This is a genomic window from Kitasatospora sp. NPDC091335, from assembly GCF_044757205.1.
In the GTDB taxonomy this organism is placed as follows: Bacteria; Actinomycetota; Actinomycetes; order Streptomycetales; family Streptomycetaceae; genus Kitasatospora.
This window is the reverse complement of record NZ_JBIVUM010000017.1, coordinates 113,959-213,826: the sequence shown is the minus strand read 5'-3', so window position 1 is coordinate 213,826 and position 99,868 is coordinate 113,959. Positions and strand designations below refer to the sequence as shown.

The 99,868-nt window shown below is 73.8% G+C and carries 91 protein-coding genes and 1 tRNA gene (1 of these 92 cut by a window edge); 36 read left to right on the top strand and 56 right to left on the bottom strand.

Annotated elements, in window-relative coordinates; genetic code table 11:
* Nucleotides 1-163: 163 nt before the first annotated feature.
* From ACIQOW_RS30545 to ACIQOW_RS30500, 10 genes are all read right to left on the bottom strand, one after another.
* Complete coding sequence (locus ACIQOW_RS30545; RefSeq protein ID WP_401090343.1) at nucleotides 164-955, bottom strand: SDR family NAD(P)-dependent oxidoreductase; 792 nt, start codon at nucleotides 953-955, stop codon at nucleotides 164-166.
* Between the two features lie 10 nt (nucleotides 956-965).
* A complete protein-coding gene (locus tag ACIQOW_RS30540; protein ID WP_401090341.1) occupies nucleotides 966-1,652 on the bottom strand; it encodes a GntR family transcriptional regulator in 687 nt (228 codons plus the stop codon).
* Between the two features lie 72 nt (nucleotides 1,653-1,724).
* Nucleotides 1,725-2,516, bottom strand: a complete 792-nt coding sequence (locus ACIQOW_RS30535) for an acetoacetate decarboxylase family protein (protein ID WP_401090339.1) — start codon at nucleotides 2,514-2,516, stop codon at nucleotides 1,725-1,727.
* Between the two features lie 26 nt (nucleotides 2,517-2,542).
* Entirely contained in the window at nucleotides 2,543-3,292 is a 750-nt protein-coding gene (locus tag ACIQOW_RS30530; RefSeq protein WP_401090337.1) for an amino acid ABC transporter ATP-binding protein, read from the bottom strand.
* Between the two features lie 3 nt (nucleotides 3,293-3,295).
* Nucleotides 3,296-4,402, bottom strand: a complete 1,107-nt coding sequence (locus ACIQOW_RS30525) for an amino acid ABC transporter permease (RefSeq protein ID WP_401090335.1) — start codon at nucleotides 4,400-4,402, stop codon at nucleotides 3,296-3,298.
* A 2-nt stretch (nucleotides 4,403-4,404) separates the two neighbouring features.
* Nucleotides 4,405-5,124: an ABC transporter substrate-binding protein gene (locus ACIQOW_RS30520; RefSeq protein WP_401090358.1), complete on the bottom strand. Its 720-nt coding sequence runs from the start codon at nucleotides 5,122-5,124 to the stop codon at nucleotides 4,405-4,407.
* Nucleotides 5,125-6,086: 962 nt separating this feature from the next.
* A complete protein-coding gene (locus ACIQOW_RS30515; protein WP_401090333.1) occupies nucleotides 6,087-8,360 on the bottom strand; it encodes a hypothetical protein in 2,274 nt (757 codons plus the stop codon).
* Nucleotides 8,361-8,363: 3 nt separating this feature from the next.
* Nucleotides 8,364-8,435: transfer RNA gene (locus ACIQOW_RS30510), tRNA-Gln, on the bottom strand.
* Between the two features lie 194 nt (nucleotides 8,436-8,629).
* Nucleotides 8,630-9,136, bottom strand: a complete 507-nt coding sequence (locus ACIQOW_RS30505) for a hypothetical protein (RefSeq protein ID WP_401090331.1) — start codon at nucleotides 9,134-9,136, stop codon at nucleotides 8,630-8,632.
* A 533-nt stretch (nucleotides 9,137-9,669) separates the two neighbouring features.
* Nucleotides 9,670-11,724: a transglycosylase domain-containing protein gene (locus tag ACIQOW_RS30500; protein ID WP_401090329.1), complete on the bottom strand. Its 2,055-nt coding sequence runs from the start codon at nucleotides 11,722-11,724 to the stop codon at nucleotides 9,670-9,672.
* 229 nt (nucleotides 11,725-11,953) lie between these two features.
* On the opposite strand from ACIQOW_RS30500, the gene ACIQOW_RS30495 reads away from it, so the two are divergent.
* A complete protein-coding gene (locus tag ACIQOW_RS30495) occupies nucleotides 11,954-13,060 on the top strand; it encodes a hypothetical protein (protein WP_401090327.1) in 1,107 nt (368 codons plus the stop codon).
* A 91-nt stretch (nucleotides 13,061-13,151) separates the two neighbouring features.
* Here the strand turns inward: ACIQOW_RS30495 and ACIQOW_RS30490 are convergent, their stop codons facing one another.
* The 4 genes from ACIQOW_RS30490 to ACIQOW_RS30475 form a co-directional block, all read right to left on the bottom strand.
* Nucleotides 13,152-14,051, bottom strand: a complete 900-nt coding sequence (locus ACIQOW_RS30490) for a Gfo/Idh/MocA family protein (protein WP_401090325.1) — start codon at nucleotides 14,049-14,051, stop codon at nucleotides 13,152-13,154.
* 57 nt (nucleotides 14,052-14,108) lie between these two features.
* Nucleotides 14,109-14,780, bottom strand: a complete 672-nt coding sequence (locus ACIQOW_RS30485) for an O-methyltransferase (RefSeq protein WP_401090323.1) — start codon at nucleotides 14,778-14,780, stop codon at nucleotides 14,109-14,111.
* 111 nt (nucleotides 14,781-14,891) lie between these two features.
* Nucleotides 14,892-15,557: a DedA family protein gene (locus tag ACIQOW_RS30480; protein WP_401090321.1), complete on the bottom strand. Its 666-nt coding sequence runs from the start codon at nucleotides 15,555-15,557 to the stop codon at nucleotides 14,892-14,894.
* Between the two features lie 201 nt (nucleotides 15,558-15,758).
* Nucleotides 15,759-16,574, bottom strand: a complete 816-nt coding sequence (locus ACIQOW_RS30475; RefSeq protein WP_401090319.1) for a class I SAM-dependent methyltransferase — start codon at nucleotides 16,572-16,574, stop codon at nucleotides 15,759-15,761.
* 399 nt (nucleotides 16,575-16,973) lie between these two features.
* On the opposite strand from ACIQOW_RS30475, the gene ACIQOW_RS30470 reads away from it, so the two are divergent.
* The 5 genes from ACIQOW_RS30470 to ACIQOW_RS30450 all read left to right on the top strand — a co-directional run bounded on the left by ACIQOW_RS30470 (nucleotide 16,974) and on the right by ACIQOW_RS30450 (nucleotide 20,062).
* Nucleotides 16,974-17,213 carry a hypothetical protein gene (locus tag ACIQOW_RS30470; protein ID WP_401090317.1) on the top strand — a complete coding sequence of 80 codons (240 nt, stop codon included), beginning with the start codon at nucleotides 16,974-16,976 and terminating at the stop codon, nucleotides 17,211-17,213.
* The gene (locus ACIQOW_RS30465) at nucleotides 17,188-17,706 is read left to right on the top strand and encodes a DUF6879 family protein (protein WP_401090315.1); all 519 of its coding nucleotides are present in this window, start codon (nucleotides 17,188-17,190) and stop codon (nucleotides 17,704-17,706) included. Before ACIQOW_RS30470 ends, ACIQOW_RS30465 begins: the two co-directional genes overlap by 26 nt.
* 39 nt (nucleotides 17,707-17,745) lie before the next feature.
* A complete protein-coding gene (locus tag ACIQOW_RS30460; RefSeq protein WP_401090313.1) occupies nucleotides 17,746-18,594 on the top strand; it encodes a helix-turn-helix domain-containing protein in 849 nt (282 codons plus the stop codon).
* Between the two features lie 193 nt (nucleotides 18,595-18,787).
* Complete coding sequence (locus tag ACIQOW_RS30455; protein WP_401090311.1) at nucleotides 18,788-19,297, top strand: hypothetical protein; 510 nt, start codon at nucleotides 18,788-18,790, stop codon at nucleotides 19,295-19,297.
* 75 nt (nucleotides 19,298-19,372) lie between these two features.
* The gene (locus tag ACIQOW_RS30450) at nucleotides 19,373-20,062 is read left to right on the top strand and encodes a class I SAM-dependent DNA methyltransferase (RefSeq protein ID WP_401090309.1); all 690 of its coding nucleotides are present in this window, start codon (nucleotides 19,373-19,375) and stop codon (nucleotides 20,060-20,062) included.
* On the opposite strand, the gene ACIQOW_RS30445 is transcribed toward ACIQOW_RS30450, so the two are convergent.
* Together ACIQOW_RS30445 and ACIQOW_RS30440 are read right to left on the bottom strand one after the other, a co-directional pair.
* The gene (locus tag ACIQOW_RS30445) at nucleotides 20,049-20,843 is read right to left on the bottom strand and encodes a spermidine synthase (RefSeq protein WP_401090356.1); all 795 of its coding nucleotides are present in this window, start codon (nucleotides 20,841-20,843) and stop codon (nucleotides 20,049-20,051) included. The two genes, ACIQOW_RS30450 and ACIQOW_RS30445, sit on opposite strands and share 14 nt — an antisense overlap.
* A gap of 137 nt (nucleotides 20,844-20,980) precedes the next feature.
* Entirely contained in the window at nucleotides 20,981-21,952 is a 972-nt protein-coding gene (locus tag ACIQOW_RS30440; protein ID WP_401090307.1) for an alpha/beta hydrolase, read from the bottom strand.
* Nucleotides 21,953-22,173: 221 nt separating this feature from the next.
* Here ACIQOW_RS30440 and ACIQOW_RS30435 point away from each other — a divergent pair, with 221 nt between their 5' ends.
* The gene (locus ACIQOW_RS30435) at nucleotides 22,174-23,577 is read left to right on the top strand and encodes a selenium-binding protein SBP56-related protein (RefSeq protein WP_401090305.1); all 1,404 of its coding nucleotides are present in this window, start codon (nucleotides 22,174-22,176) and stop codon (nucleotides 23,575-23,577) included.
* Nucleotides 23,578-23,617: 40 nt separating this feature from the next.
* Here the strand turns inward: ACIQOW_RS30435 and ACIQOW_RS30430 are convergent, their stop codons facing one another.
* From ACIQOW_RS30430 to ACIQOW_RS30415, 4 genes are all read right to left on the bottom strand, one after another.
* Nucleotides 23,618-24,874, bottom strand: a complete 1,257-nt coding sequence (locus ACIQOW_RS30430; RefSeq protein ID WP_401090303.1) for a globin domain-containing protein — start codon at nucleotides 24,872-24,874, stop codon at nucleotides 23,618-23,620.
* Nucleotides 24,875-25,163: 289 nt separating this feature from the next.
* Nucleotides 25,164-25,694: a DUF6114 domain-containing protein gene (locus ACIQOW_RS30425; protein ID WP_401090301.1), complete on the bottom strand. Its 531-nt coding sequence runs from the start codon at nucleotides 25,692-25,694 to the stop codon at nucleotides 25,164-25,166.
* Between the two features lie 2 nt (nucleotides 25,695-25,696).
* Complete coding sequence (locus ACIQOW_RS30420; protein ID WP_401090299.1) at nucleotides 25,697-26,353, bottom strand: DUF6230 family protein; 657 nt, start codon at nucleotides 26,351-26,353, stop codon at nucleotides 25,697-25,699.
* A 184-nt stretch (nucleotides 26,354-26,537) separates the two neighbouring features.
* Nucleotides 26,538-27,266: a TetR/AcrR family transcriptional regulator gene (locus tag ACIQOW_RS30415; RefSeq protein WP_401090297.1), complete on the bottom strand. Its 729-nt coding sequence runs from the start codon at nucleotides 27,264-27,266 to the stop codon at nucleotides 26,538-26,540.
* Nucleotides 27,267-27,811: 545 nt separating this feature from the next.
* Here ACIQOW_RS30415 and ACIQOW_RS30410 point away from each other — a divergent pair.
* The 3 genes from ACIQOW_RS30410 to ACIQOW_RS30400 all read left to right on the top strand — a co-directional run bounded on the left by ACIQOW_RS30410 (nucleotide 27,812) and on the right by ACIQOW_RS30400 (nucleotide 31,019).
* Nucleotides 27,812-28,480 carry a Tat pathway signal sequence domain protein gene (locus ACIQOW_RS30410; protein ID WP_401090295.1) on the top strand — a complete coding sequence of 223 codons (669 nt, stop codon included), beginning with the start codon at nucleotides 27,812-27,814 and terminating at the stop codon, nucleotides 28,478-28,480.
* A gap of 227 nt (nucleotides 28,481-28,707) precedes the next feature.
* Nucleotides 28,708-29,589 (top strand): AAA family ATPase, encoded by an 882-nt coding sequence (locus tag ACIQOW_RS30405; protein WP_401090293.1) that lies wholly within the window; start codon nucleotides 28,708-28,710, stop codon nucleotides 29,587-29,589.
* A complete protein-coding gene (locus tag ACIQOW_RS30400; protein ID WP_401090291.1) occupies nucleotides 29,586-31,019 on the top strand; it encodes a VWA domain-containing protein in 1,434 nt (477 codons plus the stop codon). Before ACIQOW_RS30405 ends, ACIQOW_RS30400 begins: the two co-directional genes overlap by 4 nt.
* 80 nt (nucleotides 31,020-31,099) lie before the next feature.
* On the opposite strand, the gene ACIQOW_RS30395 is transcribed toward ACIQOW_RS30400, so the two are convergent.
* The 3 genes from ACIQOW_RS30395 to ACIQOW_RS30385 all read right to left on the bottom strand — a co-directional run bounded on the left by ACIQOW_RS30395 (nucleotide 31,100) and on the right by ACIQOW_RS30385 (nucleotide 36,858).
* Nucleotides 31,100-32,068, bottom strand: coding sequence for an alpha/beta fold hydrolase (locus tag ACIQOW_RS30395; protein ID WP_401090290.1), 969 nt, complete (start codon nucleotides 32,066-32,068; stop codon nucleotides 31,100-31,102).
* Nucleotides 32,069-32,271: 203 nt separating this feature from the next.
* Nucleotides 32,272-35,748: a S8 family serine peptidase gene (locus ACIQOW_RS30390; protein WP_401090288.1), complete on the bottom strand. Its 3,477-nt coding sequence runs from the start codon at nucleotides 35,746-35,748 to the stop codon at nucleotides 32,272-32,274.
* Between the two features lie 258 nt (nucleotides 35,749-36,006).
* Nucleotides 36,007-36,858 carry a siderophore-interacting protein gene (locus tag ACIQOW_RS30385; RefSeq protein ID WP_401090286.1) on the bottom strand — a complete coding sequence of 284 codons (852 nt, stop codon included), beginning with the start codon at nucleotides 36,856-36,858 and terminating at the stop codon, nucleotides 36,007-36,009.
* An 81-nt stretch (nucleotides 36,859-36,939) separates the two neighbouring features.
* Here ACIQOW_RS30385 and ACIQOW_RS30380 point away from each other — a divergent pair, with 81 nt between their 5' ends.
* Complete coding sequence (locus tag ACIQOW_RS30380) at nucleotides 36,940-37,707, top strand: TetR/AcrR family transcriptional regulator C-terminal domain-containing protein (protein WP_401090284.1); 768 nt, start codon at nucleotides 36,940-36,942, stop codon at nucleotides 37,705-37,707.
* An 84-nt stretch (nucleotides 37,708-37,791) separates the two neighbouring features.
* Here the strand turns inward: ACIQOW_RS30380 and ACIQOW_RS30375 are convergent, their stop codons facing one another.
* Nucleotides 37,792-38,250, bottom strand: a complete 459-nt coding sequence (locus ACIQOW_RS30375; protein WP_401090283.1) for a luciferase family protein — start codon at nucleotides 38,248-38,250, stop codon at nucleotides 37,792-37,794.
* Between the two features lie 52 nt (nucleotides 38,251-38,302).
* Between ACIQOW_RS30375 and ACIQOW_RS30370 the strand changes: the two genes are divergently transcribed.
* A complete protein-coding gene (locus ACIQOW_RS30370) occupies nucleotides 38,303-38,785 on the top strand; it encodes a MarR family winged helix-turn-helix transcriptional regulator (RefSeq protein WP_188298450.1) in 483 nt (160 codons plus the stop codon).
* Here the strand turns inward: ACIQOW_RS30370 and ACIQOW_RS30365 are convergent.
* From ACIQOW_RS30365 to ACIQOW_RS30335, 7 genes are all read right to left on the bottom strand, one after another.
* On the bottom strand, nucleotides 38,769-39,284 hold the full coding sequence (locus tag ACIQOW_RS30365) for a flavin reductase family protein (protein WP_401090280.1): 516 nt from the start codon (nucleotides 39,282-39,284) through the stop codon (nucleotides 38,769-38,771). The genes ACIQOW_RS30370 and ACIQOW_RS30365 overlap by 17 nt on opposite strands.
* Nucleotides 39,281-40,687 (bottom strand): dihydroorotase family protein, encoded by a 1,407-nt coding sequence (locus tag ACIQOW_RS30360; protein WP_401090279.1) that lies wholly within the window; start codon nucleotides 40,685-40,687, stop codon nucleotides 39,281-39,283. The genes ACIQOW_RS30365 and ACIQOW_RS30360 overlap by 4 nt, the downstream gene beginning before the upstream one ends.
* A gap of 5 nt (nucleotides 40,688-40,692) precedes the next feature.
* On the bottom strand, nucleotides 40,693-41,832 hold the full coding sequence (locus ACIQOW_RS30355; RefSeq protein WP_401090277.1) for an acyl-CoA dehydrogenase family protein: 1,140 nt from the start codon (nucleotides 41,830-41,832) through the stop codon (nucleotides 40,693-40,695).
* Nucleotides 41,819-42,865, bottom strand: coding sequence for a PrpF domain-containing protein (locus ACIQOW_RS30350; protein WP_401090275.1), 1,047 nt, complete (start codon nucleotides 42,863-42,865; stop codon nucleotides 41,819-41,821). The genes ACIQOW_RS30355 and ACIQOW_RS30350 overlap by 14 nt, the downstream gene beginning before the upstream one ends.
* Nucleotides 42,865-44,679: an asparagine synthase (glutamine-hydrolyzing) gene (gene asnB / locus ACIQOW_RS30345; protein ID WP_401090274.1), complete on the bottom strand. Its 1,815-nt coding sequence runs from the start codon at nucleotides 44,677-44,679 to the stop codon at nucleotides 42,865-42,867. Before asnB ends, ACIQOW_RS30350 begins: the two co-directional genes overlap by 1 nt.
* A gap of 14 nt (nucleotides 44,680-44,693) precedes the next feature.
* Complete coding sequence (locus ACIQOW_RS30340; RefSeq protein ID WP_401090272.1) at nucleotides 44,694-45,485, bottom strand: cupin domain-containing protein; 792 nt, start codon at nucleotides 45,483-45,485, stop codon at nucleotides 44,694-44,696.
* Nucleotides 45,486-45,734: 249 nt separating this feature from the next.
* Nucleotides 45,735-46,319 (bottom strand): TetR/AcrR family transcriptional regulator, encoded by a 585-nt coding sequence (locus ACIQOW_RS30335; protein WP_401090270.1) that lies wholly within the window; start codon nucleotides 46,317-46,319, stop codon nucleotides 45,735-45,737.
* A 238-nt stretch (nucleotides 46,320-46,557) separates the two neighbouring features.
* Between ACIQOW_RS30335 and ACIQOW_RS30330 the strand changes: the two genes are divergently transcribed.
* The 5 genes from ACIQOW_RS30330 (at nucleotide 46,558) to ACIQOW_RS30310 (ending at nucleotide 51,914) form a co-directional block, all read left to right on the top strand.
* Complete coding sequence (locus ACIQOW_RS30330; RefSeq protein WP_401090269.1) at nucleotides 46,558-46,980, top strand: heme-binding protein; 423 nt, start codon at nucleotides 46,558-46,560, stop codon at nucleotides 46,978-46,980.
* 120 nt (nucleotides 46,981-47,100) lie between these two features.
* Nucleotides 47,101-48,330, top strand: a complete 1,230-nt coding sequence (locus tag ACIQOW_RS30325) for a Cmx/CmrA family chloramphenicol efflux MFS transporter (protein ID WP_401090267.1) — start codon at nucleotides 47,101-47,103, stop codon at nucleotides 48,328-48,330.
* 75 nt (nucleotides 48,331-48,405) lie between these two features.
* A complete protein-coding gene (locus ACIQOW_RS30320) occupies nucleotides 48,406-48,591 on the top strand; it encodes a 2-hydroxymuconate tautomerase (RefSeq protein WP_401090265.1) in 186 nt (61 codons plus the stop codon).
* 186 nt (nucleotides 48,592-48,777) lie between these two features.
* Nucleotides 48,778-50,352, top strand: a complete 1,575-nt coding sequence (locus ACIQOW_RS30315) for an FAD-binding oxidoreductase (protein WP_401090263.1) — start codon at nucleotides 48,778-48,780, stop codon at nucleotides 50,350-50,352.
* Nucleotides 50,349-51,914: an FAD-dependent monooxygenase gene (locus ACIQOW_RS30310; protein ID WP_401090261.1), complete on the top strand. Its 1,566-nt coding sequence runs from the start codon at nucleotides 50,349-50,351 to the stop codon at nucleotides 51,912-51,914. Before ACIQOW_RS30315 ends, ACIQOW_RS30310 begins: the two co-directional genes overlap by 4 nt.
* 79 nt (nucleotides 51,915-51,993) lie before the next feature.
* Here the strand turns inward: ACIQOW_RS30310 and ACIQOW_RS30305 are convergent, their stop codons facing one another.
* The gene (locus ACIQOW_RS30305) at nucleotides 51,994-52,524 is read right to left on the bottom strand and encodes a MarR family winged helix-turn-helix transcriptional regulator (RefSeq protein ID WP_401090259.1); all 531 of its coding nucleotides are present in this window, start codon (nucleotides 52,522-52,524) and stop codon (nucleotides 51,994-51,996) included.
* A gap of 241 nt (nucleotides 52,525-52,765) precedes the next feature.
* Nucleotides 52,766-53,737 carry a ScbA/BarX family gamma-butyrolactone biosynthesis protein gene (locus tag ACIQOW_RS30300; RefSeq protein WP_401090257.1) on the bottom strand — a complete coding sequence of 324 codons (972 nt, stop codon included), beginning with the start codon at nucleotides 53,735-53,737 and terminating at the stop codon, nucleotides 52,766-52,768.
* Between the two features lie 127 nt (nucleotides 53,738-53,864).
* Between ACIQOW_RS30300 and ACIQOW_RS30295 the strand changes: the two genes are divergently transcribed.
* Nucleotides 53,865-54,494, top strand: coding sequence for a ScbR family autoregulator-binding transcription factor (locus ACIQOW_RS30295; protein WP_401090255.1), 630 nt, complete (start codon nucleotides 53,865-53,867; stop codon nucleotides 54,492-54,494).
* A gap of 106 nt (nucleotides 54,495-54,600) precedes the next feature.
* Here the strand turns inward: ACIQOW_RS30295 and ACIQOW_RS30290 are convergent, their stop codons facing one another.
* Nucleotides 54,601-54,798, bottom strand: coding sequence for a hypothetical protein (locus ACIQOW_RS30290; protein WP_401090253.1), 198 nt, complete (start codon nucleotides 54,796-54,798; stop codon nucleotides 54,601-54,603).
* Between the two features lie 203 nt (nucleotides 54,799-55,001).
* On the opposite strand from ACIQOW_RS30290, the gene ACIQOW_RS30285 reads away from it, so the two are divergent.
* Both ACIQOW_RS30285 and ACIQOW_RS30280 read left to right on the top strand, forming a co-directional pair.
* On the top strand, nucleotides 55,002-56,366 hold the full coding sequence (locus ACIQOW_RS30285; protein ID WP_401090251.1) for a D-alanyl-D-alanine carboxypeptidase family protein: 1,365 nt from the start codon (nucleotides 55,002-55,004) through the stop codon (nucleotides 56,364-56,366).
* A 45-nt stretch (nucleotides 56,367-56,411) separates the two neighbouring features.
* Complete coding sequence (locus tag ACIQOW_RS30280) at nucleotides 56,412-56,828, top strand: PPOX class F420-dependent oxidoreductase (RefSeq protein ID WP_401090249.1); 417 nt, start codon at nucleotides 56,412-56,414, stop codon at nucleotides 56,826-56,828.
* Here ACIQOW_RS30280 and ACIQOW_RS30275 read toward each other — a convergent pair whose 3' ends face one another.
* Nucleotides 56,829-57,104 carry a hypothetical protein gene (locus tag ACIQOW_RS30275; protein WP_401090247.1) on the bottom strand — a complete coding sequence of 92 codons (276 nt, stop codon included), beginning with the start codon at nucleotides 57,102-57,104 and terminating at the stop codon, nucleotides 56,829-56,831.
* A 98-nt stretch (nucleotides 57,105-57,202) separates the two neighbouring features.
* Between ACIQOW_RS30275 and ACIQOW_RS30270 the strand changes: the two genes are divergently transcribed.
* Nucleotides 57,203-57,604: an NTP pyrophosphohydrolase gene (locus ACIQOW_RS30270; protein WP_401090245.1), complete on the top strand. Its 402-nt coding sequence runs from the start codon at nucleotides 57,203-57,205 to the stop codon at nucleotides 57,602-57,604.
* A 7-nt stretch (nucleotides 57,605-57,611) separates the two neighbouring features.
* On the opposite strand, the gene ACIQOW_RS30265 is transcribed toward ACIQOW_RS30270, so the two are convergent.
* The gene (locus ACIQOW_RS30265) at nucleotides 57,612-59,282 is read right to left on the bottom strand and encodes a TROVE domain-containing protein (protein WP_401090243.1); all 1,671 of its coding nucleotides are present in this window, start codon (nucleotides 59,280-59,282) and stop codon (nucleotides 57,612-57,614) included.
* Nucleotides 59,283-59,615: 333 nt separating this feature from the next.
* On the opposite strand from ACIQOW_RS30265, the gene ACIQOW_RS30260 reads away from it, so the two are divergent.
* Genes ACIQOW_RS30260 through ACIQOW_RS30250 form a run of 3 tightly spaced genes read left to right on the top strand, consistent with a single transcriptional unit; the run spans nucleotide 59,616 to nucleotide 62,493 of the window.
* Entirely contained in the window at nucleotides 59,616-59,777 is a 162-nt protein-coding gene (locus ACIQOW_RS30260; protein ID WP_401090241.1) for a hypothetical protein, read from the top strand.
* The gene (locus ACIQOW_RS30255) at nucleotides 59,774-62,011 is read left to right on the top strand and encodes a heavy metal translocating P-type ATPase (RefSeq protein ID WP_401090239.1); all 2,238 of its coding nucleotides are present in this window, start codon (nucleotides 59,774-59,776) and stop codon (nucleotides 62,009-62,011) included. Before ACIQOW_RS30260 ends, ACIQOW_RS30255 begins: the two co-directional genes overlap by 4 nt.
* On the top strand, nucleotides 62,008-62,493 hold the full coding sequence (locus ACIQOW_RS30250) for a copper chaperone PCu(A)C (protein WP_401090237.1): 486 nt from the start codon (nucleotides 62,008-62,010) through the stop codon (nucleotides 62,491-62,493). Before ACIQOW_RS30255 ends, ACIQOW_RS30250 begins: the two co-directional genes overlap by 4 nt.
* Nucleotides 62,494-62,570: 77 nt before the next feature.
* On the opposite strand, the gene ACIQOW_RS30245 is transcribed toward ACIQOW_RS30250, so the two are convergent.
* Together ACIQOW_RS30245 and ACIQOW_RS30240 are read right to left on the bottom strand one after the other, a co-directional pair.
* Nucleotides 62,571-63,578 (bottom strand): Acg family FMN-binding oxidoreductase, encoded by a 1,008-nt coding sequence (locus ACIQOW_RS30245; protein WP_401090235.1) that lies wholly within the window; start codon nucleotides 63,576-63,578, stop codon nucleotides 62,571-62,573.
* Between the two features lie 236 nt (nucleotides 63,579-63,814).
* Entirely contained in the window at nucleotides 63,815-64,675 is an 861-nt protein-coding gene (locus tag ACIQOW_RS30240) for a universal stress protein (protein ID WP_401090234.1), read from the bottom strand.
* 392 nt (nucleotides 64,676-65,067) lie between these two features.
* On the opposite strand from ACIQOW_RS30240, the gene ACIQOW_RS30235 reads away from it, so the two are divergent.
* The 3 genes from ACIQOW_RS30235 (at nucleotide 65,068) to ACIQOW_RS30225 (ending at nucleotide 68,682) form a co-directional block, all read left to right on the top strand.
* Entirely contained in the window at nucleotides 65,068-66,765 is a 1,698-nt protein-coding gene (locus tag ACIQOW_RS30235) for a GAF domain-containing protein (protein ID WP_401090354.1), read from the top strand.
* Between the two features lie 280 nt (nucleotides 66,766-67,045).
* Nucleotides 67,046-68,104: a saccharopine dehydrogenase gene (locus ACIQOW_RS30230; RefSeq protein ID WP_401090352.1), complete on the top strand. Its 1,059-nt coding sequence runs from the start codon at nucleotides 67,046-67,048 to the stop codon at nucleotides 68,102-68,104.
* Nucleotides 68,101-68,682, top strand: a complete 582-nt coding sequence (locus ACIQOW_RS30225; RefSeq protein ID WP_401090232.1) for a TetR/AcrR family transcriptional regulator — start codon at nucleotides 68,101-68,103, stop codon at nucleotides 68,680-68,682. Before ACIQOW_RS30230 ends, ACIQOW_RS30225 begins: the two co-directional genes overlap by 4 nt.
* Nucleotides 68,683-68,703: 21 nt before the next feature.
* Here the strand turns inward: ACIQOW_RS30225 and ACIQOW_RS30220 are convergent, their stop codons facing one another.
* The 11 genes from ACIQOW_RS30220 to ACIQOW_RS30170 form a co-directional block, all read right to left on the bottom strand.
* Nucleotides 68,704-69,114, bottom strand: coding sequence for a pyridoxamine 5'-phosphate oxidase family protein (locus ACIQOW_RS30220; protein WP_401090230.1), 411 nt, complete (start codon nucleotides 69,112-69,114; stop codon nucleotides 68,704-68,706).
* A 154-nt stretch (nucleotides 69,115-69,268) separates the two neighbouring features.
* Entirely contained in the window at nucleotides 69,269-69,985 is a 717-nt protein-coding gene (locus tag ACIQOW_RS30215; RefSeq protein WP_401090228.1) for a response regulator, read from the bottom strand.
* A 141-nt stretch (nucleotides 69,986-70,126) separates the two neighbouring features.
* Nucleotides 70,127-70,660, bottom strand: a complete 534-nt coding sequence (locus ACIQOW_RS30210) for a hypothetical protein (RefSeq protein ID WP_401090226.1) — start codon at nucleotides 70,658-70,660, stop codon at nucleotides 70,127-70,129.
* A 98-nt stretch (nucleotides 70,661-70,758) separates the two neighbouring features.
* Nucleotides 70,759-72,609, bottom strand: a complete 1,851-nt coding sequence (gene ctaD, locus ACIQOW_RS30205) for a cytochrome c oxidase subunit I (protein WP_401090224.1) — start codon at nucleotides 72,607-72,609, stop codon at nucleotides 70,759-70,761.
* Between the two features lie 436 nt (nucleotides 72,610-73,045).
* Nucleotides 73,046-73,927, bottom strand: coding sequence for a virginiamycin B lyase (locus ACIQOW_RS30200; RefSeq protein ID WP_401090222.1), 882 nt, complete (start codon nucleotides 73,925-73,927; stop codon nucleotides 73,046-73,048).
* A gap of 94 nt (nucleotides 73,928-74,021) precedes the next feature.
* Complete coding sequence (locus ACIQOW_RS30195) at nucleotides 74,022-75,122, bottom strand: AI-2E family transporter (protein WP_401090220.1); 1,101 nt, start codon at nucleotides 75,120-75,122, stop codon at nucleotides 74,022-74,024.
* Nucleotides 75,123-75,221: 99 nt separating this feature from the next.
* Entirely contained in the window at nucleotides 75,222-76,319 is a 1,098-nt protein-coding gene (locus ACIQOW_RS30190) for a winged helix DNA-binding domain-containing protein (RefSeq protein ID WP_401090218.1), read from the bottom strand.
* Nucleotides 76,316-77,044, bottom strand: coding sequence for a glycerophosphodiester phosphodiesterase (locus tag ACIQOW_RS30185; RefSeq protein ID WP_401090216.1), 729 nt, complete (start codon nucleotides 77,042-77,044; stop codon nucleotides 76,316-76,318). Before ACIQOW_RS30185 ends, ACIQOW_RS30190 begins: the two co-directional genes overlap by 4 nt.
* Nucleotides 77,041-77,508: a hypothetical protein gene (locus ACIQOW_RS30180; RefSeq protein ID WP_401090214.1), complete on the bottom strand. Its 468-nt coding sequence runs from the start codon at nucleotides 77,506-77,508 to the stop codon at nucleotides 77,041-77,043. Before ACIQOW_RS30180 ends, ACIQOW_RS30185 begins: the two co-directional genes overlap by 4 nt.
* A gap of 100 nt (nucleotides 77,509-77,608) precedes the next feature.
* Nucleotides 77,609-78,025: a molybdopterin-binding protein gene (locus ACIQOW_RS30175; RefSeq protein WP_401090212.1), complete on the bottom strand. Its 417-nt coding sequence runs from the start codon at nucleotides 78,023-78,025 to the stop codon at nucleotides 77,609-77,611.
* 110 nt (nucleotides 78,026-78,135) lie between these two features.
* Nucleotides 78,136-79,320, bottom strand: coding sequence for an ROK family transcriptional regulator (locus ACIQOW_RS30170; RefSeq protein WP_401090210.1), 1,185 nt, complete (start codon nucleotides 79,318-79,320; stop codon nucleotides 78,136-78,138).
* A 108-nt stretch (nucleotides 79,321-79,428) separates the two neighbouring features.
* Between ACIQOW_RS30170 and ACIQOW_RS30165 the strand changes: the two genes are divergently transcribed.
* The 8 genes from ACIQOW_RS30165 (at nucleotide 79,429) to ACIQOW_RS30130 (ending at nucleotide 86,533) form a co-directional block, all read left to right on the top strand.
* Nucleotides 79,429-80,673, top strand: coding sequence for an MFS transporter (locus ACIQOW_RS30165; RefSeq protein WP_401090208.1), 1,245 nt, complete (start codon nucleotides 79,429-79,431; stop codon nucleotides 80,671-80,673).
* A 124-nt stretch (nucleotides 80,674-80,797) separates the two neighbouring features.
* Complete coding sequence (locus ACIQOW_RS30160) at nucleotides 80,798-81,568, top strand: dienelactone hydrolase family protein (protein ID WP_401090206.1); 771 nt, start codon at nucleotides 80,798-80,800, stop codon at nucleotides 81,566-81,568.
* 48 nt (nucleotides 81,569-81,616) lie between these two features.
* The gene (locus ACIQOW_RS30155; RefSeq protein WP_401090205.1) at nucleotides 81,617-82,159 is read left to right on the top strand and encodes an RICIN domain-containing protein; all 543 of its coding nucleotides are present in this window, start codon (nucleotides 81,617-81,619) and stop codon (nucleotides 82,157-82,159) included.
* Between the two features lie 54 nt (nucleotides 82,160-82,213).
* On the top strand, nucleotides 82,214-82,930 hold the full coding sequence (locus ACIQOW_RS30150; RefSeq protein ID WP_401090203.1) for a TVP38/TMEM64 family protein: 717 nt from the start codon (nucleotides 82,214-82,216) through the stop codon (nucleotides 82,928-82,930).
* 68 nt (nucleotides 82,931-82,998) lie between these two features.
* Nucleotides 82,999-83,511: a DinB family protein gene (locus ACIQOW_RS30145; RefSeq protein WP_401090201.1), complete on the top strand. Its 513-nt coding sequence runs from the start codon at nucleotides 82,999-83,001 to the stop codon at nucleotides 83,509-83,511.
* Nucleotides 83,512-83,794: 283 nt separating this feature from the next.
* A complete protein-coding gene (locus tag ACIQOW_RS30140) occupies nucleotides 83,795-84,187 on the top strand; it encodes a cell division protein SepF (protein WP_188299444.1) in 393 nt (130 codons plus the stop codon).
* Nucleotides 84,188-84,347: 160 nt separating this feature from the next.
* Complete coding sequence (locus ACIQOW_RS30135) at nucleotides 84,348-84,980, top strand: TetR/AcrR family transcriptional regulator (RefSeq protein ID WP_401090199.1); 633 nt, start codon at nucleotides 84,348-84,350, stop codon at nucleotides 84,978-84,980.
* Nucleotides 84,977-86,533 carry an MFS transporter gene (locus ACIQOW_RS30130; RefSeq protein WP_401090197.1) on the top strand — a complete coding sequence of 519 codons (1,557 nt, stop codon included), beginning with the start codon at nucleotides 84,977-84,979 and terminating at the stop codon, nucleotides 86,531-86,533. Before ACIQOW_RS30135 ends, ACIQOW_RS30130 begins: the two co-directional genes overlap by 4 nt.
* Before the next feature lie 101 nt (nucleotides 86,534-86,634).
* Here the strand turns inward: ACIQOW_RS30130 and ACIQOW_RS30125 are convergent, their stop codons facing one another.
* From ACIQOW_RS30125 to ACIQOW_RS30095, 7 genes are all read right to left on the bottom strand, one after another.
* On the bottom strand, nucleotides 86,635-89,115 hold the full coding sequence (locus tag ACIQOW_RS30125; protein WP_401090195.1) for a SpoIIE family protein phosphatase: 2,481 nt from the start codon (nucleotides 89,113-89,115) through the stop codon (nucleotides 86,635-86,637).
* A 148-nt stretch (nucleotides 89,116-89,263) separates the two neighbouring features.
* Entirely contained in the window at nucleotides 89,264-89,884 is a 621-nt protein-coding gene (locus ACIQOW_RS30120) for a TetR/AcrR family transcriptional regulator (RefSeq protein ID WP_401090193.1), read from the bottom strand.
* A 131-nt stretch (nucleotides 89,885-90,015) separates the two neighbouring features.
* Nucleotides 90,016-91,614: a 4-coumarate--CoA ligase family protein gene (locus tag ACIQOW_RS30115; RefSeq protein ID WP_401090191.1), complete on the bottom strand. Its 1,599-nt coding sequence runs from the start codon at nucleotides 91,612-91,614 to the stop codon at nucleotides 90,016-90,018.
* A gap of 497 nt (nucleotides 91,615-92,111) precedes the next feature.
* Nucleotides 92,112-93,299 (bottom strand): acyl-CoA dehydrogenase family protein, encoded by a 1,188-nt coding sequence (locus tag ACIQOW_RS30110; protein WP_401090189.1) that lies wholly within the window; start codon nucleotides 93,297-93,299, stop codon nucleotides 92,112-92,114.
* A gap of 13 nt (nucleotides 93,300-93,312) precedes the next feature.
* Nucleotides 93,313-95,250 carry an acetyl/propionyl/methylcrotonyl-CoA carboxylase subunit alpha gene (locus tag ACIQOW_RS30105; protein WP_401090187.1) on the bottom strand — a complete coding sequence of 646 codons (1,938 nt, stop codon included), beginning with the start codon at nucleotides 95,248-95,250 and terminating at the stop codon, nucleotides 93,313-93,315.
* Between the two features lie 13 nt (nucleotides 95,251-95,263).
* Nucleotides 95,264-96,862 (bottom strand): acyl-CoA carboxylase subunit beta, encoded by a 1,599-nt coding sequence (locus ACIQOW_RS30100; protein WP_401090185.1) that lies wholly within the window; start codon nucleotides 96,860-96,862, stop codon nucleotides 95,264-95,266.
* The gene (locus ACIQOW_RS30095) at nucleotides 96,859-98,496 is read right to left on the bottom strand and encodes an acyclic terpene utilization AtuA family protein (RefSeq protein WP_401090350.1); all 1,638 of its coding nucleotides are present in this window, start codon (nucleotides 98,494-98,496) and stop codon (nucleotides 96,859-96,861) included. The genes ACIQOW_RS30100 and ACIQOW_RS30095 overlap by 4 nt, the downstream gene beginning before the upstream one ends.
* Before the next feature lie 209 nt (nucleotides 98,497-98,705).
* On the opposite strand from ACIQOW_RS30095, the gene ACIQOW_RS30090 reads away from it, so the two are divergent.
* Nucleotides 98,706-99,868 carry the 5' portion of an ABC transporter ATP-binding protein gene (locus ACIQOW_RS30090; protein WP_401090183.1) on the top strand. The gene runs 583 nt beyond the window's last position, so the window shows 1,163 of its 1,746 coding nt (coding positions 1-1,163); its start codon is at nucleotides 98,706-98,708; its stop codon lies beyond the right edge, outside the window.

The window sequence follows — 99,868 nt, the reverse complement described above, 5'->3', positions numbered from 1 at the left end:
CCGTTCCGGGCTCCCGGGGGCGTAGCTGTGGACCGGCTCGTTCACCGGCGCGGGGACCTGGGTCACAGCGTCCATAGAGCGCACGCTCTCCTTCGGGGTTCTTCGGCCGCGCGGGCCGTCTGTGCGGAGGGAAGGGGGGTGGGTGGGATTGCGGGGGCTGGCACTACAGCGCCACGACCCAGCCACCGTCGACCGTCAGGGTGTGGCCGGTGACGTAGGAGGAGGCGTGGGAGGCCAGGAAGACGACCGCACCACCGAGGTCGCCCGGCTCTCCGACCCTGCCGAGCGGGATGTGGTCGCGGACGATCTGGTCCTCGACCTCGGGGGTGGGCAGCAGGTCGGAGGTCATGCCGGTGCGCATGTAGCCGGGGGCGATGGAGTTGACCCGGATGCCGTGCGGCCCCCACTCGTACGCCATGTTCCTGGTGACCTGCACGACGGCGGCCTTGGAGGCGTCGTACACCGAGGAGCGCGTACCGTCCACGACCAGGCCACCGATGGAGGAGAGGTTGATGATGCGTCCGCCGCCGCGTCGGCTCATCGTCCGGGCGGCGCGCTGCGCGGTGAAGTAGGTGCCGCGGAGGTTGACCGAGAGGGTGAGGTCGAACTCCTCCGGGGTGGCCTCCAGCGCTGAGTTGCGCAGTGACACGCCGGCATTGTTGACGAGGACGTCCGGGCTGTCGCCGTTGGCCTCCAGCGTGTCGAAGGCGGCATCGATGCTCGCCCTGGAGGTGACGTCCAGTTCCAGCGGGGCGCAGTCCACGCCCTGCTCGCGCAGGCGGTCGCAGGCGGTCGCGGAGGCCTCCGGGCTGACGTCCGAGGCGATCACCCGGGCCCCGGACCGGCCCAGTGCCAGGCACTGTGCCAGGCCCAGGCCACCGGAGGCGCCGGTGACCAGGACCGTCTCGCCGGTGAGGGAGAAGAGGGAGTGCAGAGTCGCTTCGCTGCCCCGCATGGGGTCCTTCCTAGAGTCCGTAGTCGGTGAGGATGGTGACGATCTGCTGGGAGTCGTGCAGCACGTGCTCGCGGATGTGGGCGTCGGCGGTGGTGGCGTCGCCCTGGGCGATGGCCTCGGCGAGCGGACGGTGGTCGACACCGGTCCAGTCGGGGGTCTGCACCGCCTTCGAGCAGAAGTACCACTGGCGCAGTGCGAGGTTGAAGTGGATCTCGGCGGTGGTGATCAGGTAGTCGTTGCGGGTCATCCGGTAGAGGCTGCGGTGGAACGCCGCGTCCAGATCGATGCACTCCTGGAGTTCCGTGGTGCCGAACTGCTGTTCGGCGAGAGCGAGCAGTTCGTCCTTCTCCGCCTTGGAGCCGCGGGCGCAGGCCAGGGTGGCGGCCAGGCCTTCGAGCTGGAGTCTCAGCTCCATGACGGAGCGGGAGTCCTTCAGCGCGATGTCGGTGGCGAACGTTCCGCTGCGCGGAAAGATCACGACGAGCTGCTCGAACTCCAGCCTCCGGATCGCCTCCCGCACCGGCGAGGCCCCGAATCCGAGGCTGCTGCACAGCTCCGCTTCGCTGAGCCGCTCGCCGGGCATGATCTCGCATCTCACCAGCCGCGAGCGCAGGGCCGCGTGGGCCGACGCGCTGAGCAGGTTCGCTCCGATCTCGGCCTTGGCCGCGTGCTTGCCAGGGGCGTACGCAGGACGCACTGTGTTCAACTCTCTCTGTGGGTGGCGCCGCCGGCCTGCCCGGTGGCGCCACCGATGGATGACTCGGAAAGGCTATTCGCCGACGGCGCGCGCCCGCTGTGGCTGCTCTTCCGGACGATCCGCCAACAGGTCGTCGATCACCGTCGAGATCCCGTTCTCCACAGTGCAGGCGTAGTCGCCGACGGAGTACTCGCCGCCGAGCACGTCGACCACCTTGAGTCGGACGCCGTTGACGCTGAGCGCGCTCCCCAGCTCGATCTCGGCAGGGCCCCAGCACTTCCGCTGAAGGACGAAGTCCTTGGAGGTGTCGCGGGAGATGATCTCGAAGGTCTTGAAACCCGGGCCGTTGGCCTCCGGAAGGGCGTGCACCTGGAGGTGCGGGAACATCGACATATCGGCCCACGCCTCGTTGGAGTACCCCTCATCGGGCGCCATCGAGATGTCGAGGATCAGCTCGCCCGCGCGCCGCACCGTCCCGGCCACCCGGCTTGCGGAGTCGGTGAGTTGGATCTCCCCGAAGTGCTTGGGGTACCCCCACACCTCCCGGCCGAAGGCCACGCTCCAGGGCTGGTCCTCGTACTCGAAGTAGTAGTTCACACCGACGTGGTCCCGGTAGCGCACCGGAATGACGACACCGGAGTCGTAGAAGGCACCCGGAGTCGCGTTGGCGAAGTCCGCGATCTGCACCACGAACCGGTCGTCGGCGAGCTCGAAGGGAGTGGGCTCCAGCAGTTCCCGCAGATTGTCGGCGTCGCCCTTGCAGTACACCGAGAGGCTGCGCAGGTTCTCCGACCGGTAGGGCTGGTCGCCGCTGGGATATCCGAGGTAGGTGAAGAAGTCCCGGACGTCGTAGTTCTGCTTCATCGTCAACTCCAATAGGCGGAATGCGGTCAGTCCCGGCCGGCTTCGTGGATCCGGCGGAGGAACGTCTTCAACTCCGGGGTACGGGGGTGGTCGAAGATCTGCTCCGGGGGTCCCTCCTCCAGGATCGATCCCTGGTGGAGAAAGCAGATCTTGGAGGAGATCTCCCGGGCGAAGGACATCTCGTGGGTGGTCATCATCATGGTGATGCCGTCACCGGCCAGTTCGCGGACCAGGTTCAGCACCTCGATCACCAGCTCCGGGTCGAGCGCGGAGGTGATCTCGTCCAGCAGCAGCACCTCGGGGCGCATCAGCATGGCGCGGGCGATGGCCACCCGCTGCTGCTGGCCGCCCGAGAGCTGGTCGGAGTAGGCGTCGGCCTTCTCTCGCAGCCCGACCCGTTCCAGCATCACCCGGGCGTCGGCCTCCGCCCGTTCCTTGGAGGCGATGCCCGCCCGGACGGGGGTGAGGGTGCAGTTGCGCAGCACCGTCATGTGCGGGAAGAGGTTGTAGCTCTGAAAGACGATGCCCACCCGGCGGCGCAGCCTGACCAGGTCCACGCCCTCGCCCGAGATGACGTCTCCGGCGAGCGAGATGCGGCCGCCCTGGATGGCTTCGAGTCCGTTGACACAGCGCAGCAGGGTGGACTTGCCGGAGCCCGAGGCCCCGATGAGGGTGACCACGTCGTGTCTGGCGACGGCGAGGTCCACCTCGTTGAGGACGGTGTGGTCGCCATACCGCTTGGTGACCCGGTCGAGCAGGACAAAGGGGTCCGTCATGGTTCAGACTCTCTTCAGCTTTGTGCCGGAGCGGACCAGCAGGTAGTCGACGAAGCGGGTCTGCGGGATGGTGATGAGGACGAAGACGAAGCACACCGCAGTCACGGCGGAGAGGTTGAAGTCGTTCGCCGAGTAGATCTTGGCTTGGCTGAAGGCGTCGATGATTCCGACGACGATCACCAGTGCGGTGTCCTTCTGCAGCCCGATGAACTGGCTCAGCATCGGCGCGGCGATGTTCCTGGCCATCTGCGGCAGGATCACGAACCGGTAGACGTCCGGCTGGGAGAGCCCCATGGAGAGCGCCGCCGAGGTCTGGCCCTTGTTGATGGACTCGATGCCGGCCCGGTACAGCTCGGCGTTGTAGGCGCTGTACGTCAACGCCAGCGCCACGATCGCGTAGACGATCGGGTCACCCTTGCTGAGCACCGGCACGTCGGTGAGCGGCAGGCCGAAGCAGACCAGGTAGATCAACACCACCGAGGGGATGCCGCGGAAGACGTCGATGTAGGCGACGGACAGCACGCGGACCGGCCAGAAGCCCTTGCCGGGGAGCAGCCGCCCGACGGCCAGCACCAGTCCGAACAGCATGGCCAGCAGTTGGGCGCCGACGGCGATCTCGATGTTGATGACCAGCGCCTGGAAGACGTCGCCGAGGCTTTTGGTCATGAAGGAGATGTTGAAGAAGGTCTTCTGTACCGCGCCGTCGTTGGTGAAGACCATGAGTCCCACCAGTGCGGCGACGGCGACGAATCCGGTCAGACCCAGCGAGGAGATCGAGGCGTCCCTGGACCGCGAGGCGGCGACCCGCGCCTCGGCGTACCTTTCCTCCTGCCACTCATGCTCCGAGTTCTTGCTGCGGCTGTACGCGAGGAGGAAGGGCCCGCCCAACACCAGGAGCGGGAGGACGGCCCCGAGCAGCAGGTGCGGCAGCTGGGAGCGGGTGACCGCGGTGCCCACGAACTGGTAGCACAGTACGGTCGCCAGCAGGACGAGGACCGCCGCGGCGCCGAGGTACCCGGAGGTGGCCAGCGGGGCGGCGGGAGCTGACTCCGAGGCTGCTGTCTCCGCTCCGGCAGCCCCCGCTCTCGTAGCGGATGCTCTGGTGGTCATGGTCAGACGCTCCAGTCGGGCAGCTGCCGGGGGTCGCCGCCGAGGATCGGGTTGAGCCACTTCTTCATGATCGCGTCCAGGGTTCCGTCCTTCTTCATGTCGGCGAGGATCCGGTTGACCACCTCCGCGTTGGGCGAGCCCTTGGAGAACAGCGCGGCCACGTTGCCGCCGACCGGGTACCTGCCGATCACTTCGAGCCTGCCGTCCGAGTTGGCGGCCCTCGGCATGACGGTGGCGGTGTCGTTCAGCGCCGCGTCGATCTGGCCCGCCAGTACCGCGTTGAAGAGGTCGTCGTTGGAGTTGAACACCCGTACCTGCTTGGGCTTCAGGGTGCTGTTCACGTACTCCAGTTGTACCGACCCGGCCAGCACGCCGACCGTCGCGCCCTGGACCGAGGAGCTGGTCAGGCCGGAGCCCTTCTTGACCAGGACGCCCGTCTCGTAGGTGTTGTAGGGGGTGGAGAAGTCCACCGCCCGGCGCCGCTCGGGGGTGTCGTAGATGTCCCAGAGGGCGAAGTCGAAGTTGGACGCCTTGGCGGTCACCAGCGCTTCGAAGGAGGCGTTGACCAGTTTGACCTTCTTGAGCCCTGCCCGGTTGGCGATCTCCGCGTCCAGGCAGTACATGTAGCCACCGTTGACGGACTCGAGCGTGTTCCCGCGATAGCCGGCCGGGTAGGGAAGCGAGGCAGCCACCGTCAGCGCGCCGCTCTCACGGGTGTCCATCGTGTGCACCGTCGGATTGTCGGTGATCTCGCACTCGCCGAAGGGGTGTCCCCCCTTGGCGTTCCCCGAATCCTGCGTGCTTGAGCAGCCGGTAAGGGCGAACAGCCCGGCGGCCAGCGCGGCGGCGCTTGCGCGCCAGAGCGATTTCTTCACTGGAACCTCGTCTCATAGGCCGTCTCGGCGGCACCGGAGCAACCGGCGCAGAGCCCCCCGACATCGCTGGAATTCCACTGGCATGTCAGTGATGTGAGCTAGAGGCTACCGAACGCCCACCCGCTTGACCAGAACCGGAACACAATCTTCCGAAAGCCGTTTCTCATCGCGCCGGGCGCTCGGACGGGGGCTGGCCCGTGCCCGGCCGCCGGCATGCGTCGACCGGGGCCGCGCACATGGCGGGCAGCGGGATCGCGGTGGGCTTGGCGGACGTTGTCCTCGCCGTCTGGGACGGCCGGCCCGCCCGCGGGTATGGTGGGACAGCGGACGTTGTGGAGTACGCGCGACGGTCCGGCGTTCCTGTCCGGGTTCTGTGGCCCGAGGGTGCGGCAAGGCAGGTAGTCCTCCCCACGTTCGCGGGGGTCAGCCGTGGCCCATCGTTGAGGCTGACGACGTCCGTCAGTCCTCCCCGCACTCGCGGGGGTCAGCCGGAGCAGTACCTCGGCCTACTCGACGCCCTGATGCCTCCCCAGCGCCCCTGGGGGTCAGCCGAACGCGCACCGCCGCTACACCAAGCACCGCGCGCCTTCCCCGCACTCGCGGGGGTCAGCCGGTGACGGCGGTAGCGGGCAGCTCTGCCCGTGTGTCCTCCCGGCATCCGCCGGGGTCAGCCGTGCAGTTCCAGGTCGTGACCGTTGAAGGTGGCTTCCCCGCGTCGGTGGGGGTCAGCCGATTCCCTTCGCCAAGGGCGGCTTCACCACCAGGGCCTCCCCGCACCCGCGGGGGTCAGCCGCCGCCGTGGCGGCGTGTCAGGTCCACGGGTCGGAGCGCATCCAGTGCCGGCCCGTGGTCCAGCCCAGGAGGAGCCGGCCCTTGCCCTCGCTCGCCGAGCCGCCGGCGGCCGCCTGGCCGAGGCCGGTCAGGGCTCGGGCGAGGCGGGCGGCGACGTGGGCGGGGTGGCGGGCCAGTTCCTCGTACAGTCCGGCGACGGTCCGTTCCTGTGACTCGACGGCGCACAGGGAGAGTTGGAACACCAGGTGCCGCCACGCGTACGCGGCGTCCTTGATCACCGGCCGGGGGCGCGGGTTGCCCTGGATGCGGGCCGTCTTGCGGCAGACCGTGGCGAAGCTGCGCCGGGCGAGGTCCTCCCAGCCGGTGCTCGGGCTGATGCCGACCCGGGCGACCAGGGTGGCCAGGTTGTGGGTGGTGAGGATCTGGGCCTGCTCGATGACCATCCCGTTGGCGGTGACCGACCACTCCGGGCCCGTCCCGGCGCGCCGGGCGCACAGTTCGGCGAACCGGCCCGGCCCCGCCTCCCCCGCCTCCCCCGACTCCCGCAGCGCCGCGTAGTCGATGCCGTAGTACCGCTCGTACAGCGTGCCCTCCAGCAGGTCCGCCGCCACGCCCGCCGCGGCGACGAACTTCGGGCTGAAAGCGCCCATGAAGATGTCCGCCGCCAGTTCCTCCACCAGCGGCGCGTCGGTCCCGGACTGGCGGGCGAGGACGGCGAGTTCGCGTACCAGCGGGTTGGGCAGGAGCGTGCCGGGGAACGCCTGGACGGCCAGTTCGCCGAGCCGGCGCAGTGCGGCGCGCGCGGGCCCGCGGCCGTCCTCGTCGGCGCGGTGGGCGGCGACCGCCCGTACCCAGGGCAGTTCGTCGACCCGCACCTGCGAGGCGAGGTTCAGCAGGAGCAGCGAGCGGCGGTTGCGGAACGCCCGGTAGTTGGCGGCGGCGAGGGTGCGCAGCGCCGCGTCCGGATGGGCCTCGGCACTGGTGGCGGCGACGAGTTGGGGCACCAGTTCGGCCAGCACTTCCGCCGAGGGCACGACGCCGCGCTCGACGAGCGTGCCGATCGGGGCGCTCAGGGTCGCCTCCACGACGTGGCGGACCGCCGCGGGCACGACCGCGCCCACGGGCAGTCCGGTCTCCTCGGCCTCCTCGACCGTGACGTCGGCGACCAGCGGCCCGACCTCGGCCGCGCCCACCTCCTGGGGTTGCGTGGCGAGTCGGCGCAGCACGAGTTGGGCGAGGTCGTGGTGGGAGGGCAGGGCCGCCTGGACGGCGTGACGGGCGCGCAGGTCGCTGTGCGCGGCCGAGCCGGGGCGGCCGCGGCGGCGCAGCATGGAGTCCACCGCGTGCCGCAGCAGTCCCCGGCGGCGTGCGTCCAGCGCCCGGCCGGCGACGGCTTCCGCGAGGGCGCCGCGCAGGATGCCGAGGTTCTCCTTCGGGCTGCGGTGCCTGGTGCAGCGCGTGTGGGCCGCGGCGAGTTCCTCGTACTGGTGCAGGAGCAGCGCGCCGCGCTTCCGCCAGCTTCCGCCGGGCAGGCGTTCCGGCAACCGTCCGGTGTCGTCGGCCGCCTCCAGCCAGTGGGTGAGCAGCCGGTCGGCGAACGGCTGCCAGACGGTGAGCGCTTCGCGCTGTGTCTCGACGGCGGTGTTCGGCCGTCGGCTGACGAGGGTGGTGACGGCGTCGCCGACGGTGCGCCGGTGCACGGCCTCCGGGTCCGGCGGGGGCAGGGTGGCGGGCCGGGGTGTGAAGCGGAGCCGGGCGGCGAAGGGTTCGAGGGTGTCGAGGAGGTCGAGCGCGGCGGCCGTGTCCCCGGCCCGGAGCAGCCAGGCGACCGTCAGCAGTGCCGCCTCCTCGGGCACGGTCACCTCGTAGCGGCCGGTGTCGAGGAGGTCGTTCAGCCGGGCCAGGCCGGGTTCGGTGAGGCAGTGGGCGAAGAGCGCCGCGCGTTCGGCCGGCACCCCGGCGAGGGCCGCGGCCTCGCGCTCGTACGGCTGGAGCGGCCCTTCGGCGCTCGCGGCGGAGGTGGCGAACCCGCCCCGGACGACCTCGGGTGTCACCCAGGCGGGCAGCCCGGCCACGGGGGTGCGCGAGCCGACGGTGAGCCGCCCGTCGGCGGCCCCTGCGAGCACGGCGCGCCAGCGGTCGGCGCGGGCCTCGGCGCGGCGCCGGGTGTCGACGTCGGCGTGGGTCAGTGAGGTGAGGAGCGCCCGGGCCAGCTGGTGCCGCGGGTGGGCCGGGACCGTCCCGGGTGCCCCGGCTCCGGTGGGGTGCTGCTGGTCAGCGTCGTCGTCCATAAGCCGACGTGGCAGGTTCCGCCCCTGCGCCCTCCGGGGTCAGAGCCCGGTGCTCTGCTGCTGAGCTACACGTCGTTGACGTGAGAGTAGACGGTCGGCGCGCGGCCGCACAACGCGATTCCGCCGGACGGGACGGCCGGGGCGCCCCGGGAAATGCCGCAGGAACGGCGCCCGGGCCCATTCACCGGAATCAGCCCGGGCACGGGCAGATCACCGCCGGCCTACCGCGATGGCCCGGGGGGGGCGATTTCCCCCGGGCGGCCCGGATGTCAGGCCTTTTCGAGGTAGAACTTCTCGTGCCCGCCGCCGTTCGCGTTGACCTGGCCGTTCACCGTCCCCCCGGGGCCGGTGGCGGTGGTCACCCCGTTGTCGGTCACCAGGCGCAGGAAAATGCCCGGAAAGGCACCCGACTCGAAGGAGAAGGAACCGTCGGCCTGGGTGCGGAGGTTGAACTTCTCGTAGGGAAAGGCACCGTACTGGCAGTTGACGACCCCTCCCCCGGCCATGTTGGCGGGGACCCCGGTGCCGTCCAACCGCAGGAACACGTTCGGGAAGGCCGCCGACTCGAAGGCGTACGAGCCGTCGGCCTGCGGCCGGACCTTGTACGCCGTCCAGGGACCGCTGCCGTACTGACAGTTGACCTTGCCGCCGCCGGGGCCGGTGAAGCTGGTCACCCCGGTGCCGTCCATGCGCAGGTAGATGTTCGGGAAGAACGTCGACTGGATCGTGATCGGTGCGTCTCCGAGCTTTGCGAGGTCAGCCGCCGACAGGGGCATGATGGCCTCTCCTTTCGTCTGGGCGTTTCACGGACGAACCGAAGCAGCGCCGCCGCCGAAAGCCTTTGCGGCGCTGGATGAACACCGGGCCTGAGGGATGCGTCGGGTTCGGCATGTACGCCGTCGAAATGGCAAGGGGTTTCCGGGACGAGACGTGCGGGCACGCCGACTCTGCGAGCCGATTCCCGTGAGAAGAAACCCCGCCCCCCACCACCATGCACGACAGGACGGCATTGCGGCCGCCATTCGTGTTTCCCCGCCCCGCCCCCTCGTTTCTTTCCTGCTGCAGCAGGCCCGAAACTCACTGTATTTCCACGGGCACAACCTGTCTAGACGCAGTGCTTCGGCAATACCGCCCGGGCCCGGCGCCGACCCGCGGAATACTCCTTGACCTGGGATGACCGGCTCGCCGGAGAAGCGATTCCGACCACCGGGCCGGACCGCTCGCCGGTCCCGTCGAGAACGGCACCGGCGAGAACGGCACCGGAAGAACGGCACCGGAAGAACGGCACCGGCGAGCGCGGGGCCAGGTGCTACCGGCCGCCGGCCGCCGACTTCATGTAGGAGGTCCAGATCCGGGTCGGCACCGCCGAGTCGGGAGTGTCCGGCGCGGCTCCGCCCAGACCCTCCAGTGACAGCAGCTTCATGTCCTTCAGGTCCGCCCGGAACACGGTGACCGCCGTCGCCAGCTGCCCGTTGTAGCCGACCATCCACCCCGCCGTACGGTCCGGGGTGCTCCCCGGCTTGGCGGCCAGGCCCTGGCCGGCCTCCGCCACCGGCCTGGCGGCGCCGTCGCGCACCGAACCCTTGAGCGCCGCGTCCACCTCTCCCGCCACCGCGGCCGTCAGCACCTGGGCGGAGGCGGGCAGTTGCAGCGGGAGCGGCACGCCGTTGCGGGAGATCCCGAGCACCGAGTACGGGTCGGTGTGGCTGCCGCCCGCCGCGAAGGCGGCGTACGCGTCGGCGGCGCGGATCGCGCTGGGGGTGGAGTTGCCGACCCCGAGGGCCGGGACCAGTTCGCCCACGCTGCCCGGGAGCAGGCCGAGGTCCGTGGCGGTCTTCTGCACCTGGTCCAGGCCGACGTCCATGCCGAGCTGCATCAGCGGCCCGTTGACGGACTGCTCCACCGCGCCGCGCAGGGTGACCGGGCCCCAGTTGCGCTTGCCGTCGTTGGCGGTCTTGACGATCTTCCCGTCCCGCCCCCAGTACGGCCCTTCCGGCGTCATCACGTTCACGCCGTTGTCGCCGTTGTACGTCGTGGTGGGCGTCACCGGGGTGCGCTTGCCGCCCCGTTCCCGTTGCACGCCCTGACCGAGCCCGGCGGCGTACACCAGCGGGGTGAAGGCCGAACCGATCGGCACCGTGGTGGTGTTGGCGGTGTTGAAGCCCTGTTTCAGGTAGTCGACACCGCCGTAGAGCGCGACGATCCGGCCGTCGGGGGTGACCGAGGCGGCACCGACCTTCAGGAACTTGTCGGCCTCGCGGCCCTCCGGGTCGATCCCCGCGGTGCCCTCCTTCACGGCCGCGGCCAGGGCGTCGACCTTCGGCTTCTCGAAGGTGGTGCGGATCTGGTGGCCGCCCAGGTCGAACTGGGCCGGGGTGATGCCGCTGTGGGTCTCCACGTACGAGCGGGCCGTGTCCACCAGGTACCCGATCTGGCCGCTCAGGCCCGCCGACTTCGGCTGCGCCCTCGGCTCGGGGAACACCGTGTACCGGGCGCGCTCGGCGGCGGAGAGCTTGCCGACCTCCACCATCCGGTCCAGGGTCCAGGACCACCGCTCCTCGGCGCGCTTGCGGTTCTCCGCGCTGATCGCCGGGTCGTACTGTCCGGCGCCCTTCAACACGGCGGCCAGGAAGGCGCCTTCACTCGGGTCGAGCTGGGAGACGTCCTTGCCGTAGTACGCCGCGGCGGCGCGCTCGATGCCGTAACTGCCGCGCCCGAACCAGCTGGTGTTCAGGTAGCCGGCCAGGATGTCCTGCTTGCTCATCCGGTCGTCCAGCTTGATCGCGATGACGATCTCGCTGAGCTTGCGGGACATGTCCTGACGCTGGTTCAGGTAGATGTTCTTGACGTACTGCTGGGTGATGGTCGAACCGCCCTGGGTGTCACCACCCGTCACCATCTGAACGACGGCGCGGCCGATCCCGGTCACGGAGATGCCCGGGTCGGTGTAGAAGGTCGCGTTCTCGGCCGCCAGCACCGCCCACTGCACCGGCTCCGGAACCTGGCCGAGCGGCACCTCCTGACGGTTGGTCGGGCCGATCCGCGCCATCTCGGTGCCGTCCGCCCAGTAGTAGACGTTGTTCTGCTGGGTGGCGAAGGAGTTCAGGTCCTCCGGGACCGGGGTGTTCACGAAGAACCAGACCAGCCAGCCCGTGAGCACCGACATCGCGACACCACCCACCAGCAGCAGCTGGCGCCAGGACGGGAGCCAGCGGCGCAGCCCGCGCCGTTCGCCGCGCGGGTAGTCGATCCGCAGCGACGGGCGCCGCCACCGGATCCGCCACCCGAGCGGACGCCCTAACGATCGCCACCCCCGGCGCGTGGGCTTCTCCTCCTCGGCCCCGCCGTCTTGCTGAGCACGCACAGTCCGGTCTCCGATTCGCTCGTGGGACTGACCCTCCGTCCACGTAGACGCCATGAGAACGTCAGTACGTAGGCCTCGAACCGGTGTGATCATGGTCATATCCATGTGCCATCGAGGCCGACCGCCCAGGTCCGGACGGGTACGGCGGACGACGGACACAACCGACGACAGGCACAGCCGACGACCGGCACAGCCGACGACGGGCACGGCCGACCGCCAGAATGTCGCCATGAGGATGATCCAGACCGCGCTCGGCGCACTGCTGCTCCTGCTGATCGTCGGCAGCATCCTGCGCACGCTGGTCGTTCCGCGCGGGCTCTACTCGGCGCTGGTGATGCGGCTCTGGCGGGGACTGCGCCGGCTGCTGCGGCTGTTCGCCATGCCGGTCGGGGGCTACCACGCACAGGACCGGGCACTCACCTGGCTGGCACCGCTGGTGCTGCTGGGCATGCTCGGGGTGTGGCTCAGCGGCATGCTGACCGCCTACACCCTGCTGCTGCACGGCACCTCCGAGCTGAGCTGGTCGGTGTCCGTGCGCGAGGCCGGGTCCAGCCTGTTCACCCTCGGCTTCGCCAGCGGCGAGCGGCTCCAGCTCTCCGCGATCGACTTCCTGGCCGCGGCCAGCGGCCCGCTGGTGGTCGCCCTCCAGATCTCCTACCTGCCGACCCTCTACGCCGCCTACCAGCGCCGCGAGACCGAGGTGACGCTGCTCCAGTCCCGGGCCGGCGAACCCGCGTGGGGCCCCGAGCTGCTCGCCCGCCAGTCCCTGGTGGACACCGAGACCGCGCTCCCCCAGCTCTACCGGGACTGGGAGCGGCTGGCCGCCGACATCGGCGAGAGCCACTCCAACTACCCGGTGCTGCTCTCCTTCCGCTCCCCCCAGCCCAACCGCAGCTGGGTGGTCGGGCTGATCGCCGTGATGGACGCCGCCGCCCTCCACCTGGCGCTCTGCCCCCGCTCGGCCCCGCCCGAGGCCCGGCTGGTGCTCCGGGCCGGCTTCACCGCGCTGCGCGACATCGCCCGCGCCCTGCGGTTCGACTTCGACCCGGACCCCGACCCGGACGTCCCGATCCGGCTGACCTACGCCGAGTACCTGGGCGCCGTCGCGATGATCACCGCGGCCGGTTTCCCGCACGAGCGCCCGGTCGAGGACGCCTGGGCACACTTCCGCGGCTGGCGGGTCAACTACGAGGCGCTGGCGTACGAGATGGCCCGGCGCGGCGACGCCGTCCCCGCCCTGTGGACCGGCCCGCGCGACTTCCGCTCCCCGGTCGTCCCGCCGGCCCGCCCCACCGACCGCCGCCCGTCCTCGGACCGTCCGCCGCTGCCGGACTGAGGCGGATGACGCGGCTGGGCCCGGTACCGGATGCTCCTCCGCACCGGGCCCAGCCGCGTCACGCGCGCGTCGTCCGCTCGGACGGACCTGCTCAGACGGCCACCGTCGCACCGGTGGCCAGTGACCGCTCGGCGGCGGAGAGGATCTCCACCACCCGCAGGCCGAAGTCGGCCCCGCAGGGGTGCGGCTCGCCGGAGGCGGCCGAGGCCCGCAGGGCGTCCAGCGCCCGGTGCAGCGCCGCGACCGGGCCCTCGCCCCGCTCGGGCAGGTGCACCACGCCGTGCTCGCCGCGCAGCTCCATGCCCGTCCCGCCCGCCGCGAGCGGGGCGGTGAGGCTGAGCGCGAGGGTGCTGGAGGCACCGCCGGCGTGCCGCACCACCAGGTGCACGGTGTCCAGCGGGCCGAGCGCCGCCGTCACGTGCGCGGCGTCGCCCAGCACCGGCAGCAGGACGGACAGCGCGTGCGGGCCGACGTCCCACAGCGCGCCCTTCTCCACCCGCCACGGCGAGGCCGCGTACGGGCTGGTGCTGCCGGGTGCGAACACCGAGCCGAGCCAGTCCGAGCGGCCGGTGAACCAGCCGCCGAGTTCCGCCTGCCGCTCGATCCACGGGATCTGGTCGCCGCCGAAGCGCACGGTGAAGAAGACCACCGAGGCGACCGCGTGCTTGCGCACCGCCTCGGCCACCGCCCTCGCGTCCGGCACGGTCAGTGCGACCGGCTTGTCCAGCAGCAGGTGGCAGCCGGCCTCGGCGGCCCGGACCGCGAGGCCCGCCTGCACGGTCGGGGGCAGCGCGATGGAGACGGCGTCCACCTCGGCCAGCAGCCGGTCGAGGTCGGCGTACCCGGGCACGCCGTGGGCCGCGCCCAGTGCCTCGGCCGCCTCCGGCCGACGGCCCCAGACGCCGGTGAACTCCAGCCCGGGGTGCTCGGCCAGGACGGGCGCGTGCACCCGCTCCGCCCAGGGGCCGGTGCCCAGCAGTCCGATCCGCACGACGATGTCTCCGTTCTCCGGTGAGCGGGGTGAGAGGGGTTGATCAGGTTGCCGGGTTCAGCTCTGGACGCGGACCAGGGTGAAACCGTCGTAGCCCTTGCTGCCGACCGTCTGCACCGAGGTGGCAGTGACGCGCGGCTCGGCCGCGATCAGCTCGTGCACCGCCCGGGTGCCGATCACCGCCGGGTCGTCGCTGTCCGCGTCGGCGACCGCGCCGCCGCGCACCACGTTGTCGACGACGATCAGCGAGCCGGGCGCGGTCAGCTGGAGCGCCCGGCGGAAGTACTCCGGGTTGCTCGGCTTGTCCGCGTCGATGAAGACCAGGTCGAAGGGCTCCACGCCCTGCTCCACCAGCCCGGCCAGGGAGTCGGCGGCCCGGCCCAGCCGCACCTCGGCGACGCCGTCCAGCCCTGCGGCCTTCAGGTTGCCCCGGGCGACCTCGGCGTGCCGGGGGTCGAGCTCCAGGGTGATCAGGGTGCCGTCGGCGGGCAGCGCCCGGCCCAGCCAGATGGTGCTGTAGCCGCCGAGCGTGCCGACCTCCAGGATGCGCCTGGCGCCCTGGATCAGCGCCAGCAGGTGCAGCAGCTTGCCCTGGTTGGGTGCGACCGCGATCTTGGGCAGCCCGGCTTCGTCGGCGGCGGCCAGGGCGCCCGCCAGCACCGGGTCGTGCCCGACCAACGTCTCGGCGAAGTACGCGTCCACGGCATCCCACGTCGGCTGCGAAGCCATCGGGCCCTCCAGAGTGCAAGATCGGCAGGTACCCGGCCGATGCTACTCCGAGGGCCCGAGGGCACCGCGACGGTCACTGAGGGTCACTGTGGACGACCTCGGGGCCACCGGTCAGTCGGTGACCGGCTCCTTGGCGCCGGCAGCGGCCTTGGCCGCCTCCTCCGCCTCCAGCTTGGCGTGCGTCTTGGCGGCCCGGCGCTTCATGATCCAGGCCGACAGCAGGCCGATCACCAGGGCCGCGCCCAGGCCCGCCCAGGAGAACCGGGACAGCCACGGCTCGATCTTCTTGCCGACCTTGTAGATGAGCAGCGTCGTACCGCCGGCCCAGACGATGCCGCCCAGCACGTTGGCGATCAGGAACTTCCAGTACGGCATCTTCAGCGCGCCCGCGAGCGGTCCGGCGAAGATGCGCAACAGGGCGATGAAGCGGCCGAAGAAGACCGCCCACATGCCCCACTTCTGGAAGGAGCGCTCGGCGGTGGCCAGGTGCGACGGCCCGAAGTGCTTGGGGAACCTGCGTCCCAGCTTCTCGAAGAGCGGCTTTCCACCCTTGCGCCCGATCGAGTAGCCGATCGAGTCTCCGATGATCGCGCCGAGGATCGCGACGATCGCGACGCCCCACGGGCTCACCACACCCTTGACGGCCATCAGGGAAGCCGTGACCAGGGCGATCTCGCCGGGCAGGGGAATGCCCAGCGACTCCAGCCCGATGATCAGACCGACCACGGCGTACACCGCTGTCGGCGGAATCCCCTCGATCCAGGCGTCGATGTGCAAGGCCAGTCCCTCCGTGGCAGGACGGGACCGGCCGTGCTCCCCCTGGAGCCGCGGCCGGTCCCGGCAGTTCGTCCGATGGCGGCAACGACGCCGCTCCCCCTCAGGGCAGGGTAACGTGCCGGGCGGCCTGTCCCCCTGGCCGCTCACCCGTGGTTACGACGTGCGGCCGGGTGCCATGGTTCCAGTCGGACCAGCGTTTCCTCAAGATTCGGCAAAACGCAGTGCGATGACCGACGGGCGCTGCTTGATCCGGCGCGCGAACGGCAGCAGGGCGCTCAGCGGCCGGCGCCCGCCCTGGGGGTACACCTCGCGCACGTCGGTGACCGCGGGGTGGGCGCCGGCCAGCTTGCCGCGCTCGTCCGCGTCCATGCCGAACGGCATCGGCGGCGCCTGGTAGTACCGGTCCCGCAGCTTGCCCTCGACGGCCCGCCGGCTGAACCAGCGCGGCACCGCGTCCAGCACCAGGGCCCCGCCGGGGAAGCGCTCGGCGCAGGCCGCGATCAGGTCGCGGACCTCCTGCGGCCGCAGGTACATCAGCAGCCCTTCGGCGGCGATCAGCACCCCGTTCGCCGGATCCACCTCGTCCATCCAGCCCGGGTCGGTGGCCGAGCGGGCGACGATCCGGTGCCGCTCGTCCGGCGGCAGCAGCCGCTCGCGCAGCGCGGCGGTCTCCGGCAGGTCCACCGACAGCCAGTTCGCCCGGCCGTTGTCGACCCGCCAGGCCTGCGTCTCCAGGCCGTCCCCGAGCCCGACCACGGTGCCGCGCGGGTGGCGGGCCAGGAAGTCGGCCACCTCACGGTCGAAGCAGCCCGCCCGCAGCGCCTGGAGCTGGCTCACCAGCGCGCTCTCCCCGAACCGCGCCGCGAACGGGTAGTCGATCCGGCCCACCAGCTCGACCGCCTTCGGATCCGGCAGCACGCTGTCGGGCCGCCGTGCCTCCACCGCCCGGTGCCACAGCGTCCACAGCGCCGTCTCCGGCACCGGCCCCAGCTCCGGCCGCTCCCCGCCGCCACTCATCGCTCACTCCTCCGGAGGTGTTCCCGTCGCGTTCCCGTCATGGGCATGAACCCGCCGATTCTGACACCCCGTCCGCACCTCCCGTTCCGCCGACGCGCCGACCGACACGTACGGCGACGGCAGCTCCGGGAGCCGCGCGGCCCGCGCCCGGCACCGACGAACCCACGGATCGGAATCCGGCAGAATGACGGCCATGGCCGAAATCCGGAACACCAGGACGACAGCCGCCGAGTCCAAGCCCCCGCTGACGGCCCACCCCCTCGTCGAACGAGTCACGCGGGAGGCGACGCAAGCGGCCTGATGTGTCATCAAAGTCAGATTCTCCTGACAGGCGCCAGGTTCTCGGTTCACCATGGACACCCCTGCAAATCTCGCGACCCGTGCAGAGAGTGGGCCGGCATGTCGCTACGGTTCATCGCAAAGGACCCGAACTCGCCGGACGGCGACTCGCCGACGGTGTGGGTGGACGAGGAGAACAACGACCTGGTGTTCCAGGGTTGGAAGGCCGACGCCACCACCATGGCCGAATGCCGGAAGGTCGGCAACATCCCGGACCACGAAGGTGTGTTCCGAGTGCCCGCGCGTCTTGCGCAGGCGATCAGGGAGGCTTGCGATGTCGCAGAACGGAACACGGATTGACGAGTTGCTGAGGCGTACTCGGCAATCTGCCGTCCACCTGGAGATGCGGGACGGCTACATGCAGGAAGATCCGGCCCTCCATGCCTGGCGGGCCGGGCATCGGCTCGACCCCGACGACCGGGCATCCTGGTGGCGGCCGTGGCTGGACGTGATCGCCGAGGCGACCGGCCGAGGCGTCCGGATCCGGCGCGCTCGGATCGTCTCCGAGCCGGTGAGCGAGTACATCCGGTACGAGTACGACGTGACGTTCCCGAACGTTGCGGCAGGTGAACAGGTCCGCTGGCTGCCGAGGCGCGATGCATCGACTCTCGCGCTGCCCGGCAACGACTTCTGGTTGTTCGACGGCAGGCTGGTCCGCTGGGGCCACTTCTCCGGCGACGGGGACTCCCTGGGTGGCGAACTGACCGAGGACCCAGCGGCGGCCCGGCTCTGCGCCGAGTCGTTCGACGCGGTGTGGGACCGGGCCGTCCCACACGACGAGTACAGCGTCTGACCAACGGCGAGAAGGCACTGAACAGCGGATCCATCACCCATGTCATACACGCCGTCGTCAAGCGTTGTCGCCGCCCGCAAGGCCGTGGCCTTACGTCTCCGAGATCTCCGAAAGGACGCCGGCCTCACGGGCAAGGGGCTTTCGGAACTGTGCCGCTGGAATCCGTCCAAGACCTCTCGTCTTCAGGACGGGAAGGCTGCGCCGTCCGAGGCCGACATTCGGGCCTGGTGTCATGCCTGCGATGCTGACGACCAGACGGATGAACTCATCGCGGCGTCCCGGGCCGCCGATTCCATGTACGTCGAGTGGCGGCGAATGGAGCGTTCCGGGCTCCGTCAGGCCCAGGAGTCGGTATTCGGTCTCTACCAACGCACGCGATCGTTTCGTGTCTACGCCAGCCGAGTTGTGCCGGGCATGGTCCAAACCCGTGCCTACACGACGGCGGTCCTCGACGCCGTGCAGCGGTCCCGCGTCACGGTGGATGACGTAGCGGCGGCAGTGGACGCCCGCATGGAGCGCCAGCGGATGCTGTTCTCGGGCGGACGGACTTTCGCACTGATTGTCGAAGAAGGCGTCCTGCGGAGTGCCGTGTGCGACTCGGACACCATGACCGGCCAGCTCGGACACCTGATCACGATGAGCAAGCTGGCGACCGTCAGCCTCGGCGTGATCCCCCTGACGACGGACCGCAACCGGTCGCCGGCTGAGGACTTCTACATGTTTGACGATGTCCAGACCTCAGTCGAACTCGTCTCCGGCTACCTGAGATTGACGCAACCGAACGAGGTCTCCATGTACGCCCGAGCCTTCAATGAGCTGTCAGCCATGGCCGTGTACGGGGTGAATGCCCGCGCGTTGATCACATCGGCGATCAACGCTCTCCGGTGATCCGCTCGCAATAAGTCGCAAGCTTCTGGAGGGTGGCTCACTCGGCTCTCTAACGTCTGATCCGTAGCCGCCCGAACCGAGCGGAGGGAGACGGCGATGAGCGTGCCGCGAGTAGCGCAGGCCTCCGAGCTCCAGCCCCGCCAGGGGCAGGCTCCTGCAAGGCAGTGCGCCACCGAAGAGAGAGGTACGAACCATGGCCGTTGCGCTCGAAACGCCCACGGAGACCAAGTTCCGCGACCCCCGCGCGCTCCTCAACGCGGTCCGGCCGTACGTCAAGGAGCTGACGTACAACGTGTTCGAGGGGCCCGGCAACACCGGAGACCTGTACGACCGGGAGATCGCGCTGTTGCTCCGCGACAACACCATGGTTCGCAACATGGCTGAGCGGATCCTGGACAACGCCATCGCGTACACGATCACCGCCATGGAACACCCGGAGGTGCACCTGGGCGTCGGCAAGGTCGTGGACACGGGAGTGCACCAGCTCCTGTTGGACACGCCCGTGTACTTCGCCATCTGCGCGGCGTACAACGCCGGGCAGTACAAGCACCACGCCCCGCTGATCCAGCGACGCGGCGACGTCATCGTGATCCGTACCGCCGAGTTCCTGCGCGGCAACGGCTTCGACGCTGACGAGGAGCTGTGGGCGATCGACGGGGCGAACTGTTCCCCGTGCGACGACAAGGTGCCCGACAGCCACTGATCGGGCGCCAGGGTGCCGCCGCCCCTCCCCGGGGCAGCGGCACCGACCCGCCAACTCCTCTTCAAGGGAAGTCCGTTGCCCGCACAGCATGACATCGAATCCGAGCGCGAGCTCTGGGACACGTACGCATCCGGGATCAAGGACGACGTGTTCGACGCCGGGCCCGATCTCCGCTGGACCCAGTACGCCGGCCACGGGCCCGGCCCGGAACTGCTCGGGTCACCGGCCAGTGCCCTGGAGCTCGGCTGCGGCACCGGGCGTGCGCTGGCCGCGCTGGCGGAGCAGGGTGTGAAGGTGACGGGTGTGGATCTCTCGCCGGTCATGGTCGCGAGGGCCGCCGAGCGTTGGGGACCTGCCGGGGTGCGGGTCCACTGTGCCGAGGTGCTGAACTACCTCGGCAGCACCGACGAAACGTGGGACGCGGTGTACTCGGTGTTCGGAGCGGTCTGGTTCACGGACCCGCTGAGGCTGCTCCCCCTGATCGCCGCCCGGCTCAATCCCGGTGGCGTCCTGGTCTTCTCCCAGCCGCCCGCCATCCCGGGTGCCTACGGCCCGCAGGGCATGTACAAGGGTGGCTTCGCCGGGAGGGCGCTCTACACGTACCGCTACTCCTACACGCCGCGCAGGTGGGCCGGTCTGCTGCTGCGGAGCGGGTTCGATTCGGCGGAGGCCCGCGTGCTCGACGCCCCGACCGACGGGCACATCGGAACGCTGATCGTCTCGGCCGGGACGCCGGGCCCCTCGGGCGGGCTCAGCCGATGCTGAAGGCGCCGTCCGGCGGGGGCGGGGAGTCGGTGGCGTCGGCGTCCGTGACCGGGGCGGTGCGGCCGACCAGGGCGGCCAGGTCGTCGCCCTCGGTGAGGCGGGCCGGGAAGATGTCGCCCGCGAGCAGCCGGGTCAGCTCGGCCACCGGCAGCGGCGCCGTCGATCCGGCCAGCAGGATGTTGCCGTACCGGCGGCCGCGCAGCACCGGGGCCTCCGCCACCAGGCAGACGTACGGGAAAACCGCCCGCACCGTCGCCGCCTGGGCCTTGGCGAAGGCCAGCGGCGGGCCGTCCGCCAGGTTCGCCGCGTAGCAGCCGCCGGGGCGCAGCGCGGCCGCCGCCAGCCGCAGGAACTCGGCCGAGGTGAGGTGGGCGGGGGTGCGCGAGCCGTGGAAGACGTCGGCGATCACCAGGTCCTGCGAGCCGGCCGGAGCGTCGGCGAGGGCCGCCCTGGCGTCGCCGACGGTCGCGGTGATGTCGGCGCCGGGGCCCTGCCAGGGCAGGTGCCCGGCGACCAGGTCGAGCAGTGGTCCGTCCACCTCCGCGACCCGCTGCCGGGAGCCGGGGCGGGTGGCGGCCAGGTAGCGGGGCAGGGTGAGCGCGCCGCCGCCGAGGTGCAGCACGTCCAGCGGCTGACCGGCGGGGGCGAGGGCGTCGGCGAGGTGGCCGAGGCGCCGGGTGTACTCGAACTCCAGGTGGGTGGGGTCGGCGAGGTCCACGTAGGACTGCGGGGTGCCGTCCAGGGTGAGCAGCCAGCCACCGTCCCGGTCGAGGTCGGGCATGAGCTTGGCGAAGCCGAGGTCGGTCCGCCGGCCGACCGGCACCGGCTCGTCGTGCCCCTCATGGCCGGGCGAGTCGTCCGCGTCGTGCCCCTCGTGCCTGTCCGAGTCGTGCGAGTCGTCCGCGTCGTGCCCCGAGGTCACGCGTGCTCCCCGACCGGCCGCACGTCCAGGTACGCCGCGAGCCAGTCGTCCAGCTCGGCGAAGACCCGGGTGCGGGCCTTCTCGCCGGACAGCACGAGGTCGTGCATGCCGCCCTCGATCCGGACGATGGTGACGTGCCGCCCCAGCCGCGGCCCCTGCGCGGCGATGTCGTCGGCGCGCAGCACGGCGTCGGCGTGGTGCAGCGCGTTGTGCCACTTGGTGGTGGAGACGGACCTGGTCGAGGCCATCAGCAGCACCGGCACGTCGATCCCCAGGCCCCGGTGCAGCCGCCGGTGGCCCTGGTGGATCGCCGACAGCCATCCCGCGTACAGCGGGAAGCTCTCGGGGCGCTTGAGGGTGAGGTCGAAGTCCCACTCGCCCTGGTGGTCCTTGTGCAGGCTGTGGGTGTAGTGGGGGTTGAGCGCGGACGGCAGGACCCGGGTCGGCGCCAGTCGCCCGAGCGCGGTGACGGCGGGCCCGCCGAGCGTGCGGACCGCGGGCGCGGCCGGCATCGACAGGAACGGGCTGTTCAGGAACAGCCCGTCCACCAGCCCGCGCCCGGCGCGCCGGCCCGCCCACAGCGCGCCGATCAGGCCGCCGGTGGAGTGCCCGTTGAGCAGCAGCTGCCGGTGCCCGTCGGTCTCCCGGATGATCCGGACCGCCGCGTCGATCTCCTCGTCGTACTCGGCGAGGTCGCGCACGAAGTTCGGCGACTGGTGGGGGCGCAGCGAGCGCCCGTACTTGCGCAGGTCGAGGGCGTAGAAGGAGAACCCGAGCGCGGTGTAGTGGTCCGCGAGGTTGGTCTGGAAGAAGTAGTCGTTGTACCCGTGGACGTAGAGCACGGCCCGTTCCGCCCCGGGCACGAGCCTGCGCACGAGCGTCGCGCACACGGCCCCCTCCTCGTCCGGCCGCAGCGTCAGTTCGGCCGCCTCGTAGGGGGCACCCAGGATGTCTTCACGGAACTCCATGGACCCGACTGTACTGGCTCCGCCCTGCTCCGCCCCGGCGCCGCCGACCTGCTGGGATGTGATGATCGCAATGCTTTCGACTCCGGTCGGGGCGGGCTCCCTGGTGCGCACCGGCGCGGGGTGGCCGCCCGCGCCTCCTGGCAGCTCCCTCGTGCGCCTGCTGTGCGCCGGTGGTTGTGTGGAACGCTTCCCGGACAGACCAGGCGAGTTGGGGAGTTTGCATGCAGCACGGGCATTCCGATCCGTCGCTCTACCGTTCGGCGGCCGAGGCGATCGCCGCGCCGCCGGAGCGGCTGGCGTACGTGGCCGGGTTCGACCGGTCGGGGCAGCAGCCGGACGCGTTGCTCAGCGTCGACACCGATCCGGCTTCGGCGAGCTACGGGAAGGTGCTGAACTTCGCCGAACTGCCGACACTGGGCGACGAGTTGCACCACTTCGGGTGGAACGCCTGCTCCAGCGCCCTCGCCCACGCCTGCCACGAGAACCCGGAGCGGCGCTACCTGCTGCTGCCCGGGCTGCGCTCCTCCCGGCTGCACGTGCTGGACACCCGCCCCGACCCGGTGCGCCCGCACCTGGTGAAGACGATCGAGGCGAAGGAGCTCGCCGCCAAGGCCGGCTACTCGCGCCCGCACACCCTGCACTGCGGTCCCGACGGCGTGTTCCTCTCCTGCCTGGGCAGCGCCGAGGGCGACGACGGCCCGGGCGGGGTGGCGCTCCTCGACCACACCACCTTCGAGGTGCTGCGCGCCTGGGAGACCGAGCGCGGCCCGCAGAACTTCGCGTACGACGTCTGGTGGCACCTGGGCACCAACGTGGGCATCACCAGCGAGTGGGGCACCCCGTGGATGGTCGAGGACGGGGTGGTGCCCGACCTCCTGCTCGGCCGCAAGTACGGGCACGCGCTGCACTTCTGGGAGCTGGACTCCGGGCGCCACCTCCAGCGGGTGGACCTGGGCGACCAGTACCAGATGGTGCTGGAGCTGCGCCCGGCGCACGACCCGCAGGCGGAGTGGGGCTTCGCCGGGGTGGTCACCAACGTCGAGGACCTCTCCTCCTCGGTCTGGCTCTGGTACCGGGACGGGCCGGCGTTCACCGCGCGCAAGGTGATCGAGATCCCCGCCGAACCGGCCAAGGCCGAGGACCTGCCGCCCGCGCTGCAACCGTTCGGCGCGGTGCCGCCGCTGGTCACCGACATCAACCTGTCGGTGGACGACCGCTGGCTGTACGTCTCCGCGTGGGGCACCGGCGAGCTGTTCCAGTACGACGTCTCGGACCCGTTCCACCCCCGGCTGGCCGACTCCGTGCGGCTCGGCGGGATCGTCGCCCGCACCCCGCACCCCGCCGAGCCGGACCGTCCGCTGAGCGGGGCGCCGCAGATGGTGGAGATCAGCCGGGACGGCCGCCGGGTGTACCTCACCAACTCGCTCTACGGCGCCTGGGACGACCAGTTCTACCCGGACGGCATCGAGCCCTGGATGGTCAAGCTGGACGCCGACCCGGAGGCCGGCGGGCTGAGCGTCGACGAGCGCTTCTTCCCGCACGGCGCCGACTTCCGGGGCCTGCGCGTCCACCAGACCCACCTGGCGGGCGGCGACGCCTCCTCCGACTCCTACTGCTTCCGCTGAGCGCCCGGGGCCGGACACCGCACCGGACACCGGGCCGGCCTCACCGGAACAGCGCCTGGTCGAACCGCACCTGCGTCGGCGGCAGCCCCGCCGCCGCCAGCCGGGTGCGGACGGAGCCGACCATGCCGACCGGGCCGGTCACGCAGGCCAGGTGCTCGCGCCAGTCGCCGGCCGCCGCCACGGTGTCGGCGAGTTCGCCGACGGTGACCGGGGTGACGCTCAACCACGGCTTGTGCGAGCCGAGTTCGGCGAGCGCCCGCCAGTCGTAGAGGTCCGCGCGGTCCCTGGCACCGACGAACAGGTGGACCCGGCGGCCGGTCGGCCGGTGGGCGGCCTGCTGCTCGACGATCGCCTTCATCGGGGCGAGGCCGGTGCCTCCCGCGACCAGCAGCAGGTCGCGGGCGTCGCCGTCGGGCAGCAGGCTGCCGCGCGGCGGGCCGAGGCGCAGCCGGTCGCCGACCCCGGTGTGCTCGACCAGCGCGGCGCTGACCCCGCCGGGGCCGGTGCGGCGGACGTGGAGCTCCAGCTCGTTGTCGGCGCGCGGGGCGCAGCCCATCGAATACTGCCGCCAGGTGTGCGGCAGCGCCGGGTGCTCGACGGTGCCGTACTGCCCGGCCAGGTACGGGTACGGCTCGCCGGTGCGCACCCGCAGCACGGCGAGGTCGGGACGGCGGCGCTCGTGGCCGGTCACCACGGCGTGCCAGTACGGGGGTTCGGTGAGCGCCGAGTCGGCGCCGGCGACCATCGCGCCGACGGCGAAGCGCAGCATCCGCACCCAGGCGCCCTCCAGCTCCTCGGTCCAGCGTTCGCCGGCCCGGTGCCGGACGGCCGCGCACAGAGCCTCCTCGAAGGCCTCGTAGTGCACCGGCCGGACGCCCAGCTTCCGGTGGTCCCGGCCGAGTTGTCGCAGTGTCTGCTCCAGTTCGGCGGGGCGGTCGAGGTGGTCGATCAGGTGGTGGAAGATCCGTTCCAGGTGGAGCTGCTGGAACTCCATGGAGGCGGGGAAGAGCGGGCGCAGATAGGGGCGGTGGCTGAACATCACCGCGTAGAGGTGGTCGATCAGGTCGGCGAGCGGGGAGATCAGGTCGAGGTCGCGCCGGATCAGGTGCTGGTCGGCGGCGCCGTCGTAGCCGCCGTCCTCGCCGTACGCCCCGTGCGCGCCGTACCCGAAGTCGCCGCCGGCCGAGGCGGACGGGGCGAGGAGTTGGCGTCGCAGGCGCATCGCGTGATGGCGGGCGATCAGGCGGTCGTACTCGGCGGTGGCGGGAGAGACGGCGGTGGCGGTGCCAGTGCTCATGCTGCTGCTGTTGTCCATGTCCCGCCCAGTGAACTGCCGACCCGTCGAGCGCGAGAAGGGCCGATCGCCCCGGACGGACCCGGGACCTTCGACCCCTTGCGGATGTGACGGTCGTTACGCGACGGTGTTCGGCCGCCGCCGCGCGCGGCAGGGCCGACGAATCCGCCCGGAACGCCGGAAACCGGTGGTGACGCGGGCGCCGCAACCGATGCCAGGGCCGGCCGCGGGACCGACGGAAGGGTGCCCCACGTCCCGGCGCTCTCCGCCACCAGGACCCGGGGCACCGCCGTCAGGCTCCGGCCCGGCGCGCCTCCCGACGTTCCAGCCGCCGCTGCCGGCCCTGGCGCAGCGGCTGGTCGGGCAGCCACCCGAAGGTGAGGCAGGCCCCGACCACTCCGAGCATCATCCCGATCAGGAATCCGCCCAGGTTGGAGGTGACCCAGCTGGCCAGCGAGGCCAGCACGGCGAGGATGGAGTAGAACAGCCGCTGAGCCGGGTTGAACAGGATCAGCAGGCCGCACAGCAGCATCACCGCCGGCACCAGGTACCCGGCCATCCCTGCCACCCCGATGTGCAGGATGACGGGCAGCGGGGCCTTCAGGGTGAACAGGACCTCGGCGCCGCCGAGCGTGACCAGCAGCCCGCCCCAGAACGGCCGCCCGCCCCGCCAGTCGCGCTTGACCGGGCGTGCGGCCGGGTCGGCGGCGGGGGATGCCTCGGCGTGGACGGGCGTGGCCGCCGTCCCCTCGGCCGCCACCTCCTCGGCCCGTGCCGCGGCGCCCTCGCCGGTGCCGGCCGGTTCCGGTACGGACTCCTTCACGGTCAGCAGCCCGTGGAGCTGAAGCTCAGCCGCAGGTTGGGCAGTTTGAACCCGACGGCGGTGCTCGCGTAGTTGTGCTGGTTCAGGTGGGTCAGCGTGACGTGGTCGGCCTGCTGGCCGAAGACGCCGGGGTTGCCCTTGCCGACGGGGCCGGCCTTGGTGAAGGTGCTGGCGTCGCCGCCGATCTCGATGTTCCTGAACTCCGCGTCACCGGACAGCAGGTCGGAGTCGGTGGTGAGGTCGGAGGCGGTGACGGGGGTCGCGCCGTCGCCCGCGTGGATCACCAGGTTGATGCCGCCGAGGTCGACGCTCTGGCACAGGTTGGTGATCTCGGCCTTCTTGATCGCCGACACCGCGACCAGCACCTGGCCGCCGGTGGAGCCGGCGTTGGGGCTGTCGGGGATCATCGAGTCCAGCGAGCCGAACTGGGCGAAGCCCTCGCCGTCCAGCTTGTCGGCGGTGATGGTGAACGGCATGCCGGAGATGGAGAACTGGGCGGCGAGCACGCCCTGGGCGGTGAGCGCCATCAGGACGCCCCCGGCCGCGACGGCCGGTACGGCCATCAGGGCGGTCCGCTTCATCCGTACCCGGCCCCTTCTCGGCCCGCTCGGCGTCTGTGGGGTGTCGGCCGCCGCGGCGGCGTCCTCGGACATGGCCATGTGTGCTCCCTGTGGGTGGGTGGGTGTGCAGGCACTGGCACGTTGTCCTGGCGCGGACAGCGTTCCCCGCACCGGCCGGGCCGTCCGCCCCTCGGCAGCGGGGCACGTCCGGTCGGCACGCGGTGGGTAACTGGGAAGCTACTGCCCGGTATTGGCCGGGTCAATACGGGTGCACGGAGGATCTTCACCAATCCGCGACCCGCTTCGGCCAGTCCCTCACCCCCAGCCGCTCGGCCGCCTCCGCCGGGCCGAGGAAGGGCGACAGGCAGAACATGCTCAACACCGGCAGGAGGTCCAGGAGTTGTTCGGTCCGGCCGGAGTCGATCCACCGGTAGACCGCGCTGTACACGCCGCCCACCACGGCGTCCACCACCTCCTTGGACTCCAGCCCGCCGGGCAGTTGGGGCACCTCGGCGAAGAACGCCCGGAACCTGGTGAGCAGTTGGGCCCGCGCACGCCGACCGGCCGGCCCGACCGCCTCGACCTCGATCACCGCCATCGTGGCGAACGCGGGCGTTCCCGCGAGCAGTTGGAGCATCACACCGAGCCCCTTCCGGACGGCCCGGCACCAGTCCTGCTCGGCCGCGAAGGCCACCGTCATCCGCTGCACCACCACCCCGGTGCCGTACCGGTGCGCGGCCAGGAAGGCGTCCTCCTTGCCGCTGAACAGCTCGTAGAAGACCGGCCTGGTCACGCCCGCGGCACGGCAGATGTCGCTGATCGTGGCGTGCTGGTAGCCGCGTTCGGCGACGGTCCGCACCAGCCCGTCCAGCAGCCGCTCGCGCTGGGTCGCGGCGACCACGCCCGCGGGCAGCCGGCGCGGCCCCGGCTTGATCGAGCGGGCCGGGTCACGGCCGGTCCTGGCACCCGGCAGCAGGACCACGTCGACTCCGCGGGGGTACTTCCGATCCATCACCAACTCCTGTGTGCTGTCTTGACATTGACGGAAGACCGGGTTTACAACACTGACAGGTTTCCAACCGGCGGGCGAGCAGGCCCCCGCCGGCCGGAACCTCCGGGGGCTCCGTCGGCCCGGGGCGAGAGCCCAGGCCACGGGACCACGGCGGCGCGGGCTCGCGACGGTGGCAGCCGTCCATGCGCCCGCGCGGCACCGCACGTCCCCGACCGAACGGCGCGGTGCCGCGGTGTTCCACGCCGCCGTCCGTACGCAAGGCCGTACCACCGCACCGCCGCACGCCGATCACCGCGTGCGTCGCACCGCCGTACGCCCACCCTCGCGTACGTCCGCACCGCCGTACAGCCGTACAGCACCGCCGTACCGCACGGACGGGCCCGTGGCGCCGGGCCCGCCCGCCCCTCGGCCTGCGCCGAAACCTCCGGTACGACACTTCCGGTACGACACCTCCGGCATCCTCTGCCCCTCCCCCGTCGTGCACACCACCACACCCGCACGTCGGGATTCCCCCACCCGTCCAACGGACGGAGAGAGGTACCCTCATGCGCATCCGTCGCACCCTCGCCACCGCCGCCCTCGCCACCCTCGCCCTCACCGGCGCGGCCGTGGCACCCGCCCAGGCCGCCGGCGCGGTCCTGACCACCGGCAGCCCGACCGGCCCGGCCGTCGCAGTCGGCGACGTGCTGACCGCCAACCTGGTCTCCGGCTCCTTCGCGACCTTCTACAACAGCGCCACCGGGACGAGCGGCATCAAGTGTGCCGCCTCCGCCTTCTCGGCGACCGTCACCTCCAACCCGGCCGCCCCCGGCAGCGCCGTCGAGCGGCTCGACGCCCAGACCTTCGGCTCCTGCACCTCCAACGTCCTGGGCGTCACGGGCGTCAAGAGCATCACCGTCACCAACCTGCCGTGGACCAACACGGTCAGCGACGCCCCGGGCAACCCGGTCAAGCTCACCCCCGGCACGTCCGGCGCGATGGGCACCACCGTGGTGCTCAGCACCATCCTGGGCAGCGTCAACTGCAACTACCAGAGCGCCACCGGGATCAACGGCACCACCTCGAACACCGGCAACACCATCGGCTTCGCCGGCCAGCCGTTCGCCCTGGTCTCCGGCCCGAGCCTGTGCTTCGCGACCGGCTACTTCAGCGCCACCTACGGCCCGGTCGTCGACAGCAGCGTCGCCGGCAGCCCGCTCCTGTTCGTCAACTGACGCCCGGACGCGCCTGAGGGCCCACCAGGCTCGCCAGACCCACCCGGCTTCACCGGGCCCGCCCTGACGACGGCGGCGTACGGCACCCGCACCGGGCCGTACGCCGCTCCGCCGCACCCGACCCCCCACCACCGCCCGGGGCCCCGACGCCCACCCCCGAGACAGCGAAGTGACCGGCCGGTAGGGTGGCGCCGCACGCGGACGGCGAACCGGAACGGGGCAGGCGGATGAGCAGCAGCGACGGGCACGGCACGGGCTTCTTCACCTCGGTGGCGGACGCCGCCGACCAGCTGGCCGCCACCGGCTACCTGGCCTCCCCCGCCGTGGCCACCACCGTCTTCCTCGCCGACCGGCTCGGCAAGCCGCTGCTGGTCGAGGGCCCCGCCGGGGTCGGCAAGACCGAACTCGCCAAGGCGGTGGCCGCGATCGGCGACGCCCGCCTCGTCCGGCTCCAGTGCTACGAGGGCATCGACGAGGCCCGCGCGCTCTACGAGTGGAACCACGCCAAGCAACTGCTGCGGATCACCGCCGGCCGCGACGAGGGCTGGCAGGAGGCCCGCACCGACATCTTCGGCGAGGAGTTCCTGCTCACCCGCCCGCTGCTCACCGCGATCCGCGGCGAGGAGCCCACCGTGCTGCTGATCGACGAGATGGACAAGGCCGACGTCGAGGTGGAGGCGCTGCTGCTGGAGGTGCTCAGCGACTTCCAGGTCACCGTCCCCGAACTGGGCACCATCACCGCGAGCCGCCGCCCCTTCGTCCTGCTCACCTCGAACGCCACCCGCGAGCTCTCCGAGGCGCTGCGCCGCCGCTGCCTCTTCCTCCACCTCGGCTACCCCGAGGCCGAGCTGGAGCGCCGGATCGTCCGGCTCAAGGTGCCGGGACTGGACGCGACGCTGGCCGAGTCGCTGGTCAGGGTCGTCGGCGCGCTGCGCGCGATGGAGCTGCGCAAGGCGCCGTCCGTCGCCGAGACCATCGACTGGGCCCGCACCCTGCTGGCCCTCGGCGCCGACACCCTGGACGAGACGGTCGTCCGGGACACCCTCGGGGTGATCCTCAAGCACCAGGACGACGTCCGCAAGGCCGCCCACAAGCTCACCCTCGCATGACCGCCCCGGCCCCGGCGGACACCGCCGCCCGGCTCACCGGCCTGGTCCGCGCCCTGCGCGGGCACGGCCTGCGGATCGGCCCGGCCGAGACGGTCGACGCCGCCGCCGTCCTGGACGTCCTCGGCTTCACCGACCGCGAGCGGATACGGGCCGGCCTGGCCGCCGCCCTGCTGCGCGCGGAGAGCCAGCGGACGGTCTTCGACGCCTCCTTCGACCTGTTCTTCCCGCTCGGCGTCGGCACCCCCGAGGCCGTCCGGGCCGATCCGCCGCCCGTCCCCGACAACCCGGAACCGCCGCGCTTCGGCCGCCCCGACCCGCTGCGCGAGCAGCTGCGCGACCGCCTCGCCGCCGCCCTGGCCGCCGACGACCGGGCCGCCCAGGCCCGGCTGGCCGGCGAGGTGGTGGAGGCCTTCGGCCGGTACGGCGCCCCCGGAGCCCCCGGCACCGACGGCACCGACGGCTGGTCCGCCCAGCAGGCGCTCGGCCGGCTCGCCCCGGAGACGCTGCTCGCCCGCGTCCTCGCCGCGCTGCGCGATCGCCAGGGCGCCCAGGACCTCTCCGACCGGGTGCTCGCCGACGAGATCCGCCGCCGGATCAGGGACTTCCGCGCGATGACCGCCGGCGAAGCCCGCCGCCGGGTCGCCGAACTGCGCGGCCCCGAGCGGATCGCCGAACGCGCCGTCGCCCCCACCGCCGACCTGGTCGACTTCCTCTACGCCGGCCGCGACCAACTCGCCGAACTGCGCCGCACCGTCCACCCGCTGGCCCGCAAGCTCGCCACCCGGCTGGCCGCCCGGCGCCGCCGCGCCGCCCGCGGCGAGATCGACCTGCGCCGCACCCTGCGCCGCTCGCTGACCACCGGCGGGGTGCCGCTGCGCCCCGCGTACCGGCTCCGCCGCCCGGCCCGCCCCGAGCTGGTGCTGCTGTGCGACGTCTCGGGATCGGTGGCGGGCTTCGCCGACTTCACCATGCTGCTGGTGCGGGCGATGAGCGAACAGTTCGGCAAGGTCCGGGTGTTCGCCTTCGTCAACCGCACCGCCGAGGTCACCGGCCTGCTGCGCGGCGGGGACGACCCGGCCCGCCTGGCCGCCCGGATCCTCACCGAGGCGAAAGTGACGGGCTACCACGGCAACAGCGACTACGGCACCGCGCTCGGCGAGTTCGCCGAGCGCCACCTGGACGCCGTCGGCCCGCGCACCTGCGTCCTGGTCCTCGGCGACGCCCGCACCAACCAGCGCGACCCGAACCCGGACGCGCTGCGCCGGATCGCCGGCCGGGCCCGCCGGGTGTTCTGGCTCAATCCCGAACAGCCCTCGCTCTGGGCGACCGGCGACTCCGCCGCGCTCGCCTACGCGGGCGTGGTGGAGATGCACTCCTGCCGCAACGCCCGCCGGCTCGGCGAGCTGATCGGCCGCCTGCTGCCGGTCTGACGCCGGGCCCCGGGCACCGGGCCGGACACCAGGCACCAAGCGGCGGGCACCGCCCTGCGCGGGGCGGTGCCCGCCACCGGCTACTCCGCCAGCTGCGCCAGGAAGTCCAGCAGCGCCTCGGTGACCTCGGCCGGACGCTCCTGCTGCGTCCAGTGCCCGGTGTCCGGCAGCCGGACGTGCCGGTGCAGCCTCGGCGTCAGGTTCTTCAGCAGGTACTCGACCGCCTCCGGCGCGATCATCGCGTTCACCAGGTCCTGCTCGCCGACCACGTACAGCGCGGGCACGTCGATCCGCTGACCGACGAACGCCGTCATCAGCTCGCTGTTCCGGTCGATGTTGCGGTACCAGTTGAGGCCCCCGGTGAAGGCGCGCTCGCCGTGCCGGGCGTAGTCGGCGGCGAACGCGTCGAGGTCCGCGTCGGTGAGCCAGTCCGGCAGGTGGTCCGGCTCCGGGATGGTGTCCAGCAGGGTCTTCCCCTCGGGGACGACCCACGGCCGCGGCTCGCCGCCGGGCTGGAGGCCGCAGAGGACGCGCCGCAGGCTGGACTTCACGTCGGCCCCCAGCTCGGCGTCGGCGCGGCCCGGCTCCTGGAAGTAGATCTGGTAGAAGCCGTCGCCGAAGTTCTCCCGGGCGGCCGACAGGGTGCCGGGCCCGGCCGGCAGCGGCGGCACGCTCAGCCCGGCCACCCCGCGCACCAGGTCCGGCCGCAGCGCCGCGGCGGCCCAGGCCACCGGCGCGCCCCAGTCGTGCCCGACCACGACCGCCCGCTCCTCGCCCAGCGCGCCGATCAGCGCGACCGCGTCGCCGACCAGGTGCAGCAGGGTGTAGGCGTCCACCCGCTCGGGCTGCTCGCTGCGGGCGTACCCGCGCTGGTCCGGCGCGACGACCCGGTAGCCGGCCTCGGCGAGCGGCGCGAACTGGTGCCGCCAGGAGTACCAGCTCTCCGGGAAGCCGTGCAGCAGCAGGACCAGCGGCCCCTCGCCCTGCTCCGCGTAGTGCAGCCGGACGCCGTTCACCTCGGCCTCGCCGTGCTTGATCGCGTCGTTCAACTCACAACTCCCCATCCGGTGAAGACATCCGTTCACCCCGACCCTGCCCGGCTCACCGCCTCCGGAATCCCGTCGGCGGCCGGAGTCCGAAGCGGCCCAGGTCGGAAAACGGCCGGGGCCGGAGTCGGCCCGCCGCCCGGAACGGCCGAGGCCGCCCCGGAACCTCCCGGGGCGGTCTCGGACCGAGCGGATCCGACGCGGGATCAGTTCACGGTGTAGCTGTACGGGATCGCCGCGAGCACCGAACCGGTGGTGTTCAGGACGTTGTTGGCGGTGGCCACGCCGGTCGGTCCCGACACCAGGTACAGCACACCCCTGACCGTGCTGCCCTTCGGGCCGGCCGGGGTCAGCGTCACCTGGAGCGAGCCGGTGGCACCGGGCGCGACGGTCACCGGGGTGGCGGCCGGGGCCGAGGCGTTCACCGCGGCGGCGTACGGGTCACCGGTGCTGGAGGTCAGCGCCGGGTCGAAGGCCTGGGTGTGCGCGGTGGCCGTGAGGGTGGAGGTGCCGGCCGGCGCGCCGCCGGTGCCGAACGGGCCGATCTGCTGGACGAAGGTGGTCCAGTTCCCGGGGACGACCGGCTGCTCGGCGGTGCCGTTGTCGGTCGCGACCGAGATGGCCGAGCCGTCCTGGGCCTTCTTCAGGTCGCCGAACAGGTCCGGCGATCCCGCGGTGGCGCTCAGCTCGATCTGCGCCGGTGTCGAGGACGCCGCCACGGCCTTGAGCCGGTCGGTGCCCGGCGGCACCAGGAAGGACGGCACCGTGGAGCTGAGGGTCAGCGGCAGGGCGACGGTCGCCGAGGAGCCCTGCGGCACCAGCGGCAGGTCCGCCCTGCGGTCCAGCCGGCCGTCGGCCGCGATCCGCTGGGTCGCGACGGTGTTGTTGGTGTAGTCCACCCGCACGGTGACCGGCTTGCCGGCGGCCAGCCCGGTGCGCACGTCGTTCGGCAGCCCGGCCGCCGTGGCCTGGTTCCGGTCGAACGCGACGGTGCCGGTGAAGTCCTGGGCGAGCTCCTGGCCGCTGACCGGGCCGAGCACGTTCAGGACGAACCGCCAGCGGCCGGCGGCCGGCTTGACCGCGGTGGCCGAGACGCCGTCACCGGTGCCGGTCAGCTGCCCCTGGGCGTCGAACAGCCCGTTGCCCTCGATGTCGACCGGGGTGCCGTTCGGGCTGATCAGCGCGCCCTGCATGAGCAGCTTCGAGTCCTTGCCGACGGTCAGGCCGACCCGCAGGTCCTGCCGGCCCTTCGGGACGTCGAAGGCGTACGAGAAGCTCTGCGTCGGCGAGGCGTTGCGGGCGTTGCCACCGGTGACGGTGCCGGTGAAGGTGCCCGTGCCCTGGTTCACCGGGACGAGGCTGCGCAGCACCACCGGGACGCTGGTGGTGCTGCCGTCGGAGCCGGAGACCAGGACGGCCTCGCTGGAGTCGCCGCTGGCGGCCGGGGTGGTGAGCCGGACCTTGAGGGTCTTGGTCTGGCCCGGCTTCAGGTCGGTGGTGCCCGGGCTCACGGCGCCGGCCGGCACCGCGCGCTGGGTGGCGGTGCCCAGCTGGACGGCTCCGCCGTAACCGGCCTGGCCCGCCGGGGTGTAGAGGACCGCCGTCCACTCGCCGGCCACCGGGTGCGGGACGTCCACCAGGCCGAAGTTCGCCGGGGTGGCGCCGCCCTGCGGGCGGGTGTTGGTCTCGAAGCGGCCCGAGGGGTCGAGCAGCGTCATCCGGACCACCGGGCCGTTGGTGACCGGGTTGGGCGCGCCCTGCCAGGCGATCGAGGCCGCGAGGCGGTCGGCGCCGGCCGGCACGGTGAACTTCACCTGCTTCTGCACCCAGTCCGTGCCGTTGGTCGCGTACTTGAAGGTGTCCTTCGAGGACGGGTCCAGCTGGACGGTCTGCCGGTTGCTCGACTGCGGGACGAAGCCGCGGGTCGTGGCGCTGACCGTCCGGGTGGTGTCACCGGTGTTGGTGACGGTCACGTCGGCGGTGTGGGTCGAGCCGGGGGCGCCGGCGATGTCGATCTGCCCGGTGGTGACCAGGACGGTCTTCGCGCCGTCGGTGCCGTCCCCGCCGGCGTAGCCGCGGGCGGCCTCGACGGCGGCGCGGACGTTCAGCAGGCCCGCGCCCTGCTCCTCGGCTGGGACGCCGAGGTCGGTGGCGGTGCCGGTGAGGAACTTCTTCACCAGCGCCGGGGCCGGCGAGTCGCCGCCGTGGGTGTCGCGGTAGGCCTGGATCACCAGGGCCGCGGCGCCGGTGACGAACGGGGCCGACTGGCTGGTGCCGCCGAACGGCTGGATCGGTGTGGGCTTGCCGTTGTAGCCCGTGCAGTCGGTGTACCTGCTCGGGTCCGGCGTGCAGAGCGCCCAGTCCGACTCGCCCGGCGCGACCAGGTCCACCGTCCGGCCGGCCTGGGTGAAGCCGCCCGAGGAGAGCGCGGAGATCCGGTTGTCGCTCCAGGTCCTGTTCGAGAACCGGGAGGCCGCGTAACCGGTCTGCTGGTAGTTCTGGTTGTCGGTGGAGGCGCCGACCGCGATCACGTACGGGTCGGTGGCCGGGGTGCCGATCGTGCCGCTGATCCCGGCGTCGCCGGTGGAGACCGCGACGGTGACCCCGGCCTTGGCGGCCTGCTCGTTGAAGAGCGAGATGGTGTCGTGCGCGCCGCTGTCCGGGGTGACGTTGCCGCCGAAGGACTCGTTCAGCACGTCCACGTGGGCGACCCGCACCGCGTAGTCGATCGACTGGAGGATCGAGGAGTTGGCCATCATCTCGCCGCCGGCCTTCAGCGCGACCAGGTCGGCGTCCGGGGCGAGGCCGCGGATGCGGATGGTGCAGCCGGCCGGGAGCGGCTGCGAGGAGTTCACGAACTGGGAGACGTCGTAGACCTGACGGCCCTGGGCGATGACCGCCGAGGCGTCGCCGAAGGCCTCCGCCGCGCCGGTCGGCGCGTTCCAGCCGTCGCCCGCGAAGTCCTGGAAGTCGACCACGGCGTGGGAGCCGTCGGCCCGGATGAAGTCCGGGTTGTCCGGGTCCAGTCCGTCGGCGATGTAGGCGACCTTGACGCCCTTGCCGGTGGCCAGGTCCTCGACGCCGGGCTTGCCGTTGCCGGTGACGGCCCGGGTCGAGTAGAGGCCCTCGGGCTCCAGCAGCGGCTTGGCCGGGTCGGAGGGGCAGACCGTGTTGGTCGCGTTCTCCTCACCGCCCTGGCTGTTGCCGACCAGCCCGTTGCCGTTCTGACCGTTGCCGTTCTGACCGTTGCTGCCCGAAACGGCCTGCGGGGCGGCGTCGGCCTTGGCCGCCCCGGTACCGGCGGCGTCCTTGGCCGCCTTCGCCTTGCCCGCGCCCGCCGGGGCGACCTGGACCTGGGTGTCCGCCACCACGGCGGAGACCGCCGGGTCCGCCTGGAGCCGGTCCCGCAGCGCGGGGCTGACGGTGGCGGAGAAGGCGTTGCCGACCACGAAGCTCTTGATGTCGGTGCCGCCGGCCGCCCTGACCTGCTTCAGCAGCGGTGCCTGCGCGTCGGCGGTCTTCTGCTGCCGGGCGCCGAGGTGGCCGTGGTCGGCCGGGGCCTCCGCGATCTGGTCCTTCAGGATCACGATCACCGGCACCGGGGCTTCCGCGGACGCCGTCGGGGCGTTCCGCGGTGCGGGGGCCGGAGCCGCGCCCGCGGCCGTCCCGAGGCTCAGGACCATGGACGCGGCGGTGATGGTGACGGCACTTGCTAGCTGGGTTTTCCGCCAGCCGATCATATAAATCCTCTCGTCAGATGACAGCTGACGCATTCCAACGCACCTGAGAGGATCACGACAAGGGGGTAAATCCCCATCAGAAAGTAAAGTTGACCATCAGTCAGTAAAATCCACGAAGGAAATCGGGCCGAATCCGCATCTTTCAGCCGATCGGCCCTTTCCGCGCCCGGCCGCTCCCCTGGTCGGTACCCGGCCGACCGGTCAGTACCCGGCCAGCCGCTCCTGGGCGTCCGCCAGGTCCTCGTCGGTGGGCGCGTCGTCCTGGGTCAGCCGGTGGCGCCAGTAGCCGGTGAAGTCGATGGACGCCTTCGGCACCCCGCGCTCCTCGACCAGGTGACGACGCAGCGCCCGGACGGCTCCCGCCTCGCCGGCCAGCCAGGCGAACGGCCGGCCCGCGGGCAGCCCGGCGGACCTGACGGCGCCTGCCAGCACGGTGCCGGGGGCGGCCCCGTCGCGGTGCAGCCAGTGCACGACGAGGCCGTCCCCGCCCTCCAGCGGCTGCCGCTCGGCCTCGTCCGCGACCTCGACGTACGCCAGCGCCGGCACCCCGGCGGGCAGTGCCGCGACCAGCGTCGCGATCGCGGGCAGCGCGGTCTCGTCCCCGGCCAGCAGCACCCAGTCGGCCGCCGCCGCGGCCTCGGCGAACGGCACCGGCGGGGCGTACAGCGCGGAGGGGCCGACCATGCCGAGCCGGTCCCCGGGCGCGGCCCGCAGCGCCCAGGCGGTGGCCGGTCCCGTGCCGCCGTGCAGCACGAAGTCGATCTCCACCAGCCGGCTGCCGGGGTGCCGGTGACGCAGGGTGAAGCTGCGCAGCAGCGGGCGCTCGGCCTCGGGGACGGCCAGGTAGGCCCGGTACCAGCCCATCGGGTCGTCCTGCCGGGCGGGCAGCACCGGCTCGCGCTGCCCGGGGCGCGGGAAGCAGAGCTTGAGCTGCTGGTCGGGGGCGGTACCGACGGTGTCGGGCAGCTCGTCGGCGGCGAAGGTGATCCGCGTGGTGCGCGGCGTGATCCGGCGGACCTCGACGACCTCGGCGAAGGTGACGGGCAATGTCATCGCGAAACTCCTTCGGTTGGTAACCTTACGGCATAAAGAGTTGCCGCCGCGGCGATACTTTACGCCATAAGGAGATGCCGGATGACCGTCTACGCCGGGCAGGGCGACGCCCATCGCTCGCTCGCCCTGCTCTGGGGTGCGCCCGAGGAACCGCGCACCGGACGCAGCGGCCCCAGGCCGGGTCTGAGCGTGGACGCGATCGTGTCCGCCGCCGTCGCGGTGGCCGACGCCGAGGGCATGGCCGCGCTGTCGATGCGCGCCGTGGGCGAGCGGCTCGGCCGCACCGCGATGGCGCTGTACACCTACGTGCCGGGCAAGGCCGAACTGCTCGACCTGATGCACGACCGGGCACTCGCCGAACTCCCCACCGGGCAACCGCCGGCGGCCGGCTGGCGGGAGTCCGTCACCGCCTGGGCCGAGGGCCTGTACGCCTGCTATCTGCGCCACCCCTGGGTGCTCCAGGTCTCACAGGCCCGCCCGGTCCTCGGCCCGGCCGAACTCGCCGCGATGGAGGCGCTGTTGGGCGCGTTGCGACCGGCCGCACTGGCGCCGCCGCGGCTGCGCGGGGCGGTCGCCGCGCTCTGGCAGTTCGTCCGCGGCCTGGCCGCCACCACCGCGGACGCGCGCGGCGCGGCGGCCGCGACCGGCGTCACCGACGAGGAGTGGTGGTCCGCCCGGTCCGCCCGGCTGGCCGAGCTGGCACCGGACTTCGCGGAGCGCTTCCCGCTGCTCGTGGCCCTGCGGAGCGAGGGCGGCGGCGCCCCGGAGGACACCCACCGGGAGGCCTTCCGCACCGGCCTCGCCGTCCTGCTCGACGGCATCGAAGCGGGGGCCCCACAAAGGGCCTGAGCACGGGCCTGCGAAGGAGCCTGAGCACGGGACGGGCCCGGCCGTGTGGGTGACACACGACCGGGCCCCGCCGCGTCCACCCGCTCACTCGTGGGCGCGGCCGCGGGCGTAGGTGTACGAGGCCAGCAGGATCCGCCAGGCCACCTCGATCTCGTCCCGGTCGCGCGGGCCGAAGAGCAGCAGGGTGTTCTGGATCGGGTGCGGGATCCCCCAGCCCGCGTCGGTGACGTGCTTCTTGGTCGCCGGGGGCAGGGTGAGGTGCACGCTGCCGTCCTGCGGCGGGTGCTGGTGGGCGAACTCCCGGCTCTGCCGGATGAAGGCGTCGTCGGGCCCGGTGCCGAACTCGGGGGCCAGGTGGATGGCGCGGGCCTCGGGGTAGGGCACGTGGGTCGGGGCGAGGTAGACGCCGCTGAGCGACCGCATCCGCTGCCAGAACTCCTCCTGAAGCGGCGTCGGGGCGATCTGGTCGAGCTGACCGTGGGGCACCGGGCCGCGGGTGCGGGGGGCCGGTCCGGGGCGGTCGGGAAGGTTCAGCAGGGACATCGCTTTCCTTTCGTCATTACGACATCGAACAGTTCTCGGCTACGCTCTGGGCATGGAGGAGAAGCTTTCGAACGCTCCCGCACTGGTGGAGGGGGCCGTCGCCCTGCCGGTCATCGACCGGCTGCTGCGCGTCTCACGCCAGGCCGAGCTGCGCTTCGGTCGCACGTGCTCCCGCTTCGGGCTTCAGGCCTGGGAGTTCGACGTGCTCACCACGCTGCGCACCCAGGCGCCGGTCCACGAGATGTGCCCGGGCAACATCGCCGACCGGCTGCTCATCTCGAACAGCACCATGACCAACCGCGTCAACCGGCTGGAGCAGGCCGGTCTGGTCGAGCGCCGGCTGAGCCCGGAGAACCGGCGGATCGTGATCGTCCGGCTCACCGACAAGGGCCGCGAGGTCGTCGACCAGGTGATCGCCGCCCGGAAGCAGACCGAGCGCGAGGTGCTCGGCAGCGGGCTCTCCGAGGAGGAGGCCGGCCAGCTGTCCGCGCTCCTCGGCAAGCTCGACACGGCGCTCGTCAGCCACGACGCGTGAGCTCCAGGCGCTGGTAGCGCCTGCCGTGGTAGATCAGCGGCTCGCCGGGGGCGGTGCGCACGTCGAGCACGTCGAGCAGCAGGACGCTGTGGTCCCCCGCGTCGACGGTGCGCGCCCGCCGGCACCGGACGGCGGCGAGGGCGCCCGGCAGCACCGGGGCCAGGCCCTCGGCGTACTCGAAGCCGGTACCGGCGAACTTGTCGTCCGCGGACGTCGCGAACCGCTCGGCCACCGGCCGCTGTCCGGCCGCCAGCACGTTGATCGCGACCGGCCCCGCCCCGGCGAACAGCCGGTACGAGCGCGAGGACTTGGCCTGGCAGACCAGCATCATCGGCGGGTCGAGCGACACCGACGTGACGGAGGTGGCGGCGAAGCCGTAGGGCGTGCCGTCGGGCCCGGTCGTCGTCACCACGCACACGCCGCCGGCCAGCGCGGCCATGGCGTCCTTGAAGTGCGACCTCAGGTCGTCGGACGGCGCGAGCAGCGATTCCCGGCTCATCGCCCGGCTCCCGCCAGGGCGGGCACGCCCGCCTCCAGCCAGCGGCCGTCGGGGCGGCCGAAGACGGCGGTGCCGTCCGCTCGGCGGGCGTAGACCTCGCGGCCCTGCCGCAGGGTGCGCTCGACGCGGCCGGTGAAGGTCCAGCCCTCGTAGGCGGACCAGCCGACCTTGGCGTACGCCTCGTCGGCGCGCAGCCACCAGTTGGTGTCGGCGGAGACGAGGACGAGGTCCGCGTCGTGGCCCTCGGTGAGGGCGCCCTTGCGGCCTTCCAGCCCGAAGAGCCGGGCCGGGCCCTCCGCCATGACCCGCACGGCGATCGTCAGGGCCTGCTCGGCGTCGCCGCCAGGGAGGCGCCGGCGCAGCCCGGTGAGCAGCGCGGGGAAGAGCTCCTGCACCCCGGGCAGCCCCGGCGGGGCGTCGGGGGCTGGCAGCGCCTTGTCGGTGAGGGCGTGCGGGGCGTGGTCGCTCCCGACACTGGCGACCTCGCCGCGGATGACGGCCTGCCAGAGCCTGTCCTGGTCGGCCTGGTCCCTGATGGCGGGGCTGAGCCGGATGCGCGGGCCGAGGCGCAGCGTGTCCTCGGTGGTGAAGGAGAGGTGGTGCCCGGTGACCTCGAAGGTGATCGGGATCCCGGCCGCGCCCGCCGCGGTGAGCAGGTCGGCCTCCTCCTTGCTGGACACGTGCAGGACGTGCACGTCGGTGCGGTGCCTGCGGGCGAGTTCGATGAGCTTGGCGACGGCGACGATGCCGCCGCTGCGCGGCCGGTGGGCCTCGTACGAGCGGTAGGCCAGGGGTTCGCCCTGCCACTGGTCGAGGAGGGCGAAGACGTCGTCGTCCTCGGCGTGGAAGAGCAGCCGCAGGTTCTTCGCGGCGGCGAGCCGGAAGAGGTCGTCCAGCCTGGCGGGGTCGCGCAGGACGTGCGGCGCGGTGTGGTGGCCGGTCAGGAAGGCCTTGGCGGAGGTCGCCTCGCGCGGGGTGAAGTCGTCGAGGAGCGTGACCTCGTCCGGGTTGACTCCGGCGTGGAAGCGGTAGTCGACCAGGCTGGTGCCCTCGATCAGGGCGTGCTTGGCGTGGGCGTCGGCGGGGGTGAAGGTGGCGGGCCTGGTGTTGGGCATGTCGATGACGGTGGTGACACCGCCCGCGACGGCCGCCCGCGAGCCGTTCGCCCACTCCTCCTTGCCGGTGAGGCCGGGAGTTCGGAAGTGCACGTGGGAGTCGATGAGGCCGGGCAGCACGTACCGGCCGGAGGCGTCGACCGTCTCGCGGGCCTCGGCGGGCGCGCCGGGCGCCAGGACGGCGGCGATCCGCCCGTCGCGCACGGCGAGGTCGGCGCGGGTGGCCCGGCGGCCGTCGACGAGCGTGCCGCCCCGGACGAGGAGGTCGTAGGCCGGGGTGGGGTTCACAGGGTTCACAGGGTCCACGGGGTGCTCACCAGCTCCCTTGCGAGGTCGTTCGTCGGTCCCATGAGCGCCACGGCGCGGGCGTCGCGGGCCATCCGGTTGATGGGGTTGGAGATCACGTAGCCGGCGCTGCCGAGCAGCCGGGCGAGGGTCTGCACGACCTCCTCGGCGACCTCGGCGGCGAAGATCTTGCTGTGCAGGGTGACGGCGCCCGGGTCGGGGGCGTCGCACCGCCCGGCCCGTTCGACCAGTGCGCGCGCGGCCTCGATCCGGGTGCGGACCTCGGCGAGCCGGAAGCGCAGGCCCTGGTGGTCGAGCAGGCCGCGCTTGCGGGCGGCCGCGAAGGCGTGGTCCCAGGCGGCCTCGGCGATGCCGACGGCGACCGCGCCCAGCGTCGCGCCGGACTGGCGGACGCCGGCGATGACGCGGTTGGCGCCGTCGCGCGGGCCCAGCATGGCGTCCGCGGGCACCACGCAGTCCTCCAGCTCGATGAAGCCGGTCGCCGAGGCGCGCATGCCGACCAGGTCGAGGCCGGTGTCCGGGGTGATGCCGGGGGTGTCGGCGGGGATGAGGAAGAAGCTCTGGCCCGAGGAGCCGTAGACCTCGCCGTCGTCCTCCACCCGGGTGGTCTGGGCGAGCACGAGGTAGACGTCGGCGAGGCCGGCGCCGGTGGTGAAGGCCTTGCCGCCGCTGATCGACCAGCTGCCGTCGGGCCGTTCCTCGGCGACGGTGGCGAGGTTGCGCTTGGCGGCGCCCGCCCCGGACTCGCTCCAGGCGGAGGCCGCCAGCCACTCGCCGGAGGCGAGCCTGGGCAGCAGCTCGCGCTGCTGCCCGTCGGTGCCCCACTCGACGATGCGGCTGGAGACGGCCAGGTGCTGGAAGACGATGATGGCGGTGGAGGGGTCGTGGCGGGCGATCTCGGCGACGCGCCGGTTGACCGCCAGCTGCGCGGCCCCGGCGCCCCCGAGGTGGGTGGGCGCCACCAGGCCGGTGACGTCGGAGGCGCGGACGGCCGCCAGCACCTCGGGGAACGGCCGGCCCTCCCGGTCGGCCGCCGTCGCGTGCTCGGCGAGGGTGGCGAGCAGACTCTCGCGGCCGGTCGCCGCGGTGTCGCCCAGCCCGGCGGTGGGCAGTTCAGCGGTGGGCATGGGAGAGCGCCTCCTTCTGGGCGTAGGGCCGAAGCCGTTCGAGGGTGAGCGAGCCGGTGAACTCCACCGACTTCTGGGCGACGCTCACCCAGGCGAGGGTGTCCGCGGGGGTGTTGCCGGTGACCGCGGCGCGCACGGCGGTGGTGCCGCCCGCCGTGCGGACGGTGAGCGGCTCGCCGGGGGCGGCGGCGCTGCCGGCCAGCGTGTACGGGACGGTGCCGGCCATCTTGCTCGCCGCGCCGAGGCAGACCGCGCCGGTCAGCGCGATGGTGGGGTGCCAGCCGGGCACGGAGATCGGGCGGGCGGCGATGGTGCCGTCGCCGTCGGGCAGCAGCGCCGCGATCTTCGGGAAGGCCCCGCCGCGGGGCAGCCCGTAGACGTCGGCGGCGGCGCTGCGGATCTGCTGGAGGACCTCGAACAGGTGCGGGTCGTCGGTGAAGAGCTCGTCGGCGTCGCGCACCCCGAGGTCGGCCGCGTTGACGAAGACGTACGGGTTGCTCACCGACACACAGCTCGCGGTGATGCTGCCGTCCTCGTAGACGAGCGAGGTGGTGGGCCCGCCGCCGTGGGTGAGGGCGTCCAGGCAGACCGCCGGGTGGTGCATGAAGTGGGCGGTGAAGGTGGCGCGGTCGCGCTCGCAGTCGTCGACCTCGCACACCACGTGGTCGCCGTTGTTGAGGACGTTGACCCGCACCCGGTGGCCGGGGGCGAGCCGGTGCACCCAGCCGAGCCGGCTGGCGGCCATCACCGAGGAGAGCACCGAGTGGCCGCAGCTGCCGTGGAAGTCGAAGCGGGGCTCGGGCCCCGGCATGACCTGCACGAAGCGGTAGTCGATGTCGAACAGGGGGTGCGCGGAGGGGGCGATGAGCGCGATCTTGGTGATCTTCTCCAGGCCGTGGCCCAGCTCCGCGAGGTGGCGTACGGCCTCGCGCAGCGCGGGCTCCAGCTCCTCCGGGCGCTCGGGCAGCCCGTCGGCGGGCAGGGCGAGGGTGGGGCTGGGGCTGCCCTTGGCGTAGGCGATCTGGGCCTGCATCACGCCGCCTCCCTCACCGGGAGCGCGCCGGTGCGCGGGGTGCCGAGCTGCTCGCGCCAGATCTGGTGGACCATCAGCGACCAGATGGCCAGCGCGCTGGTGTCGCTGGGGCGCTCGATCTGGCTGCTGATGAGGTTCTGCACGGCGGTGGCGTCGAGCTGTCCCCCGGCGCGCAGCGCGGCGGGCGACAGGGTCTCCCTGGCGTGGTCGAGCAGCGCCTCGCCGGGGCGCAGCATCGCGGTGATGGGCAGGGTGAAGGGCTGCTTGGGCCGGTTGAGGACGGAGTCGGGCAGCAGTCCGCGGGCCGCCTGGTACAGGGCCCGCTTGCCCTCCTGGCCGCGGACCCGGAACTCCTCGGGCAGGCCGAGGGCGAACCGGGTGACGGCGGGCTGGCAGAACGGCAGCCGGACCTCCACCGAGCTGGCCATGGACAGGTGGTCGACGCGGCGCAGGTGGTAGGCGGGCAGCCGTTCGTCGACCTCGAAGGCGGTGATGGCCGCCAGCCGGTCGCCGGTCTCGCCGTACTTCTTGCCGAGGGTGTCGCGCAGGGTGTCGTACGCGCCGCCGTGCTGCGCCAGGTAGGCGCGGTAGTCGTCGGTGTAGAGCGACCGGCGCAGTTCGCCCGGGATCGCGGCGAGGGCTTCGAGGTAGTTGTGGGCCCAGTCGCCCTCGCCGTCGAGGAGGGCCTGTTTGATGCGCCCGTACCCGCCGAAGATCTCGTCGGCGGCGTCGCCGGTGACGGCGACCTTGAAGCCGGCGTCGCGCACGGCCTGGAAGAGGAGGTAGGTGCTGATCGAGATGGGGTCGGCGTTGGGCTGGCCGAGGTGCCAGACCACGTCGTGCAGCAGCTCGGGGAAGCGGGCCGGGTCGGCCTCGACCTGGTGGTACCTGGTGCCGTGGCGCTCGGCGACCTCGCGGGCGAAGTGCCGCTCGTCGAAGGGCCAGTCGCCCTGGTAGGCGATGTTGAAGCTGGTGAGGTCGGACACGGTCTCGGCGAGGAGCGCGGTGACCAGGCTGGAGTCGAGGCCGCCGCTGGTGATCGCGGAGATCGGCACGTCGGCCAGGGCCAGCAGCCGCGTCTGCTCGCGCAGCACCTCCTGGAGCCGGGCTCCCGCGCTCTCCAGGTCGCCGAACCGCTCGTCGGAGGTGGCGTCGGCGCGGCGGACGGTGCGCAGCCCGCCGGCGGCGGTGAAGGAGGCGGTGGTGGCGCGGGGCAGGACCTGCACCGAGTCGACCATCGTCTGTTCGCCGAAGGGGGTCTTGCTGGCGAGGTAGGCGTCGAGGCCGGGCAGCCACGGGTCCCAGCTGATGCCCGGCAGCGAGAGCAGGGCGGGCAGTTCGGAGGAGAAGTGGAACGTGCCGCGCTGCCGGTCCCACCGGTAGTAGAGCGGTTTCATCCCGGCCTGGTCGGTGGCGAGCACCAGGGTGGGCTCGTGGTGCAGGTCGAGGACGGCGACGGCGAACATGCCGTCGAGGTGCTCGGCGAAGCCCTCGCCGTAGTGGTCGTAGAGCGCCGGGAGGATGCTGCCGTCGCAGTGGTCGTGGAAGGTGTAGCCGAACGACCGCAGCCGGGCGCGGAGTTCGTGGTGGTTGTAGATCTCGCCGTTGAAGACGACCTTGATGCGGTCGCCCAGGGTGTAGGGCTGGTCGCCGTGGTCGAGGTCCATGATGGCCAGTCGGTTGTTGCCGAGCGCCCAGTCGTCGCCCGCGGCCAGGTACTGCGCGTCGGGGCCGCCGTGCCGCTGGAGCAGTGCGACCGTGCGCAGGTGGTTCGCGGAGTGCTCTCCGCCGAAGTGTCCGTATATCCGGCACATGGCTGTGGGTTACCTCACTTCACATCAGGGGAGACGCCGGCGGCGTGGTACAGCGCCGGATCGAAGGGGGTGGGCCCGCCGCAGGTGGTGAACGGCTCGGCGTCGGGGCCCGTGTGGGGGTTGCGGGCGCCGTGCGGAATTCCGGGGGGCGCGTACAGGACGTCGCCGGGGAGCACGTCGTTCCACTGGTCGTGCATGTAGAGCTGTCCGGCGCCTTCGACGGCGATGAACGCCTCTTCGCTCTCGGGGTGGATGTGCACGTTGAAGGTCTGGCCGGGCTGCTGGACACCGCAGTGCAGGCACAGCCGCGCGGAGCCGCTGCCGGGCCAGAACACGAAGTTCATGACCGCGCCCTCGCCCTCGGTGGGGGCCTCGCCGATGCCGGAGAAGCCGCGCAGCTGGGAATCGCTGTCGGTGAGGGCGCCGGCGGTCTTGGGGGACGCGCCCTCGGGCTCGCCGCCGGCGAGCTTGCTGCGCCAGACGTAGGCGGTCAGGCCCTCGGCTCCGGCGGTGAGTTCGAGCGTGCGGCCGGTGGGCGAGTAGAGCGCGGAGGTGCGGCGCAGCCCGGTGCGCGCGCTGCCGACGTCGCCGTGGCCGGATCCGGCGAACACGACGACGACGTTCTCCTCCTCGAAGGACCAGCCCTGCCGCCAGACGGCGTTCGGGGCGACCTCGACGACGTTGAGCCTGACCTTCCGTGCGCCGATCGCCGGCCCCACGGGCTCCGCGACCCGGCCCCAGTCGAACGCCGAGAATGCGAATTCCTCGCGACGGATTATCGCGCCCTTGACAGTTTCGGCACTCACGCCGAGCCTCCTTGTAATCGACCGGACTCGAACTTCCCTTTACTCGGGCTGGCCCTGGAGAATCTAGGTGGAGGGACGGTGGAACGCCAAGGAAAATCGCGTGCGGCCAAGATTTCTCCCCGCACGCGAAGGGCCGACCGCCCCCTCGGCCGAAATGTCTCCCGGCGCAATGCGCGGTTCACCCGCGGACACGCGAAAAGGGCCGCCCCCCGCAATGCGGGGGGCGGCCCTGCCTGCTGACGCCGGCGACTAATCGGGGATAACCGAGAGGGCGGTGTCGACGATGGCCGCGAGTTGCTTCTCGTCCGGCATCGAAATACTCATGACGCGCAACGCCTGAACCATGGCCGTGAGGAATCCGGCGAGGGAATCGACATCGGCTTCGGCGGAGATCTCGCCGGCCGCCCTGGCGGCGTGGAGGGCGGCGGCGAAGGCGCCCTTGAGCGCCTCGATCGCGTCGCGGGCGATCCGGGCGGCGCCCGGGTCGTGCGGGACGCGTTCGACCACGGCGCTCACCAGCAGGCAGCCGGGCCGCTCGGGGGCGCCGAGCGACTGGGCGATCCGGTCGAGCAGCAGATCCCGGACGGCCTGCCGGAACGGGACGCTGCGCAGCAGTTGGGCCTGGAGGTCGTGCGTCGTGAGCTTCACGTAGTGCCGCAGGGCCCGCTCGTACAGCTGCTGCTTGCTGCCGAACGCGGCGTAGAGCGAGCCCTTGCCCAGGCCGGTGACGGCGCACAGGCCCTGGACGGAGGTGGCCTCGTAGCCCTGGCGCCAGAACAGCTCCATGGCAGCGCTCAGCGCCTCGTCCGTGTCAAAGCCTCGGGGTCGAGCCATGCCGTGGAGCGTAGGTGGTTGTGGACCGATCGGTCAACCAAGTCCCTTGGCAGAGCGGGCATTCAGGACCGGAGCGGCTGGTTCGCGCCAATTTTCTGTACCGACCGGTCCACCTCGGTGACGTCTTGACAGCGGGCGACGACGCTGCGATAGCGTACATTCCCACATCGAACAGTTCGTCATTGAACGCTGACTGTCCGCCGGCCCACCCCTCACCACACCCACGAGGAGCCCCACCATGTCCGACGTCGTCCGCCGCGCCTCCGTCAGCAGCGAGCTGGCCCAGAAGATCATCCAGGCCGCCGCCACCGCCGCGCTCGCCGGCGACAAGCGCTTCGGCATCTCCGTCGTGGACGAGAGCGGCCACCTGAAGGCCTTCCTCCGCCAGGACGGCGCCAAGCTCATCACCCTCCAGGTCTCGCAGGACAAGGCCTACACCGCCGTCGCCTCCCAGCTCTCCACCGAGCAGTGGTCGGAGAACCTCAGGAAGGACGAGGTCATCGGCAACGGCGCGCCCACCGGCATCGCCCGCCTGGTCGCCCTCGGCGGCGGGCTGCCGATCGTGGTCGACGGCGAGGTCGTCGGCGCGATCGGCGTCTCCGGCGGCCACTGGACCGACGACGTCAAGATCGCCGAGGCGGGCCTCGCCGTCCTGGGCTGACCACCCCGTCCGCCCCGCCCACCGGCCTCTCCCCGCACCCCCGTCGGGGAGAGGCCCCCCGCCCCGCCTCCGGTCGGACCCACTTCCCGCCCTCGCGCCCTTCCTCCGGGAGAAGTCGCCATGCCCATCGCCCTGTTCATCCTGGGCCTCACCATCTTCGGCCTCGGCACCACCGAGTTCATGATCGCCGGCCTGCTCCCCGAGCTGGCCGAATCCTTCGATGTGACGGTCCCCCAGGCGGGCCACCTCATCTCGCTCTTCGCCATCGGCGTGACCGTCGGCGCCCCGCTGATCACCATGCTGGCCTCGCGCGTCCCCCGCAAGGCCACCCTGGTCACCCTGCTGGTGGTCTTCCTGGCCGGCGAGCTGGTCGCCGCGACCGCGCAGAGCTACGGCGTGCTGATGGCCGCCCGCCTCATCACCGCCGTCGCCCACGGGGCGTTCTTCGGCATCGGCGCCGTCGTCGCCGCCTCGCTGGTGGAGCCGGCCAAGCGCGCCCGCGCCATCGCCATCATGTTCGGCGGCCTGACCATCGCCACCATCGCCGGCGCCCCGCTCGGCGCGTTCCTCGGCCAGCACTTCGGCTGGCGCGCCCCCTTCTGGGCGGTCTTCGCCATCGGCGCCGTCGGCCTCCTCGGCGTCATCACCCTCATCCCGCACCAGCCGCGCGAGGAGGGTGCGAACCTGCGCGCCGAACTCGCCGCCTTCCGCCGCGTCAACGTGTGGCTGGCCCTGGCCACCACCCTGCTCAGCCAGGCCGCGCTGTTCGCCGCGTACACCTACGTCACCCCGCTGCTCACCGACATCACCGGCTTCGGCGAGGGCGCCGTGCCGCTCCTGCTGACCCTCTTCGGCGTCGGCACGTTCTGCGGCAGCTGGCTCGGCGGCAAGTTCGCCGACCGCAACCTGATGCGCACCCTGTGGACCGGCATGATCCTGCTCGGCGGGATGCTGCTGCTCTTCCAGGTCTCCGCACACAACAAGATCGCCATGGTCGTCACCCTCGCGGCCTTCGGCATCGCCAGCTTCCTGATCAACCCCGGCCTCCAGACCCGGGTGATGAACGAAGCCGGCGAGGCCCCCTCGCTGGCCAGCGCCGGCAACATCTCGGCCTTCAACATCGGCAACGCGGTGGGCCCGTGGGCCGCCGGCCTGGCCATCACCGGCGGGCACGGCTACCTCGCCCCCGCCTGGGTCGGCGTGGCCTTCGCGGCCGCCGCCCTGGTCGCCGCACTGGCCTCCACCGCGCGCGACGCCTCCGCCCGCCGCACCGCCGGCGCGGCCGGGCCGGCCTCGGCGCCCGCCCCGGCCGAGGCGGCCGTCGCCGCCGCGCCCGCGGGCCGGCAGTGATCCCGTCCCGCCCCTGAGACCGCCCCGGCCGACGTCCCAGGACCGCCCCAGCCCGAACCATCGGAAGGAACTCCCGTGCCCGTCGTCAACATCGCCCTCTGGAAGGGCAACACCACCGACCAGCGCCGCGAGCTCGTCGCCGAGCTCACCGACTCCGTCGCCCGCATCGCCGACTGCCCCAAGGAGGCCGTCACCGTCATCCTCACCGAGGTCGAGAAGGACCACTGGGGCAAGGGCGGCGTGCTCGCGAGCGAACTCTAGAGCCGCATCCGCGGCGAGGTGACGCGCCGTCCGGGAGCCCGAGGGCAGGCCCCGGGGCGGCGCGGCTGCCGCCGGGGCGTCCCGGCGGCGGAAACGAGCGACCGACGACAACGACGGCATCGACGACGAGGAACAGCGCCCGTGGCGCCCCCCGAGACGGCCCGCGGCCGACCAAGGAGAAGAACGATGGAGCAAGCCAGCGGCGGCGCGGCAGCGCCGACGGTGCGACCGGGCGACCCCCGCTACCCCGTGCTCACCAGCGGCATCAACCAGCGCTGGCGGGCCACCCCCGGCCGGATCCGGCTGCCCCGCACCACCGCCGAGACCGTCGCGGCGGTCCAGGACGCGGTGGACGCGGACGCCCGCCTGTCGGTGCGCAGCGGCGGGCACTGCTTCGAGGACTTCGTCTTCCACCCCGACGTCGAGGCGCTGCTCGACATGTCCGCGATGAACGCCGTCGGGTACGACGAGGAGCACCGCGCCTTCTCGGTCGGCCCCGGGGCCCGGCTGCTCGACGTCTACGAGGCCCTCTTCCTGGGCTGGGGCGTGACCGTGCCGGGCGGGGTGTGCGCCACCGTCGGCGCCGGCGGGCACGTGGCGGGCGGCGGCTACGGCCTGCTGTCCCGCTCGCTCGGCCTGGTCGTCGACCACCTCCACGGCGTCGAGGTCGTCGTCGTGGACGCCGCCGGCCGGGCCCGCGCGGTCGTGGCGACCCGCGAGGACTCCGGGGCGCTCGGCGACCTGTGGTGGGCGCACACCGGCGGGGGCGGCGGCAGCCTCGGCATCGTGACCCGCTACCTCTTCCGCAGCCGTACGGCCCGGGGCCGGGCGCCCTCCGACGCGCTGCCGCAGCCGCCCGCCGAGGTGCTGGTGAGCGCGGTCGCCCTGCCCTGGGACCGGCTGACCCCGCGGGGCTTCGCCGGGCTGCTCGGCGCGTACGGCGCCTGGCACCAGGAGCACGCCGCCCCCGGCTCCCCCGAGACCGCCCTGGGCAGCCTGCTGATGCTCAACCACCACGCCAACGGCTCGGTCGGCCTGCTCACCCAGGTCGACGCCACCGCGCCCGGCGCGGAGAAGCTCCTCACCGGCTACCTCGACCGGCTCGCCGACGCCGCGGGCGTCCGGCCGCAGCCCGTCCACGGCCCGGTCGGCGAGTTCGGCCCGATGCCCGAACTGCTGCGCCCCAAGCGACTGCCGTGGCTCACCGCCGCCCGCTACATCGGCACCAACACCCCGGTCCTCAACGACCCGACGCTGCGCGGCAAGCACAAGTCGGCGTACGCGCGCACCGCCCTGACCGAGGAGCAGCTGCACACCGTGCACGCCCACCTCACCCGCGTCTCCCCCGGCACGCGCCCCAACCCGCAGTTCATGCTGGTGGCGATGTCCTACGGCGGCGAGATCGCCGCCACCGCGCCCGGCGCCACGGCGGTCGCCCAGCGCGACTCCGCGTACAAGCTGCTCTACCAGGCGTTCTGGACCGACCCCGAGGACGACGCGGCCAACGTGGCCCGGGTGCGGGAGCTGTACCGCGACGTGTACGCGCGGACCGGCGGGGTACCCGTGCCGGGGCCGCGCTCGGACGGCGCGTACGTCAACTACCCGGACGCGGACCTGGGCGACCCCGGACACAACACCTCGGGCGTCCCGTGGTCCGCCCTCTACTTCAAGGACAACTACCCGCGGCTCCAGGCGGCCAAGGCGCAGTGGGACCCGGGCGACCGGTTCCGGCACGCCCAGTCGATCGGACTGCCGTCATGACCGGGCGCACCTCCGTGCTGATCGCGGGCGGCGGGCCGGTCGGGATGCTGCTCGCCGCCGAACTCGGCCTCTGGGGCGTCGAAGCCGTCGTCGTCGAACCCCACCCGCACACCCAGGACACCCCCCGCGCGGGCACCCTGCACGCGCGCAGCGTCCAGTCGCTGCTGCGCCGCGGCCACCTGCGGCTGCGCGGCCGGGGCAGCCTGGAGGAGGAGCGGGAGACGTCGTTCCACTTCGGCGGCGCGCCGATCCTGCGGATCGCCACCCCGACCGCCGAGGGCCCGCCGATCCACGGGCAGTCGCAGGCCGCCCTGGAACAGGCCTTCGAGACGCGCGCCCTGGAGCTGGGCGCCGTGGTCCGGCGCGGCCACCGCTTCAGCGCCCTGCGGCAGGACCGTGGCGGGGTGACGGCGACCGTCGAGGGCCCCGACGGCCCGTACGAGCTGACCGCCGACTACCTGGTGGGCTGCGACGGTGCGCGCAGCGACGTGCGGCGCGCGGCCGGCTTCGCCTGCACGACCCACGAGGCGACCTTCGCCGCGATCGTGGGCCTGGTGCGGCTGCGCGACCCGTACGCCGTGCCGCCCGGCTGGACGCACACCGCCGAGGGCTGGCTGCTCGCCAACGTGAACCCGGCGGGCCACAGCCGCGTCATCACCCACGACTTCCGGCTGCCGCTGCCCGCACGCGGCTCCCGCGCCACGCTGGAGGAGCTCCAGGGCACCCTCTCGCGCATCCTCGGCCGGCCGGTCGCCCTCGGCGACCCGGCGTACCTGGACCGCTTCAGCGACTTCACCCGCGTCGCCGACCGCTACCGCACCGGCCGGGTGCTGCTGGCGGGCGACGCCGCGCACGTGCACGCCCCGCTGGGCGGCCAGGGGCTCAACACCGGTCTCCAGGACGCCTTCAACCTCGGCTGGAAGCTGGCCCTGGTCGCCCGCGGGGACGCGGACGGGCGCCTGCTGGACAGCTACGACACCGAGCGCAGGCCCGTCGCCGAGGCCGTCGTCGCCAACACCCGGGTGCAGGCGGCCGTGATGCGGCCCGGGCCCGAGAACGACCACCTGCGCGAGTTCACCGCCCGGATGTTCCGGCACCCGGGCGTCAACCGCGAGGCCGCCGACGTCATCAGCGGCCAGGGCATCGCGTACGGGCCCGGGGGCGCGGCGGACCCCGCGGTGGGGCGGTTCCTGCCGAACCTGGCGCTGCGCACGCCCCACGGCCCGCGGACGGTGGCCGAACTGCTCACGCCGGGACGGCCGCTGGTGCTGCTGCGGCCCGAGGTCGCCGACGCGCTGGAGCCGGTGGCGGCCGGCTGGGGCGAGCGGGTGTCGACGCTGCGCGTCGATCCCGAACCGGACTCGGCCGAGCTGCGCCTGGGCACGGGCGCGCCGGTGCCGTGGAGCGCCCTGGTGTGCCGCCCGGACGGCTACCTCGTCTGGCGGGCGGACCGGGCTGCCGGGGATGCCGGAGCGGCTGGGGCTTCCACGGCCGACGGCGCGGGGCTGCGGGAGGCGCTGGAGGGCTGGTTCGGGCCACTGCACGACCGCGTCGAGGTCTGAACGGCGAGCGTCTGAACAGCGAGTCCCTGGACGGGAGTTCGCCCGTTGCGGCACCGGGGGTGCCGCAACGGGCGGCGGCTCAGTCCTTGCGCCCCGTCCTGGCCTGGGACGCCAGGATGCCCCGCTCCAGACCGCTGAGCAGCTCGTCCAGGACACGCAGCCCCTGACGCGGGACGTGCTGGAGGGCCGCGCGCTGGATCCGTGCGGTCTCGGCCGCGAGGCGGTCGGCGATCGTCCGGCCCGCCTCGGTGAGCTGGACGCGCAGGGCCCTGCGGTCCTGCGGCTCCTGACAGCGCAGCACGAGCCCGGCCTGCTCCAGGCGGTCGATGCGCGCGGTGATGCCACCCGAGGTGAGCTTCACCCCGCGGGCCAGTCTGCTGGCCGACATGCCCTCCTCCCTGCCGCACTCGCGCAGCAGGACGAGCACCTCCACGTCGCGGCTGCGCAGCCCGTAGTCCGCGCAGAGGGTGATCAACACGTTCTGGTGGGCCTGCACGATGGACGTCAGCCGGCCGAAGACGCCGCCGGGCGTGACGGACTGGACGGCCGGGGAAGCGGAGGCGGGGAGCACCCGATGCAGGCCTGAGTGGTCTACCGGTGGTGCGTTCATGAGTGTTTCCGTCAGTCCTCTCTTGAATGGTCTACCGGTGTCGGGGGGAACGGGCTGCGGGCAGCCCGGCCGGCACGGTACGGACCGTGCCGGCCGTGTCCTCGTTGCGTACGGACTCACTGTGGAACCGCTGACGGGGCGCGCCGGGGCCGAGGTGGACCCGGTGCGCCCGGCGGCGCGGGTGCGCCGGAACTCCGCGAGGGCGCCGCCGCGGTGTTCCGGCGTCACCCGCACGCGCGGGTCAGTCGGCGAAGGCGCCGACGAGGTCGGCGGTGAAGCGGACCTGGCCGTCCTGCACGGCCGTGATCCGCCTCCCCCCGGCCGCCTGACCGGCCCGCCGCGGTCCGGACCCGAGCGGGGCGGTGGCGATGGTGCAGGGGGCGTCGAGCTCGACGAACCGGTGGAAGGTGCAGTCGAGGCTTCTGACGGTGCCGCCGGCCGCCTGGTGACACGCCTCCAGCAGCAGCACGCCGGGCACGTGGTCGACGGGGTGGTCGAAGTAGATCGGGTGGCCCGGGTCGACCCGCAGCCGCCGGCCGCCGTCGGCGCCGGGAGCGCCGAGCACGACGTCCCCCGCCCGGCGACGGCCGGTACCGGCGCACGGCGCGGGACCGGGAACGGGTACGGCCTGCGCCATCGCGGCCTCGGCATCGGCGTGCGCACCGCGCACCCGCTGGTACACGGCCCTGGACTGGACGGCGAACCGCGCCTCGGCCGTGGCGACCCGCACGGCGCCCCAGCTGATGTCCACGCGCAGGGACAGGGTCGCCGGACGCCTGCCGCGGTACGACAGGTCGAAACAGCGGACCCCCAGCTCCAGTTCGGGGCCGCGGTCGATGCCGGCGTACGCGGCGTCGTCGACCTCGTAGCGGAGGTGGTCCCAGATCAGCTGGTGTCCCGGCGGCACCTCGTAGGCGGCGTGACACAGCAGCGGGAAGGTCTGCCGGACGGTCTCGCAGAGCAGGAGCGGGTCGAAGTCGGACCCGACCCGGTAGAGCGGGTGCTCCTGCGGACGCCGGGCCCGGATCCGGAAGGCGTCGGGCCCCGTCCGCTGCCAACGGGTGAGGTACACCTCGTCGGAGCGCAACTTGTGCACCTGCCAGGGTTCGACGGGGACGGCTGTACAGACGGCGCCGGCGAGGACGGCAGCCGTGGTGCGGAGATGGCCGGCGTCCATGGGGCGGTAGCGGTCGAGTTCCTCGCATACAGACAAGAGGGTCCCCCTACGAAAGGCCCGGGGGCGTTCGACCCCGAGGCGCGATAGTTCATGTGTAACATAGAGAGCGTTCGGTATGTAGAGGGTTTCTCGTAGAGACCATGACAGGCAGATGAGCACGCGCATGCGCAGAGGGCACAAGCACGAGCAGGCCTTGAAGACACGGGCGGCACTGGTCCGCGCCGCTGCCGAGGTCTTCGACCAGGTCGGCTACCACGGCGCGGGAATCAACCGGATCCTGACCACGGCGGGCCTGACCTCCGGAGCGATGTACTTCCACTTCAAGTCCAAGGAGGATCTGGCCCGGGCCGTCATGCTGGAGCAGGCCAGCGACCTGCGGCTCCCCGAGGAACCCCGCGGCCTGCAACAGCTCGTGGACGTCACGCTGACCCTCGCCGCGGAGTTGCAGAGCAACACGCTGCTGCGGGCCGGGGTCCGCCTAGCGGTCGACCAGAGCGGTCTCGCCCAGAGCGACGACTCGGCGTACGACTGGTGGGCGGAGCGCTTCCACCGCGAACTCGTGGTGGCCCGCGAACGGGGCGAGCTGCGCGAGGAGGCCGACGAGCGGGAGTTCGCGGAGGTGCTGGTGGTCGCGTTCACCGGCACGCAGCTGAAGTCGCAGATCTCGGCGGGCTGGTCCGACCTGCCCGAACGCATCGTCTCCCTGTGGCGCTACCTGCTGCCCGGAGTCGCCTCCGCCGACGCGCTGGCCTCCGTCCGCGTCGACCCGAAGCGGAGCCTGGATCCGGTGTGACGCCCCGCCCGGTGCCACCGGCTCACCGGCCGGCCTCCGGCACCACGGCAGTACCACGACGGCGCTGCCGGCCTCGGGACGGTCGGCAGCGCCGTGAGAGGCGCCGTCAGCCCCGCCGGGCGGCGGGGAAGGCCAGCAGGGCACCGAGCACCAGCAGGGTCGCGTACCCGGCGGTCTCGTGGGCCGACGGCACCAGGAACCGGACGAATCCGAACAGCCGGATGCCGCCGGTCCAGCCGGACAGCAGACCGGAGGCGCCGCCCGCGATCAACACGAAACCGAGGTAGCCGAGCAGGGTCTTCATGCCCCCGAGCCTAGGAAGCGGCCCCCGGTCGGGCATCCGACTTTCGGCGCGGGCCGGCGCCACCAAAGTCGTCCGCCGGCGGCCCGCCCCTTCGCGGACCCGCCCGCCGCGAGCGCGTCCGCCGTGAACTCCCGCCCCGCGCCGAGGCTCCGGACGGAGCAGCACGCCCGGCGGCCCGGCGGCGGCCCGGGTACGTTCGCGATGTGCTCCCCACGCGCATCCAGCAGAAGCCGTCTTCCGTCACCGCCGCCGCGGCCGGCGCCGCCGCCTGCGCCCTCGCGCTCGCCGTCGCCGCCCCGGCCGCCGTCGCCCAGGCCGCCGTCACCCAGGATTCCGTCCCCGCCGTGGGCGGGGAGCGGCTCGGCCGCCCGGCCGTCCAGGTCGCGCCGCTGGCCGGGGCGCCCGCACTGCCCGCCGAGCTGACCGGGCGATCCTGGCTGGTCGCCGACGCGGCCACCGGCGAGGTGCTCGCCGCCCGCGACGCCCACCTGCCGCTGCCCCCGGCCAGCACGCTCAAGATGCTGTTCGCGGACACCGTGCTGCCCAAGTTCGACCGCTCGGCGGAGCACCGGGTCACCACCACCGAACTCGCCGAACTCGGCACCGGCAGCAGCCTGGTCGGCGTCAAGGAGAACCTGCCGTACCGGGTCGAGGACCTCTGGCGGGGCGTCTTCCTCAGCTCCGGCAACGACGCCGTCCACGTCCTCGCCCACATGAACGGCGGCATCCAGCGGACCGTCGGCGAGATGCAGGACCGCGCCCGGGCGCTCCAGGCCCGCGACACCAAGGTCGTCTCCCCCGACGGCTACGACATGGACGGCCAGGTCTCCTCCGCCTACGACCTCACGCTGTTCGCCCGGGCCGGGCTGCGCAACGCGGACTTCCGCTCCTACTGCGCCACCCGCACCGCGCGCTTCCCCGGCGGGCTCGACAAACTCACCGGCCAGCGCACCAGCTTCGACATCGCCAACACCGACCGGCTGCTCGGCAAGTACCCGGGCCTGATCGGCGTCAAGAACGGCTACACCACCAACGCGGGCGCCACCTTCACCGGCGCCGCCGAACGCGACGGCCGCACCCTGCTGGTGACGGTGATGCACCCGGAGGCCCAGGGCAAGGTCTACGACGAGGCGGCCAGCCTGCTGGACTGGGGCTTCGCGGCGGCCGGGAAGGTCCAGCCGGTCGGCAGGCTGGTCGACGAGGCCGTCCCGCCCTCCCCCGCGGCGACGCCCGGGGCACCGGCGCAGGCGGAGGCCGACGAGCAACTGCCGCCCTGGTCCCGCCCGCCGGTGACCGGCGGCTCCGGCTCCGGCCTCGCCCCCGCCGTCTGGTCCGCCGCCGTCCTCGGCACCGCCCTCGCCGCCTGGGTCACCGCCCGCACGGCCGCCCGCCGCCGCACCGCACCCGCCAGGACCGCCCCCGCCCCGGCGTACCACGGGGGCGGCGCGACCGCCCTCGGCGGCGCCAGTGGCATCGGCGGCGGCCGGCGCCGCCTCACCCGCCGCGCCCGCGCCCTGCTCCGCGGCGCCCGTACCGTCCGGCCCCGCGGGCCCCGGCCGCCGCGCTGACCGGCCGGCCGGACCGGGCACCGCGCGCCCTCTAGACTTCCGGCCATGACCACGCCCGACCCCTCCCCCGCCGCGGACCGGCTCGCCCGGATCGTGCGGCTCTCCGCCGGGAGCTACCTGCTCGTCACCACGTACAAGAAGGACGGCACCGCCGTGCCGACCCCGGTGTGGGTGGTGCGCGACGGGGAGGCGCTCGGCGTCTGGACCGTCGCGGACTCCTGGAAGGTCAGGCGGATCCGCAACCGCGCCGACGTGCTGGCCGGGCCCTGCGACGTCAAGGGCCGCCCCACCGGCGAGCAGTACCCCGCCACCGCCGAGATCCTCGGCCCCGAGCGCACCGCCGCCTACCGGACCCTGCTGCGCCAGAAGTACGGCCTGCTCGGCGTGCTCACCCTGCTCGGCAGCCGGCTGCGCCGGGGCGAGCGCGGCACCGTCGGCATCCGGATCACCCTGACGGACTGACTACGGGTGCGGGTTCGCCAGCACACTGGGCAGCCCGACGAACTCCGACTCCGGCCCGAACCGCTCCTCCAGCCCGTCCGCCAGAGCGTTCAGCGCGGCCGCGCCGTCGCCCTGGAAGGAGGATCCGTGCATGACCGCCAGGGTGCGCGGACGCAGCTCGGCGAGTGAGCGCAGCGAGGCCGCGGCCGCCGTCAGGCAGGAGGTCTGGCGGAAGAGCCGCTCGGATTCCAGGGCCGGTTCGACCAGGTCGGCCTGTCCGCGGCGGGCGCCTGACATGCCGGGGGTGTCCCCGTTTCGGCGCAGCCGCGCGCCCGGTGGTCCGGCTGGGGAGCGCCCCCGCCGGACCTGCCGCCGGGCGTGGCAGGCTGGCGGCCATGGAACAGAACGAGGCCGCGCCGCCGCCCCTGCTGGTGGTGGACGGCGCGAACGTGGTCGGCTCCGTGCCGGACGGCTGGTGGCGGGACCGGCGGGGCGCCGCCGAGCGGCTGCGGGACGCCCTGGTCCCGCTCGCCGCCCGGGGCCTGCCCGAGCTGCCGGGGCCGCTGGAGGTGGCCCTGGTGGTCGAGGGCGTCGCCCGGGGCGTCGCCGGGGTGCCCGGGGTTCGGGTGGTCGAGGCGAGCGGCAGCGGGGACGACCGGATCGTGGAGCTGGTCCGCGCCGCCCGTACCGAGCACCCGGAGCGGGCCTGCGTGGTCGCCACCGCCGACCGCGAACTGCGCTCCAGGGTCGGCGCGTTGGGAGTCACCGTGACCGGGCCGCGCAGTGTGCGGCCCTGATCCGTGATCAGGCCAGGGCGGCGCCGGCGACGTGATCGCCGCTCTCCAGCAGCGGGATCAGTGCGAAGGACGCGTCGCTGAGGCCTCCGAAGGTGTGGCGGTGCGGGCCGGGAGCGGTGTGGCCGGTGGCGTAGCCGGCCAGGTTCCAGGTGTAGACCGGGACGGCCGCGGGGACGGGGGCGAACGGGTCACCACCCGACCGTCCGGCCTGCTCGTCGGTCACCACGACCACCCGGTCGTGCTCCCGGTAGCGCTTGAGCACGGCGGCGGCGGTGCGGGTGCCGCCCAGTGCGCGGAAGTGCCCCAGGGTCTCCAGCACCGACGGGCCGGGGACGACCGGCCAGCTGCCGCTGCCGAACTGGACCAGGTCCGCCCGCTCGGCCCGCATGGCCAGCGCGGTGCCGAAGACGGCGGCCGTGTCCGCCCGGTTGAGCCGGGTGCGGGCCGACGGCAGGTCGAACATCGAGTCCGAGCGGTCGACCAGCACCAGGGTGCGGCCGGGCAGTGCGGGCACCCTCGCCAGCGAGTGGCCGAGGGCGGTCTCCAGCGCCTCGGCCCAGCGGGGCGACGGCGCGGCCCGGTGGGCGGCCAGGAAGCGGAACGGGAACTGCCGGGAGCGCCGCACCTCCTCCGGGTCGGCGATCCGGCGGGCCACCTCCGCAGCCACCTCGTCACGGACCCCGGCCTGGTCGAGGGTGCGCAGGTTGCGCACCAACGCCATCGGACCCATCGAGGGGATGACGGCCTCCCAGACGGCGGCGTCCAGCGGGCCCTGCAGCCAGCCGGCCAGGGCCTCCCAGGTCATCCCGGCCTCGGCCAGGCGCCGGGCGCCGCCGGGCCCGGTGACCAGCGCGCGGCGGTCGGCCGGCGGGACGCCGAGCAGCGCGTGGTGGGCGCTCAGCAGGTGCTCACCGGCGGGCGGCAGGGCGCGGTCCGGGTGGTGGCGGCGGTCCAGGGCGTACCGGAACAGCGGGCCCTGCCAGGGCTTGGCCGGGTCGGGCGCGGGGTGGGTGAGCTCCAGGACGTCGCCGAAGCGGACGGCGTGCGACGGGGTGTCGTACTTCAGCAGGGCGCGGCCGGTGTAGAGCCGGCGGACGGCGTCGCCGATGCCCCGGCGCAGCGGCTGGGGCAGCCGGCGCCCGTACCTGGTGATCCAGTGGGACAGCAACTCGCCCGGCTCATCCGGGCGTTGGAGCACCGCGTCGACGGCCTGCCGGGAGTACCCGGCGGCACCGGCGGCGGCCCTGGCGTGGACGAACTCGACGGCCCCGGCCAGCGCCGCGGTACGGATGTGGGCCTCGGCGCGCATCCGGCGCAGCAGACCGAGCGTCCACCCGGGGTCGCTCACCGCGTGCTCGCGGATCAGCCGCAGGTAGCGCTCGTCGCGGTCGGCGGCCGACTCGTAGAAGCTCGCCTGGCCGGACAGGTGGGAGACCGCGAGCAGGAACAGCTCCGACTTCGGTTCCCTGACGTAGCCGGTGCCGCCCTGGTGGTTGGCGACGCCCCGGCGGCGGACGACCGGCGGCGGTGGCGAGCGCAGGTGCCGGATCTCGGGGACCGGCCACAGGCCGTCGGTGGCGAGCGGGAAGGACCGCCCGCGCCTGGTGAGTCCCGGTAGTTCTCGCTGGATCTCGGCCCTGGTGTCGGCCTTGGTCCGTTGGCGGTTGAACCGGGTCATGCAGAGGTCCCCCTGGTGGGTGGTCGGACTGGGCCGGGACAGGACGGGCTGAGAGGGGCGGGGCGCGGGTGGGGGCGCGCGGGCCGGAGCGGGCGCCTCCCGGGATCAGAAGTGGCACCGGTGGCACTTGTTTTCGTCAGGAAGTAACCGGGGCCGGGCGCATCGGGAGGCGCCGTCCCGGACGCTACCGGTCGGGCCGCGGTCCGTCATCCGATTATTCGCGCGGGATTCCGGAGCGGGACTTCGGTGCGGGACTTCGGAACGTACGGGAACCGATCGCGGCGCCCGTCCGACTGCTGGAGGGTGAGTGCGAAGTCGCCGGGTGTCCGGCCGTTGAGTGTGCTGGCAGGGTTCCTCCTGTTGCTGGTGGTGGTGTTCGTGGTGGCCTACGGGGTGGGCCGGCAGGTGGGGCCGGTGTCGCCGGGCCTGCGGCCGGGGAACGGCGGCGGCGCGTCGCCGGGGATGGGTGGGCACGACATGGGCGGGATGCGATGAGTGCGGTCACCGAGCCCGTGGTCGCCACCGATCTGGCGGTCGGCGGGATGACCTGCGCCGCCTGCGTGGGCCGGGTGGAGAAGCGGCTGGCCCGGATCGAGGGGGTGAGCGCCGGGGTGAACCTGGCGACCGGACGGGCCCGGGTGCTGCACCCGGCGGGAGTGCCGGTCGCGGAGCTGGTGGCCGCGGTCGAGCGGGCCGGCTACACCGCCGAGCCGCTGCCCGCGGGCGCGCCGGTCGGTGTGGCCGCGGAGGAGCCGGACGAGCGGTGGCGGCTGCTGGTGACGGCCCTGTTGGCCGTCCCGGTGCTGGTGCTGTCGATGGTGCCGTCGGCGCAGTTCACCGCCTGGCAGTGGGTCTGCTTCGCGCTGGCCGTCCCGGTGGTGACCTGGGGGTCGGCCGGCTTCCACCGCAGGGCCTGGCAGGGGCTGCGGCACGCGGCGGCGACCATGGACACCCTGGTCAGCCTGGGCGTGGTGGCCTCCTTCGGCTGGTCGGCGTACGCGCTCTTCCTCGGCGGGGCCGGCGATCCGGACATGCGGATGCCGTTCTCACTGACGGCCGACGGCGGTGGCGCCGCGCACGTGTACCTGGAGGCGGCGGTCGGCGTGCCGCTGTTCGTCCTGGCCGGGCGGCTGCTGGAGGGCCGGGTGCGCCGGCGCAGCGGTTCCGCGCTGCGGGCGCTGGCGGAGCTGGGCGCCAAACAGGTGTGCCTGCGGACGGCGGACGGCCGGGAGCACCTGGCACCGATCGAACTGCTGCTGCCCGGGCAGGAGTTCGTGGTGCGGCCGGGCGAGCGGGTGGCCACCGACGGGGTGGTCGTCGAGGGCGGCTCGGCGCTCGACCTGAGCCTGCTGACCGGGGAGAGCATGCCGGTCGAGGTGGGCCCCGGGGACCGGGTGGCGGGCGCGACGGTGAACGTCGGCGGTGCGCTGGTGGTCCGGGCCACCGCGGTCGGCGCGGACACCCAGCTGGCCAGGATCACCGCGCTGGTGGCGGAGGCCCAGGCCGGCAAGGCGCGGACGCAGCGGCTGGCGGACGCGGTGGCCGGGGTGTTCGTGCCCTGCGTGCTGGCGGTGGCGGCGAGCGTGCTGGGCTTCTGGCTGGGCGCGGGCGCGGCCCCGCAGGCGGCGGTGACGGCGGCGGTCGCGGTGCTGGTGGTCGCCTGCCCGTGCGCGCTCGGGCTGGCGACGCCGACGGCGCTGCTGGCGGCCACCGGGCGGGGCGCGGAGCTGGGCGTGCTGGTGCGCGGCCCCGAGGTGCTGGAGAGCCTGCGCCGGGTGGACACCGTGGTGATGGACAAGACCGGGACGCTGACCACCGGCCGGATGGAGCTGGCGGTCGTCACCACGGCCGAGGGCGTGGCCGAGGACGAGGCGCTGCGGTTCGCCGGCGCGGTGGAGCACCGCTCCGAGCACCCGATCGGCCGGGCCGTCGCGGAGGCGGCGCGCGAGCGCTGCGGGCCACTGCCCGCCGTGGACGGCTTCCGGGCCGCCACCGGGCTCGGGGTGTCCGGAACGGTCGGGGGCCGGGCCGTCCGGGTGGTACGCCCCGACGACACCGTCCTGCCGCCGGCCCTCGCCGAGGCCGTCGACCGGGCCGGGCAGGCGGGCCGCACGGCCGTCGTGGTCGAGCTGGACGGGCGGCCGACGGCCGTCCTCGCGGTCGGCGACACGCTGCGCTCCGGCAGCTGGCGAGCACTCCACCAGCTGCGCGGACTGGGCCTGGAGACCGTGCTGCTGACCGGGGACGGCCCCGGCGCGGCCCGGGCGGTGGCCGCCGAGCTGGGTATCGAACGGGTGCACGCCTCGGCCTCGCCCGAGCTCAAGGCCGCGGTGGTGGCGGACCTGCGGGCCGCCGGGCGGACGGTGGCGGTGGTCGGCGACGGCGTCAACGACGCGGTGGCGCTGGCCTCGGCGGACCTCGGGGTGGCGCTGGCCTCCGGCAGCGACGCCGCGATCGGCGCGGCCGGGCTGACCCTGGTGCGCGGCGACATCGAGGCGGTGGTGGACGCCGTACGGCTGGCGAGGCAGACCCTGGCGACCATCAGGGCCAACCTGCTCTGGGCCTTCGGCTACAACCTGGTGCTGATCCCGCTGGCGGCGGTCGGGCTGCTCAACCCGATGCTGGCGGCGGTCGCGATGTCGCTCAGCTCGCTGCTCGTGGTGGGCAACAGTCTGCGGCTGCGCACCTGGGAGCCGGGGCGGGCGAAGCGCCGGGGAGGACGTCGATGAGGGTGTCGGAGCGGTTCAAGGTGGCCGGCCCGCCGGTCGGGGCGGCGGCGCTGGCGCTGGTCCTGCTCACCGGGTGGACGGCGGTCGGCGGGGCCGGCCGGGCCCGCCAGGTGGAGGCCGGGCCCGGCTGGGTGCTGCTGCCGACGGCGGGCGCGGCCCCCGCGACGGCGGCCTTCTTCACGATCCGCAACCCGGGCGACGTGCCGGACGAACTGAACGGCGCCACATGGGAGTTCGGTGGCCGGATCACCCCGAAGCGGCACCTCCACCAGGGTGCGGCGGGCCGCTGGGAGCCGGCCGCGGCCCTGCCGGTGCCGGGCCGCGGCGAGCTGCGGATGACGCCGGAGGACGCGGACCTGATGATCGCCGACCCGCCGCCGCTGCGGGCCGGCCAGTGGGTGGAGTTCACCCTCACCTTCCGGCACAGCCCGCCGCTGCGGCTCGGCGCCCGGGTGCTGCCGGCGGCCGAGCGGCCGCGCTGACCGGTCCGGGGGCTGACCAGGAGCCGGACGGCCCGGACGCCGGACGGCATGGACGGCGGACGGCCCGGAGCCGTCGCTCAGGAGGGGCCCTCGCCGAGGGTCTCCTCCACCGCCCGGCGCGGGGTGGCCGCGCCGGGCGGGCCGTAGCCGGTGCGCAGCACCAGCTGGACGTGGCTCGGCCCGGCGGCCGGGTCGCGCAGCGCCCAGCGGGTGTCCGGCCACTCGATCGCCTGGTGCCAGACGGTGAGCCGGACGCCGTGCAGCGTGGCCAGCAGCCAGACCCGCTCCAGCGCCTGCCCGGTGCGCAGCCAGTCCAGCGGGCCGTCGCCGGGGGTGGAGAGGGTGCACAGCTGGGGCAGCGCCTCGAAGCGCCGGGAGGGCTGCGCGGACAGCTCCGGCGGGTGGCCGGCGAACTCGCGCATCGGCACCCGGGCGTCGTGGTCCTGCGGGCCGAGCGCGGCCCGCGGGATGCCGTCCTCGGCGGTGCCGTCGTCGGTCCGCAGCCAGCCGCGGGACTCCGCGGTGCGGGCCGGGTCGGCGGCGTTGCGGCGTTCGGCCTCGGCGGTGAGCGCCTGCACCCGCCGTACGCCCTCCTCCTCCAGCGCGGCCAGCGCGACGCCCTCCTCGCGGGCGGCGTCGATCAGCTCGCCGATCACCGCCTCGGGCACGTCGCGCTGGGTGAAGGGCTCCCGGCTGGAGTGCCGGGCGGCGATGGCCGGGTAGAGGTCCCGGCCGAAGGGCGTGAGGGCGGCGGCCGGGCGGGAGAGGTCGAGCACGGCGAGCAGCTCGGGCTCGGCGACGTCCGGGAGCAGCCGGACCAGCGGTTCGCGGTCCAGCTGCCCGGCCGCCACCCGCAGGTTGAACACGGCCGCGCCGACCGCGACGTGCACCCCGGCGCCGACCGGGTCGGCCAGCGGTACGGTGCGCCCGGTGTCGGCGTACACGGCGAGCCCGCGCCCGTCCGGGGTCGGCACGAAGCGCCAGGGCTGGCTGTTGTGCAGCGACGGCGCCGCGCCGCCGGCGGTGGCGAGCAGGCGCAGGTCGGCTTCGGTGAGCATCTGGGTGAGGGCCGGGTCGAGCGTCATGGCGATCCACTCCTTCAACCGCGGGGCTTCTTCAACCGCGGGGCTTCGGCTTCGATCGCGGGGCCCGGCCGCACAGGCCCTGAGGTCCCGTGCTTCCGAGGGTGCGCGCCCGGCCCCGGTGGGCGGCAGGGCCCAAGGGCCTGTTCCCGGACTCCCCCGGCCCGGGGGAGGACGGGCCCCCAGTGGGCCCGTCCGGTGGATCGTGACGGGGGTGGATCCACCGGACGGGCCGTCCGTCACCCGTGCGGGACGACCGCGACGGGAGCTTCGGCGTGGTGCAGGACGGCGTGCGCGACCCGGCCCACCCGGGGGCCGAAATCGATCTGGCGGCGGCCCCGGCCGACCACCACCAGGGCGGCGCCGGCCGAGGCCTCGACCAGGGCACGGGCGGCGCCCAGCTGCACGTCCTCGACGACCTCGACGTCCGGGTACCGCTCGCGCGGCTCGGCCAGGGCGAGCGTGAGCAGCTTGGCCTCCAGCGCCTCCAGCTGGCCGAGCTCGGCCGCGGGGACGGCGCCGCCCGCGTAGCCGAACACCGGCGGCAGGTCCCAGCCGTGCACCGCCCGGACCCGGGCGCCGCGCAGGGCCGCCTCGCGGAAGGCGAAGTCGAGCACCTCGGCCTCGGGGTCGTGGGCGTCGACGCCGACCACGATCTCGGCCGCGCGAGCCTCGTCCGCCGTCCCGGCTTCGCGCACCACGACCACCGGCGCGCTGCTGCGCCCGGCCACCGACATGCTGACGGAGCCGAGCAGCAGCCCGGTGAAGCCGCCGCGGCCGCGCGAGCCGAGCACCAGCAGCTCCGCGTCCGCGGCGGCGGCCACCAGACCGTCCACCGGCGCGTCCAGGACGGCGTCGGTCTCCACGGTCAGGCCGGGGTGCAGGCCGCGGATCTCCTCGGCGGCCTCGGTGAGGGTGCGGCGGACGGCCTCGGGCAGGTCGTCCGGCTCGGCGAAGGACGACACCCCGTCGGTCAGCCACGGCCAGGCGTGCACCAGGTGCAGCGTGGCGCCCCGGCGCGCCGCCTCGGCGGCGGCCCAGTGGGCGGCCGCGGCGCTCTGCGGCGAGCCGTCGACCCCGGCCAGCACGGTTGACGTCATGAGTCTTCCTCCACACTGTCGACACGCTGTCGACGCTCGGCGGTTCGGTGCGGGCCGCGGTGCGCTCTGACGCCCCGTCCGCTCGCCCCCAGCCTGGCAGCCGCCCGCGGCCCGGCGGGAGGGGCCTCAGGACCCTCCGGGACGGGACGAAAGGCCCGCCCGACGGAGCCTACGGCCGACCCCGCCGTCCCCACCCCCGACACGTGGGCACTACCGTGAACACGGCAATCCCGCTGGTCGGACGGCGCCCGGGCCGGACGGTGCGGCGGGGAGCCGCCGTCCGCGGGGCGGATGCGGCGCGTCCGGAGGACGGACGGGCCGGTCAGGGCAGGACGACGAGGAGGACAGCGGTGGGCGGAGCGGACGGCAGCGCGGCGGGTGGCGGCGCGCGGATGCCACGGCTGCGCCTGGACGAGCTGCTGGGGGAGCTCCAGTGGCGGATCGACGCGGCGCGCGGCACCCAGAACCGGGTGCACAACCTGCTGGAGGCGGTGCTGGCGGTCGGGCGTGAGCTGGACCTGGCGCAGGCGCTGCACCGGATCGTGGAGGCCGCCGCCGACCTGGTGGACGCCCGGTACGGGGCGCTCGGCGTGATCGGCCCCGACGGGCACACGCTGTCGCAGTTCCTGACGGTGGGCCTGTCGGAGGAGGAGATGGCCGAGATCGGCCCGCCGCCGTCGGGCCGGGGCATCCTGGGCGAGCTGATCCGCGAGCCGCAGCCGCTGCGCTGCCCGGTGCTGTCGGACCACCCGGCCTCGGTCGGCTTCCCGCCGAACCACCCGCCGATGCACACCTTCCTGGGGGTGCCGGTGCGGGTGCACGGCGAGGTGTTCGGCAACCTCTACCTGACCGACAAGCGCGGCGGGCTGGACTTCGACGAGGACGACGAGGCGGTGATCTCGACCCTGGCGGTCGCGGCCGGCGTGGCGATCGACAACGCCCGGCTGTACGAGGAGGCGCAGCTGCGCCAGCGCTGGCTGCGGGCCAGCACCGAGATCACCCGCAGCCTGCTGTCGGGGGCGCCGCGGCTGGAGGTCGTCGAACTGATCGCCCGCCGGGCCCGGGAGATCTCGGGCGCCGAGCTGGCGGACGTCTCGGTGGCGCTGGCGGGCCCGGAGGAGCGGGCCGAGGAGCTGACCGTGGAGGTGGCGCTGGGCGGCACACCGTCCGCCCGGCTGGGGGTGACGGTGCCGGTGGACGGCACGCTGTCCGGCGCCGCGTACGCCTCGGGTTCGCCGGCCACCAGCGACGAGCTGGCCTGCGACCCCCGGTTCTCGGCCGGCCCGGCGGGCCGCTTCGACGGGCTGGGCGCGGCGGTGGCGGTGCCGCTGGGCACCGGGGCCGGGTACGGGCGGGGCGTGCTGCTGCTGGCCAGGGCGCAGGGGCAGCCGGCCTTCGGCCCCGAGGAGACCGGCCCGCTGCTGGGCTTCGCCGACCAGGCCGCGCTGGCCCTGGAGCTGGCCGAACGGCGGCGCGACGCCGAGCAGTTGAACCTGCTGGAGGACCGCGACCGGATCGCCAGGGACCTGCACGACCTGGCGATCCAGCGGCTGTTCGCGACCGGGATGACGCTGCAGAGCGCGGGCCGGCTGATCGAGAGCCGGGCCGCCGCGGACCGGGTGGCCAGGGCGGTGGCCGACCTGGACGAGACCATCAAGATCATCCGCTCGACCATCTTCGGCCTGCGCGCCCACAGCGAGCCCGACCGCGGGCTGCGCGCCCGGGCCTCCCGGGTGGTCACCGAGGCCCAGGGGCCGCTCGGTTTCGCGCCGCGGCTGAGCATGGAGGGCCTGCTGGACACCGACGTGCCGCAGGAGCTGGCCGGGCACGTGGTCGCCGTCCTGGCCGAGGCGCTCAGCAACGCGGTCCGGCACGCCGGGGCGTCCCGGGTCGAGGTGACGCTGCGCGCCGTGGCCGGCCGGGTCGCGCTGACCGTGACGGACGACGGCGTGGGGGTGCCCGAGGGCGGGCGGCGCAGCGGGCTGCGCAACCTGGCCGAGCGCGCCGAGCGGGTGGGCGGCGACTTCACCGTGGAGCCGGCCGAGGGCGGCGGCACCCGGCTGGCGTGGGAGGCCCCGATCGGGTCCTGAGGCCTCCGCACCCAGGGGCCCTCGGGGGGCGGGCGCTCCTCAGGCCCGCAGGGCGCGCCGCTGTCGAAGAAGGACAGGTCAGCAGGGGAAACGGTGACGGCCGGCTCAGTCATGACGCCAATTTTAGGTCGGGTGACCTATATTTGCCTCCATGAGCACCGAACCCGTTGCCGACGGCCTGCCCGTGCCCCCGTCCGCCCCCGCCGTCAGGCTCGCACAGGACCTCGTCCCGCACGACCGATTCGCGCACGACCGCCTCGTCCACGACCCCGAAGGCCCCGTGCTGCTGGTCGGCGGCTACGGCACCGTCGGCACCGAACTCGCCCGACTCGCTTCCCCCGACTGGCCGTTGCTGCTGACCGGCCGCTCCGAGCAGCGCGGCGCCGCCCTCGCCGCCCAGCTGGACGCCGCCGCCGCCCGGCGCTGGGACCTCGCCGACCCCGAGCCGTTCACCGCCGCCGTGCGCGCGGTGGTCGGCGTGGTCAACGACCCGGACGACCGGGTGCTGCGGGCCGCCGTCCGCGCGGGCGTCCCGTACGTGGACGTCACCCGCTGGACCGCCCGGCTCCAGCGCGCCGCCACGCTCACCGCGCTGCTGCGCCCGACGGCCCCGGTGCTGCTCTCCTCCGCCTGGATGGGCGGGGTGACCAGCCTGGTCGCCGCCGCCCTGGCCGAGCGCCTCGGCGGGGCCGAGCAGGTGGAGACCGCCATCCGCTGGGACCTCGCGGACCGGGCCGGCGCCGACTCGGTCGAGTTCATGGACCGCCTCGGGCTCGACTACGAGGTGGTCCAGGACGGCCTGCGCCGCTCCGTCGCCCCGCTCAGCCGCCCGCGCACCGTCCGGATCGGCGACACCCCGACCCTGGTGGCCGGGATCGACACCCCCGAGCAGTTCACCCTCCCGCTCACCCTCGGCGCCACCACCGCCACCACCCGGATCGGCTTCAGCTCCCGCTCCTCCACCACCGCCCTGCTGGCCGCCCGGCGCGCCGGGCTCTTCCGCTGGGGCCGCGGCGAGCGCTGGGAGCCGGCCCGCCGCGCGCTGCTCTACTCCCCCGGCGAGGGCGGCACCGCCCGGCTGCGCACCGACGTCGGCAACGGCGGGCGCGTGCTCACCGCCACCGTCGAGGACCGGGCCGGCCAGGCCCACCTCACCGCCGTCGGCGCCCTGCTGGCGCTGCGCCGGGCGCTCGGCGCGGACGGCGCCCCGCCGCCGCCCGCCGGGGTGTGCTTCCCCGAGCAGACCCCGGTCCCCGAGCGGGTGCCGGCGGACCTGGCGGCGCTGGGCGTCACGGTCGCGGTCGCCGAAGGGCGGCGCGGCGTCGGGGCCGCGGCATGAGCGGCGTCCGGGGCCTGAGCGGCAAGGGCGCCCAGCGGCGGGAGCAACTGCTCGACACGGCGGAGGAGTTGCTGGTCACCGCGGGCGGCACCGAACTCTCCATGCGGGCGGTGGCCACCGCGGCGGGCGTCCGCCTCGGCCATCTCCAGCACTACTTCCCGACCCACGCCGAGCTGGTGGCCGCCGTACTGGACCGCGTCCTCGCCCGTTCGGTGGAGCGCCTCGCCCCGCTGCTCGACCCGGCCCGCGAGGAGGACGCGCTGGTCCGCGAGATCCTCGCCGACCAGGAGGACCCGCGGCTGGTCCGGCTGTTCGCCGAACTGTGGGCCCTGGCCGCCCGCGACGCCTCGGTGGCCGGCGCCGTCCAGGCCTTCTACACCCGCTACCGGGAGCTGGTCTCCGCCTTCCTGGCCGAACGCCACCCGGCCCTCGGCGAGGAGGAACGGCACGCCCGCGCCCGGGTGTTCATCATGCTGGTCGAGGGCGCCTCGCTCTTCCGCTCCGGCCTGGCCGGCACCCGGGACGAGGCCGCGGACGCCGAACTCCTGCGCACCGCGCGGGCGTTGCTGGGGCCGTGAGGAGGCTCCGGCGGGGCCGGCTCAGCTCAGGCAGCGGCCGATGACCAGTTCGGGGCGGATCCGGATGCGGACCGTGCCGCCCGGGTCGGCCGCCTTGCCGGCCGGGCGGACCTGGGCGCGGCCGAGGACGGTGACGAACCAGCCGGAGCCGTCCCGGCCGTCCACCTCGTCGGCCTCGAAGGCGATCACGGCGCCGTCGACCGCGCGGGCCAGTTCGGAGCCGGCCGGGGCCGAGAGCAGGACGCCGCCGTGGGCCAGCCGGAAGGGCACCGGGAGGACGGCCGGGAGGGCGTCGACGGTGTAGACCACCCGGCCCACGGCGGCCCGGCCCAGCAGTTCCAGGGCCCGCTTCCGGTCGAGTTCACGGAGTCCGGGAAAGTCGGGACGGTCGTACGAGAAGGGCCGGGGGGACGGGACGCGGTCGCGGTTCATGCGAGCGATGCTCGCCCGGGCCCGGGGCCGGTCGCGAGGGCCGATGGTCCCGGCGGGGCCCGGGCGGGGGCCCCGTCCGGCAGGTCTTCGGCCCCGGGTCCTGAGCCCGGGGCCGAAGGCCCGTTCGGCCCCGGACGGAGCCGAACGGCAGGGGTCAGTACCGGCCGGAGCGCAGCACGGAGGGCTGGGCGGCGGCGGTCTGACGCAGCTCGGTGGCGATCAGGGCGGCCTGCACCCGCCGCTCGACGCCCAGCTTGGCGAGCAGCCGCGAGACGTGGTTCTTGACGGTCTTCTCGGCGAGGTAGAGCCGCTCACCGATCTGCCGGTTGGTCAGACCCTCCCCGATGAGTTCGAGGACCTCCTGCTCGCGCGTGGTCAGGCCGGGCCCTGTGGTGACCGGCTGGGCCGGCTCGGCGTCGCTGCGCAGGCGGTTGAGCAGCCGGGTCGCGGCGCCGGGGTCGAGCATCGAGCGGCCGGAGGCGACGGTCCGGACCGCGGCGACCAGGTCGGTGCCGCTGATCTGCTTGAGCACGTACCCGGCGGCGCCCGCCATCACGGCGTCCAGCAGCGCCTCCTCGTCGTCGAAGGAGGTCAGCATCAGGCAGGCCAGCCCGGGCATCCGGGAGCGCAGCTCGCGGCAGACCGAGACGCCGTCGCCGTCGCCCAGCCGGACGTCCAGCACGGCCACGTCGGGCCGCAGCGCGGGCACCCGGACGAGCGCCTGCTCGGCCGTCGCCGCCTCCCCGACCACCTCCAGGTCCGGCTCACCGTCCAGCAGGTCGTGCACCCCGCGGCGCACCACCTCGTGGTCGTCCAGCAGGAACACCCGGACCGGCGCCGGGGCTCCGGCACCCTCCGTCTTGGTCGCCATCACGCGGCTCCACCTTCGTCACCCCCGCACACTCCCAGCGGGGCCCAGGGCATCATCCCCCGGCCCCGGCCGCGAACCCAGGGCCCAACGGCCCCATTCGGACCGGGCCACAGTGCCCGGGGAGCCGGGGCACGGGCGCCCTCAGCGCCCCTGGCGCCGTACGTTGCCCAGCCCCACCAGCAGGAAGGCGAGCGCGACGCCCACCCCGCAGACCGCCGCGAGCGCCACCCTGGGCACCACGGCGCCGCCGCCCGAGAGCAGGATCGCCACCGCCCCGAGCGAGGCGACGGCCGCGCCGACCACCAGCCAGCCGGCCAGGGCCAGCGTCGGCGGCCGGTCGGAGCGCGGGGCGGGCCCGGCGTCCAGGGCCTCCCAGCGGGCCGCCGTCTCCCGCACCTCGCGGTGCCGGTCGAACAGGGCCCGCAGCCGCAGCGCCGCACCACCGACCAGTCCGGCGAGCGCGATCTGCGCGGCGGGCCGCCAGTCCGCCACGACGAGCAGCAGCCCGCCCGCCAGCGCGAGCCCGGCCCACCAGAGCACACAGGCCGCGGCGGCCGTACGGGTGGAGCGGGGCCGGTCGGCGCCGGCCTGGAGGTCGGCGATGGCGGGCAGGTACCAGACACAGCCGCTCGCGGTGAGGGCGGCGGTGCCGATGGCGAGAACGGTGTGGTTCACGACCCGGCCTTCCTGGTCACGAAGGGGTGGGAGAAGGGGGGCCGTCCCCGCCCGCCCGGGGGCAACGGTGGGCGGGGACGGCGTTGGGGGGAGCGGCCTCAGCCGCCCGCGCCGGGTGGGCCGGCGGGCCCGGACGGCCCCGCGGGCAGGTCGGCCGCCGCCGCCCGCGCCCGGTCCGCCCGGCTCAGCGGCCGGTCGTACTTCGCCGGCTCCACGTCGCCCAGGTGCTTGGCGGGCTCGCCGCTGTGCACCAGCACGTCCTGGGCCGCGATGTCCGGGTGGTGGAGGTCGAAGGCCGGGGACTCGGAGCGGATCCGCGGCAGCTTGACGAAGTTGTGCCGGGGCGGCGGGCAGGAGGTCGCCCACTCCAGCGAGCGGCCCCAGCCCCACGGGTCGTCCTCGGTGACCTTCTCGCCGTACTTGGCGGTCTTCCAGACGTTGTAGAGGAACGGCAGGATCGACAGGCCGAGCAGGAACGAGCCGATGGTCGAGACCGTGTTCAGGGTGGTGAAGCCGTCCGACGCCAGGTAGTCGGCGTAGCGGCGGGGCATGCCCTCGGCACCCAGCCAGTGCTGGACCAGGAAGGTGCTGTGGAAGCCGACGGTCAGGGTCCAGAAGGTGATCCTGCCGAGCCGCTCGTCGAGCTTCTTGCCGGTCATCTTCGGCCACCAGAAGTGGAAGCCGGCGAACATCGCGTAGACCACGGTGCCGAACAGCGTGTAGTGGAAGTGCGCGACCACGAAGTACGAGTCGGAGACGTGGAAGTCGATCGGCGGGGCCGCGAGCAGCACGCCGGTCAGACCGCCGAACAGGAAGGTGACCAGGAAGCCGACCGTCCAGAGCATCGGGGTCTCGAAACTCAGTGAGCCCTTCCACATGGTGCCGACCCAGTTGAAGAACTTCACGCCGGTCGGGACGGCGATCAGGAACGTCATGAAGGAGAAGAACGGCAGCAGGACCTGTCCTGTGACGTACATGTGGTGCGCCCACACCGTCACCGACAGGCCGGCGATGGCCACCGTCGCGGCGATCAGGCCGGAGTAGCCGAACATCGGCTTGCGGCTGAAGACCGGGATGACCTCCGAGACGATCCCGAAGAACGGCAGCGCCAGGATGTACACCTCCGGATGCCCGAAGAACCAGAACAGGTGCTGCCAGAGCATCGCCCCGCCGTTGGCGGGGTCGAAGACGTGTGAGCCGAACTTGCGGTCGCACTCCAGCGCCAGCAGCGCGGCGGCCAGCACCGGGAAGACCAGCAGCACCAGCACCGAGGTGAGCAGCACGTTCCAGCAGAAGATGGACATCCGGAACATGGTCATTCCGGGTGCGCGCATGCAGATGATGGTGACGATGAAGTTGACGGCGCCGAAGATACTGCCGAAGCCGGACAGCGTCACGCCCATGATCCACATGTCCGAGCCGACGCCGGGCGAGTGGATCGCGTCGGACAGCGGCGCGTAGAGGAACCAGCCGAAGTCGGCGGCGCCCTGCGGGGTCGCGAAACCGGCCGCGGCGATCAGCGAGCCGAACATGAACAGCCAGTAGGACAGCATGTTCAGGCGCGGGAAGGCGACGTCGGGGGCGCCGATCTGGAGCGGCATGATCCAGTTGGCGAAGCCGGTGAACAACGGCATCGCGAACAGCAGCAGCATCACCGAGCCGTGCATGGTGAAGGCCTGGTTGAACTGTTCGTTGGAGAGGATCTGCGTTCCGGGCCGGGCCAGTTCGGCGCGCATGACCAGGGCGAGGATGCCCCCGATCAGGAAGAACGCGAACGAGGACACCAGGTACATGGTGCCGATCGTCTTGTGGTCGGTGGTGGTCAGCAGCCTGACCAGGGCCGAACCGGGCCGCCTGGCCCTGACCGCCGCGGCCGGAAGGGCCGTCGGCGGTGAGGTGGGGTCGCCCTGTGCCTGAGTGGCGCTCAAGGACGCACTCCTTCGGAACATCGTGCGAATGGATGGCGATCCATGATCCGAACTGGCCGCCCCCGCACCCCAGGGCCGTTGGGCCCGGCCGTCCCGGGCCGCTGGGCCCGAGTTCCCCGGCCCCCGCCGGGACTTCCCGACCGGGCGCCCAGGGACCTCCTGACCCGCCGTCGGGTGCCCGACCCCCGGCCCGCGTCCGCTCGGGCCGCGCTCACCGCGGCGCGGAGCCCCGGTCGAGAACCGCCGGAACGCCTCCCTCCCCACGGCGCCGGACGCCCGCCCGGCGGCTCCCCGCGCACCGTTCGTCCAGCGGGCGCGGCCGGCCGCCGTCACTCCGTCCGATCGCCCCCGCCGAGGCCCTGGACCTGCTCGGACGGATCGTCGGCACCGGCCGGACCGGCGCCGACCGCGCCGCCGCCCTCGGCCTGCTCGCCGACCTGGAGGAGCTGCTGCGCCGTCAGTAGCCCCGGGCGTCCAGCCGGGCGAGCTGCCCGCGCTCCAGCGCCGCGTACACCGTGCCGTCCGGGGCGACGGCGATGCCGTGGGGCTCGGCGCCCTCGCCCGGGACGGGGTGGCCGTCCAGCCGCCCGTCCGGGGTGAGCACCCCGATCCGCCCGGCGCCCCACTCGGTGAACCAGAGCCGGCCGTCCGGCCCGGCCGCGATCGCGTGCGGCCTGGCCGAGCGGTCGGCCAGCGGGTGCTCCGTCACCTCGCCGTCCACGGTGATCCGCCCGACCAGCCCGCCGCCGATGCCGACGTACCAGAGCGCCCCGTCCGCCCCCGCGGTGATGCCGACGGGCGCGGTGCCCCCGGTCGGCAGCCGGTGGACGGTCACGTCGCCGTCCGTCCCGATCCGGGCCACCGCGTCGGCCTGGTTGAGGGTGCACCACAGGGCGCCGTCCGGGCCCGCGGTGATCAGCGACGGGAAGGCCCCGGCGAGCGGCAGCGGGTACTCCGTCACCTCGCCGTCCACGGTGATCCGCCCGACCCGGTCCGCGTTCAGCTCGGTGAACCAGAGCGCTCCGTCGGGCCCGGCGGCGATCCCGTACGGCCCGGCGTCCGCCGTCGGCACCGCGAACGAGCCCGTCTCCCCGCCCACCGTGATCCGCCCGATCCGGTGGTCCCGCATCCGGCTGAACCACAGCGCCCCGTCGGGCCCAGCGGTGATCACCGCGGGCCCGCACCCCGGTGCCCCGAGTCCGAAGCGCTCCACCCCGCCGTCGGGAGCCAGCCGCCCGACCTCCCCGGCGTGCACCAGCGTGAACCAGACACCCCCGTCCGGCCCCACGGCCACCCCGTACGGCCCGGCCCCCGCCTCGGCCACCTCGATCAGTTCCATCCGACCCCTCCCCCAGCTATTGCGACTATTGTCGCGTTAATGATCCTTCCACGCCCGCCGCACCGACGGCAACCGACAATCGGGCGGCGCCCTCCTACTCCCCCGCCTCCACCGCCCGCCCCGGGTCGGCGCGCAGGACCGAGATGACGCCCACTCCGGCCGCGCAGACCGGGACGGCGAGCAGGGCGCCGATGATCCCGGCGATCCCGGAGCCGGCCACCACGGCGACCATGATGGTGGCCGGGTGCAGCTCCACCGTGCGGCTCTGGATGACCGGCTGGAGGACGTTGCCCTCGATCAGCTGCACCGCGAGGACCACCCCGAGCGCCCAGAGCGCCGTGCCGAGGCCGCCGTCGGCGAGGGCCACCAGGACGGCCACCGTGCCGGACAGGAAGGCGCCGACGAACGGGATGTAGGCGCCCATGAAGACCAGCGCGCCCAGCCCAGGCGCGCCCGGCACCCCCAGGGCGACCAGGCCGATGGTGATGAAGCTCGCGTCGATCAGGGCGATCATCGTGGTGCCGCGCATGAACCCGGCCATCGCGTCGAACGCCCGCTCCGCGCAGGCGATCACGGTCGCGGCGCTGCGCTCGGGCAGGTAGGAGCGGATGGCGTCGCCGGTACGGTGGCCGTCCCTGAGGAAGAAGAACACCAGGGCGAGCGACAGCACCCCGCCGGCGATCAGCTGGGTGAGCAGGCCGAGCCCGGAGAGCACCCCGTTGGTGAGCGTGGACACCAGCGAATTGGTCTCGCCCTTGGCGTTGCTCAGCGCGTGCTGGATCTTCGCCCCGAGCGGGCCCAGCCAGTCGGCCAGCCGCTCCCCGGCCTCCTGGAGCGAGGAGGCGATCTGCGGGGCGCTGTGCACCAGGGAGTTGACCAGCAGCGCGATCACCCCGCCGACGGCGGCGACCAGCACCGTGCAGGTCAGCCCGGCGGCCAGGCCCCGCCCGACGCCCCGGCGCACCAGCCACGGCACCACCGGGTAGAGCAGTGAGGCCCCGAGCAGCGCCAGCACGAACGGCACGGTGGCGGCCCGCAGTTCGACCAGCGCGAAGACCACCAGTGAGGCGACGGCGAGCAGCAGGATCACCGCCACCGACCACGCCGCCGCCTGCCGCAGGCCCGGCGGCAGCATCAGGTACGGCCTGCGGTGGTCCGGCCGCCGCTGCTCGCCGGGCGCGCGTTCCACGGACACGGCCACCTCCGCCGGGGTCGTCGACGATTGGGAACCGACCCAGCTCAGCAGAGGTTCGGGGGGCCCGCCCGCCGGATCGGCCGCGAGCACCCGAACGGGTTACCCGACCGCCTCGACCCGTACCACGCCGCCCCCGCCGGCCCCCGCGAAGGCCAGCACCCGCTGCGCCTCGGCCTCCGCCGCCTGCCGGTCGGCCCGGCCCAGCGGCGCGAACGGCACGACGGTCACCTCCTGGTCGCCGGCCAGGCGCCAGGTGCCGGCGACCAGCCCGTCCACCAGCAGCGTCCCGTGCACGATCCCGTTCTGGGTCATCACCCGGCCCCGGTGCTCCTCGGACAGCACCCGGGTGCGGTCGGCGTGCGAGAGCAGCAGGTTGTCGAACGGGGCGACCAGCCGCACCGGCGCCGGGGTGTCCGCGTCCGGCCTGGGCGCCTCGGGCAGGTCGTACAGCTGCCGCCCCTGCTCGTCCCGGAACGCCGCCAGGTCCGGCGCGAGCCGCCGCAGCACCGGGGCGAGGCCGGCCAGGCCGCACCACTTGCGCAGGTCGGCGGCGGAGGCCGGACCGAAGGCGGCGAGGTAGCGCCGCACCAGCTCGTCCTGGCCGGACGAGGGGTCGAGCGGGCGGCCGAGCCAGGCCTCGGCGGTGGTGTGGGCGGCCGGGCCGCCGCGCCCCCACAGCCCGCGCGGCGGGACCTGCACCAGCGGCAGCCGGCAGCGGGCGGCCTGGGCGAGCGCGGCCGGGTCGCGGTCGGGGCGGCTCGCGGCGAGCAGCGCGCCGAGCTGCCGGAAGGTGCGGGGCTCCTCCTCGACCAGGGTGCGGGCCTCGGCGGCGAGCGCGTCCAGGTCCAGCCCGGTGAGCGGTTTGCCGTAGGTGGTGCGCAGCGCCTGGTCGAGCATCGGCTGGAGCAGCGGGCGCAGCGTCAGGCAGTCCTCGGCGGTGACCAGGTGGATGGTGCCGCGCTGGAGGGCGATCCTGACCACCGCCCGCTGCTCGATCAGTGTGCTCAGCTGCTCGGGCGTGAAGCCGTCGATCCGGGCGAGCAGGCCGAGGTAGGGCGGCTGGGGCGCCGCCTGGGCCTGGAGCCCGCCGAGGTGGTGGACCAGCGCGGCGGGCGCCAGGTGGCCGCGCGTGAGCAGGTGCTGGCGGGCCAGCAGGGCCCGGCCGAGCGCCCGCCGGCCCAGGACCGGTCCGCTCACCGGCCGCCGTCCAGCACCGAGCGCAGCACACCGATCCGGTTGGAGGTGAGGGAGGCGACGCCGGTGTCGCGCAGCCGGCGCATGGTGCGGCGCAGGTCGACGGTCCAGGTGGAGACGGCGAGCCCGCGGTCCGCCGCGGCGGCGGTGAAGTCGGGGGTGACCAGGCCGAACGGCGGGTTGAGGTAGCGCGGGCGCAGGTCGTCCAGCAGGGCCCGTACGGGCATCCCCGGCTGCTTCCAGGTGAGCGCGATCTCGGCGTCCGGGCTCAGCTCGCGCACCGCGAGCATGGCGGTGGTGGGGCCGCAGAAGGCGACCAGCCCTTCGGCGCCGAGTCCGGCGACCACCGACCAGGCGGCGGCGACCGGCCCCGCGTCGTCCAGGTCGATCAGCAGCCGGCGGCCTTCGGCGTCGGCCACCGCCTTGAGCGCCTCGGCCAGGGTGGGGACGGCGAGCGGGCCCTGCCGCAGCTCCTCCAGCTGTTCGGCGGTGACCCGGTCGATCGCCCGCGGGTCGCCCCAGAGACGCTCCAGGGTGCGGTCGTGCAGCAGCACGGGCACCCGGTCGCGGGTGAGCCGGACGTCCACCTCGACGGCGTCCGCCCCGGCGGCGAGCGCGGACTCGACGGAGGGCACGGTGTTCTCGCGGAAGCGGTACGGGTCGCCGCGGTGGGCGACGGCGAGGGGCTTGACGAGGGGCCGGCCGAGCGGCTGGGCGACGGCGTTCATCGGATCCTTCCCGAGAGCCAGGGGGTGAGGCTGTGGACTCCGACGCCCTCGCGGTAGCTCGGCTCCCCGGGGACGGTGACGACCAGCGTGGTGGACGGCGGGAAGGTGCGCACCCGGATGTGCACCAGGTCGGACCAGACGGCGTTCAGGAAGCCGGGGACGCGGTCGCGGTCGACGTCGAAGGCGATGCCCTCGACCGTCACGGCGACCTCGTCGTGGGTGAACAGCCGGACGGTGACGGCGGGGCTGCCGTCGAACTCCAGCAGCGCCTCGTGCGGGATGTCGTCCAGCTGTTCCCATCCCTGACCGCCCGGGCCGCCGGGCCCGTCCGGGCCGACCAGCCCGGCGAAGGTCCGGTCGCGGCCGATGTCGTGCTGGGCGCGGACGGTGCGGCCGTGCCGCCCGGCCACGGCCTCGATGGCGGTCACGGCGCTCTGGGTGGTCGGCAGGTGCGGGGGTGTCATCCGGTCCTCTCGCTTCGGCTTCGGGCGGTTCGGCTTCGGGTCGTTCGGCTTCGGGCTGTTCGGCTTCGTCCGGCGCGTCCGCGGACGCCCGGGTGGGCCCTCAGCGCCGTTCGATCATCACGTTGGTGGACTTGATGACCGCCGTCGCGGGCGCGCCGGGGACCAGGTTGAGCTCCTCCGCCGACTCCCGGCTGATCAGCGACACCACCCGGAACGGACCGGCCTGGACCTCCACCTGCGCCGCCACGTCGCCGAGCACCACGTCGGTGACGATCCCGGGGAAGCGGTTGCGGGCCGAGGACGGCCGGCCCTCGGCCTCGGCGGTCTCCGGCCTGGCCAGCTCCCGGGCGAAGGCGGCCAGCTCGGCGCCCGGGATGATCCGGTGGCCGTGCTCGTCCCGCGCGGCGGCGACCCGCCCGGCGTCCACCCAGCGCCGCATGGTGTCGGCGCTGACGCCGAGCAGCGCCGCGGCCTCGCCGATGCGGTACGGGTTGGCCGGCGCGTCGGGCTGGCCCATGTGCGTCTCCTGACGGTGGTTCGGGGTCGGAGGGCAGGTGCCCCCGCGCCATCCTGCCGTACCGGTGGCGCGGGCGGGAACGCGAGGGCGGCCGGCGCCGCCGGTGGCCGTCACGGTTCGCCGAAGAGGTCCCGCCGCACCGCGTCCCCCGCGGTCAGCACCGCCCCGGCGAGGATCGCGCCGCCGCCCGCTGTCCCGGCCCGCACCTCGGTGCTCAGCGGGGAGAGCTCGGCCAGCCGGCGCTCGACCCGGCCGGCCAGCTCGGGCCCGCCGGCCCGGCCGATCTCGCCGCCGAGCACCACGCAGCCGGGGTCCAGCACCACGCAGACGCTCGCCGCGCCGATCGCGACCCGCTCGGCCAGCCGGTCCAGGAACTCCTCGCCCGCCGGGCCGGCGGCCAGGGCGGCCCGGACGGCGGCCTCGGCGGCGGGCGCGTCCCCGGCGCGGCCGACGGGCAGCCCGTGGGCGCGGGCCAGCGCGCAGATCGCGGCGCTGCCGGCCAGGTCGTGGAAGCCGCCCTCGCAGCTGTCGGCGCTGGGCAGGCCGACGGTCCCGGGGACGGGCAGGAAGCAGATCTCGCCGGTGCCGCCGGAGAAGCCCCGGCGCAGCCGCCCGTCCAGGATGACGGCGGCGCCGACGCTGTGGCCGAGCCAGAGCAGGACGAAGGTGTCGCGGTCGCGCGCGGCACCGACCCGGTACTCGGCCCTCCCGGCCAGGTTGACCTCGTTCTCCAGGATCACCTCGGTGCCGGGCAGCTCGCGCAGCGCGCCGAGCAGTCCGGTGTGCCAGCCGGGGAGCTTGCCGGTGTTCCGCAGCCGCCCGGTGGCCGGGTCGACCAGGCCGGGAGCGCCGACCGCGACGGTGTGCAGCCGGTCGACGCCGACGCCGCGCGCGGTCTCCAGCAGAGTGGCGACGATCGTGCCCGCGGTGTCCGGCCCGCCGCCGTCCTCGACCGGGACCTCGGCGGTGGCGAGGCTGCGCCCGGCCAGGTCGGCGACGACCAGGCTGACGCCGCCGGAGCGGACGTCGAAGGCGGCGATGTGGGCCCGGGAGGCGACCAGCGCGTAGAGCCTGGCGTTGGGGCCGCGCCGCTGCTCGCCGCGCTCCCCGACGACGGCCACCAGGCCGGTGCGCTGGAGGCGTTCGAGCAGGTCGGCGACGGTCGGCCGGGACAGGCCGGTGAGGTCGCGCAGCTCGGTCGCGGTCAGGGGGCCCTGTTCGAGCAGGAGGTTGAGCGCCAGCCGGTCGTTGATCGCCCGGGCGGTGCTCGGCGTTGCCGTACGCGCGGTGGTCATGGAGGTTCATCCTTCCAGAGTGTTTCTATCAGGTTCCCTTCCTGATAATTTATCGCCATCAACAGGGCACTGTCGCGCCCCCACCGCGCGACCGGGAGGGAACATCGAATGAGCGGGACCACCGCACCACCGCCGCCGGAGCCGCTGACCGCACCGCGCCGGGCCCGGGCGAGCATCGCCCTGGTCTTCTGCGTCCACGGGGCCGTCAGCGGCAGCTTCGTCACCCGCATCCCGTGGATCCAGGACCGCCTCGACCTCTCCACCGGCCAGCTCGGTCTGGCCCTGGTCATGCCCGCCGTCGGCTCCTCCCTCGCCATGCCGCTGGCCGGCCGCTTCGTGCACCGCTACGGCGGCCGGGCCGCGGTGCGCGGACTGATCTCGCTCTGGTGCCTCGCCCTCGCCCTGCCCGCGCTCGCCCCCTCGCTGCCGGTGCTGTGCGCGGTGCTGCTGGTGTACGGCGCCACCGCCGGGATGGCGGACGTCGCGATGAACGCGCAGGGCGTGGAGGTCGAGGAGCGGCTCGGCCGCTCGATCATGTCCGGCCTGCACGGGATGTGGAGCGCGGGCGGCCTGCTGGCCTCCGGCTTCGGCATCCTCGCCGCCCACCTGGACCTGGACGCCAGGATCCAGCTGGCCGTCACCGCGCTGGTGCTGCTCGCCCTCGCCCAGCCCGTCTGCCGCGGCCTGCCCGACATCCGGGCGCACGAGGGCGCGGAGGAGCCGCCCCGGTTCGCGCTGCCGCCGCGCAGCTCGCTGGTGATCGGGCTGGTCGGCTTCTGCGCGGTGTTCGCCGAGGGCGCCTCGATGGACTGGAGCGGTGTCTACCTGCGGGACGTCACCGGCGCCTCGGCCACCGTCGCCGCCGCCTCGTACACCGCCTTCTCCCTCACCATGGCCGTCAGCCGGCTCGCCGGGGACGCGGCGATCCGCCGCCTCGGGGCCGTCCGCACCACCCGCATCGGCGGCGCCGTCGCCACCGTCGGCGGCCTGCTGGTGGTCGCCGCCGACAGCCCGGCGCTGGCCATCCCCGGGTTCGCCCTGATCGGCGTCGGCATCGCGGTGATCGTCCCGCTCGCCTTCGCCGCGGCCGGCCGGATCGGCACCAACCCCAGCCAGGCCATCGCGGGCGTCGCCACCGTCACCTACACCTCGGGCCTGGTCGCCCCCGCGATCATCGGCGCGCTCGCCCAGGCCACCTCGCTGACCGTCTCCTTCGGCCTGGTCACCGCCCTCGCCTGCGCCCTGCTGCTGAGTGCCGGGGCGCTGCGGCTGGCCGAACGGAATTCCACCGGGGAGAACGTGACCGCAATGTCACCGGAAAAGCCTTCCGGAAAAGATCTCTCTTCGATATGATCGTGAATTCCCGAGGGAATTCCCCGCTAAGGTCTCGAACCGCCGGGCGCAGCCGCGCCCGGCGGTTTTTCCGTGCCCCCGACTCCGTGCCCCCGTTTCCGTACCCCCGCGAGAGGGATTCCCCGTGTGCTACGACCCGGACGCCGCCCCGCCCGCCTTCAGCCCCGCCCTGTGGCCCCTGGCCGAGGCCGCCCCACTCACCCTGACCTCGGCCGACGGCACCGAATTCGGCGCCTTCCTGGCCCGCCCCGAGGTCGCCACCGGACCGGGCGTACTCGTCCTGCCGGACAACCGGGGCCTCTCCCCGTTCTACCGGCACACCGCCGCCCGGCTCGCCGAACAGGGCCACCCGGCCCTCGTCCTCGACTATTACGGACGCACCGCCGGAGCCTTCCCGGAAAAGCGTCCGGCGGAATTCGGCGAACTGCCCGGCCTGCTCCCCCACCTGCTCGCGCTCACCCCCGGGGGCCTGGACGCCGACCTCACCGCCGCGCTGGAGCGGCTGCGCGCCGTCGGGCCGGCCGAGGTGGTCGCGCTCGGCTTCTGCTTCGGCGGGCGGCAGGCCTTCCGCGCCGCCGCCCCGCGCTTCGGCCTGGCCGGCGCGGTCGGCTACTACGGCTACCCGGACACCCTCGCCGGCGCCCCGGGGCCCACCCAGCTGGCAGGGGAGCTGACCGCCCCCGTCCTCGCGTTCTGGGGCGGCGCCGACGAGCACATCCCGGCCGCCGCCGTCGCGGCCTTCGACGCGGCGCTCACCGCCGCCGGCTGCCCGCACGAGTTCGTCAGCTATCCGGGTGCACCGCACAACTTCTTCGAGCACGCCGCGGTCGAACACGCCGGGGCGGCCCTGGACTCGTGGCAACGTCTGCTGCGCTTTCTCGCCCGGCCGCACTGACCCGCCGCCCGAGCGCACTCAATCCCCCCTTTCACGGAGGTCGACCCGATGTCCCGTCGAACCCGCCTCTCCGCCATCACGGCACTCACCGCCGCCGTCCTCGCCACCGCCGCGGTGGCCCTCACCGCCCCGCCCGCCGCCGCGGCCGACTTCGGCCCCGCCGAGATCCGCACCGGCGGCTACCCGGGGCCGGACGACCTCTGCCTGGAGGTCGCCGACTGGCGCGTCGACGACGGCGCCCCGGTCCGGATCTGGACCTGTACCGGCGGCGACAACCAGAAGTGGCCCCAGACCGACCGGGGCTGGATCAACCAGCACAGCGGCAAGTGCCTGGAGATCCCGGCCTTCAGCACCACCTGGGGCACCCAGGCCGACCAGTGGACCTGCAACGGCGGCGACAACCAGAAGTGGAGCGACCCGCCCGCCAGTCACCCCGGCACCCCGCGCCGGATCGTGAACGGCCACAGCGGCCTGGTGCTCGACGTCGCCGGCGGCCGTCTCGCCGACGGCACCCCGGTGATCCAGTGGGAGTACCAGGCCGGCGCCAACCAGTTCTGGCACTACAACCCGGCGAAGGACCCGTACAGCTGAGCCGCCGCCCGGGCCGGGGCAGGGGCGCGCGCGGGCACCGGTTACGCTTCGGCGGTGTCCGAGCCCGATGCCGCCCCCGCACCTCCCGCCGCGACCCGGCCGCCCGCCGGCGCGCCGCGTTCACCGTGGTGGCGGTTCGCGCTGCTGGTGGCGGTGCTCGCGGCGACGGCCGGGTCGCTGCTGCTGTGGAGCCCGACGCAACTGCTGTCCGACGGGCCGGCGGACCGGATGCCGGCGTACTGGTCCGGCCCGCTGTTCGCGCTGGTCTACGCGGTGGGGACGCTCGCCTTCGTGCCCCGGCCGGCGCTGAACGCGGCGGCCGGGCTGCTGCTCGGCATCCAGCAGGGCGTGGCGCTGGCGGTGCTCGGCACCACGCTCGGCGCCGCCCTCGCCTTCGCGCTCGGCCGGGGCCTCGGCCGCGACGCGCTCCGCCCGTACCTGCGCGGGAAGGTGCTCGGCTCGCTGGACCGGCGGTTCACCGAACAGGGCTTCCGCAGCGTGCTGGTGCTGCGGCTGCTGCCCGGCATGCCGTTCCAGGCGGCCAACTACGGCGCGGCGTTCTCCGGGGTCCGCTTCCTGCCCTTCGTGGCCGCCACCGCGGTCGGTGTGGTGCCGACCACGGCGGTGTACGTCACGGCGGCGGCCAGCGCGGGCCGGCCCGGCTCGGCGGCGTTCCTGCTGTCGGCGGGGGTGATCGCGCTGCTGGTGCTGGGCAGCGTGGTGGGGCTCTGGCGGACGGCCCGGGCCCGCGGCCGGGCTGCGGCGGGCTGAACCACCCCACCGGCCCGGCGCCGCAAAATCGTTCGCGCCCCCGGTCACGGGAGGCCAGGATGGCGCGCATGACCGGACTCGACCCGCGGGTGGACCCGCCGATGACGGCCGACGAGGCCGCCACCCTGACCGCCTTCCTCGACTACCACCGCGGCACGCTCGCGCTCAAGTGCGCGGGCCTGACCGACGACCAGCTGCGACTGCGCTCCGTCCCGCCGTCCGACCTCTCGCTGCTGGGCCTGGTCCGGCACATGGCGGAGGTGGAGCAGTACTGGTTCCAGTCCGTCCTGCTCGGCCGGGAGATCACCGACCACTACTGGAAGCCGGAGAACGAGGACGGCGACTTCGACGACGTCGACACCGCCGACGCCGCGGCCGACTTCGCCGTCTGGCAGGCCGAGATCGAGGCCGCCCGCCGCGCGGTCGACGGCCTTCCGCTGGACACCGTCGGCAAGAACCCTCGCCGCGGGCAGCCGGTGACGCTGCGCTGGATCCTCGCCCACATGGTCGAGGAGTACGCGCGACACAACGGCCACGCGGATCTTCTGCGCGAGTTGGTCGACGGCTCGACCGGCGAGTGAACCGACGGGTGAAATCGTTTCCGCATTGTTGACAGAAGGTCAATTACCCGGTGACCGCGACCGATAAGGTCAACGCGCGCAACCGTACGGTGCGGCACCGCGTCAGTGAGGAGTGCCCGGGTTCGCCCGGGTTTCCGGCGCGGCACGACTCGTACGGGGGTCGCGAGCGGGCACGGGACCGGTGAACAGTGCGATACTCGGACAGTTCCGACGAGTGGATGACGTGTCAAGAACGGCACCCACCCCCGGGGGACCAGGACGGGACGAGGCAGGGAGGCGCGGCATGGGAGCACTTCGCGACGAGCACCACAACGGGTGGCTGATGCCCTCGGGACACTACCCGGCCGCGGTGTACGACGACGAGTGGGTCGACCAGGAGACGGTTCCGGCCGCCCCCGCGCCCACGAAGATCGTCTCCCTGCGGCCGACGGGGTTCGAGGCGGCCCGGACGGTCGGTGAGCACATCCGGGCGAGCACCCCGGTGGTCATGGACCTCACCGAGATGGCGGAGGCCGAGGCCAAGCGCATGGTCGACTTCGCCTCCGGACTGATCTTCGGCACCCAGGGCGGCATCGAGCGGATCGCCAAGAGGGTCTTCCTGCTCACCCCTGCCGACGTCGAGGTCATGGTGATCGACCGCCCGATGGACGACACCGGCTTCTACAACCAGAGCTGAGCCGCCGCCCCGCGGCCGACAGCGGCAACCCCCGGAACCGGGGACGGTACACCCACCGTCTCCGGTTTTTTGCTGCCCTCCCGCCGCGACCCCACGCATCACCTGAGATCCCAGGCGCATGAATGAGACATGGATGTCTCACATGAACTATAATCGGCGCATGGCCACCGATCGCGACACCGTCCTGGAAGCCGCCGTCGGTGTGCTCTCCCGCCGCCCGACCGCCCACCTGGACGAGATCGCGCGCGCCGCCGGCATCAGCCGCGCCACGCTGCACCGGCTCTTCCCCGGTCGCGACGCGCTGATCCGCGAGGTCGGCCTGCTCGGGCTGCGCCGGTTCGCCGCCGCCCTGGACACCGCCGAGGTCGAGGAGGGCGACGCCGAGGCGGCGCTGCGCCGCCTGGTGGACGCCGCCGTCCCGGACGCCATGCTCTGCGCCTTCCTGGCCGGCGAGAACCAGCTCTACGAGCACGACGACATCAACGACCTCTGGGAGGTCCAGATCGCCCGGCTGCACGCGCTCTTCCTGCGCGGTCAGCAGCAGGGCGTGTTCCGCATCGAGCTGAGCGCCGCCTGGCTGAGCGAGGCCTTCTTCGACCTGGTGGCCGGCGTCGGCTGGTCCATCCAGGACGGCCGGCTCGCCCCGCGCGACGCCGCCTTCTCGCTCGCCGAGCTGTTCCTCGGCGGCGCGCTGCGCAGACCGGACGCCCGCACCACCACCCCCGTTCCATCCGTCCCCGTTCCCACCACCCACAGCACCGCCGACCACAGGCCGGACACCGATAAACCATGAACACCCTGACCGCCCGCCAGCGCTGGACCGGCCTCGCCGTCCTCGTCCTGGCCGTGACCGTGGTCGCCCTGGACGCGACCGTGCTCTCCCTCGCCATCCCGTCGATCAGCGAGACGCTGCGCCCCAGCGGCACCCAGCTGCTCTGGATCGGCGACTCCTACTCCTTCGTGCTGGCCGGACTGCTGGTCAGCATGGGCGCCCTGAGCGACCGGATCGGCCGCAAGAAGCTGCTGCTGGCCGGGTCCGCCGCCTTCGGCGTCGCCTCGCTGCTGGCCGCCTACGCGCCGAGCCCGGGCTGGCTGATCCTGGCCCGCGCGCTGCTCGGCGTCGCCGGGGCGACGATCATGCCCTCCACGCTCTCGCTGATCCGCAGCCTCTTCCCCGACGACCGGGAGCGGGCCACCGCGATCGGCATCTGGGGCGCGGCCGCCACCGCCGGCGCCGCGCTCGGGCCCGTGGTCGGCGGGGTGCTGCTGGAACACTTCTGGTGGGGCTCGGTGTTCCTGCTGAACATCCCGGTGCTGATCCTGCTGCTGGTGTTCGGCGCCTGGCTGCTGCCGGAGTCCAGGGACCCGAAGCCCGGCCGCTGGGACGTGCTGAGCGTGCTGCTGTCGCTGGCCGGTGTGATCGGCGTGGTCTACGCGATCAAGGAGGCCGCCGCGCACGGCGTGGACCGCTGGGACGTACCGGTCACCTTCGTGCTGGGCGCCGCCGCGCTGTTCGTCTTCGTCCGCCGCCAGCTGCGGCTGGAGACCCCGCTGCTCGACGTCAGGCTCTTCCGCGACCGGCGGTTCACCGCGGCCGTCTCGGCCTCGCTGATCTCCCTGGTCGGGCTCTCCGGCGTGATCTTCGTGGTCTCCCAGTACCTCCAGCTGGTCCGCGGCTACCAGCCGCTCCAGGCGGGCCTGGCCGAGCTGCCGGCCTTCGCCGGCTCGGTGGCCGGTGGCCTGCTGACCGCCCGGATCGCCCGGCGCTTCGGCGCCCGCAGGGCGCTGACCGCCTGTCTGCTCGCCATGGGCCTGGGCGTCGGCGCGCTGGGCTGGCTCCAGCAGGACACCACCTACCTGCTGCTGGCCGTGTCCTTCCTGGTGGTCGGAACGGCCGAGGGCGTGGTCTACACGCTCGGCGCCGACCTGGTGCTGGGTACCGCGCCCGCCGACAAGGCCGGCGCCGCCTCGGCGGTCTCCGAGACCGCGTACGAGCTGGGCACCGCGCTCGGCATCGCGCTGGTCGGCTCGGTGGTCGGCACGATCTACGCCGGCGGGCTGGTCGTCCCGGCCGGGGCCTCGGCGGAGACCGCGGCCCGGGCCGGCGAGTCCCTCGGGGCCGCCGTGGAGACGGCGAACGGGCTGCCGGCCGACCTGGCGCAGCCGCTGCTGGCGAGCGCGAGGGACGTCTTCGTGCACGGCATGAACAGCGCCGGGCTGCTCGCCGGGGCCCTGCTGGTCGGCGCGGCCGTCCTGGCCTGGCGCCTGCTGCGCGGCCTGTCCGCGCCGACGGCGGCGGAGCCGGTCGAGGTCGAGGTCGCCGCACCGGAGAAGGCCGACGCGTAGCCGGGACTTGAGAAGACCCGGAGGCCCGGAAACCCGGAAACCCTGAGAACGGCCGTTCCCCCGGAGGGAACGGCCGTTCTCGTTCACGGAGCGTTCGTTCTCTACGAGGCCCCGAAGGGGAGTTCCAGCTCGGCCCAGACCACCTTGCCGTCCCGGGTGAGCCGGCTGCCCCAGCGCTGGGCCAGCTCGCTGACCAGGAACATCCCGCGCCCGCCCTCGTCCTGCTCGGCGAAGGGGCGCAGCTGCGGCGCCTGCCCGCCGGCGTCGGCGACCTCCACGGTGAGTACCCGGTCGCGGAACAGCCGCAGCCGGCGCGGGGCGTCGGCGTGCAACAGGGCGTTCGTGACCAGTTCGCTGACCAGCAGTTCGGCGTAGTCGGTGAGCGCGGCCAGGCCCCAGGCGTCCAGGGTGGCGCGGGTGAAGCGGCGGGCCGTGCCGGGCAGCCGGCCGCCGCCGCTGAGCGGCAGGGTGGCGATCCGGTCGGCGGGCAGCGGCAGCACCCGGGCCATGATCATCGCGATGTCGTCCTCGGTGCCGTCGGTGACCAGCGCCCCGAGCACGGCGTCGCAGCTCTCCTCCAGGGTCCGGCCCGGCCCGGACAGGGTGCGGGCGAGCCGGTCGATCCCGGCGTCCAGGTCCTGGCCGCGCCGCTCGACCAGGCCGTCGGTGTAGAGCGCGACCATGCCGCCCTCGGGGATGGTGAACTCGATCGACTCGAAGGCCACCCCGCCGACGCCCAGCGGCACCCCCGGCGGCACGTCCACGACGGCGGCGGTGCCGTCGGGGGCGACCCGCACCGGCGGCAGGTGCCCGGCCGAGGCGACCTGGACGGTGTGCTCCAGCGGGTCGTACACCGCGCAGATACAGGTGGCGAACTGGCCCTCGCCGATTCCCGAGGCGGTCTCGTCCAGCCGGGTGAGGACCTGCTCGGGCGGCATGTCGAGGGTGGCCAGGGTCCTGGCGACGGTGCGCAGCTGGCCCATCGTGGCGGCGGCCCTGATGCCGTGGCCCATCACGTCGCCGACCACCAGGGCGACCCGCCCGCAGGACAGCGGCACCACGTCGAACCAGTCGCCGCCGACCTCGCTGACCACGCTGCTGGGCAGGTAGCGGTAGGCGATCTCCAGGCCGAGGGTGCGGTGCACCTCCTGCGGCAGCAGGCTGCGCTGGAGGGTGAGCGCGGTCTCCCGCTCGCGCCGGTAGAGCCGGGCGTTGTCGAGCGCCAGCGCGGTGCGGGCGACGAGTTCCTCGGCGAGGGCGACGTCGGCGGCGGTGAACGGCTCGGGGTTGCGCATCCGGATGAACTCGGAGCCGCCGAGCACCATGCCCCGGGCGGTGATCGGCACCATCAGGTACGAGTGGATGCCCGCCGCCATCCCGGGCGCCACCCGGTCCTCGCTGGCCACCAGTCCGCGCAGCGCCTCCTCGTCCACGTGGGCGCGCAGCAGCGGCTTCCCGCTGCGCAGGCACTGGACGTAGCTGCGGTCGGGTGAGTACTCGGAGGTTTCGCCGACGATGTCCACGGCGCTCGCGAGGCCGGTCTCGTAGGACTCCCCGACGGCGACGGCGCGCAGCGTGATGGTCTTGTCGGAGGGGATCGCGGTGGGCTCGGCGCCGCGCAGCACCGGTTCCAGCAGGTCGACGGTGGCGAAGTCGGCGAACTTCGGGACGACGGCCTCGATCAGTTCCTCGGCGGTGCGCTGGAGGTCGAGGGTGGTGCCGATCCTGGCGGTCGCCTCGGCGATGGTGGCGAGCCGCTCCTGGGCCTTGGCGGCGCGGGCCTCGGCCTGGAAGCGCTCGGTGACGTCGATGATCGAGGAGCAGACCCCGAAGATCCGGCCGGTGGAGTCCTCCAGCCGGAAGTAGGAGGCGGACCAGGCACGGTCCCGCGTGGGGTCGCCGGGGACCCGGCCGTGCGAGCGGGCGTCCACCACGGGTCTGCCGGTCTTCAGCACCTGGCGCATGATCTGTTCGATCTCGCTGCTGTTGATGCCGGGGAGCACCGCCGATATCCGGCGGCCGAGGTGGGCGGCCACCGGCACGCCGTTCATCAGGGCCAGCGACTCGTTGATCCGGACGTAGCGCAGCCCGGTGTCGTAGACGGCCATGCCGATCGGTGAGCGGTCGAAGACGCCGTCCAGCACCGCGAGGTCGGCCTCCACGGCGTGCAGGGCGCGGGTGTCGGAGGCGGTGGCGAGCAGCAGCAGGGTGCCGGCCGGGCCGGCGATGGGGTAGGTGCGGAACTCCAGGTCGACCTTGTGTCCGTCGCGGTGGCGCACCGGGAACACGCCGGACCACCCGGGGCCTTCCATGATCCGCTGGAACAGGCCGAGCACCTCGGTGCGGTCGGACTCGTCGGTGAGCAGCCGGGCGGCGTGGCTGCCGACGGCCTCCTCCGCGGGGTAGCCGAGCAGGGCCTCGGCGTCCTCGCTCCAGTGCAGGATCAGTCCGTCGTCCTGGAGCAGGGCCGTCGCGAGCGGGACGAGGCGGTGGCCTTCGGGACGTTCGCCCCCGGGGCGTGCGGGGTCGTCGCCCGGTGCCGGGCCGGCGGCGTCGGTCGCGTCCCACTCGTGTCCGTGCATGATCAGGCAGCACCCCGGTTCGGCTCGTGCCCGGCCGGGTGGGCCTCGCGGTCGGTGCCGGCCGGGGTTCTTCTCCAGACTGCACGGACATCGGCCGCCCGGCGACCCCTTGGTCAGGGGGCGTCCGGCCGCTCCGGGTGTACGGGCGTCATGGGCGTACCGGCCGCAGCGTACTCTCCAGAACGCCCGCCCACTGCCGGATCACCCCGGAACGTCGGTGGCTGTCGTCGGTGAGCAGGTTGGCGAGGCCGAGACCGCGGGCGAGGTCCAGCGTGGCCTGCACCGATTCGCGCACTCCGGGGCGGCTCTCGTCGGCGTCCAGGAACTCCACGGCGGCCCGGTGGGCCTCCCTCCCGACGTGTCCTTCCAGGGCGACGATCCGCTCGCGCAGAGCCTCCTCGGTGGCTGCGGCGGTCCACAGGTGCAGGGCGGCCCGGAACAGCGGGCCCGTGTAGAGGCGCACGATCATGTCGACGACGGCCCCGGTGCGGTCGGGCCCGGCGGCCGGCAGCGCGTCCGCGTGGGCGCGGACGGCGGCCAGCCGCTCGGCGGTGACGTGCTCGACGGCCGCGGTGAAGAGGCCCTCGCGGGTCGGGAAGTGGTGCTGGGCCGCGCCCCGGGAGACCCCGGCCCGCTCGGCGACCACGGTGACGGTGGAGCCGTGCCAGCCGAGTTCGGCCAGGCAGTCCACGGCCGCCGCGAGCAGCCGGGCCCTGGTCGCTCGGCTGCGGTCCTGCTGGGGGGTGCGACTGGCGGGGTGGCTGGTCATGACGGCGGGCGGTTCCTGTTCCGGTCGGGGCGCGGCGGGTTCCGGTCGGCGCGCGGCGGGAGGATCCGCCGCGGCGGGAAGATCCTCACAGACGCGCGCCGGTCTTCGACCGCCGGGGCGGCCCCGGCCGGTCAGCGGACGGCGGCGCGCCCGGCCTCGCGGGCGCGCAGTTCGCGGCGGAGGATCTTGCCGGCCGCGGACTTGGGGACGGCGTCCACGAACTCCACCGCGCGGACCTTCTTGTACGGGGCGACCTGTCCGGCGACGTACCCGGCGACCTCCTCCTCGGTCAGGGCGCTGCCCGGGGCGCGGACCACGAAGGCCTTGGGGCACTCGGTGCCCTCGGCGTCCGGGACGCCGATCACGGCGGCGTCGGTGATCTGCGGGTGGCCGAGCAGCACGGCCTCCAGTTCGGCGGGGGCGACCTGGTAGCCCTTGTACTTGATCAGCTCCTTGACCCGGTCGACGATGTGCAGGTAGCCGCGCTCGTCCACGAAGCCGACGTCGCCGGTGTGCAGCCAGCCCTCGGCGTCGACCACCGCGGCGGTCTCGGAGGGGCGGCCGAAGTAGCCCTTCATCACCTGGGGGCCGCGGATCAGCAGCTCGCCGCGCTCGCCTGGCCCGAGGTCGCCGTCGGTGCCGTCCAGGGCGGTGACCCGCAGCTCGGTGGAGGGGACCATCCGGCCGACCGAGCCGGGCGACGGGTCGCTCTCCTGCGGGGAGACGATGTGGCTGACCGGGGAGAGTTCGGTCATGCCGTAGCCCTGGAGCAGGTGCGGGAGGCCGAGGCGCCGGGCGCAGGCGTCGGCGAGTTCTCGGTCCAGCGGGGCGGCGGCGCACAGCAGGTACTCGACCGAGGAGAGGTCGTACTCGTCCACGATCGGGTGCCTGGCCAGCGCGAGGGCGATCGGCGGGGCCACCACCAGGGCCTGGACCCGGTGTTCCTGGATCGTGCGGCAGAACTGCTCCAGGTCGAAGCGGGGCAGCACGACCACGGTGGCGCCGCAGCGCAGCGGCTGGTTGAGCAGCGCGGCCAGGCCGTAGATGTGGAAGAACGGCAGGACGGCGAGCACCCGTTCGCCCTCGGCGGGGTGGTAGAGGGCGTCGCACTGGGCGAGGTTGGTGGCGATCGAGCGGTGGGTGAGCATCACGCCCTTGGGCAGGCCGGTGGTGCCGCTGGAGTACGGCAGCACGGCGATGTCCTGCGCCGGGTCGATGGCAACCTCGGGGGCGGGGCCGGTGGCGGCGAGCAGGTCGGTGAGCGAGCGGTGGCCCTCGGCGCCGTCCAGAAGGATGATCTCGGCCAGCGGGCGGCCCTGTTCGGCGAGCAGTTCGGCGGCCGCACGGGCGGTCGAGAGGAAACGGGCGACGGTGACCAGCCAGCGGGCGCCGCTGTCGCGCAGTTGCCCGGCCAGGTCGGTGGGAGTGGCGAAGGAGGAGACGGTGGTGATGGTGGCGCCGGCCCTGGTCGCGCCGTAGTAGGCCATCGGATAGGCGGTCGAGTTGGGGCTGAAGAGGGCGACGACGTCACCGCGGCGCACGCCTGTCTCGGCCAGCCCGGCGGCCACCCGCTCGACGGCGGCGGCGAGTTGGGCGTGGCTGACCTGCGCTCCGGTGACGCCGTCGATCAGGGCCGGCCGGTCTCCGTACCGGGATGCGGCGCCGAGCACCGCCTCGTGGATGGGCAGGTCGACCACGGGGACGTCGGGGAACTCGCTTCGGAACACCAAGGTGAGCCTCCAGTAAGGAAGTTGACGTGGCAACAAAACCGGTGCGCGTTTCGGTGCGGGGCGCGTTCAGGAGCATACGGACAGTCAGGGGTCTGGCTCGGCCATTGTGGGGAACCGGGGGCGGGGCACGGGGTGGCGCGGTTGCTCCCGGGGGGCGCCCGATCGGAGGGCGCGCACCACGGCCACCCGCCCCCCGGACCGGCCCCGCCCCTGGAGCACCCCCACCGTACGGCCTCTCCCTCCGCCGCTTCCCCCGCCTCTTCCCCGGCGCTGCCCCGGGCCCGGTCCCCGGGCGCGCCGGTACCGGCTGGCTCGGTCACCGTCCGCCACGGCGCCGGTCCACCACGGCGCCGGTGCGACGGGCCGCCGGGGACTCCGTCCGGGTGTTCCCGGAGCGGGACTCCCCGGACGCGCCGGTCCCCGGCGGCGCTCCGGCCGCCGCACCGGCCATAAGGGCGGCACCGTGCCGCTCGCTCACCCGTCCGCCGGCCGGCGGCTCAGTACGACTTCGGCAGCCCGAGGGTGTGCTGGGCGACGTAGTTGAGCACCATCTCCCGGCTGACCGGGGCGACCCGCCCGACCCGGGTGGCGGCCAGCAGCGCGCCGAGCCCGTACTCCTGGGTCAGGCCGTTGCCGCCGAGGGTCTGCACCGCCTGGTCGACGGTACGGGCGGCGGCCTCCCCGGCGGCGTACTTGGCCATGTTGGCGGCCTCCCCTGCGGCCAGGTCCTCGCCCGCGTCGTAGAGCAGTCCGGCCTTCTGGGTCATCAGCCGGGCCAGCTCGATCTCCACCGCGCACTGGGCGAGCGGGTGGGACAGGCCCTGGTGGGCGCCGATCGGGGTGGACCAGACGGTGCGGGTCTTCGCGTACTCGACGGCCTTGCCGAGGGCCTGGCGGGCGAGGCCGAGCGAGAACGCGGCGGTGAGGACGCGCTCGGGGTTGAGGCCGGCGAACAGCTGGAGCAGGCCCGCGTTCTCGTCGCCGACCAGGGCGTCGGCGGGCAGCCGCACGTCGTCCAGGAACACCTGGAACTGCTTCTCGGGGGCGACGAGTTCCATCGGGATCGCCCGGTACTCGAAGCCGGGGGTGTCGCGCGGGACGACGAACAGGCAGGGCTTCAGCTTGCCGGTGCGGCCCCCACCGGTGTCCGCAGTCTCCGTACGGGCCACGAACAGCACCGCGTCGCAGTGGTCGATGCCGGAGACGAAGACCTTGCGGCCGGTCAGCAGCCAGTCCTCGCCGTCCCTGCGGGCGACGGTGGATATCCGGTGGGAGTTGGACCCGGCGTCCGGTTCGGTGATGCCGAAGGCCATCCTGCGGCTGCCGTCGGCCAGGCCGGGCAGCCAGTGGCGCTTCTGCTCCTCGGTGCCGTAACGGGCGATCACGGTGCCGCAGATCGCCGGGGAGACGATGAGCAGCAGCAGCGGGCAGCCGGCGGTGCCGAGTTCCTCCAGGACGATCGCGAGGTCGGTGATGCCGCCGCCCCCGCCGCCGTACTCGGCCGGCAGGTTGACGCCGAGGTAGCCGGCCCTGCCGGCGTCCGCCCACAGTTCGTCGGCGGGCTCCCCGGCCCTGGCCTTGGCGAGGTAGTAGGCGGAGCCGTAGCGGCGGCCGAGGTCGCCGACGGCCCGGCGCAGGGCCTGGCGTTCGGGGGTCTCCAGGAGCTGACTGCCGATGGTGGACATGGCGGGTCCTTCCTCAGGCTTCGGTGGGCCGGACGACGGCCAGCAGGGTGCCGGTTTCGACCTGCCGGCCGGGGGTGACGCGCAGTTCGACGAGGGTGCCGTCGGCGGGGGCGGCGACGCGGTGCTCCATCTTCATCGCCTCCAGGACCAGCAGCGGCCGGCCGGCGGTGACGGCGTCCCCGACGGCGGCGGTGACCCGGACGACGGTGCCGGGCATCGGGGCGAGCAGCGCGCCGGGGTCGGTGCGGACGACGGGGTCGGGGAAGCGCGGCAGGGCGGTGAGCGCGGTGCCGCCGGCCGGGGTGTCGACGTGCACCCGGTCGCCGTACCGGGCGACGCGGTAGGTGCGCCGCAGGCCGCCCTCGGACAGCACCACCCGGTCCGGCGCGGCCTCGACGAGTTCGGTGTCCGGGTGGTCCTCGGCCGCCAGGCCGGTGCGGGTGAGCCGGTAGCGGACGGCCGTCTCGGTGCCGTCCGCGGCCCGGTAGCGCCTGAGCTGCGGCTGGGAGGGCAGGTTGCGCCAGCCGGAGGGGAAGGCGCCGCGGCGGGCGGCGGCGTCGGCGAGGGCGGCGGCCAGCGCGGCGCGCCCGACGCCCTCGGTGTCCGGGGCGGTGAGTCCGGCCGCGTGTTCGGCCAGAAAACCGGTGTGCAGGTCCGCGGCCAGGAAGGCCGGGTGGCGCAGCGCGCGGACCAGCAGGTCCCGGTTGGTGGCCGGGCCGTGGATGCGGGCGCGGGCGAGCGCGTCGGCGAGCCGGCGGGCGGCGGCCGCGCGGGTGGGCGCCCAGGCGATCACCTTGGCGAGCATCGCGTCGTAGTGCGGGGTGATCTCGCCGCCGGCCGCCACCCCGGAGTCCAGCCGCAGCCCGGCGCCGGTGAACTCCTGGTACGGGGAGGTGAGTTCGAGGCGGTGCAGGGTGCCGGTGGCGGGCTGCCAGTCCTTGGCCGGGTCCTCGGCGTAGAGCCTGGCCTCGATCGCGTGGCCACGGGGTGCCGGGGGCTCGGGCGGCAGCCGCTCCCCCTCGGCGACGGCGAGTTGCAGGGCCACCAGGTCCAGTCCGGTGACCGCCTCGGTGACCGGGTGTTCGACCTGGAGTCGGGTGTTCATCTCCAGGAAGGCGAACCGGTCGTCCCCGGTGAGCAGGAACTCGGCGGTGCCCGCGCCGACGTAGCCGATCGCCTTGGCGGCCTGGCCGGCAGCGGCGTGCAGCGCGGCGCGCACCTGGGCCGGCAGGCCGGGCGCGGGGGCCTCCTCGATCACCTTCTGGTGCCGCCGTTGCAGCGAGCAGTCCCGGTCGCCGACCGTCCAGACGGTGCCGTGGGCGTCGGCCAGCAGCTGGACCTCGACGTGCCGCCCGGCGGGCAGGTAGCGCTCGCAGAACACCTCGTCCGAGCCGAAGGCCTTGGCCGCCTCGGCGCGGGCGGCCGCCAGTGCGCCGGGCAGGTCGGCCAGGCTCCGGACGACGCGCATGCCCCGGCCGCCGCCGCCCGCCGCGGCCTTGACGAGCAGCGGCAGGTCGGCCTCGGTGGGCTCGGTGAGGGCGCCCAGCACCGGCACCCCGGCCTCGGCCATCAGCCGCTTGGCGGCGGTCTTGGAGCCCATCGCGGCGATCGCGGCGGGTGGCGGGCCGACCCAGACCAGGCCCGCGTCCAGGACGGCCCGCGCGAACCCGGCGTCCTCGGAGAGGAAGCCGTAGCCGGGGTGGACGGCGTCGGCCCCGGCGGCGAGGGCGGCCCGGACGATCAGGTCGGCGCGCAGGTAGGTGTCGGCGGGAGCGGCGCCGGGCAGCCGGACGGCGGCGTCGGCCTCGCGCACGTACGGGGCGGCCGCGTCCGGGTCGGAGTGGACGGCGGTGGTCGCGATGCCGAGCTCCCGGCAGGTGCGGAAGACCCGGCGGGCGATCTCGCCCCGGTTGGCGACCAGCAGGTTGGTGATCGGGGCCTTGGAAGTCATCGTCGGGGTTCCCTCACAGTCGGAAGACGCCGTAGCCGCGCGCGCCCTCGACCGGCGCGTTGTGGACCGCGGACAGGCAGAGGCCGAGCACCGTACGGGTGTCGCGCGGGTCGATCACGCCGTCGTCGTAGAGCCGGCCGGAGAGGAACACCGGCAGCGACTCGGCCTCGATCTGCTGCTCGACCATCGCGCGGACCGCCGCGTCCGCGTCCTCGTCGTACGGCCGGCCCTTCGCCGCGGCGGACTGCCGGGCGACGATCGACAGCACCCCGGCGAGCTGCTGCGGGCCCATCACCGCGGACTTGGCGCTCGGCCAGGAGAACAGGAAGCGCGGTTCGTACGCCCGGCCGCACATGCCGTAGTGCCCGGCGCCGTAGGAGGCGCCCATCAGCACGGACAGGTGCGGGACGGTGGAGTTGGCGACCGCGTTGATCATCATCGCGCCGTGCTTGATGATGCCGCCCTGCTCGTAGTCCTTGCCGACCATGTAGCCGGTGGTGTTGTGCAGGAAGAGCAGCGGGGTGTTCCGCTGGTTGGCCAGCTGGATGAACTGGGCGGCCTTCTGGGACTCCTGGCTGAACAGCACGCCCTGGGCGTTGGCCAGGATGCCGACCGGGTAGCCGTGGAGGCGGGCCCAGCCGGTGGCCAGGCTGGTGCCGTAGAGCGGCTTGAACTCGTCGAAGTCGGAGCCGTCGACGATCCTGGCGATCACCTCGCGCGGGTCGAAGGGCACCTTGAGGTCGCCGGGGACGATGCCCAGCAGCTCCTCCTCGTCGTACTCCGGCGGCCGGGCCAGCGGGTCAGGGCCGGGGCCGGGCCTGCGGTGGTCGAGCCGGGCGACGATCCGGCGGGCGATCCGCAGCGCGTCCGGCTCGTCCGCCGCGACGTGGTCGGCCAGTCCGGAGACGCGGGCGTGCATCTCGGCGCCGCCGAGCGACTCGTCGTCGGCCTCCTCGCCGGTGGCCATCCTCACCAGCGGCGGGCCGCCGAGGAAGACCTTGGCGCGGTCCTTGACCAGCACGGTGTGGTCGGACATGCCGGGCACGTAGGCGCCGCCCGCGGTGGAGTTGCCGAACACCACGGCCACGGTGGGGATGCCGGCGGCGGACAGCCGGGTGAGGTCGCGGAACAGCGCGCCGCCGGGGATGAAGATCTCCTTCTGGCTGGGCAGGTCGGCGCCGCCGGACTCGACCAGGCTGACCAGCGGAAGGCGGTTCCGCAGCGCGATCTCGTTGGCCCGCAGCGCCTTTCGCAGGGTCCACGGGTTGCTGGCGCCGCCGCGCACCGTCGGGTCGTTGGCGGTGATCACGCACTCGACGCCCTCGACCGTGCCGATGCCGGTGACCAGGGCCGCGCCGACCGGGTACTCGCTCCCCCAGGCGGCCAGCGGGGACAGCTCCAGGAACGGGGAGTCCTGGTCGACCAGCAGCTCGATCCGCTCGCGGGCCGGCAGTTTGCCGCGCTCGCGGTGGCGCTCCAGGTACGTGGGGCCGCCGCCCGCCAGCGCCTTGGCGTGCTCGGTGCCGAGGTCGGCGAGCTTGGCGAGCATCGCGGCCCGGTACTCGGCGTGCTCGGGCCCGGCCGGGTCGACGCGGCTGGTCAGGACGGTCACAGCAGGACCTCCGGGATGTCGAGGTGGCGGGCCCGCAGCCACTCCCCGAGGGCCTTGGCCTGCGGGTCGAAGCGGTGCCGGGCGGCGACGCCTTCGCCGAGCAGACCGGTGATGGTGAAGTTGACCGCGCGCAGGTTCGGCAGCAGGTGCCGGGTGACGGGCAACTCGGCCGCCTCGGGCAGCAGTTCGCGCAGCGTCTCGACGGTGAGGGCGTGCGCCAGCCAGCGCCAGCCGTCCTCGGAGCGGGCCCAGAGGCCGAGGTTGGCGTCGCCGCCCTTGTCGCCGCTGCGGGCGCCGGCCACCAGGCCGATCGGGGCCCGGCGGGTGGGGCCGGCCGGCAGCGGTTCGGGCAGTTCGGCGTCCACCGGGTGGGCCTGGGCGGTGACGGGCGGCGGCGGTACGACGATCCGGCGGCCGTCCGCCAGGACGGCGGTGTGCTCGACGACCTTGGCGTCGATGTGCGCGGTGCTGAACACCCCGTACGGCGCGCCCGGCCCCGGCGGGGCGGTGAGATGGAAGCCCGGGTATCCGGCCAGCCCCAACTCCACGGCCGCCTTGCCGAGTTCGCGCCCGACCCGGGCCGGGTCCGGGTCCCGGGCGGCCAGCCGGAGCAGGGCGGAGGCGGCCTCCTCGGTCGGGGCGTCCGGGTGGTCGGTGCGGGCCAGCGTCCAGCGCAGTTCGGCGGGGCGGGAGCCGGGCGGCAGCGCGTCGGCGAACTGCCGCCGCACCAGGGCGGCCTTGGCCTCGATGTCCAGGCCGGTGAGGACGAACACCACCTCGTTGAGGTGGCCGCCGAGCCGGTTGAGGCCCGCCTTCAGGGTGGGCGGCGGGGCCTCACCGCGCACGCCGTCGATCCGGACCCGGTCCTGGCCCTCCCCGGTGAGCCGCACGGTGTCCAGCCGGGCCGTGACGTCCGGGCCGAGGTAGTGCGATCCGCCGGTCTCGTACAGGAGTTGGGCGGTGACGGTGCCGATGGTGACGGCGCCTCCGGTGCCCGGGTGCTTGGTGATCACGCTGGAGCCGTCGGCGTGCAGTTCGGCGAGCGGGAAGCCCGGCCGGGTGACGTCGTGCTCGCGGAAGAAGGCGTAGTTGCCGCCGGTCGCCTGGGCGCCGCACTCCAGGACGTGCCCGGCCACCACGGCGCCGGCCAGCGCGTCCAGGTCCTCCGGGGTCCAGCCGAAGCGGGCGATCCCGGGGCCGACGACCAGCGCCGCGTCCGTGACCCGGCCGGTCACCACCACGTCGGCGCCGCCCGCCAGGCAGGCCGCGACGCCGAACCCGCCGAGGTAGGCGTTGGCGGCCAGCAGGCCCTTCGGCAGGCCGAGTTCGGCCCGCCGCGGGAGCAGGTCGTCGCCCTCCACGTGGGCGACGGCCGCCTCGATGCCGAGCCGCCCGGCCAGGGCGCGCAGCTCCTCGGCGAGCCGGGCCGGGTTGAGCCCGCCCGCGTTGACCACGATCTTCACGTCGCGCTCGCGGGCCAGGCCGAGGCACTCCTCCATCTGCCGCAGGAAGGTCCTGGCGTAGCCGAGCGAGGGGTCCTTGAGGCGGTCGCGGGCGAGGATCAGCATGGTCAGCTCGGCGAGGTAGTCCCCGGTGAGCACGTCCAGCGGTCCGCCGGTGAGCATCTCCCGCATCGCGGCGAAGCGGTCCCCGTAGAACCCCGAGGCGTTGCCGATCCGCAGTACCGCGTCGTCGCGCGCCAATGCGCCTCCCCTGCCGATGAGTTGGGCGTACCCTCGGACGGGTTGCGCCGGGCAGCAGCGTGGCACCGGCGACAGAAATAAGCAATCACGCCTGCTTGTTTTCCCCCGGCGACCGCCCGGCCGTGCCTAGGGTGGCGATCATGACGGACTCGTACGCCGATCCGGGCACTCCGGATCACCGAAGCGCGGCACGCTACCTGTGGTGGCTGACCATCAGTCAGCGCCGGCGGGTCGCGGGCGGCGCGCTGCTCGGCACCCTCTGGATGGTCTGCCTGATGCTGCCGCCGTACCTCATGCAGCGCGCCATCGACGACGGGCTCCAGCCGGGGAGGACGGGCGTCCTGGCCGGCTGGGTGGCCGCTCTGCTCGGCGTCGCGGTGCTCAACGCCTGGCTGGGCATCATGCGCCACCGCACCATGACCCGGGTGCGGATGGACGCCACCTTCCGGACGGTCAAGGTCGTGGTCGCGCACGCCACCCGGCTGGGGGCGGCCCTGCCCCGGAAGGTCTCGGTCGGCGAGGTGGTCAGCATCGGGACGGGCGACGTCGCGCAGATCAGCCGGACGCTGACGATCACAGGACCGGGCGTCGGCGCCGTCATCGCCTACCTCGTGGCGGCCGCACTGCTGCTGTCGGTCTCCGTCCTGCTCGCCGTCGTCGTCCTGCTCGGGGTGCCGCTGCTCGCGCTGGTGATCGGGCCGCTGCTGGAGCGGCTCCAGGGCGCGGAGTCGAGGTACCGCGAGCAACAGGGCGTGCTGACGGCCAGGATCGCGGACATCGTCGGCGGCATGCGCGTCCTCAACGGCATCGGCGGCAAGGAGCTGCTGGCCGGCCGCTACGTCGACGGTTCGCGGAGCCTGCGGGCCGAGGGCTACCGGGTCGGCGCCGTGACCAGCTGGATCCAGGCCCTCTCGGTCGGCCTGCCCGCCCTCTTCCTCGCCCTGGTGACCTGGCTGGCCGCCCGGATGGCCGCCGAGGGCACCATCACGGTCGGCACGCTGGTCGCCGTCTACGGCTACGCCGCCGTCCTGGTGGTGCCGGTCGCCTCCTTCATCGAGGGCGGGTACGACCTCACCAGGGGCCTGGTGGCCGCCGGGCGGGTCGTCCGGGTGCTCGACCTGGCACCCGCCGTCGAGGACGCCGCGACCGTCCGCCCGGCTCCCGCCGGCCCGTCGGCGCTGCACGACCCCGACAGCGGGGTGGCGGTGGCCCCCGGGCAGTTGACCGCGATCGTCAGCGCCCGCCCGGCCGAGTCCGCCGCCGTGGTCGACCGGCTCGGCCGGTACAGCGCGTCCGCCGCCAC

Coding starts and splice junctions, on each gene's coding strand:
- ACIQOW_RS30545 (WP_401090343.1), bottom strand. CDS start 955: ATGCGGGGCAGCGAAGCGACTCTGCACTCCCTCTTCTCCCTCACCGGC.
- ACIQOW_RS30535 (WP_401090339.1), bottom strand. CDS start 2,516: ATGAAGCAGAACTACGACGTCCGGGACTTCTTCACCTACCTCGGATAT.
- ACIQOW_RS30530 (WP_401090337.1), bottom strand. CDS start 3,292: ATGACGGACCCCTTTGTCCTGCTCGACCGGGTCACCAAGCGGTATGGC.
- ACIQOW_RS30525 (WP_401090335.1), bottom strand. CDS start 4,402: ATGACCACCAGAGCATCCGCTACGAGAGCGGGGGCTGCCGGAGCGGAG.
- ACIQOW_RS30520 (WP_401090358.1), bottom strand. CDS start 5,124: ATGGACACCCGTGAGAGCGGCGCGCTGACGGTGGCTGCCTCGCTTCCC.
- ACIQOW_RS30515 (WP_401090333.1), bottom strand. CDS start 8,360: ATGGACGACGACGCTGACCAGCAGCACCCCACCGGAGCCGGGGCACCC.
- ACIQOW_RS30505 (WP_401090331.1), bottom strand. CDS start 9,136: ATGCCCCTGTCGGCGGCTGACCTCGCAAAGCTCGGAGACGCACCGATC.
- ACIQOW_RS30495 (WP_401090327.1), top strand. CDS start 11,954: ATGAGGATGATCCAGACCGCGCTCGGCGCACTGCTGCTCCTGCTGATC.
- ACIQOW_RS30485 (WP_401090323.1), bottom strand. CDS start 14,780: ATGGCTTCGCAGCCGACGTGGGATGCCGTGGACGCGTACTTCGCCGAG.
- ACIQOW_RS30475 (WP_401090319.1), bottom strand. CDS start 16,574: ATGAGTGGCGGCGGGGAGCGGCCGGAGCTGGGGCCGGTGCCGGAGACG.
- ACIQOW_RS30470 (WP_401090317.1), top strand. CDS start 16,974: ATGTCGCTACGGTTCATCGCAAAGGACCCGAACTCGCCGGACGGCGAC.
- ACIQOW_RS30465 (WP_401090315.1), top strand. CDS start 17,188: ATGTCGCAGAACGGAACACGGATTGACGAGTTGCTGAGGCGTACTCGG.
- ACIQOW_RS30460 (WP_401090313.1), top strand. CDS start 17,746: ATGTCATACACGCCGTCGTCAAGCGTTGTCGCCGCCCGCAAGGCCGTG.
- ACIQOW_RS30455 (WP_401090311.1), top strand. CDS start 18,788: ATGGCCGTTGCGCTCGAAACGCCCACGGAGACCAAGTTCCGCGACCCC.
- ACIQOW_RS30445 (WP_401090356.1), bottom strand. CDS start 20,843: ATGCCCGACCTCGACCGGGACGGTGGCTGGCTGCTCACCCTGGACGGC.
- ACIQOW_RS30440 (WP_401090307.1), bottom strand. CDS start 21,952: ATGGAGTTCCGTGAAGACATCCTGGGTGCCCCCTACGAGGCGGCCGAA.
- ACIQOW_RS30435 (WP_401090305.1), top strand. CDS start 22,174: ATGCAGCACGGGCATTCCGATCCGTCGCTCTACCGTTCGGCGGCCGAG.
- ACIQOW_RS30430 (WP_401090303.1), bottom strand. CDS start 24,874: ATGAGCACTGGCACCGCCACCGCCGTCTCTCCCGCCACCGCCGAGTAC.
- ACIQOW_RS30420 (WP_401090299.1), bottom strand. CDS start 26,353: ATGGCCATGTCCGAGGACGCCGCCGCGGCGGCCGACACCCCACAGACG.
- ACIQOW_RS30415 (WP_401090297.1), bottom strand. CDS start 27,266: ATGGATCGGAAGTACCCCCGCGGAGTCGACGTGGTCCTGCTGCCGGGT.
- ACIQOW_RS30410 (WP_401090295.1), top strand. CDS start 27,812: ATGCGCATCCGTCGCACCCTCGCCACCGCCGCCCTCGCCACCCTCGCC.
- ACIQOW_RS30405 (WP_401090293.1), top strand. CDS start 28,708: ATGAGCAGCAGCGACGGGCACGGCACGGGCTTCTTCACCTCGGTGGCG.
- ACIQOW_RS30400 (WP_401090291.1), top strand. CDS start 29,586: ATGACCGCCCCGGCCCCGGCGGACACCGCCGCCCGGCTCACCGGCCTG.
- ACIQOW_RS30390 (WP_401090288.1), bottom strand. CDS start 35,748: ATGGTCCTGAGCCTCGGGACGGCCGCGGGCGCGGCTCCGGCCCCCGCA.
- ACIQOW_RS30385 (WP_401090286.1), bottom strand. CDS start 36,858: ATGACATTGCCCGTCACCTTCGCCGAGGTCGTCGAGGTCCGCCGGATC.
- ACIQOW_RS30380 (WP_401090284.1), top strand. CDS start 36,940: ATGACCGTCTACGCCGGGCAGGGCGACGCCCATCGCTCGCTCGCCCTG.
- ACIQOW_RS30375 (WP_401090283.1), bottom strand. CDS start 38,250: ATGTCCCTGCTGAACCTTCCCGACCGCCCCGGACCGGCCCCCCGCACC.
- ACIQOW_RS30370 (WP_188298450.1), top strand. CDS start 38,303: ATGGAGGAGAAGCTTTCGAACGCTCCCGCACTGGTGGAGGGGGCCGTC.
- ACIQOW_RS30365 (WP_401090280.1), bottom strand. CDS start 39,284: ATGAGCCGGGAATCGCTGCTCGCGCCGTCCGACGACCTGAGGTCGCAC.
- ACIQOW_RS30355 (WP_401090277.1), bottom strand. CDS start 41,832: ATGCCCACCGCTGAACTGCCCACCGCCGGGCTGGGCGACACCGCGGCG.
- ACIQOW_RS30350 (WP_401090275.1), bottom strand. CDS start 42,865: ATGCAGGCCCAGATCGCCTACGCCAAGGGCAGCCCCAGCCCCACCCTC.
- asnB (WP_401090274.1), bottom strand. CDS start 44,679: ATGTGCCGGATATACGGACACTTCGGCGGAGAGCACTCCGCGAACCAC.
- ACIQOW_RS30335 (WP_401090270.1), bottom strand. CDS start 46,319: ATGGCTCGACCCCGAGGCTTTGACACGGACGAGGCGCTGAGCGCTGCC.
- ACIQOW_RS30330 (WP_401090269.1), top strand. CDS start 46,558: ATGTCCGACGTCGTCCGCCGCGCCTCCGTCAGCAGCGAGCTGGCCCAG.
- ACIQOW_RS30325 (WP_401090267.1), top strand. CDS start 47,101: ATGCCCATCGCCCTGTTCATCCTGGGCCTCACCATCTTCGGCCTCGGC.
- ACIQOW_RS30315 (WP_401090263.1), top strand. CDS start 48,778: ATGGAGCAAGCCAGCGGCGGCGCGGCAGCGCCGACGGTGCGACCGGGC.
- ACIQOW_RS30310 (WP_401090261.1), top strand. CDS start 50,349: ATGACCGGGCGCACCTCCGTGCTGATCGCGGGCGGCGGGCCGGTCGGG.
- ACIQOW_RS30305 (WP_401090259.1), bottom strand. CDS start 52,524: ATGAACGCACCACCGGTAGACCACTCAGGCCTGCATCGGGTGCTCCCC.
- ACIQOW_RS30295 (WP_401090255.1), top strand. CDS start 53,865: ATGCGCAGAGGGCACAAGCACGAGCAGGCCTTGAAGACACGGGCGGCA.
- ACIQOW_RS30290 (WP_401090253.1), bottom strand. CDS start 54,798: ATGAAGACCCTGCTCGGCTACCTCGGTTTCGTGTTGATCGCGGGCGGC.
- ACIQOW_RS30280 (WP_401090249.1), top strand. CDS start 56,412: ATGACCACGCCCGACCCCTCCCCCGCCGCGGACCGGCTCGCCCGGATC.
- ACIQOW_RS30275 (WP_401090247.1), bottom strand. CDS start 57,104: ATGTCAGGCGCCCGCCGCGGACAGGCCGACCTGGTCGAACCGGCCCTG.
- ACIQOW_RS30270 (WP_401090245.1), top strand. CDS start 57,203: ATGGAACAGAACGAGGCCGCGCCGCCGCCCCTGCTGGTGGTGGACGGC.
- ACIQOW_RS30265 (WP_401090243.1), bottom strand. CDS start 59,282: ATGACCCGGTTCAACCGCCAACGGACCAAGGCCGACACCAGGGCCGAG.
- ACIQOW_RS30255 (WP_401090239.1), top strand. CDS start 59,774: ATGAGTGCGGTCACCGAGCCCGTGGTCGCCACCGATCTGGCGGTCGGC.
- ACIQOW_RS30250 (WP_401090237.1), top strand. CDS start 62,008: ATGAGGGTGTCGGAGCGGTTCAAGGTGGCCGGCCCGCCGGTCGGGGCG.
- ACIQOW_RS30245 (WP_401090235.1), bottom strand. CDS start 63,578: ATGACGCTCGACCCGGCCCTCACCCAGATGCTCACCGAAGCCGACCTG.
- ACIQOW_RS30240 (WP_401090234.1), bottom strand. CDS start 64,675: ATGACGTCAACCGTGCTGGCCGGGGTCGACGGCTCGCCGCAGAGCGCC.
- ACIQOW_RS30235 (WP_401090354.1), top strand. CDS start 65,068: ATGCCACGGCTGCGCCTGGACGAGCTGCTGGGGGAGCTCCAGTGGCGG.
- ACIQOW_RS30225 (WP_401090232.1), top strand. CDS start 68,101: ATGAGCGGCGTCCGGGGCCTGAGCGGCAAGGGCGCCCAGCGGCGGGAG.
- ACIQOW_RS30220 (WP_401090230.1), bottom strand. CDS start 69,114: ATGAACCGCGACCGCGTCCCGTCCCCCCGGCCCTTCTCGTACGACCGT.
- ACIQOW_RS30215 (WP_401090228.1), bottom strand. CDS start 69,985: ATGGCGACCAAGACGGAGGGTGCCGGAGCCCCGGCGCCGGTCCGGGTG.
- ctaD (WP_401090224.1), bottom strand. CDS start 72,609: ATGTTCCGAAGGAGTGCGTCCTTGAGCGCCACTCAGGCACAGGGCGAC.
- ACIQOW_RS30200 (WP_401090222.1), bottom strand. CDS start 73,927: ATGGAACTGATCGAGGTGGCCGAGGCGGGGGCCGGGCCGTACGGGGTG.
- ACIQOW_RS30185 (WP_401090216.1), bottom strand. CDS start 77,044: ATGAACGCCGTCGCCCAGCCGCTCGGCCGGCCCCTCGTCAAGCCCCTC.
- ACIQOW_RS30180 (WP_401090214.1), bottom strand. CDS start 77,508: ATGACACCCCCGCACCTGCCGACCACCCAGAGCGCCGTGACCGCCATC.
- ACIQOW_RS30175 (WP_401090212.1), bottom strand. CDS start 78,025: ATGGGCCAGCCCGACGCGCCGGCCAACCCGTACCGCATCGGCGAGGCC.
- ACIQOW_RS30170 (WP_401090210.1), bottom strand. CDS start 79,320: ATGACCACCGCGCGTACGGCAACGCCGAGCACCGCCCGGGCGATCAAC.
- ACIQOW_RS30165 (WP_401090208.1), top strand. CDS start 79,429: ATGAGCGGGACCACCGCACCACCGCCGCCGGAGCCGCTGACCGCACCG.
- ACIQOW_RS30155 (WP_401090205.1), top strand. CDS start 81,617: ATGTCCCGTCGAACCCGCCTCTCCGCCATCACGGCACTCACCGCCGCC.
- ACIQOW_RS30145 (WP_401090201.1), top strand. CDS start 82,999: ATGACCGGACTCGACCCGCGGGTGGACCCGCCGATGACGGCCGACGAG.
- ACIQOW_RS30140 (WP_188299444.1), top strand. CDS start 83,795: ATGGGAGCACTTCGCGACGAGCACCACAACGGGTGGCTGATGCCCTCG.
- ACIQOW_RS30135 (WP_401090199.1), top strand. CDS start 84,348: ATGGCCACCGATCGCGACACCGTCCTGGAAGCCGCCGTCGGTGTGCTC.
- ACIQOW_RS30130 (WP_401090197.1), top strand. CDS start 84,977: ATGAACACCCTGACCGCCCGCCAGCGCTGGACCGGCCTCGCCGTCCTC.
- ACIQOW_RS30125 (WP_401090195.1), bottom strand. CDS start 89,115: ATGCACGGACACGAGTGGGACGCGACCGACGCCGCCGGCCCGGCACCG.
- ACIQOW_RS30120 (WP_401090193.1), bottom strand. CDS start 89,884: ATGACCAGCCACCCCGCCAGTCGCACCCCCCAGCAGGACCGCAGCCGA.
- ACIQOW_RS30110 (WP_401090189.1), bottom strand. CDS start 93,299: ATGTCCACCATCGGCAGTCAGCTCCTGGAGACCCCCGAACGCCAGGCC.
- ACIQOW_RS30105 (WP_401090187.1), bottom strand. CDS start 95,250: ATGACTTCCAAGGCCCCGATCACCAACCTGCTGGTCGCCAACCGGGGC.
- ACIQOW_RS30095 (WP_401090350.1), bottom strand. CDS start 98,496: ATGCGGGAGATGCTCACCGGCGGACCGCTGGACGTGCTCACCGGGGAC.